The sequence below is a fragment of the Lysinibacillus sp. KCTC 33748 genome (genome assembly GCF_002237755.1).
Lineage (GTDB): Bacteria > Bacillota > Bacilli > Bacillales_A > Planococcaceae > Lysinibacillus.
Map to the genome: position 1 here is coordinate 230,687 of NZ_MWSJ01000001.1, position 115,343 is coordinate 346,029.

Sequence of the window (115,343 nt, forward strand, 5' to 3'; positions counted from 1 at the left end):
TGGCATTCAAATTGATATGATTACCCTACCATTTGTAGGTGAATTAAACTTTGGATTGCTAAGTATTCCTTTAACAATTATTTGGATTGTTGGTATTACCAATGCCATTAATTTAATCGATGGCTTAGATGGTCTAGCGGCAGGCGTTTCAACGATTGCCCTTATAACTTTAGCTGTCATGGCAATTATTATGAACAATATGTTCGTATTAGCAATCGCAGCCATTTTAGCAGCAGCAACATTCGGATTTTTATTTTACAATTTCCACCCAGCGAAAATCTTCATGGGAGATACAGGAGCCTTATTCCTTGGCTTCATGATATCGGTCCTCGCATTGCTTGGATTTAAAAATGTTACAGTCGTTTCATTAATTATCCCAGTTATCATCCTAGGTGTGCCGATTTCTGATACATTCTTTGCGATTGTTCGTCGTGTACGCATGAAGAAAAAATGGTCTGATCCTGATAAATCACATTTACATCACCGTTTACTAGATATGGGCTTTACACATCGACAAACAGTGCTCATTATTTATGGGATTGCAATAATGTTTGGTTTAGCAGCAGTTATTTTCTCTATGGCAAAAGTATGGGGTGCAATTTTACTCGTAGCAGTTATTTTAACAGCAATTGAAATATTGGTTGAAGTCATTGGACTCGCGGGTAAAAACTATAAACCATTATTGAATTTTGTACGGATATTTAATAAATAATAAAGTGAAAGCAATCATACATTTTGTGTGATTGCTTTTTTGTCGACTCTATTTGCACGATTTTTGGTGAATACCCGCGAAAGGGAAGCGGATCCCGGGACGAGGAAGAGATGCTCGCGGAAGAGAAGTTAATAAATGCGGAAGGAAGAGATACCCGCGGAAGGGAAGTAAATACCCGCGGGAGGAAGGTGAATACCCGCGGAAGAGAGGTGAATACCCGCGGAAGGAAGGTGAATACCCGCGGAAGGAAGAGATACCCGCGAAAGGAAGGTGAATACCCGCGAAAGGAGGGTGAATACCCGCGGAAGAGAAGCAGATCCCCGCGAAAGTAATACGCAATAGGATTCCATAAAAAAAGACTTTCCACGAAATGAAAGTGGAAAGTCTATAAGTTAAGCTAGTTATTTATTGAAGATTCTTCACTTGAATCACTGTCAGTGTCGTTATTTGTGAGGCTTGTTGAATTTTCATCTAAGCCAAGGTGGTTTTGCAAAGTTTCTTTTACTTCATTAACTGACGCTGGATCTAATTGATAATAATATACACCAGTAGACATATCATCAGTGCCTTCTAAATTTAAAGTGTCAATGCGTGGTACACCTTTTGTTAAATAAGATAAGAAGGATTTCATTTCATCAAATGTCATATCCGTCTTCATGTTATTACCAAGTGCCTTAATGACATCATCGTATTTTGAGATAGAACCAACAGAAGAAACTTTATTGATGATAGCTGATAGAATTTCTTGTTGACGTTTACCACGTTCAATATCGCTATCTTGTTTACGCGTTCTTGCGAGTGCAAGTGCTTCACTACCGTTTAAATGTTGCATACCTGGCTTCAGGTTGATTGTAAATTTGTCGAATTCGTCTAATTCGTGTAAAGCATAAGGTACTTCAGCTTCGATGCCACCTAATGCATCAACTACGTCAATAAAAGCATTGAAGTTCATACGTACATAATAGTCAATTGGAATATCTAATAATCCTTCAACTGTCTTAATTGTTGTCAGTGTACCACCCATAGCGTGTGCATGGGTAATTTTATCTTTATATCCTACTTTAGGAATATAAACGTATGAATCACGAGGAATGCTTAGCATTTTAATCGTATGCGTTTTATTGTTTAATGTCGCTAAAACTAGTGCATCGGAACGTGAATGATCAGAGCCTTGCCCACGATTATCACTATCGTCTACACCGACAAATAAGATAGATACATTATCATTTATCGGCTCTACTTTACTTTCGCGAAGTGCAGAAACGTCGCGGCCTTCTAATTTTTCATGTGCTGAGTCAGCTGCGTGTTCCACTTGTTTAGTAAGGTAAACACCATAAGCAGTAACACAGATTGCCAAACTAGCAACAAGAAGTAAGGAAACTTTTATAAATAAGGAAGCTTTAGAAGACCTCTTTTTGTACTTTTTATTTTTCATTTATATTCTCCTCTAAGTTATGGGGATTATATTACGATTAAACTAAAATTTATGCAAATACATGTAATAAATAGGCAGTTTATAAAATAGCTTAACGTTAAAATTATACTATGCATAAATAGTTTCGGCAATTAAAACTATTTATCTACAATAAATTCAATAAATTGAGCATTCTCAAACGTAATGTTTGCCTGTCCGTTTGTCATTCCTGTTACCCAGTTTCGGAACTGTTCTTCCTCCTCTTTTAACACGGATACAATAATGTCGACGCCTTCCAAATAGCGAATTTCCTCTAAAGTATACGAAGAACTGCGAATTTCATTTTCCACTTTGCCAAGCCATGTGTAATCAACGGAAATTTTCATAAAATGATGAAGCTTGCGTTCGACAACCTGGGCAGCGAGTAAACCTTCTGTTGTCGCTTTTCCGTAAGCACGAATGAGACCGCCACCGCCAAGCTTAATGCCACCAAAGTAGCGTGTGACGACAACGACCGTATCTTTTAATCCTTGTTTTTTTAGGACTTCTAACATAGGGACGCCAGCTGTGCCACTAGGTTCCCCATCATCATTTGCTTTTTGAATATGATCATGCTCACCAATCATATAGGCTGAACAATTGTGTGTCGCGTTATGATGCATTTTTTTTATGCGTTCAATAAAAGAAATTGCATCCTCTTCCGTTTCTGCGCGTTCTATATAAGTAAGAAAGCGAGATTTAGAAATAACAATTTCGCTTTCGCCGTATCCTTTTACTGTTAAATAGTTTTCTCTCATCCGTACCAATCTCCTTTTAGGTAGAGTTCTATTTGACTTCTATTCTATAATTTTCATAAAGAAAAAGCATTAAATTTTAACAGCGGGATGATATAATGGGTGTAGACTATGTAATTGGTCTATTGAAATGGTAAGTAATCATAAGACATTAGACTGGGGAGTATACTATGTTTTCAAATGATACCTTCGATTTAAAGTCGCTTGATGACATATTTAATCGAATGTTAGAAACAATCATGAGCTCAAAGGACGATATCTTTATTATAAGTGAGCAAAGCCGTAGAAGCTTCGAAGATATGCAAAGAGAGCTAGAAATTGTTCGAAAACAAGTTTCAATTGTTATTGATGAAGGCGATGCTTTAGAAAAAAGCACACAGCTTGCCAAGCAAAGACTTGTGTTAGTGAGTAAAGCTTTTGATAATTATACCGAAGAACAAGTTAGAGAAGCGTATGAAACTGCACAGGATTTTCAAGTGAAGCTCTCCGTTATTAGAACACAAGAAAAGCAACTACGTGATAAACGAGATGATTTGGAGAGAAGGTTAAGAGCATTACTCGATACGATTGAACGTGCAGATCATATTGTCAATCAGGTAAATGTCGTTTTGAATTACTTAACTTCAGATTTAAAAAATGTTGGTTTAGCACTTGAACAAGCAAAAATGAAACAAGATTTTGGTATACGTATCATTGCGGCGCAGGAAGAGGAGCGCAAACGTCTATCTAGGGAAATCCATGATGGACCTGCTCAGATGCTCGCAAATGTACTAATGCGCACTGATTTAATAGACAGAACGTATCGTGAAAAGGGCATTGAATATGCTTTGGCAGAAATTGCTGATTTAAAGAAAACGGTGCGTAATGCATTATCAGAGGTGCGACGTATCATCTATGATTTAAGACCAATGGCACTTGATGATTTGGGAATTGTTCCGACATTAAAAAAGTACTTATCAACAGTGACTGAATATAATCCGGGTGTTGAGGTTCATTTCCAATCAAGAAGCACCGAAAAGCGTATACCATCAAACTATGAAGTATCTATTTTCCGCTTAGTGCAGGAATGTGTAACGAATGCCATGAAGCACGGAAAATGTAAGGATATTTGGGTCAAGCTTGAGTGGTTGAAAGATGCCGTAAATATCGTTGTAAAGGACGATGGCATAGGTTTCGATTCCCAGAAAGTTAAAGACCATTCCTTTGGGATTTTAGGTATGAAAGAACGTATTGAAATTTTGGATGGGACAATCTCAATTACAAGTGAGATAAATCGAGGTACGACGGTTGTATTTAAAATTCCGTTAGAAGTAGAATAAAACGATTGTTTGAGGAAATTTAGGGGGTAAAGACAAATGACGAAGATTATTATTGTAGACGATCACCAGCTATTCCGCGAAGGAGTAAAGCGTATTTTAGATTTTGAAGATACGTTTGATGTGGTAGCAGAAGGTGATGATGGTACGGATGTAGTATCTTTATATGCTGAAAATCAACCTGATGTTGTACTAATGGATATTAATATGCCGGGGAAAAATGGCGTAGAGGCAACAGCAGATTTAATTAATGAGTACCCAGATGCAAAGGTTATTATGCTTTCTATCCATGATGATGAAACATACGTAACACACGCACTAAAATCTGGCTCACTAGGCTATATGCTGAAAGAAATGGATGCGGATGAAATTGTTGAAGCTATTAAAGTAGTTGCTAATGGTGGATCTTATTTACATCCAAAAGTAACTAAAAATTTAGTAGCGGAATTCCGTCGCCTTTCTGAGCATGAAAATAAAGGTAACTTCCATCAAACAGAAATTCGTCGCCCATTCCATTTGTTAACAAAGCGTGAATGTGAAGTGTTACAATTATTAACAGATGGACAATCAAACCGTACAATTGGTGAGACGCTATTCATTTCTGAAAAAACAGTTAAAAACCACGTTTCAAGCATTTTACAAAAAATGAATGTAAACGACCGTACACAAGCTGTTGTTACAGCCATCAAAAATGGCTGGGTTGAAGTACGCTAATAGCATATATTGTATGTAACTTCTTTCAGGAGAATTGTAAGAAGTTAGAGCCTCTGGTGAATGTCACGGAATCGGAAAGGAGTTCTTTGCGCTAGCACAAAACCGATTCCGGACACAATTATGCCGAGGCATAGTTGATAGCTGTTTTTAAAGGCTACTATATTATTTAGTAGTTTTTAAAGCAGTTTTTTTATAGGAACGAATTGTCGAAAAGTGTAACAATTTATACATAGAGATCGATTAACTACTTTCAGCATTCACCTCCTACCTCTATATGTGGTGAGATGAATGAGGTTTTAAGTTACTTTTCAGTGGGTATCTAAACATTCGCTGAAATATAGGAACTCAGTCTAAGGACGCCACGTCCTGTGGCAACGACTGAGTGACCAACATTACGTTGGCCCAAAGCCTCCGGCGGATGTCACGGAAATCGGAAAGGAGTTCACATAGGATGTTAGCCGTTATCGCATCCATGCGATAACGGCTAACTGACCTGCATCGTGCAGGCCCAAGCACAAAGCCGACTCCGGACGCAATTATACCGAGGCATAATTGATTTAGTGCAACATTTTATAAGCGTGGGCGTCATAAGGAAGATATAGCACCTAAATGTTGAAAATACACAACAAAATTCCTACAACGGGATTTATATGCTACAATATGCGCGGGAGGTTTTTTGATGTTAAAGAAAAGTTTTCTAGCAGTTCTTACTTTATTAATGTTAACTGCCTGTGGTAATAAAAAAGATGAAATGAATGCAGAAGAACGACAAAAAATCATTGATGATGGAACCGTCGGATTTGAAATGAATGGTGGGCAAATAACGAAGGCAGAAAATGTCCCTGCTGATGAAGGAAAAGCAATTTTACTAGCCTTTAATGAATATATTGAAACTTTTAATTCAAAAGATATTGATCGTTATATGCAAACGCTCTCGAAGAATCCAAAAGGTTTCGACTATGATGAAGAAAAAGAATTCACAACAGAAGTATTTAAAGAGTCAGACGTTAAACGAGATGCTAAAGATACGACAATCATAAAATATAACGAAAATGAAGCACAGGTCCATTCCAATATAACATTACATTTAGTGCAAACTAAAACAAATGTGAAGCATGAAAGTGCAGGACAACAAGTTACAGTACTCGTCAAAGAAGATGGGGACTGGAAGGTCACTAGCGTCTTTTATATGGACGACACGAAATCAAGTACTGGCAAATAAAAATGAGGATCTCTTCATTCAGGCTCATCACTAAAAGTTGAGGTTGGGCGATTTCCTGGGCATTAGCGTCAAAGACAAGCCCCTAGAGCGAGCGCAGTAGTAACGATGGCAAAAAGCATCACGCTTAACTGCTAATTGGACTTGCTTCATTAGAAAGGAAATCAATCCCGCTTTATGGTGATGAGCCTTTTTTCATTCATAGTAGGATTAATAGGATGAAAATCAACCTCGTTTGGTTATGAGGAGATCTATACATAAGAAATGAATGTGAAATGAATGCTAAGTTAAAGCTTCGGACCCAATTATGCCGAGGCATAATTGATTAATTTAGCAGTTGTCTAGAATGTTGAAAGAGTGAAGCGACTTCCTCCTATTCGACGCTTAGACAAGATTACGTTATGTCGTAATTCATTTCATATTCATTTCTTTTTATCTTCTCAACAATTGCGTCGAGGCGCAATTGATTGTAAACTAGTTAGAATAGGAGAGTGGACATGGATGAGGACAGCAATCGTAACAGATAGTACTGCATATATTTCGGCTGAGGAACGAGCACGCTTAAACATTCATATGATTCCGTTAAGTGTAAATATCTCAGGTCAACTTTTTGAAGAAGAAGTAGATATCACGGCATCTGAATTTTATGATAAAGTACGTGGGGCAAAAGAATTCCCAAAAACAACCCAGCCTCCAATTGGAGAGTTTGTCGCTCTTTTTGAAGAGCTGGCAAAAGAGTATGATGAGGTAATATCTATTCATTTATCTAGTGGTATCAGTGGTACATATCAGGGGGCCATTCAAGCTGGCGATATGGTGGAAGGCATTGATGTGTCCGCTTTTGATAGTGAAATATCCTGTGCGGTGCAGGGTTTTTACGTTCTACGAGCAGCTGAATTGGCGGCTCAGGGCTTGTCTGCAAAAGAGATTCACGCTTCGTTGGAGGACATGAAGCAATCAGTTCGTGCTTACTTCATTGTAGATGACTTAGCGCACTTACAACGTGGGGGACGTCTGTCTGCAGCAGCGGCATTAATCGGTGGCTTATTACAAGTAAAGCCAATCCTGCATTTTGCGGACAAGGTCATTGTACCTTTTGAAAAAATTCGTACACGTAAAAAAGCATTAAAGCGTGCGGAAGAACTACTAGCTGAAGATGCTAAAAAGTATGAAGCAATGGACGCTGTGGTAATCCACGGCAATTGCCTTGCTGAAGCAGAAGAATGGCTAGCACAACTAGCAGCAACCTACCCGAACGTTAACTTTAAAATGAGCTACTTCGGTCCCGTTATTGGCACACACTTAGGTGAAGGCTCAATGGGTCTAGGTTGGACAAAAAAATAATAGTAAGTGAGACAGTCTCTACAGGAAATGTGTAGAGGCTGTTTTTTTATTTAGAAACTTTTTACCGAAAAAAACGACATGAAAGGAGCAAAGCAATGACATACAAAGGTTGGTTGTTGCCACCTGCATTACGAGATTTTCATGAAGGACGTATTTGGTTAAAGGAGCATACCCCATTTTCCGAGGAAGATATCGAGAAATCAATCAAGAATAAATACTTCCATATAATAGAAGGAATTCAAAAAGAGCCACATGTAAAATGCAATCGTTGCCATAATGAAGATCTTCAACAATTTACAACGTTTGATTGTTCAAAGTGTCTGCAGCAATGTATATATTGTAGGCATTGTCTGAATATGGGTAGAGTGAGTAGTTGTACGCAATTGATGATTTGGACAGGCCCTCGCGCAATGAGGGCAAGAAAGCATTCACTCGAATGGGAGGGGCAATATACAGTGCTTCAACAGCAGGCGGCAAATGAAATGCTAGAAAGTGTGAAGGGAAGGCGTTTCCATCTCTTGCATGCGGTATGTGGGGCGGGAAAAACAGAGCTACTTTTCCCGACTGTTCATTATGCGTTAGAGCAAGGCATGCGAGTATGTATCGCTACGCCTCGTACAGATGTAGTGTTAGAGTTATATCCACGCTTTCAAAAAAATTTCCCACAAACGATTATCCATGCATTATATGGTAAATCACCAAAGCAGGAGGGCTATGCCCAGCTCGTCTTGGCGACAACACACCAGCTTTATCGATTTGATCGAGCTTTTGACGTCATGATTGTTGATGAAGCTGATGCCTTTCCGTATACATTTGATGAAACGTTGCAAAATGCAGTCCAACAGGCAAAAACAGAAAGTGCGCCACTATTGTTGGTCACGGCAACCCCTTCTCCTAAACTACTTACTCAATATCGAAATGAAAGCTATTCATTTATCCCGAAGCGCTATCATGATCGTCCATTACCAGTCCCTCGATTTCATTCCCTGTGGCGCTATGAAAAAAGCTTGAGACGAGGAAAAATTCCAAGAAAGCTAAAACAATGGACAGGGGAGCGCCTTGCACGCAAAGAGCCATTTCTATTATTTTTTCCAAAAGTAGAGTTAATGAAAATAGCAACACCTCTTTTTCAATTATTAGATGACAGCATCATGGCAGTACATGCGGAAGATCCTGTGCGTAAAGAGAAAGTGCTTAAACTACGTGATAAAGAAGTGCCAGGTTTACTGACTACGACTATTTTAGAAAGAGGGATTACGATCAAGAATGTACAGGTTGCAGTGATTGGAGCAGAATCGACCATTTTTACTTCAAGTGCACTCATACAAATCGCAGGGCGAGTTGGTCGAAATGCCGATTTTGCAGAGGGAGACGTCGTATTTTTTCATCATGGGATTACGGCTGAAATGGATGATGCGCGGACAAAAATTCTTTATTACAATAAGAAAGGATTTTTATCATGAATAAAATTGAAACACTGTGCTTATTATGCTCACAGCCTTTGCAATCAGCAATCTCGTGGAAACTACTTTTAACAAAACAATTTCAGCCAACTATCTGTGATAGGTGCTCTGCTCAGTTTGAATATTCCTCAACAGCAACGGCACTTTACCAATATAATGATGCAATGAAAGACTTTTTACACCAATATAAATTTCTTCAGGATGTTGCACTTGCTAAAGTATTTCGGCAGGAGCTACATGCACGATTGAAGCATGAAAAAGCAACCATTATACCGATTCCTATGCACCCCGTTAAGCAAAGGGAACGTACCTTTTCGCATATGGAGGAGTTATTGAAGGCTGCGAATATTCCTTTTATACAACTTTTAGAAAAGACGACGACAGAAACGCAAAGCTCCAAAAATAGAGAGCAGCGAAACCAAGTCGCATCTCTTTTCCGTCTGATGGATGGAGCCCATGTAGAGCATAAAGAATACTTTCTTTTTGACGATATAAAAACGACGGGGACGACTTTAAGGCATGCTACTAAGGTTTTATTAAATGCAGGTGCCGAAAATGTCAAAAGCTTCACACTAATTAATGGATGAAAATGCTAATGCATTGTGTATAATAGATTACGAGTAAATAAGGTTCGTTTAGCTGTTATTATCTTCATTCAGACACTTACTGAATGAGGAACTCAGTCTAAGAACGCCACGTCCTGTGGCAACGACTGAGTGACCAACATCGTTGGCCTAAAGCCTCCGGCGGATGTCACGGATTTTGAAAGGAATGAATGGTGCCCGGCACAATCCAAAATCCGGACGGAATTACGCCAAGGCGCAATTGATTTAAGAGGAGGAAGAAAGATGGCAGAGGTTCGCAATTGTCCGAAATGTAATGAGTTTTTTAATTATATAGGGGTCAGAGAAGTATGTCATAAATGCGCTCAATCAGAAGAAGAATTATATCAAATCGTTTATCGCTTTTTACGTAAACGTGAAAACCGTGCGGCGACAGTAGAACGTATTGTTGAAGCAACAGGAGCTGAAGAGGAGTTATTGTATAAATGGGTACGCAAGGGACGCTTACAGCCTGCAATGTTCCCGAATCTTGGCTACCCATGTGATAACTGTGGTCACTTAACGACAACAGGCAAGCTTTGTGCAAAATGTCAGGATGAATTAAAGGCGGATTTACGTACATTTGAAGCGGCGAAGGAGTTCCGTGACAGTGTGGCAGATCGTGATCGTGTAACCTATCACGCAGACCGAAAACGTTAATTCTTTCAGCGAGTATCCAAACACCTGCTGAAATAGAGGAACTCAGGCTAAGAGCTTCACATCCTGTGAAAACGCCTGGAATCGGCTTTGTGCGTGATCCAGGTCAGTTAGCCGTTATCGCCTGGAAGCGATGATTTTAGGCTAATATCTTATATTGCAATTATACCGAGGCATAATTGATAGGTCTAAAGTGTGTTAATTTTAAACAAAATTAGCACACTTTTTTCTATTTGAAAACTTAACATTATGTGAGACAATCCGAAATAATAGTAAGATAAGCTTTTAGACAGGGGGGATTACATGAAAATTACATCATATGGTATTAATGCAGTGAACGCCTATAACAATCAGGTGCGCAATGTAAAATCAAGCACTAACAAGGCATCCTTCACAGATAAAATCGAAATTTCAAAGACTGCACAAGAGATGCAAGGGATTTCAACATATAACACAGAGCGTGCAGACCGCGTAAAACAATTAAAAGAAGATATCGCATCTGGTGAATACAAAGTAGACGCTCGCAAAGTGGCAGAAGATATGCTGAAATATTATCGTTTCTAAGGAATTTCAGAAAGGGTGCTTCGCAATATGTCTGTAGAAACGATTTGTTCTACACTAACAAAACTAGAAAGAATGCATAAAAGCTTACTTGAACTAGCCATAAAAAAAACTGAAATCATTACAGCTGGCGATATTGAAGCACTGGACCAAATGCTCAAGGATGAGCAGGCACATGTAGCAGCCATCGATAAGCTCGAGCAACAGCGTCAGAAACAGGTAACGGATTACCTTGGGGCAAAAGGATTTGCTTCAACTGACAAAGCAACTGTCGCTGATGTCATCGAGGCCGCTGAACAACAGACTGAAAAAGACACGCTCTCAGCTGTTCGCAATCGATTATTGCAAATTGTCAATGACTTAAAAAAACAAAACGATTTAAATCAAAAACTCGTGTTCCAATCACTACAATTTGTCAATCTGACAATGGGTTCCTTACGACCTCAGAACGAGCAAATGAACTACTCTGGTAGTGAGATACGTGGAACAAATAAGGTTGCTAAAAAATCATTTTTTGATTCTCAAGCATAGTTTCTTGCGCCCATGCAAGAAACATTTGCTTGGAATTTTAAATGTTCATAAAAAGGAGGAAAAAGAATGCGCTCAACATTTATGGGCTTAGAAGCTAGTAAACGCGGTTTATTTACACAACAAACAGCTCTATATACAACAGGACATAATATTTCCAATGCAAATACATTAGGTTACTCTCGCCAACGAGTAAATATGCAAGCAACGCAAGGTTTCCCACAAGCTGGTTTAAATCAACCTAACTATCCAGGGCATCTAGGAACTGGGGTTGAAGCGGGATCGATTCAACGTATGCGTGATGAATTTGTTGATCGCCAATTCCGTCAAGAAACAAACAAGCTAGGCTATTGGGAATCACGTTCAAATGCGATTTCTCAAATGGAAGATATAATGGACGAACCGTCTCAATATGGTTTAAACGCAGCATTAGAACAGTTCTGGAAAGGTCTTCAAGATGTCAGTACAAACCCAGAAAATGCAGCCTCTCGTAAAGTAGCAATCAGTCGTGCTGACCACCTAGCTGAATCATTTAGATATATGGACAAGCAGATAAAAACAATTCAAGGTAACATAGGAAATGAAATTAATGTAGCGACAAATCGTATCAATTCACTTCTAAAACAGATTGCTGCCATCAATAAACAAGTGCAGGAAGTAGAACCGAATGGTCATGTACCGAACGACTTATATGATGCACGTGATGTTCTAATCGATGAATTAAATAATTACATACCTGTATCCATTAAACGTGTCGAATCTGGTGGAAATGCTAGTGCTGTGGCTGAAGGAAGTGTGACAGTTGTATTCAAACCATATGGTACAGATAAAGAGATTGAGCTAGTGAATGGTAGAGACTTTGCTACTATTGAAGTAAATGGCACTGTCGCAGATCCAAGTGGTTCCAAGCAAATTAATGGCAACGACTTGTCCAATGTGTTTTCATCTATTCAAGTAAGTGGACTTGGTACATCAGAAACCATTACATATGACCAGTTAGAACCAGGTAAAGGGAAAATGTTATCTCTTATTGATTCGTACGGATACGATAGTCCAGGTGGACCAAAAGGGTATTACGTCGAAACATTAGCTGACCTTAATAAATTGGCAGTTAAATTTGCTGAAGCCTTCAATAAAATGCATAAGCAAGGTTATGATTTAACAGGTGTTCAAAATGGTTTAGATTTCTTTACTACGGAAGATGGATTACCAATAACTGCAGGCAATATTAAGGTAAATGATGAATTTTTAAAAGATCCTTCTAAATTAGCTGCATCTGATGCGGCAAATGAAGAAGGAAATGGTAAATTTGCACTTGAACTCGCTAATCTTCAATCAAAAAGCCAAGCCGATTTAGATGGTGCGACGTTTAACTCCTTCTATCAAGGGATGATTGGAAAACTAGGAACTGATGGGGAAGAAGCTTATCGCTTAAACATGACTTCTCAAAAATTATTAGTAACACTTTCAGGTAACCGTGCTTCAGCAAGTTCAGTATCCCTTGATGAGGAAATGACAAATATGATTACGTTCCAACAAGCATATAATGCCAACGCACGTATGATTACAGTTGTCGATGAAACATTAGACAAAATCATTAACGGCATGGGCCGTGTAGGACTATAAAAAATACTCTAGCATTACGATAGAAAGGGGCTTTTAAAAAATATGCGCGTAACACAATCCATGTTATCGAATAACATGCTTTTAAACTTAAATAATAGCTACGGTAAAATGTCTAAGCTACAAGATCAAATCATGTCGGGTTCAAAAATCACTCGCCCTTCTGATGATCCTGTAATAGCAGTAAAAGGAATGGGCTATCGCCGTGATTTAGGTCAAGTTGAACAATATACACGTAATATGAATGAGGTTAATAACTGGTTAGACACAACAGACGAATCGCTCAACCAAGTTGGTGAACAAATGAAGCGTGTTCGTGAGCTTGTTATTCAAGCGGCTAACGATACGAATACACCAGATGAACGTGCGAAAATTAAGGCTGAAATTGATCAAATTCGTCAGCAAATTCAAGATGTAGGAAACACAAAGATTGCCGATCGTTATATTTTCAGCGGAACACGTACTAATCAGCCATTGTTTGAAAATGGTGCAATTGATCCAACAAAAGTAAACTCAGAAGATGTAGTTATTGAAGTTTATGATGGTATTCAGATGAAAGTGAATACTCCTGGAGCTGAACTTTTTCAAAATGTTGATGACATGATGGGGAAAATTTCAGATCTTTTAGATCCTAATCGTGCTGGTGGACCAGCTACTGGTGAAGAAATTGGTAATGCGCTTGGAGGAGTAGCTGAACAAAGCAAAGGCGATGATATTACAGCTATGCATAATAAAATTCTCGAGGCTCAGGCTGATGTTGGGGCACGTCAAAATCGTGTAGAGTTAATGGAAAATCGCCTTTCTATCCGTGAAGTAAGTGTAACAAAGCAATTGTCCGATAATGAAGATGTTGATTATGCGAAGGCAATTACAGAAATGGTGACTAGTGAAGCAATTCATCAAGCTGCACTTTCTGTTGGTGCGAAAATTATTCAACAAACATTGGTAGATTTTATCAGATAAAATAGTCTTTCTTAATATGTGTCAGATTTGAGAGATCTTAACGAATAAGATTAAAAGAAGCGTTTGGACATTTTGTTCAGGCGCTTTTCTTGAAAGGAGAGGTATAGATGAGACTGCCGCAAATCCAAATTCATACAACAGATGCAAAAATAGACCTTAATATTTCTAAACCACAACAATCTATTAAACAACCTAAAGCAACTCAGCATATTGAACAGCCGGCCGCTATTTTAGAAGTTCATACGACTAAAGGCGTTTTAAAAATAGACTCATCTCAAGCAAGACGGGATATAGGGATGATAGGTCCGTTGGAATCAAATTCCCACTATGCGGAAAAAGGAAAGCAAGAGGCTCTTAAAGGGATGGCACGTAGAGCGAGTGAGGGACGTCAAATGATGGGAAACGCTGGTAAAGGTCAAGGCCGTGCAACTATCCAAAATATCGCGAAACAAAATCATGGACCACACCGGACGCCATTTAATATTAAATTTGTCCCATCTATAGGCTCTGTGAAAATTGACTACACACCAGGCACAACAGATGTCAATATTCAGCGTAGAGAGCCAATAATTGACGCAAAAGTGAACAAACCAATACAAGAATACACGCCAGGAAAAGTAACTGGTACAATGGTACAAAGACCGGATGTTGACATCAATGTCATCATTTAAAGGAGCGTATAAAAGAATGAAAATTGCTACTAAATTTTTAGGTGAAATCGAAATTGGGGAACAGGACATCTTAACGTTTGAACATGGTTTACTTGGATTAGAGAATGAAACAAATTTCGTATTATTACCTATAGATGCAGAACTCCCTTTAGCGATACTGCAATCTGTTGATAATGTGGAAATTGGCTTTGTAGTTGCCTATCCGTTCGCCTTCAAAAAAGACTACAGTTTTGATATAAGCGAAGATGATCGTAACCAACTACAAATTGAGAAGGAAGAGAACGTACTTACATACTCTATAGTTACAATGAAGGAAACATTCCAAGAATCAACGATTAATTTGCTGGCACCTATAATCGTTAACATGGATAAAAGATGTGGTAAACAAATTGTCCTGCAAGATAATAGATCCTATCCATTACGCTACCCAATGCAAACATTGGAAGGAAGTGCGAAATAATGCTAGTACTTTCTCGTAAGAAAGATGAATCTATCATGATAGGCGATCAAATCGAAATTAAAATACTAGCTGTCGAAGGAGAGCAAATTAAAATCGGCATTGTCGCACCAAAAAACGTAAAAGTACACCGTTCAGAAGTTTTTGAAGCCATTCAAGCGCAAAATAGAGAAGCTTTAACAGCATCTTCAAGCTTCTTGGAACAGCTAAAGAAAAAATAAAGAATAGGTTTTTTAGTGGTAATTTTAAATTAGTAATCTATTACATAAAAAAATAAAAAAAACTTTCGAAAAACTATTAAACATTTCCAACTAAATACGATATATAAATTGTAAGGGGCAGGAAGTACATATTACTACCTAATCCGAAACATTCCACACGGATGTGGAATGACAAAAACAAACATTCAAGGAGGAATTCCAGATGAGAATTCAACACAACATTTCAGCTTTAAACACACACCGTAACCTTGCTTTCAACAACACTCAAGCTTCTAAAAACCTTGAGAAATTATCTTCAGGTTACAAAATCAACCGTGCTGGCGATGACGCTGCTGGTTTAGCAATCTCTGAAAAAATGCGCGGACAAATCCGTGGTCTTGACATGGCTACTAAAAACGCTCAAGACTCAATCTCTTTAATCCAAACTGCTGAGGGTGCTCTTAACGAAACTCACTCAATTCTACAACGTATGCGTGAATTATCAGTACAATCTGCAAATGATACTAACACACAAGAAGATCGTGATAAATTACAAGCAGAAGTAGATCAATTAGCAAAAGAAATTAACCGTATCTCTAATACTACAGAATTCAACACAAAGAGTCTGTTAAACGGTGACTTAGAGACTGATGGAGCAAAATTCCACATCGGTGCTAACTCTGGTCAAAACATGACACTTAATATTGGAAAAAATGATGCTGCAGAATTAAAAGTTGGTACTACGAATGATGAAAAAACTGAGGGTATTAAAATTGATTCTCAAGAAAATGCAGATAAAGCAATTAAAATAATTGACAATGCAATTAACACTGTATCTGCAACTCGTTCAAACTTAGGTGCTGTACAAAACCGTTTAGAGCACACAATCAATAACTTAGGTGCATCTTCAGAAAACTTAACAGCTGCTGAGTCTCGTATCCGTGATACAGATATGGCTAAAGAGATGATGGGCTTCACTAAAAACAACATCTTAATGCAAGCTGCTCAATCTATGTTAGCTCAAGCTAACCAACAGCCTCAAGGCGTTCTTCAATTATTACAATAATTTTGAAGCTGTGTTTAAAACCTTTAGCCATTTTTTGGCTAAAGGTTTTTTTATTAATTACTTACACAATTAATAAAAATGACCGATATTATAATGAGTGATAAGTATGAATAATAAAGGTTAATGGTTATTTTGTACATAGGAGCAAGAGCAAATCGGTTAGTCCAAAAATAAAATTCCTCATCATGCACATTGTATTTGGCTATGGATGAAGCTATCTAGTAGATGCTCTATTAAAGAGGTTTCAATTTGATGAGAAGCTTATAGTAATTGCCCACTACTAGACAATGGAAGTATAAAAGTAAGAGAAACGCATGAAAAAATAGTTGTATTTAATAGTACTGTTATTGAAGATTTGATATTCGTCTGAGGAATTTTACAAAAGGGATTCGAATAACCTTTCAAGTATTTTGTTAATCGAATTATGATAAAATATCCCCAAATATGTTTAAATTAATTTTTTAAAAGGTAGCAAAAATAAATATAGCTATATGATATTTTAATGAAAGAAATAACAAGAACTTTTAGGTCAACTGCCAGTTGAGTTGATTGTTGCGTCTATTACAATGGAAGTTATGCTGGCTGCTTGCAAAAGAAAACGAAACGGCTGAAGATATGTATAAGCGATTAAACAAAAGATCTTTATAATGAACTAAATAAACCTATAAAGAAAATAAGAAGCTATTGACAAACATAAAAGTGAGGGATAAGCATGACAGAAGAAGTAATAGAAGTAATTATAAGTTACAATGATTATTTATCAAAAGTACCTTCGGGAAGTGTTCAAATTGCAAATTATTTGCGAGAGGATAATGTTCAAAATGCCATACAAATGGTTTTAGATTTTTCTGAAGGTATGGCGTGGCTAGTGCATGCTACGGAATTACTAGAAAAGAATGGTGTAAACGTAAAGTTTGAGGCGGAAAAAATTCATGAATTTTTAAATGAAGTGAATTCAGGATTAGAAATGCAAGATTATGTGTTAGTTGCAGATATGTTTGAGTATGAAATTGCAACATTCTTTACAGAAGTACAACCAATTGTCGGGATAATATAATGATGGATTGGTCGTTGACAAGTTAACATAGTGAACCTTTTACCATGACAGAACCATGTAGGTGCAAAAACAATAGCTGTATGACTAACAAGTAAATCATAAGATTTGCTTTAGAATGCTTTTTGTAGACGTAATAGTGATTTAATTGCTTTAAAGAAGATTTCGATAACCCAACGCATCCCATAGATTCGGATGATTTCTTGTTCTGGGAGTGTATAACCGGTACTGAGAATTGCCAAATTTTTAGATATATGAAACAAGAATGAGTTAAAATTATTTTTTCTATAAAATACCAACGATACCTATTTGTGGGATATTTATAACTTAATGGTTATTATTGTTTAGGGAATTATAAATAGATAGCGATAAACTTAGCGTCACATCTTATTAGATGTGACGTAATTTTGTTATAAAATTTTAGTTTCTCGAGTGTTGGCCGATATATAATAGAAAGCGAGTATATTCATAAAATACATAAAAGCTGAATTGAGGTATTTAATATAGAATGGAAACAGTTAAAAATAAAACGGTACTTGTCACAGGAGGAACCGGATCTTTCGGGAGAAAGTTTATTCGAAAGATTTTAAATTTAGGTGTAAAAAAGGTAATTGTTTTTAGTCGTGATGAGCTGAAACAATATGAAATGAAGCAGGAGTTTATTGATTCACGTTTGCGTTTTTTTATTGGTGATGTTCGTGATAAAGATCGCTTACATCGTGCATTCGATGGCGTCGATATCGTCATTCATGCGGCAGCGATGAAGCATGTGGATGCATGTGAATATAATCCATTCGAGGCAGTCAAAACGAATATTAATGGTGCACAAAATATTATTGAAGCCGCAATTGACTGTGGTGTGGAAAAAGTGATTGCACTTTCAACAGATAAGGCATGTTCACCAGTAAATCTTTATGGAGCAACAAAGCTTGCTTCTGATAAGCTTTTTGTGGCAGCTAATGCCTATGTAGGAGAAAAGAAAACAAGTTTTTCGGTTGTGCGTTACGGTAATGTAGTGGGGAGTCGAGGAAGTGTTGTGCCATTCTTTAAAAAGATAAAAGAAAAGGGTACATTGCCTGTTACAGATGAACGGATGACACGATTTTGGATAACATTAGAACAAGGCGTGCAATTTGTACTTGATAATTTAGAACGTATGCATGGTGGTGAAATTTTTGTACCAAAAATTCCAAGTATGAGAGTTACAGATTTAGCCAAAGCCATTGCTCCGGAGTGTAACATTGAGATTGTTGGCATTCGCCCAGGTGAAAAGTTGCATGAAGCGATGATTATGGAGGATGATGCACGGCATACGGTTGAATTTGATGATTATTATATTATTCAACCAGAATTTCCATGGTGGTCAAAGAAATATGCCGAAGGCGGGAAAATATTGCCAGATGGGTTTGCCTATACAAGTGACAATAACGTAGAATGGCTTACGATCGAGCAATTACACAATTTAGTGGAGGATATGTAGATGATTGCGGTAATTGGTGGAGCAGGCTATATTGGTTCACACACGATAGTATATTTAATACAACAAGGAAAAGAAGTAGTTGTGTTCGATAATTTGAGCACAGGTCATAGAGAGTTTGTGCCAAATCATATCCCGTTCATAGAAGGAGATTTAGCGAATAAAGAGGACTTAGTGAGATTGTTTACAGGTTATCTACAAATTCATACAGTGATTCATTTTGCTGCATTTGCTTATGTTAGTGAGTCAGTTGAACAACCTTCAAAATATTATCAAAATAATGTTGTGAATACGATTAAGTTGCTTGATACAATGCTATCTTATGATGTGAAAAAATTGTTTTTTCCTCAACATGTGCAACATATGGGAACCCGATAGAGTTGCCAATTACAGAAAGCCATCCACAACACCCTATTAATCCTTATGGTCGCTCAAAATTAATGATAGAACAAATCATGGAGGATTACTCCGTAGCTTATGGAGTGAAATTTGCTGCATTACGTTATTTTAATGCGGCAGGAGCAGCTGTGGAATGTGACATTGGTGAATGGCATGAGCCTGAATTACATTTAATCCCACTTATTCTAGATGTTGCAGTGGGTAAACGGGAAACTATTTCAGTATTTGGCTCAGATTTCGAAACACCTGTATCCGTGATTATATTCATGTCACTGATTTAGCAGATGCGCATAGTCGGGCTGTTGAATATTTAGGTAAGCATGCAAATAATTTAAAGCTTAATTTAGGAAATGGTGAAGGTCATTCAGTTCTCAAAATTATTCAAGAAGTTGAGCGGATTACTGGGCAAACTATATATTCAGATAGACGTGTAGGCGATCCTGCAAGACTAATTGGTTCAGCCGAAAAAACAAAGCAAATATTAGGGTGGCATCCGCAATATAATCTTCAGCAAATAATAGAGACGGCATGGCATTGGCATCAAAAGAAATTTGGAGGACTACAATGAAACGTATTCTAGTAACAGGCGGGGCAGGATTTTTAGGTTCACACTTAATTGATCGATTAGTGGAACAAGGACATGAAGTAGTTTGTATCGATAATCTACAAACAGGTTCGCTCGAAAATATAGCGCATTTACAAGGGGAAATTACTTTTCTTCAGCATGATATTTCTGAAAGTTTGCCAGAGCTAGGAAACTTCGATGAAATTTATAACTTGGCATGCCCTGCAAGTCCTGTCCATTATCAGGTAAATCCCGTGCATACATTCAAAACGAGTGTACTTGGTGCATTACATTTACTTGAACTTGCACGAAAAACAGGAGCGAAGATTTTCCAAGCGTCCACTTCAGAGGTATATGGGGACCCTTTAGTACATCCACAACCGGAGCGTTACTGGGGTCATGTTAATCCAATCGGCATACGTAGCTGTTATGACGAAGGTAAACGTGGTGCCGAAACATTGTTCTTTGATTATGCAAGAATGTATGATGTAGAAATTAAAGTTGTACGTATTTTTAATACATATGGGCCAAGAATGGATGCTAAAGACGGACGTGTTGTGAGTAATTTTATTGTCCAGTCCTTATTGAAGAAACCTTTAACTATATATGGTGATGGTAAACAGACACGCTCTTTCTGCTATGTAGATGATTTGATAGACGGTTTTTTACGATTAATGGCAACAACAGAAGAAGTTACAGGCCCTATAAACCTTGGGAATCCGAATGAATTTACAATGCTTGAACTCGCAGAAAAAGTTGTGAAATGGACAGGAAATGATACACCATTACAATTTGAAGAGCTTCCACAAGATGACCCAAAACAACGTCGACCGGTGATTGCTGAAGCACAACGTATCCTAGACTGGGAGCCGAAAGTCATGTTAGATGAAGGGCTTCAGAAAACAATCGCTTATTTTGCGAGTAAAGTGCAGGAGAGATGAATAATGCAAAGAGTACGTAAGGCAGTAATCCCAGCAGCTGGCTTGGGAACAAGATTTTTGCCTGCAACAAAAGCACAACCAAAGGAAATGCTACCAATTGTGGACAAGCCTACAATTCAATATATTGTAGAAGAAGCAGTGGCATCGGGTATTGAAGATATTATAATCATTAGTGGACGCAACAAACGTTCAATTGAAGACCATTTCGATACGAATTATGAATTAGAACATACATTGGAAATGAAGGGGAAGCTGGATGATTTAAGAGAAATCGAAGCTATTTCAACTCTAGCGAATATACATTATATACGCCAAAAAGAAGCGAAGGGCCTTGGAGATGCCATTTATTGCGCACATCGTTTTATTGGAGATGAGCCATTTGCAGTTTTGCTAGGAGATATTATTTTACAAGCACCTATTCCTGCGTTAAAACAATTAATTGATACATACGACCGCGAAAAGGTTTCTGTCATCGGTGTCCAGCAAGTACCAATGGAAAGTGTCCATAAATATGGTGTGATTGATCCAGTAGCTGAGGTGCAGAATGGTAAGGCAATTGAAGTAAAGGGTTTTATTGAAAAGCCGTCAAAAGAGGCTGCTCCCTCTAACTATGCTATTATGGGACGCTATATTCTAACACCTTCGATTTTTGAAAAGTTGGAAGCTACTGAACCTGATACGGGTGGAGAAATCCAATTAACGGATGCGATTCAATTGTTAAACCAGGAAGAACAAGTAGTTGCACAAGATGTTGTAGGACAATTATATGATATTGGTAGTAAAATTGGCTTTGTCCAAGCGACTATTGACTTTGCATTACAACGTGAGGATTTAAAAGATGATATTCAAGCTTACATCAATACGAAAGCAGAGGTAACAAAGTGAACGTAGGCATTATTGGAACGGGATATGTCGGTTTAGTAACAGGGGCCGTGTTATCAGACATTGGGCATGTTGTTACTTGTTTAGATATTAATGAAGAAAAGATTAATACCCTTAAAAAAGGGCAATCGCCAATTTATGAACCTGGATTAGATGAAATACTAGCACGTAATATTGCGGCAAGTCGTTTATGCTTCACAACAAATGCTCAAGAAGCATTTGCACAGGCAGATATTATCTTTATATCTGTCGGTACACCTCAAGGAGAAGATGGGGCAGCGGATCTGTCATATATCGAACAAGCAGCTAAAGATATTGCGATCAATGTAGATCATGATGTGATTGTTGTTGTGAAAAGTACGGTTCCCGTAGGTACGAATGATAGAGTGGAAGAAATACTTCATGCGAATATGCTAGCGGGGTTACAAATTCATGTAGTATCTAATCCGGAGTTTTTACGAGAAGGACATGCAATTAACGATACATTTTACGGAGATCGTATTGTAATAGGAGCAGAGAATCCAATTGCTAGAGACAAGATAGAAAGTTTGTTCCAGTCATTAAATATACCAATTCTGCATACGAATCGTCGCAGTGCAGAAATGATTAAATACGCATCAAATGCATTTTTAGCAGTTAAAATTAGTTACATCAATCAAATTTCTAATCTATGTAATGCACTAGGGGCAGATGTGAATGCAGTAGCAGATGGTATGGGTATGGACCACCGAATAGGACGCGCCTTTTTAAATGCTGGATTAGGCTATGGCGGATCATGTTTTCCAAAGGATACAGAAGCATTAACCTATTTGGCAAGTGAAAATGATGTGAATTTAAGCATAGTACAATCGGCTATACAAGCTAACAGCGAGCAACGGCATATCTTTGTTCAAAAAGTAATCAATCACTTTAAAGGTGAGGTTGTAGGGAAGAAAATTGCAATATTAGGATTAGCATTTAAGCCAAATACTGACGATATGCGTGAAGCCCCATCCATTATGATTATTAAAGAATTAGTGGCAAAAGGTGCTGAAATTTCAGCGTATGACCCAGTTGTAAAGAAATCCTCGTATTTGGAGGGAATAGAGCTAACTTATGCTGCTACTAAGGAAGAATGTGTGTCGGAATCAGATGCAATCTTGCTAGTTACAGAATGGCAAGAGTTTATCGAGGCAGATTGGGCTAAGTTAATGACTTATTCTAGCAATGCGATTGTCTTTGATGGAAGGCAAATACTTAAAATTTAATGGCTATTGGAGGTGGATGAAGTGAGCAAAATTCAAGTTGAAGTACTTGAAAGTAAAATAGGGGTTCCAGCTTTACAAGTAGAGATAGATGATAAAAAAATGATGCTTCATAGTAAATATAATCCTGTGCAGGAAGCTGAACGTTTTATTGATTCTCTTAGAGAAAAGATTGAAGAATCTGAGCATATCTTATTTTATGGAGTGGGACTAGGTTATCATATACGATACTTTTGTGAGCAGTTCCCTGAAAAACTTGTATCGGCGTATGAACCAGTTGCAGAAATTGCTAACTTGTGCTTGAAGCTACAATCTAAAACGACATTTCCGAAAGAAAAGGTAGCACATTTTTTAGTAGATGATAATGAGGATTCATTGCAAGGAAATTTACAACAATTAAGAGAATTAGTACATCAAAAATTTACAATTATTACTTTGCCAGTGTATGAAAGGCTGTTTCCAGGACAAATTGATTACTTCAACCAATCCTTTAAACAATTTCTTATTATGACAGGAAATGATATTGCAACGGTCATGGAGTTTTCAAAGAGATGGACGATTAATTCAATAAAAAACTTGCAATATGTAGTAGAGAGTCAAAGTATATTTGAGAAAAAAACGTTTTTTAAAGGGAAACCGGCAATAATTGTTAGTGCAGGTCCATCTTTAAATGAAGAGCTTGCCAATCTGAAATATATTAAAGAAAATGGACTCGCTTATATTTTCGCAGTAGGTTCTGCAACTAAAGTGCTAATTGATAATAGTATTTATCCAGATGCGGTATGTACATATGATCCACAGCAACATAACTATAGATTATTTGAAGAAATATATAATAATCGCATTAAAAGTATCCCAATGATTTATGCAACGACGGTTGGACATGAAACGTTGGACCAATACTCTGGACCCTTGTTTAGCTTCATTACAACACAGGATAACTTAACGCAGCAATTACTAGAGAAACAACAGAAATCAGTTATTTATGATGCACCATCAATTGCTGTCATCACTTTACAGCTGCTCAATGTCTTGGAGGTAAGTAAAATTATTTTAGTTGGGCAAAACTTCGCTTTTAAACAAAATAAGTTTTATGCAGATGGTATTGAACGATATGATAAAGAAAAACAGGGCTTTTCAGATAACACGGTTCAGTATCAAGATAAGGCGACAATAATTGAAGTTGAGGATGTATATAATAGAAAGGTAAGTACAAATGCACATTTTCAACAAATGAAAGCAGACATGGAAATAGTACTCCAACTTATTCAAGTACCTACAATAAATACAACTCAGGGTGGAGCGAAAATTGCAGGCACGAATTTTAAAAGTTTAAGAGCAGTTATTGAAGAAGAATTGGGCCAGAAAGTTGTGAATGAACAATGGTATCAAACTAGTGTGGAGAAACAGAAGCTTAATGGGAAAATACTTAATCAGTTAGAAAAAGAATGCTCTACGTATATGAGTGTATTTAACGAAATGGAAAGTATACTGAAACAGTTGGCTGAAAATTTAAAGGTAATCTCATCCGAACAGCCAATCAATACTTTACAAAAGTTTGAGAGACTTTTACATGACATGCAGAATACTTTACTATCTAAACTAATTCTTAATCCAATTCTTAAAATGGACAATGAAAAATTGATAGCTAAATTAAAAGTAAGCAATAAAAAAGTAAGTATAGAAGAACGTCTAAAAGATTTATTAGAGCATTATCAAACCTATTTAGATACAGTTCTAGTAACTTATAAAAAAGTAATCCCAATTTTACAAACACATGTATTCTTGAAAATGAATTCAGATCAAAGATTGAAATTTTATGAAGCGACATGTGGCGTTTTTCACTATGAAGGTAAGTGGGAAAAAAAATGGTTAGAACTTCAGGAAAATGAGAATAGCCCTACTGAAATTTATGCTGTTGGTGTTGTAACGAAACGACAAAATTCAACTGTTGAATTTGAATTTAAAGGTACAACTTTCCAAATTGTTGGTTCGAATAATTCAACAACCCCTTTGAAAATGAAGATTATAATTGATGGGAAAGAGCAAATTATCACAATCAGTAAAAATACTGAAGAAAGTGACTTAATCCAATCCCAAGTTTTATTTGAGGTTACAAAACTAACAAATAAAATACATGGAGTAGAGGTTGAAGTTATCTCTAAAGATACTAATTTTAGGTTATTGGGCATTAAAATCAATCAAGATGGACGAGTATATCATATCCATGAAGTAGAGAAATTTGAAGATTTAGAAGTTGGAAAACGGATACGCTATCATTATGAAGCTCCTCCTGGTGTTGTCGGGAATTTTAGCAAATCAGAAGTAGATACAACAAGTTTTTTATCAATAACAGGATCAAAAGAACCCAATGGAGATTTTTATTTTATTATGGTAGATGAGTTGGACAATGAGAAAAAACTAATTGCTGACCGGAATATACAGAACTATATTTCATGGGAGGAACTTTCAAAGAATGGACTTACCGTACTTTCAGGAAGAAAAAGTTTTTTTGATGAAAGATTTGTTCTATTAAGATTAATGACGGGTGGCAGTGATGAGACAGATACTGATAATGAATGGGATAACTATTTAGGAGTTAATAATACTATTTTTGGGGAAATAGATATTTGGAATGCAGGACGTGGAATAGGAACCTGGATACTTGAGCACTATTCTAGAAACATTAACATTGCTCCGCGTAGAACGCTAGTAGAAGGGGCAGAATTTGTGGTTAGCAGCTTATCATATAAACACAATCATACAAAATATAATGGTTTTCGCCCACTAATAATGCTTTAAAAGAGACATTACAATATATTAAATAAATCGAGGAGGAGTGGAATGTTTAAGAAAAAAGTTTTAATTTTTGGTACTGGCTCAAGTTCAATCGAATTTTATGGATATTTAAATTTAGAAAAAGTTGAAATAATCGCATTTATAGATAGTAATCCTCTAAAAAAAAATACATTTTTTTTAGAAAGGTATAAGATTTTATCTCCAAAGGATATTAAGAATGTTTATTATGATGTAATAATTGTAGCAAGTGTATTTCAAGATGAGATTTCAAGTTTGTTAATAAAAGAGAATGTTCCATTTGAAAAAATTATTTATTATAAAAGTGAATATTACGAAGACTTTTTAAAAGAACAAATGATGAATTTAGAGCTTTCTCAGTTTACGAATAAAAGTCAAGATATTGAACTTATTGCTACAGGTTTGTCTTATGTCCGTGACGGATTGGATTTATCAATTTTAAAAAAGAAGGCTTTTAACTTTGGGTTCTCGAGTCAGGATCTCTTTTCAGATTATTACATTCTTAATAGTATTCTTAAACACAATAGAGTGGATAATCTCAAATATATTTTGTTAGGAGTATCGTATTTTAGCTTTAGTTATGATTTAAGTAAATCTATTAATTCATATCTAACGCCCAGATATTATGGTTTGACTAAAACCATGCGTTCATATCAAGTACAAGATGAATATTTTAAATTCCGAAATATAGCTGAGTTAGCGCTCGATTATGAGCAAGATGTTAATAAAGCTCAATTAAAGTATCAAAATAATAAATATTACGAGGTAATTTCAAATAAAGATAAGCAAGAAGGAAAAAGAACTGCACTAAGACATTCATCGAAAAGTTATCCGTTAACAATAGATGAAAACAAAGCTATTTTTAATCAAATTTTAAAACTATGTGAATCCCATGGTGTTTTACCTATTGTTGTGGTTTTTCCAGTAACAAGTTATTATTTTGATTTTTTAACTAAGGGGTTTGAACAAAAATTTTTAGATTTGATATCTGAATATCAAAAAGAGTATAAATTTCTATATTTAGATTATTTAAAAGATACCAATTTTAAAGATGACGATTTTTGGGATGCAACTCATTTAAACTTTAAAGGAGCAAAAAAGTTAACGGAGAAATTAAATGAAGTTTTACATAAGTTGAAATCATAATATGTTGAAAAAATAATGATTATGAACTCTATATATGTTAATTAATTTAATAATATTAATTTAGTAAAACTCAATTAATGTTATTTAAAGTTATATTATAAAATAACTAGTGAGGATACACTATGATAAAGTTAAATGAAAATAATAGAAGTGAAGTTTTTAAGATAGTAGAAGATGGAGTTTACTTAATAAAAAAAAATTTCAAAGTGAAAAATGAATGTTTGAGAAATGAAAAACTTGCTTTTGGGATTTTTAATGATTTTTCTTGGATGACAAAAATGATAATTGAAGGAGAAAACTATTTTGTAAGGGAGTATCTCCCAGGAGACGCTAGATTAGATATTATTTCTATCAAGCTTACGGAAGAAGAGAAAGAAAATATTGCGGGTCAAATATTAGACGCTATTTTAGATATGTATACTTTGGGATATTGTCATAGAGATCTTCATGCAAAAAATATTTTTGTAATTGATGGGAAAATAAAAATAATTGATTTTGAGGTTATGGGCGAAATCAATAAATCGGTAAATAATTTCATTACAAGTTACGATTTATCAGGGGTAGGCATGGATTCACCATATGAAACAAATCACATGTGTTTTATGAGTAATCATCCGTTATCAATTACAAATATTTTAGAGGTTAATTTATCAAGTGCTATTAATGAATTAGAAAAAATATTAAAAAGAAAACTACAAGAAGTTACTTCAACATTTCAAACAGTTAGTAGTAGCTATACAACGACACTTGGAAAAATATACAGTTCTTTTAACTTGCCGTCATTTAACATTGACTCAAGTATCACTCAAAGAAATAACAATATGAGATTGAAAAAATTTAAAATAGAAGAAAGCGATATTTGTTCGAAAACTATTTTAGATTTAGGATGCAATGCTGGTGGAATGCTTTTTGAAATTCAAAAGTTATATCCAGCAAAATGTTTGGGTATTGAATATGGAATTGATAAAGTTGTATTAGCTAATAAGATTGCAGCATATTCAAATTTGAAGAATTTAGTATTTCAACAAGCGGATATTGATAATATTAATCTAAGTGAATTTAACAAGACGTTTGATGTAGTACTTTGTTTATCTATTGAAGGTCATCTTAAGAATAAAAAGAAATTATTTGAATTATTAGGGAAGGTAACAGGAAACTTGCTTTTATTTGAGGGGAACGCAAATACAGATATATATGAGGTTAAAGAAATATTAATGAAAGTTGGTTTCAATTATATAGAAGATTTGGGGTTCTGTAATGATGATGCATTGGAGGAAAATAACTGTAGACCGCTCTTGAAAGCTTATAAAAATTAATAGTACGAAATTAAAAATTATAGAATTTTGATTAAAGTAATCTAGATTTTTGAAAAAAGTAAAGTAAATAGGTTTTATATATTTATAAGACTTAGAGATTTGTAATGATAAGGTATTAGAAGTAATTAGCTTTATATTTCTTTGAAATCATATAAAAATTGAGAATTTCTAAAAATAATATTTATATCAGGGGTAGTGTTATATGGATCTATTTCAAAAAAATTCAAATCTTGAAACGAGTATTTCTATAATTGGTTTGGGATATGTCGGGCTACCTTTAGCTGTTGAATTTTCAAAAAAATTTAATGTAGTTGGTTTTGACTTAAATAAAGAAAAAATCAAATTATATAAAGCAGGATGCGATCCAACGAACGAAGTAGGAGATAATGAGGTTTTATTGTCTAATGTTTTATATACTTCAGAAGAAAGTAAGCTTATTGATTGTAAAATGCATATCATTTGTGTACCTACGCCAATTAATAGCGATAAAACACCTAATTTAACACCTATTATTGAAGCAAGTAAAATTGTTGGACGTAATTTGCAACGGGGGGCAATTGTTGTATATGAATCAACTGTGTATCCAGGTACGACTGAGGAAATTTGTATTCCTATTTTAGAAAAAGAATCAAATTTAAACTTTGGTCAAGATTTTACTGTAGGATATTCACCAGAACGTATTAACCCAGGAGATAAAGTACATCGTTTGAAAAATATTGTGAAAGTAGTGTCAGGATCGGATGACTATACCCTCGATGTAATTTCAAAAGTATATAAATCTATAATAGAAGCTGGGATTTACAAGGCACCTTCTATCAAAGTTGCTGAAGCTGCTAAGGTGATTGAAAATTCTCAACGGGATATCAATATAGCATTTATGAATGAATTAGCCATGGTCTTCAATAAAATGGATATTGATACAGTGGAAGTATTAAAAGCTGCTAATACGAAATGGAACTTTCTTGATTTTAAGCCAGGATTAGTTGGTGGACATTGTATCGGTGTGGATCCTTATTATTTTATTTATAAAGCTGAACAATTAGGATATCACTCACAAATTATTGCAGCAGGCCGAAAAATTAATGATGGTATGGGGCAGTATATTGCAAATAACATTATTAAGCAGATGATTAAAGCTGAGTATCAAATAAAAGGTGCAAAAGTAGCCATATTAGGATTAACGTTCAAGGAAAATTGTGGTGATATACGAAATTCAAAAGTAATTGATATTATCCGAGAGCTTGAGGATTACGGGTTGGAAATTTCCGTTTATGATCCACTAGCTCAAAAGCAAGAAGTGGAAAAAGAGTATACAATTAAACTGGTTGATTTTGATTCAATAAAAGAAATGGATGCTATTGTCTTAGCAGTGCCACATGATATTTTTTTGGAAAACTATAGTCCTAGTACATACAAAGTTTTTTTAAAGGAATCTAGTAAATTAATTGTAGATGTTAAAGGAGCTCTAGATAAAGAAAGTTATCTTGAAAAAGGCTTTAATTATTGGCGTCTATAAAGAGAGAGGGATTGTGATGAGCTTACCACTCATATCTGTAGTTATTCCTGCTTATAATAGGGCAAAAACGATAAAGTATTGTTTAGATTCAATTACGAGTCAAACTTATAAAAATATAGAAATAATTGTTGTTGATGATGGATCACAGGATAACACTGTTGATATTGTTAAATCTTATAATGATTCAAGAGTGAAATGTATTATAACCAGTGGAAATAGAGGAGCCCAAGCAGCAAGAAATAGTGGTATCAAAAATTCCATTGGAGAATGGATTGCGTTTCAGGATTCTGATGATGAGTGGTTACCTAATAAATTATCTAAACAAATAGAGCGAGCTCTTAATATTCAGGCAGAAGTTGTATATTGTGAATGCTATGTGAAAAAGGAGGATGAACTGGGTTTATTTGGAACAAAAGGGTTCGAAGGGAACATTTATAATAAATTGCTATTTAATCAAGATCCTACATTTCCAGGGATAGTAGTTAAAAAAGAATGTTTAGAAAGTATCGAGTATTTAGATGAAAATGTCCCATCATATCAAGAATGGGACACAAGTATTCAGTTAGCGAAAAAGTTTAAATTTGCCTATTGTAGTGAACCTCTTTTCATATACCACCTTCATGAAGGTGAAACAATATCTAAAAATATCAAACGTGGATTTGATGGTATGAAGTATATTGTAAATAAATATGCAGACGAAATGGAACTATACGGTGGAGCAAGTTTGATGCATCATTATTATTCCTATCTTTTAAAAGGGTATGAAGAGTTGGGTGAAGATGTTGAAGTTTTGAAGAAAATAGTCTCTAATTACAATTTTTTAGAAATGGAGAAGTTTAATACATGCAAGGAAGTATGTATTTTTGGCGCGGGTTCTACAGGGAAAGAATGTCTAGAAATATTGAAAAAAAACGGAAAAGAAGTTTTGTTTTTTATAGATAATAATTATAAATATGGAGAATTTGAAGGTTTACCTGTTTATAGTGTTGATTATTTAAAACAAGCAGAAGTTGGCTCTATTATACTCGCAAGCCTTGGTCATGTCCAAAGCATGAGAAAACAACTACTAGACTTAGATATAAAGAGTAATGTAATTGATTATAATCTAATTAAAATAGAGTAATAAGTTTATAGACTATATAATCACTAACAGAGGGGAGGGCGGAAGTTATGATTGAACAGATTCAGCATGAGAGTAAGGTATTAGCCATTGTAATTCATTCAAACTATCAAGCCCCAGGTATTACATTTGTTACACCTAACGAGCTCTCGCAACAATTAGCATATATGAACCACCCAAAAGGGAAGATTATAGAGGCGCATGTACATAATCCTGTACCAAGAGAAGTAATTCACACTCAAGAAGTACTATTTATAAAAAAAGGTAAACTTCGCGTGGATTTTTACGATGAGCATAAAAATTATTTTGAAAGTCGAATTCTTAGCGATGGTGATACTATTTTGTTAATTCAGGGTGGACACGGATTTGAAGTGTTAGAAGAAATTGAAATGATTGAGGTTAAGCAGGGACCATATATTGGTGAAGAAGATAAGACCAGGTTTGAAGGTGTAGCGGCTGACCAAATAAAGGTGCGTGAATCAAGTGAATGATTTTATCCCAGTAAATGAACCCTTATTAAATGGTAACGAAAAAAAATACTTATTGGAATGTATTGATACTGGATGGATTTCCTCAGAAGGTCCATTTATTCAACGCTTTGAAGAAAAAATGGCAAATACAGTTGGACGAAAGTATGGTATTGCAGTTTCAAACGGTACAGCTGCACTTGAAATTGCTGTTCAGGCATTAGGAATTGGTGCAGGGGATGAGGTGATTATTCCCACGTTCACGATCATTTCATGTGCCTCAGCTGTTGTAAAAGCTGGAGCAACGCCAGTTTTTGTTGATTGTGATTTGGATACGTGGAATATGTCAGTTTCGAAGATAGAAGAGAAGATTTCTAAGAAAACAAAGGCTATTATGGTTGTACATATTTATGGTCTTCCAACTGATATGAATTCAATTTTAGCATTAGCAGAGAAATATAATTTGAAAATCATTGAAGATGCAGCTGAAATGCATGGTCAAACATATGAGTGGAAACCATGCGGTAGTTTCGGCGACATTAGCATTTTTAGTTTTTATCCTAATAAGCATATTACAACAGGTGAGGGTGGTATGATTCTCACTGATGATAAACAAATAGATGAAAAATGCCGTTCTTTACGGAATTTATGCTTTAATTCTAAGCGGAGATTTATTCATGATGAATTAGGTCATAACTACCGAATGACAAATATGCAGGCAGCTTTAGGTGTTGCTCAATTAGAGCAGCTAGATACATTTGTTGAAAAAAAACGTGCGATGGGAAAATTATATACAGAATTATTATCTGATGTTCCAGGCTTACAACTTCCTGTTATTGAAACGGCATATGCACAAAATATTTATTGGGTGTTTGGAATAGTTTTAAAAGATGATGTTCCTTTTGAAACTGAAGAAATAATGAAGAAATTGGCAGATGAAAACATAGGGACACGACCATTTTTTTGGCCGATGCATGAACAACCTGTGTTTAAAAAAATGGGTTTTCTCACTAATGAAGCTCTTCCGAATGCTGAAAAAATTGCACGTAGAGGATTTTATATTCCAAGCGGATTAAATTTAAGTGAACAACAAATCCATGATGTTGCAAATGCTGTTCGTACAGTTATGTTGGAGGCCATAAGAAAATGAGTAATTTTAATCAGTATGCTGAATATTACGATTTACTTTACAAGGACAAAGATTATATACAAGAAGCTAATTATATTGACAGTTTGCTTCAAAAATACTCATCAAATACAAAATCTATTTTAGAACTAGGGTGCGGAACTGGAAAGCATGCAATAATCCTAGGTAAAAAGGGTTACAAAGTTCATGGAGTTGACCTAAGCGAAGGTATGATTCGAGAAGCTAAAATACATTTGGAACAAGAGGAATCTACTGATATTCAATTAACACAAGGAGATTAGGAAGGTAAGATTAGAAGAAAAGTTTGATGCAGTTATTTCTCTTTTTCATGTGATGAGTTATCAAACTGAAAATAAGGATTTGGAAGACGTTTTTCAAACTGTAAGTGAACATTTAAACGAAGGTGGCTTGTTTATATTTGATTGTTGGAATGGTCCAGCTGTATTGGCAGAGCAGCCAGAAACAAGAGTAAGGCGTTTGGAAAATGATGCAGTAGAAGTTACTAGAATCGCTGAGCCAACATTACATCCAAATGAAAATGTTGTGGATGTTAATTATGAAATATATATTAAGGATAAGAAAAATAATCAGATTACGAAATTTAGTGAAAAAGGTGATTAGATGAAGAAACGAATTGCTTATTTCTTAGCCAAGTATCCAATACATCAGCAGGTTGCAGATGGAGCTTTAATGTTTGCAAATAAAGGCTATCATGTAGATGTATTTTTGTATCAATCAGCTAATATAATTTATGCTTTTAAAAAGCATTCAAATATTCATGTGATTGATTGTACTGATAAAGACGTTGAAAATTTAATTCCGAGTTTATTTTCTAGTCAATATATGTTTGTTGAGAACAGTGAGATTATGAATTCAGTAAAAAAAAAAATTGTATTTGGCACGGGAGAATTATCACAAATATTTTTAAAAAAGATACTACTGAATGTAACCTATTATATAGATAACAATGAAGAAAAATGGGGGAAATGTATAGACGGAAAACCAATATTCGCCCCATCCGTATTAAAAAATGAGGATATTGATAATTCTATTATTATTATTGCCAGTTCATATTATAAAGAAATTGCAAATCAACTATCAATATACGGTTTAATAGAAAATAAACACTTTTATAATGCGCTAAATATTCTCGATCAATTTATATTTTCTAATTATGCGATACAAAAAAGTTTTAATTACTTAAGGGAAAACCAATATGTTGCCTTTATTGGTGTTGAAAAAATCGGGGGAATTTGGGCGGGAATCTCGGCAAATAGATTAAAAGTACCTTATCTGTATCATAGTTTAGAACTGTATACATCTGATTATCCAAATTGGAATGATTATCACTTGTTGCACCAAGTTGAAAAAAAATATCATAAAAACGCGATTGCAACAATTATACAAGATCATGCAAGAGAAAAAGTTCTTTTACAGGATAATGAGATTAGTTCAAACCATCAAGTCTTACATGTGCCAGTTTCTATTACTGCTGAAAATATAGAAAAAAGCCGTTTCAATTATTTTATAGAAAAATTTAGTATAGATTATAGAAAAACAATCGTTTTATTATGGGCAATGATTACACCTGCAAGATTTTGTGAAGAAATTGTCAATGAGGCACAGAATTTATCATCAGATTTTCAAGTAGTTATTCAAGGACTTGTATTTGATAATGATTATTTAAGATACTTAAAAGATTTGGATATCAAAAATAGAATTATTTTTTCAACAGAGCCAGTAGATTACGATAAGATTAAAGATGTAATTGATTCTGCAGACATTGGATTAGCATTTTATCGTGACATTCCGATTAATGACCAATTGACAGTATTATCATCTGAAAAGATAGCTCGTTATTTGGAGGCAGGAAAACCGATAGTTACTTTTGATTATGAAAATTATCGTAGCATAATGGATGAAAATCCATTTGGTGTTTACATAAATAATTTTAGCGAATTACAAAATGCATTGTTACAAATTAATAGTAATTATGAATACTATTCTAAAAAGTCTCATCAAGCTTTTAAAAAATACTATGATTATAATCAGCAATATAAGAAAGTTATCGAATTTATTGATTTATTGTAAATAATACCAACGGAATTTAAGAGGTGAAAGTGTGAAACCAAATATTGTTATTTTTGGAACAGGGAAATTTGCTGAGCATGCATTAGAAGAAATAGATAAGAGTAGCATATTTGCCTTTATCGATAATTCTGTAGATAAAATTGGAACAGAATTTCATGGGAAAAAAGTGTACTCATTAAATAGTTTAAATGAGTTGGTTAAACTCCATGAATATAAAATTTATATAGCTTCAACGTACTATAATGATATTTCTACGCAATTAAAAGCTTATGAATTAATTGAAGATATTCATTTTGAGGACGTTGCAAAATTGCTATCTATTAATAAAGTAAGAGAAATTTATAATGTCGATGCAGATATAGAAGATGAATTTATTAGTATATATATTAAAACTAAGAGATACACATTAACATCTATAGAAAGAATGTATGCTTTGTATCAATCTGTTAAGTATATAGTCTTAAATGATATTCCTGGAGCATTTGTAGAGTGTGGAGTGTGGAGGGGGGGGAGTGCAATGGTAATTGCAGAAACTCTATCTCACTTAAAATGCTATACTTATGATTTATATTTATATGATACATTTGAAGGAATGACGGAACCGGAAGATGTTGATGTGAATCTTGTTGGAGAACTAGCACACCAAAAGTGGAGTGAATCTCAAAAAGGAGCAATAAATACATGGTGTTATGCCTCTTTAGAGGATGTTAAAGAGAACTTATTAAAAACGAATTATCCGTTAAATAAAGTGAAATTTATAAAAGGAAAAGTAGAGGATACTATACCAGATACTATTCCTAGTGAAATTGCATTATTACGTTTAGACACTGACTGGTACTCATCAACGTATCATGAAATGAAGTATCTATATCCTTTATTAGTACAAAGAGGTATTTTAATAGTAGATGACTACGGACATTGGTTGGGTTCAGCTAAAGCGGTTAATGAATATTTATGTGAAGAGAAAATAAATTTACTCTTAAATAAGATTGATTACTCTGGTAGATTGGCCATTAAATAATAAATTGTGTATGAGTATTTAGAATACAGAATACCCTAGGTAAAAAATATAATAAAAATTAGTGGTGGAAAAGTGAAAATTATACATTTTACAAGTGGTAATATCACAGGTGGGGCTGCGAGAGGAGCTTATTTTCTCCATAAATCATTAAAAGAGCAGAGAATAGATTCTCGCTTTTTTGTTGTAGATAGTTTATTTGATGATGAATTTGAAGACATAGAGTATTTATTGACGAGTGTAGAGGGAAAATTAGAACGATATCGTAATAGAAAGCTTGAGCAATTTGTATTAAGTGAATATCCGCAAAAGAATGGTTTTTTTAGTTTAGGTAAGGGAGTTTTTGACGAGAAAATAATTGAACTCTCTCAAGAAGCAGATATTATTCACTTGCATTGGATTAATGATCAAATGTTGAGTTTAGAGACTTTATCTAAAATTAATAAACCTATTGTTTGGACTTTCAGAGATATGTGGCCATTCACAGGAGGATGTCATTATTCTAATGGTTGTGAGAGGTATAAAGTTAATTGTGGTTCATGTAAACTACTTAATAGTTACGTTAAGCATGATGTTACAAATTGGACTTACCTTAGGAAATTAGAAAATTATCATAATGTACATCCTGTGGCAATCAGTCGCTGGTTAGCTGAGTGTGCAAATTCGAGTAGTTTATTAAATGACAAGAAGGTGCATGTAATACCGAACAGCATTGATTCAAATGTATTTACGGCATTTAATAAAGTATCTATTCGCCAAAAGAAAGGCCTACCATTAGATAAAAAAATAATAGCCTTTGGAGCTATTAATGCATATGGGGATGAAAGAAAAGGATTTAAATTATTAATTGATGCATTGCAGTTATTGAAAAATAAAAAAGACTATCATTTGATTACATTCGGTGGCGATGGCTCAGAGGCATTAAAAGAAGTAGGCATTTCTTATACTGATTTTGGTATTGTAAATGATAATTATATTTTATCTCAAATATATTCTGCCGCTCATGTTTTTGTTGCTCCTTCTATTGAAGAAGCATTTGGAAAAACAATCGTAGAATCTATGTCATGTGGAACACCAGTAGTCGCTTTCAATGCGACAGGTCCTGCTGATATTATTAAACATGGAGAAACAGGTTACTTATCTCATGTGTATAAAGCAGACGATATGGCTAAAGGAATAGATTTTATTGCACATCATCCAGACTATGAGCTTTTATCAGAGAAGTCACGTCAAGAAGTAGTACTGAATTATCGTCCAAAAAAAATGGCTAATCTGTATAAACAATTGTATCAAGAGGTAATTCAAATACCATTAAGTAAGAAAAAAGAAAAATCTATAGTAGATGAAGGTAAGAAAATCTTTGATATTCAAATGTATACCAAAGGGTTTCAAAAATCCGTTGAAGCTCAATGGAACGAACAGAGTAAATGGTATGTTTTTGATAATAAGAGAAATCAAGTGTTATCAAAAATTGATGGTAGGAAAGTAGCTATTTACGGTACAGGGGAATTTGGTAAAGAAGTATTAACTATATTAAGATTCTATAATATTCCAGTTGATGTGTTTATAGATAGTAATAAAGCCTTACAGGGTAAAATTGTAGAATCTTATCGTATTAATTCTCTAGAGGAATGTAAGGATTATTTCGTTTTTATTGCTTCAACATGGTATACAGAAATTGAACATGTGCTTTGTGAAAATGGATTTACACTTAAGGATTATGTCATTTGTATGAAATAAATAAAGTTAGAGGTAAACTGTTTATGAAAAAAGCTTTGATTACTGGGATTACAGGTCAAGATGGTGCCTATCTAACGAAACACCTTCTAGATAAAGGATATGAGGTTCATGGTTTAGTCCGCCGTACCTCGATTGAACGCTTTGATCGGATAGAAGAGTTTTTAAAGGATGACCGATTAACTCTACATTATGGCGATATGACGGATTCTTCCAATATAATCCGTTTAATGTCCGAAATTAGACCGGATGAGGTATATAATTTAGCAGCGATGAGTCATGTACATGTTTCTTTTGATACCCCGGAATACACAGCCAATGCTGATGGTATCGGAACATTACGCTTACTAGAAGCTATTCGCATTTTAGGACTTGAACAAAAAACTAGAGTATATCAAGCTTCAACTAGTGAATTGTATGGAAAAGTCCAGGAAACGCCACAGTCTGAGACAACATCTTTTTATCCTCGAAGTCCATATGCCGCTGCAAAAATGTATGCATACTGGATTACAGTGAATTATCGTGAGGCATACAATATTTTTGCATGTAACGGAATTTTATTTAATCATGAATCACCATTACGTGGGGAGACATTTGTGACAAGGAAAATTACGATGGCTGTTGCGAATATTAAGAATGGTAATCAGGATTGCTTATATTTAGGTAACCTTGATGCCAAACGTGATTGGGGATTTGCAGGAGATTTTGTTGAAGCTATGTGGCTGATACTACAGCAAGAAAAACCAGAAGACTTCGTTATAGCAACAGGCGAGACTAGGACTGTTCGTGAGTTTGTAGAGTGTGCATTTAGTGAAGCAGGTATTGAACTTAAATGGCAAGGAACTGGTATTAATGAGAGGGGAATCAATCGTGCAACAGGTCAAGTGATTGTAGCAGTTGATCCTCAATTTTTCCGTCCAACTGAAGTAGAATTATTACTTGGAAATCCGGCAAAGGCAAAAGAAAAACTTGGTTGGGAACGTAAGACTTCTTTCCAACAATTAGTTCAAATGATGGTTCAAGAAGATTTGAAAAGAATAGAAAACTAAATCGAAGCGATGAAGGCGGAAATAATAGCTACCTTTGTCGCTTTTTAATGTAGTTTGATGGTAGTTTGCCGATAATAATAATAGATTGAAATAAAAGGTGAGTATGAAATGGATAAACAATCAAAAATATACGTAGCCGGCCATAGGGGATTAGTTGGCTCTGCAATAGTTCGAAATCTAAATACTGCTGGGTATTCAAATATTATAACTAGAACAAGCAAAGGATTAGATTTACGTAAGCAGGTAGAAGTAGAGGCATTCTTTGAAGAGGAACAACCAGAGTATGTATTTTTAGCCGCTGCGAAAGTCGGTGGAATTTTAGCAAACTCAACATACCCAGGGCAATTTTTATATGATAATTTAATGATTCAAATGAACGTTATTGAAGCAGCACGTCAATCTGAGGTGAAAAAGCTTCTATTTTTAGGAAGTACATGTATTTATCCGAAAATGGCACCGCAGCCGTTAAAAGAGGAATATTTACTAACAGGTGGTTTAGAATCTACTAACGAGGCATATGCAATAGCTAAAATTGCAGGTATTAAAATGTGTAATGCTTATAACAAAGAATATGGAACAAATTTTATTAGTGTGATGCCAACCAATTTATATGGACCAAATGATAATTTTGATTTGCAAAGTTCACATGTATTACCTGCACTTATAAGGAAAATCCATGAAGCAAAGGTGAATAAGAAATCGACAGTTTCTGTTTGGGGATCGGGTAGGCCACTCCGTGAGTTTTTGCATGCGGATGATTTAGCTGATGCTTGTGTTTATTTAATGAAACATTGCGATGCTGAGCAGATTGGGGAATTTATTAATATTGGTACGGGAAAAGAAATATCTATAGAGCAATTAGCATTATTATTATGTGAAGCTATTGGCTATGAAGGCAAGCTAGTATTTGATATTAGTAAGCCGGATGGCACACCGAGAAAGTTAACAGATGTATCTAAATTACATAATCTTGGTTGGAAACATTCAATAAAATTGAAGGAAGGAGTTCAAGATGCATATAATTGGTATCTTGATAATGCCATAAAGCCATGAATAAAGGACCGAAAATTAGTATAATAACAGCTTGTTATAATGCAAAAAATACTATTGAGCAAACGATTCAAAGTGTACTAGGGCAAACGTATGAAAATATTGAGTATATTATTGTTGATGGAGCCTCTACTGATGGAACGATGGAGATTGTGGAGAAGTACCAGGATAAAATAGATATAATAGTCTCAGAGTCGGATAAAGGGGTATATGATGCGTTTAATAAGGGTGTAGGGTTAGCGACAGGTGATTTTATAAACTTTATGAATGCTGACGATTACTTTTCAACAAACGCTATTATTGAGGAAATCGGATTATACTTATTTAATCATTCAAATGTAATGTTGCTACATGGGAATGTAAAAGCTATTGATGAAATTACAGGACATTGGCATTATAGAGGGCAAAGCTTGTCACTAAGGGATTTTGAAAAAGGACAGATGTGTCCACATCAATCTGTATTTACTCGTAGGGAACTTTTTAATGAGTTTGAAGGATTTAATATAGCATATAGAATTTTAGCGGATGTTGATTTTACAATAAAGACTTTTAAAAAGTATGAAAAGTATATTGAATATGTTCCAATTGAAGTGGCGCATTTTAGATTAGGCGGCCTAAGTAGTTCCCTTCAACATGAGAAAGACATGCATTATGAGAATGCGATAATTCATTTCAATCACTTTGGTAATATACCGGATTATGTAAAGTTTAATTTGGAAAACTTTGAAACTAATCATATCAATAGTACTTATAGGCAGTGGTTGGAAAGTTTTTTAATTGGTAAAAATGATCAGTTAAATATAAGTAATTTTAAAATCGCGATATTTGGTACAAAGAAAAATGCTACATATCTTTATCATGATTTGAAAGGACGAGGGGGCGAAGTAGTATGCTTTCTCGACAATGATGACAAAATGCATAATCAGCTATTACATGATATACGGATTCAATCACCTAGTATTTTGAATGAAGAAGATATAGATATGATTGTAGTTTCAATTGAAAGGTACGGAGCATCACAAATAGTCAAAAAACAATTGCAACAAAGATTTAAACATTTAAAAGTTTGCACTTGGCATGAACTTGTTTGATAAAAATAGTAGATAAGAATCTTTCAAGAGCAAATATATTATCATAAAGTGGTTATGGCATTTAATTTTTGTTATGAACAGCACAGAAGTATATTCAAATAATTGCAACTTTATTCATACATTAAGTCGCTTGACATCGAATTTCTATCGATATGATTTAGGCTTATGAAGCAGAACAGAGAGTTTAGCTAGCAGGGGAGCCTATCATATCTCCCCTTCCGCGTAAAGCGTGATTATGCAGGGATTATTCAAACCCTACATTGCCTTTTATAGCATTTGCTAATTGCCACATAACCAGTAATGATAAAAATATTTTAGTGGGAGTTTGTAAGGGGTTTTATAAAATCAAAATACAATACCACTACAACAATTTATAATAAAATAATTTGTGTGAGATTAGGGATGTGATGGAATATGCTTTTTTGGGAGAAAGTAAATAATAAAAAGGTTATTTTATTTGGTACAGGCTCATCTGCTAACAAGATTACGAGCTTATTAAAAAGATTAAATGTGGGTGTGAATTTTTATACAGATAATAATTCAAGTAAATGGAACACTTATTTTGAAGGTATACAAGTAATATCTCCAGATAAAATTGATAAAGAGAAGCATATTGTTATTATAGCGAGTATGTACCAAACTGAAATTGCATCCCAGTTAGATAGTATGGGGTTATTAGAGCATCAAGATTACTTATATCCAGGTAATATTATAAAATCAAATTGGAATTACCTTTACATTTTTGAAGGTGGAAAAACACCTAAAAAAGGTAATATGTTCTTTCTTGATGATTACATAAAGCAGTATAGTGGAAAGATAGATATTAAATATATGATTAAAAATCAGCAAATGAAGGATTTTATATTACCAAAATCTTCTTTTCGAAATCAGTACCCTAGCTTTATATTTCCACAGCAACCAAGACCAAGTGGGGATGTATTTTTGTTAACTATAGAGAACGGATTTACATATGGTCTCAATGGGGCAACGTTTGATGATGAAGGTAATATGATCTATGAGTTATCAACAAATAGTATATTGAATATGAATATTTGGGATGCTCGACGTGTGAAACAGTACGATTTTGAGAGGATGAAGAATCCTAATCCAATTGTTATAAAGCTAGATGGTAAAGTTGGGGTTACAACAACAAAATGGAGCGGCAATAATTATTATCATTGGATGGTCGAGGAGTTACCACGTTTCAAGTTATTAAAAGATAGTGGGATTGAATTAGATTATTATTTAAGTAACTATCAAGGTTATAAGTACCAAGATGAATCATTGCGGTTATTAGGAATAGATATAAAAAAAATAGTGAATTCAAGTGAAAATTATGCTATTCAAGGCAACCAGTTGATTGTTCCTTATAGTCCAGCGTTTGATTCTGGGTATGTAGCTACTTGGATCTGTGACTTTTTAAGAGAAGGTTTTTTAAATAAAAATATGCTGGGTAAAAACGATTTGAATAAATTGTATGTAACGCGTGGTAAAACGGGGAATAGAAAAATAGTAAATGAAGATTTACTAATTGAGATGTTAAAACATCAGGGCTTTATCATATGCAACATGGAAGATTATGGTGTGAAGGAACAGGCACAGCTATTTCATAATGCAGATGTAATTGTCTCTGCGCATGGGGCAGCATTAACTAATCTAGTATATTGTAGGGAGGGTATGAAATTATTGGAAATATTTAATCCGATCTATGTACCTACAATGTATTGGGCTTTGTGTAGTCAAGTAGGTATTGATTATTACTTTTCCTTAGGTGAGCGAACAGATTGGGAATGTAATGAGACCAAAACAGAAATATTGATTACTAAAGATGTTGTTGTAAATTTAGAAGAGGTTGCACGCTTTTTAAGCGAAAATAATTTATGAATAGAGATAAGGGTGAGTTTGTGTACATTTCAGCAGTAATACCTGCTTATAATGCAGAAAAGTTTATCGGTCGAGCAATAAAGAGTATTATTAAGCAGTCCTGTACTGTAAAGGAAATTATTGTTATAGATGATGGGAGTGAAGATAAAACAGTAGAAATTGTACACGAATTATCACAAACATATCCATTGATAAAATTGCATACACAAAAAAATGCTGGAGCTTCGTCAGCAAGAAATAGTGGTATTCATGAGGCTACTGGTGATTGGATATTATTTTTAGATGCTGATGATGAATGTTCAGAAGATCTAGTTGAATCTTATCTAGCTAAAATAAATGAAGCTACAGAAGATAGTTCAGCAATTTATACTGCTTATTATCAAATTAACGAACATTCTCAAGTTATTTCTTCGCAACTGAACGGTAAGCGCTTAAGTGCGATAGAAGGCTTTTGCGCTATTTTGATAAGAAATCCTATAATTTCGCCTTCTGGTGTGTTAGTGAATAAAAAGCGTTTACATGAATTACATGGATTTAATACGCACATTAAGTATGTAGAAGATGTTGACTTATGGGTACGTCTCTTAGACAAGGATTATTCAATTGAATATATTGATAGACCTCTTTCTTTCATTCGACGCCATTCAAATAATACAACCTCCAGTATGAGTACTTCCCATAATGCAGAGAAGTTAATAATGGATCAATATGGTTTGGATTATATTAAAGAAAAAATCTATAAACGAAGTTATACAATGGAGAAAAACAGTTTAGATTTTGCTTTATTTTTAATTCGGTATAAGCAGTGGAAGCAATGTGAAGAACTGTTAGAAAATACTCGTGTTTTAGAAGGTTCATCGCACTTTATGACCTATTGTTTCTTGAAATCTATTGTTTATATTGAAGAAAAACGATTTGATGAGGCGTTAGTTGAATATGTAAAAATACTTGCTGCAGATGTAACCCACGGGGCAGCATTGAATAATTTAGGTGTTATTTATATGATGAATGGCAATAAAGAAAAAGCGATTACTAATATAGAACAAGCTATGTTTCTATTTCCTGGCTATTTAGATGCTCAGCATAATATGACGCTAATAGAAAATAGTGAAAAAGATAAATCACTTTTTAGATTTACTTTGCGTGAGTTAAGACCAGTATTACTATCATATAGTACAGATTAAAGAAATGTGGTGAAAATAGTGAAGTTAATTCTACTTTCAGGTGGATCTGGTACAAGATTATGGCCACTATCTAATGACTCACGTGCAAAGCAGTTCCTTAAAGTATTACATAACGAGCAAACTGGTGAAGTAGAGTCGATGGTGCAACGTGTGTATCGTCAATTGTCAGAGATTGTTGCTGTGGAAGACATGATTGTGGCAACGAATGCTGGACAAGTAGATATGTTACGCAATCAGTTAGGTGATATTCCAATTGTCGTAGAGCCGGAAAGACGTGATACATTTCCAGCAATCGCACTAGCATGTACGTATCTTAATTCAGCTTTAGGGATGAAGGAAGATGAGGTCGTTGGAGTAGTTTCAGTGGATGCCTTTGTAGATGTTGCTTTTTACCAACAGGTGAAGAAACTTGAAAAGCTTGTTATGGCAACCGATTCTGAGATTGGTTTATTAGGGATAAAACCTACATATCCTTCCTCTAAATATGGCTATTTAATACCTAAGCAATTTACTGAATACATGCAAGTAGCCCGTTTTGTTGAAAAACCGTCTGAAGAAGCTGCAGAAGTGTTAATTGGTGAAGGTGCTTATTGGAATAGTGGTGTATTTGCTTTCCCTTTAAAGTTACTATTAAATAAACTTAGCAAAGATGGATTTTCAAATTCATATGAAGAATTACTAGAGCAATTTTCAAGATTACCGAAAAATAGCTTTGATTATGAAGTAGTAGAAAATCTAACTAACATAACTGCTTTAACCTATGATGGTTATTGGAAAGACCTGGGTACATGGAATACATTAACGGAAGAGATGTCACAACAGGTTATTGGGAATGGTGGATTAAGTGAGGATAGCTACAATACGCATATCGTTAATGAGCTTGATCTACCTGTTAAAGTACTTGGGATTTCCAATGCAGTAGTTGCTGTTAGCGCTGACGGTATTTTAGTAACAGATAAGCCAGCAAGTTCGCGAATGAAAGATATGTTACATGAGGGGTTATTTTCAAGACCGATGTATGAGGAACGCCGTTGGGGTTGGTATCGAGTGCTTGATGTTACGAGAAAAGATGGGCGCGAGATTTTAACGAAAAGACTTTGTGTTGAGTCAGGGAAAAACTTAAGTTATCAATATCATAACTATCGATCTGAAGTGTGGACTATTATTTCAGGAGATGCGATTTTTATTCTAGATGATGAAGTAAAGATGGTTTTACCTGGAGATGTATTAAGTATTCCACTAGGTTCGAAGCATTGTCTTTACGCATTGACGGATACAGAGCTGATTGAAGTACAGATGGGTGACCTTATAGTAGAAGAAGATATTGTGAGACTTGAAAAAGATTGGTCTGCGATAATGGAATCCATTTGTTAATAAAAGCAAAAATAGAAAAACGACTTTCAATCATCTGAAAGTCGTTTTTTCTGTTATGCTAAGGATATTGAAAAATCGTTAAATTTACCGATAAAATTACTATAAATATATGTGGAAACCGAATATTTACGGAGGTTCTAAATGATTCGCTTTATTAAGCTTAGAGAAGAGCATCTTGAACAAGTTCTGGAATGGAGAACACAGGAAGATGTCACTAAATTCATGAACACGGATATTGAAAAAGATATGGATAAACAGAGAGAGTGGTTTAGAAGTATTTCAAATTCAAAAACCGATGCTTATTGGATTATTGAAATAAAGGAAAAGCCAATAGGCGTAATTTCTTTAAATAATATAGATTTTGTGAATAAAAGAACGAGCTGGGGCTTTTATATAGGAGAAGAAAAGTATCGCTTATATGGAGGGATTATACCTCCATACTTTTATAATTATATATTTTCAAAGTTCGAATTTCATAAAATCACTGCAGAAGTGATGGAAGGGAATAACAATGTTATTAAGTTGAATTTAATGCATGGTTATAGAATGGTTGGCGTATATAAAGATCATATTTTAAAAAATGGTTCGTACTCTGATTTGAATTTATTGGAGCTTCTAAAAGAAGATTGGCTAAAGCTAAATAAATACCAAAAGTATGTATGTGAATTTGGAGAGTAAAAACTTAGAATTGGAGAATAAATAAATGGATAAATTATTATTAATTATTAATGAAATGCGAGAAGAAGCAGGATTTGAATCAATTGAATCTTTAGAAGCTTCTATGGATTTAAGAGAAGATTTACAACTAGACTCTTTAATGTTAGCGGAATTAACAGTACGAATTGAAGATGAATTTGGTGTAGACATTTTCGAAGACGGCATCGTTCAAACAATTGGTGAAATCATTGCTAAAATCGAAGGCGTATAATATGGAGAAAGTTTTTTTAGTACATAATGATATTGCTTATAGTTATCAGAAATTGCTATTGGATTTGAATAACAAGGAATATGAAATACCTTATTTATATGTGAAGGATAATCACCCCTACGATGTTTTCTTAGGTATTGTTCACAGTCTGCTTTTTGACTATCCAATTGAAGTGTTAGATGGAGATTTTTCTGAAAAAGAGATAAGTGAATTAGGTATTGATGTAAATGCGTTAACATTGAAGTCAAAACTAAAAGAACACCTCAATCTTCAGAAGTTAGATGAAGTCATGCAACGAGTGAAAGATATAGAAAACTGGCAATTAACTCTATATACATCAGGTACAACAGGGCGTCCTAAAAAGATGAGTCATACTTTCCAAACACTTACAAGAAACGTAAAAATCCATAAGAAGTTTGAAAATGATATTTGGGCTTTTGCCTATAATCCTACTCATATGGCTGGATTGCAAGTGTTTTTTCAAGCATTTCTCAATCAAAACACATTAATTTATATGTTTGGTGAGTCAATGAAGAAGATACCAGCATTAATTGAGGAATATCAGATAACTCATATTTCATCTACGGCAACTTTTTATAGAAATGTACTTCCTTATGTACAAGGAAATACGTTTTATATGGTCAAAAGAGTGACATTTGGTGGAGAAAAGTTTGATTTACTTTTAGAAGAGAAGTTAAAAGCTGTTTTTTCAAATGCTAAGATGATTAATATATATGCATCGACTGAGGCAGGTAGTTTATTTACAGCACAAAGAGATACTTTTGAAATTAAGCTGGAGCATCAACAGTGGGTGAAAATTACAGCACAACAGGAATTATGTATACATCATTCTTTACTTGGACATTCAAAGTCTCTATCACTGGATAGTGAATGGTTTCACACTGGAGATCTTGTTGAATTGGTTGATGAAACACATTTTAAGTTCCAATCACGTCAGTCGGATATGGTTAATGTAGGAGGCTACAAAGTGAATCCGCTCGAAGTAGAGAATATACTAATGCAAGTTCCAGGTGTTATCGATATTCTAGTGAAGTCTAAAAATAATAGTGTTACGGGTGAGTTACTTGTCGCAGACGTTATCAAAAATCAGGAAATGGATGAAAAAGAGTTGAAAAAAGAAATAAAACAATATGCATCTATACATTTACAAGAGTGGAAAGTTCCACGCATTATTAAGTTTGTAGATGAACTTCCTAGTACAAGAACGGGAAAGAAGGTCAGAAAATGAAATGGATTATTGTGTCTGGTGATTCAAGAGGAGTCGGCAGGGAAATTGTTCATCAAATACTAGCTAAAACAGAATTTGGTGTTATTGGTATTAGCCGTTCAAGTGAAGATGCTGCGGGCGAACTGTTAGCAAAATACCCAGACCGATTCAAACCACTCTCATATGATTTAACAGATGTGGATGGTATAAAGCAATTATATATGGAGGAGATCCGTAAAATAGGATCAATATACGGACTCGTAAATAATTCAGCTATGGCATATGACGACATTGTCTCTAACCTTAATGTTCAACAATTGCAGACAATGTTCCAAGTGAATGTATTTGCAGCTATGCACCTATCGAAGTATGCAATTAGAGATATGTTATTGCATAAAACGCAGGGCTCTATCGTGCATATATCCTCTATCAGTGCTCATACGGGATATAAAGGGTTGAGCATGTATGCAGCATCTAAGGGAGCGATGGAAGCATTTTCTAAAAATACTGCTAGAGAATGGGGTAGCAAAGGAATCCGTTCTAACTGTGTTGTACCAGGTTTTATGGAAACAAGTATGAGTACAGCATTGACAGAAGACCAAAAAGCACGTATTTACCAAAGAACATCTTTGAAAAAGGAAACGGATATATCAAGTGTAGCGAGTACAGTACTTTTCTTACTTTCTGATCAAGCCAAGTCGATTACGGGTACAGTTGTTCATGTTGACAATGGAACAATATAATAGAAAATTTCTATGTAATGTAGGGTGTGATTATTTGAAAACAATAGTTATTATTCAAGCAAGAATGGGGTCATCTCGCCTACCTGGAAAAGTTTTGAAAGAACTTGGCGATGTAGATGTACTTACATATGATATAGAACGGTGTCGAGCAATTAAAGGAGTTAGTGAAGTAGTAGTTGCGACTAGTCATTTACCACAGGATGATGCAATTGCAAAATGGTGTGAAATTCATAAGGTATCTTATTTCCGTGGTTCTGAAGATGATGTACTGGATCGATATGTGCAATGTTCTAAAATTTATAAACCTGATTATGTTATGCGTGTTACATCAGATTGTCCCTTTCTTGATTATGAAATGGCAAGTGAGATTGTTTCACTAATGGAAAAGGAGCAGAAAGACATAGTATTAATGAATGGAGAGCTTTCTCGTGGATTAGCGGTTGAACTCGTTTCCTATGATGCACTATTACGTATATATGAGAGGGGGACTGAATCTCGCCATCGTGAGCATGTCACTTATTATGCATATGAATTTCCTAAGGAATTCAATGCAGTTACATATAATGTGCCTCCAAACCGTATAGCTCCTGAGTTACGTCTAACGTTAGATACTGTGGAAGATTATAAATTGGTTTCGACAGTAGCGAAGCATTTTAATAACACCCTTGTATCAAGTTTAGAAGTTATTCGTTATTTAAAAGCAACACCTCAGGTTGCTAGATTAAATGCACATATTGAACAAAAACCGGTGATTAAATGAAAAAAATAATTATTCGTACTGACGCATCAGTAGAAATTGGAAGCGGTCATGTTATGCGTTGTTTAACAATTGCTCATAATTTAAGGCAGAAAGGTTGCCATGTTCAATTTTGGATGGAGCCACATGCGGGCAATTTGATAGATTATGTTTCACAACAAGGATATGAAACTATTGTTAATGCTGAACAGGCTAATCTCTATATTATTGATCATTACGGGATTGATATGGAATGGGAACAAAATATTCGATTTTATACTAAAAAGCTAGTAGTGATTGATGATTTGGCAAGAGAGCATGATTGTGATGTATTACTAGATCAAAATGTTGTACCAAACTTTAAGGACCGTTATGATGATCTTGTACCAAAGCATTGTATCAAATTACTGGGTCCAAAGTATTTAATTATGCGTGAGGAGTTTATTGAAGCTCGTCAGCAAATTCGACAGAGCAATCAAAATATTCAGCGACTTCTTGTATTTATGGGGGGAACTGATCCAACCAATGAAACAACGAAAATATTGACTGCACTAGAAAAATTGAGTTTTACCCATGTGGATGTTGTTGTAGGTAAAGGAAATGCACATAAAGAAAAAATTGAGCAAATTTGTCGTGAACGAAATTACCATTATCATTGTCAAATTTCTTATATGGCACAGCTTATGCAGCAAGCGGATTTTTCCATTGGTACAGGTGGAAGTTCAATGTGGGAGCGCTGCTATGTTGGACTCCCATCTTCAAGTACTATAGTTGCTGAAAATCAGCTCATTACAACTAACTATGCAGATCAACTTGGGGCAGTCATTAATTTAGGATGGTATGAAGATGTCACAGTAGATAAGTATAAGCATATGTTAAATGGGTTGGGCGATATAGATGTGGAGCGACATGAAAAAATTGGTTTACAATTAACTGCCACACCACAACCAAATGCTTGGTTATCACACATAATGGAGTTGTTAGCATGATTAAAATTGGACATAAAGAAATTGGCAAGCATGCAAAGCCTTTTATTATTGCAGAAATGTCTGGCAATCATAATCAATCATTAGAAAGAGCTTTGCATTTAGTAGATTTAGCAGCTGAAGCTGGAGTGGATGCGTTAAAGCTACAAACGTATACACCTGATACAATTACATTGGATGTTCACACGGGTGAGTTTTTTATTCAAGACGATGCGAACCTTTGGAAAGGGAATTCCCTATATAATTTGTATAAAGAAGCATACACCCCTTGGGAATGGCATGAGGCAATTTTTAATCGTGCAAAAGAACATGGATTACTAGCTTTCAGTTCACCTTTTGCCGAAACAGCTGTCGATTTTTTAGAAACTTTGAATGTACCTGCTTATAAGATTGCATCCTTTGAAAATGTTGATATTCCATTAATTCGAAAAGTTGCTCGCACTGGTAAACCAATTATTATTTCTACTGGTATGGCAACAGCAGCAGAGCTTGATGAAACGGTTCGAGCTGCGAGAGCTGAAGGGAATCATCAAATTGTATTATTAAAATGTACAAGTACATACCCTGCTACATCTGCAAACTCTAATTTAGCCACTATACCTCATATGCGAGAGTTGTTTGGTACTGAAATTGGTTTATCAGACCATACGATTGGTGTTGGTGTATCGGTTGCTGCAGTAACTCTTGGAGCAACTGTTATTGAGAAACACTTTACTACCTCTCGTTCCGATGGTGGAGTAGATTCAACATTTTCTATGGAGCCACAGGAGTTAAAAATGCTTGTAGAGGAAACTGAACGAGCGTGGCAAAGCTTAGGGCAAATTCAATATGGTCCAACAGAAGCTGAAAAGAACTCAACTAAATTCCGACGTTCATTATATATAGGGGAAGACTTAAAAGCAGGCGGCGTTTTAACAGAAGAAAATCTTCGAAATGTTCGACCAGGTTTGGGGCTGCCAACAAAATACTATGATTTAGTACTTGGAAAGACTGTTAAGCAAGATGTGAAAAAGGGAACACCTTTAAGTTGGGAGTTATTACTTTGAAAAAACTCAATCAATTTCTTTCCTACGGTCGGCAATCAATAGATGAAGACGATATACAAATTGTTATAGAAACATTACGCTCACCTTTTTTAACACAGGGCCCAAAAATTCAACAGTTTGAACAGGCAATTGCCAATTATGTTGGTACTCAATATGCAGTTGCTTTTTGCAATGGAACTGCAGCACTTCACGCAGCCTGTTATGCGGCAGGGATTGGTGTTGGTGATGAAGTTATTACATCACCAATTACTTTCGTAGCCAGTGCTAATTGTGTGCGCTATATGGAGGGAACTGTTGTTTTTGCAGATATTGACGCAAGTACTTACAACATTAATCCTGAAGAGATAAGAAAAAAGATAACACCAAATACAAAGGCAATTATCCCAGTTGATTTTACAGGTCAACCAGCAGAGATGGATGCTATCATGGATATTGCACGTGAACATAACCTAGTTGTCATCGAAGACGGTGCTCATTCTCTTGGTGCTGAATATAAAGGGGGAAAAGTTGGTACACAGGCAGATATGACAATGTTTAGTTTCCATCCTGTTAAGCCAATTACGACAGCTGAAGGCGGTATTATAGTAACGAATAATGAGGAATATTATCGTAAATTACAACTATTCCGTAGTCATGGTATTGAGCAAACTGACTTTTCTGCTGAACAAGGTGGCTGGTATTATGAAATGACTGACCTTGGCTATAATTATAGAATGCCTGATTTACAAGCCGCACTTGGTTTATCTCAAATTACTAAAATCGATACGTTTATCCAGCAACGTCGTGAAATTGCAGCATTTTATACGGAGGCATTTCAAGATATAGAAGGAATTATCGTTCCACAGCAGCTAGAGGGAACTAATTCTGGCTGGCATTTGTATATGCTTCAGCTTGATGGAATATCTCGTAAGTTTGTGTTTGAACAAATGAGATCTTTGAATATAGGAGTTCATGTACATTATATTCCTGTCTATTGGCACCCATATTATAAGGAACTAGGTTATGAACGTGGAATATGTCCAATTGCAGAAAAGTGGTATGAAAAAGCATTGACATTACCAATTCATCCAAATATGACTATAGAAGATTTATCAATAATCGTGTCTAATATTAAAGAATTATTAAAACAACCGAAATAAGTAGTACAACACACAGCTTGCTCTAATAAGAGTGAGCTGTTTTAACAGGAGTTGACGACATGATTAATTTTAAGTCACTAACTGATCTTCCTAAAATGAAAATCTCAGAAAATCCAAGCATGCAGCATTATAATCCTGTTACTATGCAAGAGCTTTTTACGATTCAAAATGTTGCAAACCAGATAAATTCAAAAGCACAAATTTTTCTAGTTATTGGTGTCGGTGGTTCTTTTCTTGGTGCACGTGCGGTGATTGATGCGCTAACTCCTTATTTCCAAACTAATAACAGTGTCGAAATTTTATATGCTGGAAATAATATGAGTGGTGCCTATTTAAAGCAGCTATTGTCTTATTTAGATACGAAGGATGTTTATGTCAATGTTATTTCAAAGTCTGGTTCAACGATGGAGCCAGCCCTTGCCTTTCGAGTTGTGAAAAAATATATGGAGCGACGATATAGTAAGGAGACGCGTAAAAGAATAATTGTTACAACTGATTCGGAAAAAGGAATTTTAAGGAAAATAACTCTTGAAGAAGGATATCGTCAATTTATCGTTCCGACTGAAGTAGGAGGACGTTATTCAGTTTTTACGCCAGTAGGTTTACTACCAATAGCTGTTGCTGGTATTGATATAGAAGCATTTGTACGTGGTGGAAGACAAGCAGAATTAGATTTTTCTAGTGATTCGAACAGCGCTGTCGATTATGCGTATAATCGTTATGCATTATATAAACAGGGTTACTCCGTTGAATTACTTGCTTCGTTTGAGCCGAGACTCAATAAATTACATGAATGGTGGAAGCAGTTATTTGGAGAAAGTGAAGGTAAAGAGAACAAAGGATTGTATCCTTCAACTGTGAACTATTCGACAGATTTACACGCTATTGGGCAGTTTATTCAAGAGGGAAGTCGCATAATGTTTGAAACACTTATTCACTTTGATAATATCGAAGAAGATATTGAAATCCCTTTTGCTGCTGAAAATATAGATGGTCTGAATTATTTAGCAGGTAGATCTATGAATGATATAAATGCAACATCAAAAGACGGGGTAGCCCTCGCACATGAAGAAGGTGGCGTCCCTGTTATTCGTATAGAATTGCCAAAATTAGATGCATATCATGTTGGATATTTGATGATGTTCTTTATGAAAGCATGTGTTATTAGTGCTAACTTACTTGAGGTGAATCCATTTGATCAGCCTGGTGTAGAAGCATATAAAAAGAAAATGTTAGAGTTGTTAAAGGAAGATGTGGTGAAGGTTCGTGCATAAAGAGTTTTATGAGTTATGGCGACGAAAAGCAAATAGTATGTATCAAGATGAACTGCTAGAAATTGCTGATAATAAACAAGCGATTGAAGATCATTTCTATCAATTAGTTCCTTTCGGTACAGGAGGAATGAGGGGAAAACTAGGAGCTGGCACAAATCGTATCAATATTCATACCATTCGTCTAGTAGCTGAAGGATTAGCTCGTCAAATTGAATGTCAGGGAGAAGCGGCGAAAAAAAGTGGCGTCGTTATTGCGTATGATACACGACATTTTTCACAGGAGTTTGCTTATGAAACAGCAGGAGTTTTGGCTGCGCATGGTATACAAACCTATGTTTTTAGTGAAAGTAGACCAACTCCTGAATTAAGTTTTGCTATTCGATATTTAGCGGCTTATGCCGGTGTAGTTATTACAGCAAGTCATAATCCTAAAGAATACAATGGTTTTAAAGTATATGGACAAGATGGAGCACAGTTAACACCTCAATTTGCCGATGAAGTCTCTGAACATATGAAAAGTGTAGAAGATATTTTTAAAATTCATTCCCTCACAAAAGATGAATTATTTACATCGGGTTATTGCATTGAGATGCTAGAAAAATTGGATGATGCGTATAATGCAGCTCTAAAAACACTTGTTCATGCTAATGGTAAAAAGGATATAAACATAGTCTTTACTCCTTTGCATGGTACAGGTCTTGTGCCAACAAAGCGTGCTTTAACAGAGGCAGGTTTTACAAATGTCTATATTGTAAATGAACAAGCTATTCAAGATGGTGATTTCCCAACAGTAAATTATCCAAATCCTGAAGAAGCACCCGCTTTTGAAATAGGGATAGCACTTGGTAAGAAAGTTGGAGCGGAATTAATTCTTGCGACAGACCCTGATGCAGACCGCTTAGGTGTAGCAATTTCTATTAAGGATGAATATCAATTATTAACAGGTAACCAGCTTGGAGCCCTATTATTAAATTATATACTTACTAAAAGGAAGCTTGAAGGTTCTTTACCGAGAAATGGTGTCATGTTAAAAACAATTGTGACATCGGAGTTAGGAACAGCTATTGCTGAAAGTTTTAATATCAAAACTATTAACACTCTTACAGGATTTAAATTTATAGCAGAGAAAATTGCTGAATTTGAATCAACAGGTGAGTATTCATTTTTATTTGGATATGAAGAAAGCTATGGATATCTAGCAGGAAGCTTTGTTAGAGATAAAGACGCAGTACAAATTGCCCTTTTAACTGCGGAAATGGCTGCCTATTACGCTGAACATGATTTAACACTATTAGGTGTACTAAATTCACTTTATAAACAGTATGGGTACTATCAAGAAAAATTACTATCTTTTACATATGATGGGGTAGAAGGACAAAAACTCATAACCCATATTATGGAGTATTTAAGGAATAGTAAGTTAACTGAGATGGCTGGTATCAAAGTTAGAGAAGTAGAGGATTATAAAAGTGGTTTTATATACTTGGCTAATGAGGAAAAGCAGACATTATCATTACCTCCAACAGATGTATTAAAGTATATTCTGGATGATGGATCATGGATTTGTGTTCGACCTTCGGGGACAGAACCAAAATGTAAAGTTTATATAAGCGTAAAAAAAGACAATAAAGCAGAGGCAGATGAAACTCTAGCTAACATTGAAGATTTTATGCGTAAAATAATTAAATAATTTTTTTATAAAATTTTAACCTCTTGAATTAATTTCCAGCAAAAATTCAGGAGGCTTTTTTTATTTTCAACAAGGCTCTAGCTGATTGTTTGTCAAAAAACGTGAAACAATAGAAAATCCTTCCGATAATAATGTTAAGAAATGAAAAGTTTAGGAGGTTGAATTATATGCGTATTGCATCGCAAGGACAGTCAGTTGACATGACTACTGAACCAATCAATACAAAAGCAATGAATGTGCAGGAAAATATGACGCCTAATGTTTCAATGGAAACAATCTCTAAACCATTAGAAGAAAAAGCAACTTCTACCGGGGAAGAACAAGAAGTTTCAAAAAATAAACTGCAACAGGTAGTTGATGTTGTAAATGAATTTTTAGAAATCAATAACAGTTCTTCGAAATTTATTTATCACGAGGGTTTGGAACGTTATTATGTAACGATTGTAAATCGTGATACCGAAGAAGTAGTAAAGGAAATTCCACCCAAAAAATTATTAGATGCTTTCTATGAAATGCAGAAAATGGTGGGAATGATAGTAGACGAAAAAATTTAAGTGAATTTAGGAGGATGTAAATATGGTTTCAAGAATTGGCGGATTAGCCTCAGGGATGGATATAGATAGTATCGTAGCAAAACTTATGTCGGCAGAACGCGCACCTTTATACAAATTACAGCAGCAAAAAACAAAATATGAATGGCAACGAGATGCTTATCGAAGTGTAAACACAAAAATAGATACATTTAGTAAATATATGTTTGATAATTTTATAATGTCTAGTAACTTTGTAAAAAAATCTACTACAATATCTGGTGCTAATGCAGATAAAGTATCCATTACTGCTGGTTCAGGTGCTTCAAGTTCTTTAAATATTCAAGGAGTTCAATCACTTGCTACTGCGGCAACAACAGGTGCCAAAACAGCAGAACAGACAACTTATAGAAATGCGGTAGGAACAGATAGACTAGCAAGTATTGATAGCAATCTTTCTGTGCCGACTACAGTTAATTTTACAATTGATGGTGTAAATCAAAACATAAATATTGATTCCACAACTACTGTCTCAGGATTAGTACAACAATTAAAAGATGCTGGTTTCGAGAAAGCAAGTTATGATGAAAAAACAGGGAAATTTTCACTAGGTTCTTTTGAAGGTAAAAAAGTAGAGGTAGCAGATGCAGATAGTGCTGCATTTTTGAGAGACCAGTTAGGTTTTTCAACATCTTATACTTCATCTGAAATTAAAATAAAAGATCCAAATGATGGAACTAAAGAAATATTAGCTAAATCGTCTACCACTTTAGGCGAGTTGGGTATTAACGGATCTAGTTTAACCTTCTCTATCGGTGGTGAATCACCTAAAACGGTAAGTATTGATCCTAACAAGACTATAGGAGATTTAGTAAAGGATTTAAACGCAGAGGGCTTAGATGCTTCATTTGATACAAAAACAGGTAAATTAAATATCAAAGCAAAAGATGGGAAAACGCTACAATTTGATGATGGAAATCAAACAGACTTAGGTAAACTTGGTGTAGCACAAACTGTAGGTGCTTCCTCAAAAGCTTTTTCTCAAGTAGAGATTGCTACACATGGTGGAACTTCAGAGACACCTACATCAAGTACCTCACTACAACATTTAGGTCTATTAAATGATGGGAAATTTAAAATAAGTGCTGTTCAAGCTGATGGCAAAATGAAAGATACTATTATTGAATTTAAAGCAACAGATACAGTTGATTCTCTTATCAAACGAATTAATGCATCTGGGGCAGGAGTAACAGCATTATTTTCTAATGGACAAATGTCTATTTCAGCTAATAATACTGGAACAAATAATGAGAATGTAGATGCTGATATTCAATTGAAAAGTGTGAAAACGGTGAATGAAGATCAATCTGAAAGCATTGATAATTCCGGCTTTGAGCTATTCAATAAACTTGGATTTGTTAGTAGTCCCCCATCAGGAGAAGCAACGGTTAACTTATCTGGAAAAGGAACAAATGCTAAATATAAAATTAATGATTTGGAAATGGAAAGTCAATCCAACACAATAAATATCCAAGGTTATTCTATTAAGCTGAATGGTACATTTAATACTGATTACAACCCTGCTACACAAGGCGTTTCAGTGTCAGCTTCCAATGACATTGATTCTATGATGACGAAAATTAAGGAGTTTGTAACTACTTACAATGGTCTAGTAAACGATTTAAATGGCTCTTTAAAAGAAACTAAATATCGTGACTATGCTCCGTTAACAAGTGAGCAAAGGGAAAAAATGTCTGAAAGTGAAATTAAGTTATGGGAAGAGAAAGCAAGGAGCGGTTTATTAAGAAATGATCAAATTTTAAGAGATGGTTTATCTAAAATGCGTATGAACTTTACGGGAGCAATAGGTGGATTAAGCGATAGTACAATTGACTCGTTATCAGAAATTGGGATAACAACGTCCTCTAAAGTTAGTGATGGTGGTACATTAGAAATTAATGAGACTAAATTACGTGCGGCATTAGAAAAAAATCCAGATCAAGTAGCGCAAATATTTACGCAGACGGGAAAGGCAAAAGATACTATCATTGATCCTGTTACTGGACAATCAAAAACTGTTGATTCACGTGGAATTGCACAACGTTTAAGAGATTCAATTGACGACTTCAAATTGAAAATTGAGAATAAAGCTGGCCGTTCAACAATGACAGATCACCAATACAATATAGGTAAAAGTATGATTGACCTAGATACTCGTATTGATAGAATGCAACAACGCTTAGTAAGTGTAGAACAACGTTATTGGAAACAATTTACAGCTATGGAGACAGCAATCAATAAAGCAAACCAGCAATCTGGTATGTTCATGCAAGGTTCTGGAGGAGGCTTCTAAATTAGAGGCAAGGTAGGAGATTGATATGCAACTAATAGAACAACTATTGCAAGTGTCAGCTAATTTATTTAAACTTTTGGGCGACATTCCAAAAGGTGAAGAGCGCGATGAATATATTGATAATATCAATAGGATGTTAGACAAGCGTGGAAAAATAATTGAAGATTTGGTTCAAGAAGGCTTTCAATTCGACGAACAGAATCGTATTCATCGAACGTTACTTGAATTAGATAATGGGATCAAAGAACGATTGGCAGCTGTCATGGGCGCTGTAAAGCAGGATATGGCAAACCTACAAAAAACAAAGAAAAGTGAAGGGCAATACTTCGATCCATACTCAAATGTTCGAGTGATGGATGGTATGTATTATGACAAAAAGAATTAATATTGTATCTTTATTCAGCGTGGCGGACACCGCCAGCTAAATGGAAGATAAAGCTCGGCAGATGTCATTGATTTTAAAAGGAGTGAATTGTGATCACACAATTCACAATCCAGATGTATTTCCGTCGAGGAGTAATTGAGCAATTAGCTTTTCTTTACAAAATGGTTTAAACTAGTAAATAAGTAACCTTTCAAAGGAGTTGTCCTTTATTGGCAGCAAATTTAACAGCACAAAATGCGTACAAACAAAATAGTGTTACCACTGCTTCCCCTGGTGAATTGACGTTAATGCTTTATAATGGTTGTTTAAAGTTCCTTCATAAAGCAAAACACGCTATTCAAGAAAAAAATATCCAAGAAAAAAATACGAATCTTCAAAAGGCTCAGGCGATTATTAGCGAGTTGATGGCAACATTGAATATGGATATCGAGATGTCAAAAAATATGTTAGCTCTTTATGAATATATAAATCGCCGCTTAGTCGAGGCAAACATTAAAAATGAAATTGCTATTATTGAAGAAGTTGAGGGATTAGTAACGGAATTCCGTGATACATGGAAGGAAGTTATTCGCATTAATCGACAGCAGCAATTCGGTCAGGGAAACGCTGGACAAATTTAGACAACATTAGAGGCCATCAATTCATGATGGTCTCTTTTCTTTTCGAGAAAAGCGAGACACGGCATTTACAGAATCATACAAAAGCGGAACGTTTTATTAGTAATAAAATAGGTCTTTACTCAGTAAAATATGTTACTTATTCCCTCTGGATGTAAAACATGCACCGTGCCATAATCAAGCTAAATAGATGTTTAGAATAGTATCGAGGTGGGAAAATGATATTTAAGCGCCAAGAAGGCTTTCGATTTAAATTCGAGGAGCCTGTTAAAATGACTTTCGCAATATACGAGAATGGTAGAGTCAATCAAGCGCAAACGGCAATGGCTGATTTGCTTGATATTAGTCCTCGCGGTTTAAAGATGTTTACTGAGGTGGATTTAGGTGTTAATCCTCGTCCTTTGGATTTACGCTTTATTCTGGATACGAGAGAGGTACGAGCTTATGGAGAAGTCATTTGGAGCCGTCCTTTTGGTACTGGTAAGCAGTATGGTGTGAATTTCAATAATCAAGAATCGGTTGAAGATTTGATTGTCGAGGAATTGAAGTTGCGCCGAAGAAAAGAAGCGGATGAGGCAAAACTAAATAATATTCATTCATAAAGTGAAACATACATCAGTGAGGGAATTTGTTCATCAATCACCTAGCTTCGTTGCTTTTACTGATACTGCTCATGCAGGAAAAAAATTTTTTTTGAAAAAAAGAATTATTTTAGAGGAATTTCGCACACTTGTGTAGAAATATAAAGTATAGCAGTTATAAAGGAGGAGTTTACATGTTAAACTTTAACATTCGTGGTGAAAATATTGAGGTAACTCCAGCTATTCGAGAATATGTTGAGAACAAAGTCGAGAAAGTTGAACGTTATTTTAACGAAGATGTTAACGCCAACGCTAACGTAAATTTAAAGGTTTATAATGACAAGCAAACTAAAGTGGAAGTTACAATTCCGATGAAGAACTTAACTCTTCGTGCAGAAGAGCGTCATACAGATATGTATGCTGCGATTGATTTGATCGTTGATAAATTAGAACGTCAAATCCGTAAGCATAAAACGAAGGTAAACCGTAAATTCCGTGAGCGAGAAGGTACAGGCCTTTATTTTGCTACTTCTCAAGCAGCCGCTGATGCAGTGACAGAGGAAGACGAATACTCAATTGTTCGTACAAAGCAATTTGATTTAAAACCGATGGATCAAGAAGAAGCTGTTTTACAAATGAATATGTTAGGGCATGATTTCTATATCTTTACAGATGCGGAATCAAACGGCACAAATATTGTCTATAAACGTAAAGACGGTAAATACGGCTTAATTGAAACAACTTAACCTTAAATATGTCCAAGGGCTCTCGCCAAAGCGGGAGCCTTTTTTATGAGCTTGCTTATTAGACTGGGGACTCTGTTTGCATGAATCTGTTATACAATGGTAAAATGAAAGTTGAGACTATATAGGAAGTGAAAAAATTCATGGTAAACCTATTAAATAAATTATTTGATTTCAATAAACGTGAACTAAAAAAATTAGAAAAAATCGCTGACCAGGTTGAGGGATTCGCTTCTCAAATGGAACAGCTTTCAGATGATCAATTACAAGCGAAAACAGAAGAATTTAAAAAACGCTTTGCCGACGGAGAGCCTTTAGAGTCGATTCGTGCGGAAGCTTTTGCGGTTTGTCGTGAAGCATCAAAGCGTGTGTTAGAGATGTACCCATTCCGTGTGCAAATTATGGGTGCTGCGGCATTAGATGAAGGTAATATTGCGGAAATGAAAACGGGTGAAGGTAAAACGTTAACGGCTACGATGGCTGTTTACTTAAATGCCATTACTGGTAAAGGCGTACATGTTGTGACGGTCAATGAATATTTAGCGGGTCGTGATGCTGAGGAAATGGGACATCTGTATAATTTCTTAGGCTTAACGGTTGGTTTAAATTTGAACAGCCTGTCAAAAGAAGAAAAACGTGCTGCTTATGAAGCTGATATTACGTATAGTACGAACAATGAGTTAGGCTTTGACTATTTACGTGATAATATGGTGCTTTATAAAGAAGAACGTGTACAACGTCCGCTACATTTTGCGGTAATCGATGAGGTTGACTCAATTTTAATTGATGAAGCGCGTACGCCATTAATTATTTCGGGTCAAGCTGGGAAATCGGCGCAGCTTTATAAACAATCTAATGCGTTTGTTCGTATGTTAAGTGCGGAAACGGATTACACATATGAAGAGTCGACAAAGGGTGTTACGTTGACAGATGCTGGTGTTGAAAAGGCAGAGAAAGCATTTGGCATTGATAACCTATTTGATTTAACGCATGTACGTTTAAACCATGCGATTAACCAATCGTTAAAGGCTCATGTAAGTATGCATAATGATATTGATTATGTTGTACAAGAGGGCGAAATTATTATTGTTGACGGCTTTACGGGGCGTTTAATGAAAGGTCGTCGCTACTCAGATGGGCTGCATCAGGCAATCGAGGCCAAAGAGGGCGTAGAGATTCAAAATGAATCGATGACGATGGCGACAATTACATTCCAAAACTATTTCCGTATGTATCAAAAGCTTTCAGGTATGACAGGTACAGCGAAAACAGAGGAAGAGGAATTCCGTAATATTTATAATATGAGTGTTGTGGCGATTCCAACGAATAAGCCGATTGCTCGTGATGACCGTCCTGACTTAATTTTTGCTTCTATGGAAGGAAAATATAAAGCGGTGGCGGCAGATATTGCAGAGCGCCATAAAGCTGGACAACCAGTTCTTGTCGGTACTGTTGCTATTGAAACATCTGAAATTATTTCGGATTTGTTGAATAAACATAAAATCCCACATAACGTTTTAAACGCGAAGAACCATGAGCGTGAAGCAGAAATTATTGCGAATGCTGGTACGAAGGGTGCCGTAACGATCGCTACGAACATGGCTGGGCGTGGTACAGACATTAAGCCTGGAGAAGGTGTAATGGAGATTGGCGGTCTAGCGGTAATTGGTACGGAGCGTCATGAATCTCGTCGTATCGATAATCAGCTACGTGGTCGTTCTGGACGTCAAGGGAATCCAGGGGTTACTCAATTCTATCTGTCATTAGAAGATGAATTAATGCGTCGTTTTGGCTCTGATAATATGAAATCCATGATGATGAAATTAGGGATGGATGATTCACAGCCACTTCAATCAAAAGTTGTTTCAAGAGCGGTAGAATCAGCTCAGAAACGTGTTGAAGGTAATAACTTCGATTCTCGTAAACGTTTATTACAATATGATGATGTGTTACGTCAGCAACGTGAGATTATTTATCAAGAGCGTTACGACGTATTAGAAACAGAAAATATGCGCGTGCTTGTTGAGTCGATGATTCAAGAAACAATCGATGACATTGTCGCAGTATATACGCAAGGTGAGCAGAAGGATTGGAACTTAAAAGCGATTGATGACTTTGTCGCTGCAAACCTATTGGATGAAGGCGTTCTGAAGATGGAAGATTTCCAAGGTAAATCTGTAGAAGAGATTAACCAGCTAATTTCGAACACTGTCCAAGCACGTTATGATGAAAAAGAAGAACAGCTTACATCAGAGCGTATGCGTGAATTTGAAAAAGTTATCTTATTACGTTCAATTGATACGAAGTGGATTGATCATATTGATGCTATGGATCAGCTACGTCAAGGTATCCACCTTCGTGCATATGGTCAAAATGACCCTCTTCGTGAGTATCAACAAGAAGGCTTTGCTATGTTTGAGGATATGGTTGCTTCCATTCGCGAAGATGTAGCAAAATATGCGATGAAGGCAGAGATCCATAATAATTTAGAGCGTGAGGAAGTTGCAAAAGGTCAAGCTGTTAATCCGAAAGAGGATGGCGGTTCAGCTCCGAAAAAGCAACCTGTCCGTAAGGCTGAAAATGTTGGGCGTAATGATTTATGTCCATGTGGAAGCGGTAAGAAATTTAAAAACTGCCATGGTGCAGGTCAATAACATTATAATGACGGAAAAGACCATTTTAACGAAAGTTAAAATGGTCTTTTTTCTATGTTTAGGATATTTTCACAATTTAATGCAATTAAATATCGAAAAATTCAGAAAAAGGTACATAATACTACAACAATAGGTAAATAGTTCAATGAAAAGGGTAATGTTTATAACTTTTTTCTGATTTATTATGAATATAAGTTTATAGTCTGAAAGTTGTGATAAATGATAGAGGAGGTGATTGATATGTGGAGATAAAAAATCCTCGAGAACAGCAGTCCGCGGAAGACCTTCTCGAGGAAATGCATTGGGGTATACCAATATATTTCTAAAAAAATAAAGGAGGGTTAACAATGCAGTATGATGACATTATGAGTAGCGAAACGATGCTGTATAAGCCGGAGTATGATGCCTTGGGAAACTTGTGCACACGCGTAATTGAAAGGGATAACGAATATATTTCAAAATTAGCGCCGACAAAATTAATGGATTATAATCTACGATATTTTGGTTCAAGTTTAAGAGGGGCTCTCGATGGATCGAGAATGATACTAGGAAAGTTGAATAAAAATCCAATAGTTGTTCATGAACGAAGTAATATTGTATGGTTTCCAAGTAAGTCTTATATAAGACCTGAATGTCAATGGTTTGCTGTCCATCATATCCTAGACTATCAAGCTATGGATAAAAAGAATACAAAAGTAATTTTTATGAACGGCTATGAAATTACTGTGGATCTAAGTTTCAGATCATTTGAATACAGAATTCAAAGAGCGTATTTACTAAAATATAAACTGGAAAAACGAACAAAGCTATTAGTTCAATATGATCAAGGCAGAGTATTCCCGCGAATGACGAACAACGTTATCTTTGACGATGATAAAGATAGAAACAAAACAGTGTTGTAAAAAAGTATGTTTTCCTTCGTAAAAACGTTATAATGAAGTGATACGGGGCTTGAAAGAAATGAGGGAGAAGTATTTTAAATTCATTTCTTAACCTGTTTTTAAGCTTTTAAAACCAGCCCCATTAAAAACGTTCGGAGGATTTAACAATGATTGAATTAGCAGATGTACGTAACGCGTTAGACACTTCAGCCAAAAAATTGGCGGACTTTAGGGGGTCTCTTTGACTTAGAAAACAAAGAGGCACGCATGCAGGAATTAGATGAAATGATGCTTGAGCCAGGTTTCTGGGATGACCAGCAAGGTGCACAGGTAATCATTAATGAGAGCAATGGCTTAAAGGCAATTGTTAATGAATATAAAGATTTAGTGGAAACACACGAGAACCTAGATATGACGCTAGAGCTATTGCAAGAAGAGCCTGATGAAGAATTGCAGGAGGAGCTAGGCAATGAATTAGTAGAATTCCAGCAAAAAATGGGCGATTTTGAGCTGCAATTACTATTAAGCGGCCCTTATGATCAAAACAATGCAATTTTAGAGCTGCACCCAGGAGCAGGTGGTACGGAATCTCAGGATTGGGGCTCAATGCTACTTCGTATGTACACACGCTGGGCTGAGAAACGTGGCTTTAAAGTGGAAACAGTTGATTATCTTCCTGGAGATGAAGCAGGTATTAAATCTGTAACATTGTCCATTAAAGGTCATAATGCTTACGGCTATTTACAAGCAGAAAAAGGTGTTCACCGTTTAGTACGTATTTCACCGTTTGACTCTTCGGGTCGTCGTCATACATCATTCGTTTCTTGCGATGTTATGCCTGAATTCGATGATAATATTGAAATTGATATTCGCACAGAGGATTTAAAAATTGATACGTATCGTGCAACAGGAGCAGGTGGTCAGCATATTAATACGACAGATTCAGCTGTTCGTATTACGCATACTCCTACTGGTACTGTCGTACAATGTCAGGCAGAACGTTCACAAATTAAAAACCGTGAAAAAGCTATGACGATGTTAAAAGGGAAGCTTTATCAATTAGAGATTGAAAAGCAGCAAGCGCAGCTAGATGAAATCCGTGGTGAACAGAAGGAAATCGGCTGGGGTTCACAAATTCGTTCATACGTATTCCATCCTTACTCAATGGTGAAGGATCATCGTACAAATGAAGAAACAGGTAATGTAGGAGCGGTGATGGATGGCGATTTAGATCCATTCATTAACGCATACTTACGTTCGAAAATCGGGTAATGAAGTCCCCTCAGAGGCACAGTAACATTGTGCTTTTGAGGGGTTTTTATTTTCACTACAATTACACCAAAGCGAAATTCATTGCTTTAAAAAGGTGGGTGATTCGGGGTGTCCTGACTAATCTGCTTGCGTTCATTCATGTAATGCTTATATAACATTGATGCATTGACAAATTGCTTGCTAATCGAAGCATATTGAATGGGTAATTCAATTTGTTTATCGTTTTTCAGTGTGACGATACAGCCCGTTTTACTCGGTACAATATTCGAAATGGCGTGAAGTCCAATCCAGATGTTGTGGACAGAGTTTGGCGAATAGATTGGTAGAAAAATACACGGATAACCATAATCGTAAGCAACAACGATTGGAAGCTTATGTTGATTGCCGAAGAAGCGTTTAGCGGAATGCTTCGCTGCTTCATAGGTTGTACCTAGTGAAATACAAGATTTCCGTAATATATGCATTGGCCTCCGTGTAACAATAAGTTCATTATGCTTATCGATTACCCGAGTGAAAATTTTAGAGTCGTACTGAACTGGCTGAAGTAAATAGGTGTTAAAAGAAAGTAAATATCCATTGACGTAGTTTGCTGACATCTATGTAAGCCTCCTTTTCTATTTCTTCTTGAAGTGTATAACACAAAAATAAATTCAGAAAATATAGATAAAAGAAGGAAGTTCGTGCTATTTCAAGCAATTGCTTAGAAAAATTGCTTAAAATAGCACGAGATTAATAGTAAATCGAAGTGATTTTCAGTTCTAAAGCATTGCATTTTAATTTCAATTTTCTTATAATTTAGAAAAGGATCGAGGTGAGATCGTTGGATAAATATTATTCGTATACAGATTTTCTAAAAGCCGTTGGTCAGACAAAGAAAGTTGATGAGGCAGAGAAATTATTAAACGAGATTTATTTAGATTTATTTTTAAATCATATCCAGCGTAAGCATCGTGAAGAGCAGCTCATGGTTCTGATAGATAGAGCACTCGATGACAAAGATGAAAACGCATTTCATCTATACGCAACCGAACTAGTAGCTTTACACCAAGATACAACTGAATAATATGACGAGCCCGCTCTCTGATATTGGAGGGTGGGATTTTTTTGTGATTTTATTTGCAAGATTGATGAGTGAATACCTTGAATTCGTTAGGAGTGTAGAGCAAGTAGAAGAATCGACTGAAGAAAAGAAGGCATTCATTTTGCCAGGATTCTATACACCGTTAAAGAAGTAAAGCGTCCCAAGTTGTGTCACTCTTTTTTTCTTTTCCCCAAAAAGTTTTTTTATAGTGTCACAAATCCCTATTAATTTCAGTTATATAGGTTAGAAAGGAGGGGAGAATTTGACTGTACTGAATAACTCCAAGGAAAAAGCCGATTTAGATATAAAATCTATCGTGGAACAAGTTCAAACAGGCGATATTCATGCCTATACAGAAATAATTCGTTGTTTTCAAAAGCCAATCTATATTTACTGCTACTATCTTTTAGGAAATAAAGAAGAAGCTGAGGATGCTTCACAAGATATTTTTATAAAGGGATTAGAGAATATTAGTCATTTTTCTTATACTGTTTCTTTCTCAGCATGGCTTTATAAGATTGCTCATCATCACTGTATTGATTTAATAAAAAAGAAAAATAAAGGTTTTAAATTTTGGACAAGTTTTAAGAAAGATCATGCGTACAAGCACACTCATGAACAAGGATTTCAATATGACGATATCATTCATGAGTTATTAGAACAGTTACATATGGACGAAAGAAGGATTCTGCTACTTCGGTCAATAGAGGAATATAGCTTCGACGAAATTGCTTCTATTATGGAACTTAAGCCAACTACTGTTCGAAAAAAATATGAACGATTACGTAAAAAATTGTTGAAAAAGAATAAGTTAGGAGGGGAAAGTTATGAACACTCGTTCAAAACAGGAGGATAAAGAATTAGATCAGTTAGAAAGATTAATCCGAGAAACCCCAATGGAAGTTGATTTAGTTAATCGTACAATGAACAAATTCGAAAGTACTCGTTATACAAAGCAGCCAGAAAGCTTTAGAACTTCTAAGAACAAGCGTCAAAAAGTAATGATGATTACGGCCTCTGCAGCAATGATTTTTAGTCTTATATTTATTTCTAGTTTAGTTTCACCAACTTTGGCTGCAACGATCAAACAAGTTCCCGTGCTTTCTTCTATTTTCAAACTCGCTGGTGATCTTGGCCTGCAAACTGCTGATGAGAAAGGGCTCTCAACGAAACTTAATACAAGTGCTACTCATGATGATTTTACATTAAATGTATCAGAAGTAGTGTATGACGGTACACGCGTTTCAATAGCTATTGAACGCCCTCATAAAGAAGATGAGAAAGAAACGTTAATGGAACGTATCAATAATATCGAATTGCTCATTAATGATGCTCCTGTTAAATCTATTGGAATTGTTATGAAACCAGGTAAAGATAATGATTCTGCTATTATTGAGCTTTCTGATCTGAGAAATCAGGGAGGAAGTCCTTTCCCAGAGCAGTTTGATTTAACAGTATCGGCTACAATAGCTGGTATACAGGATCCTTTCAAAATTGATATTCCTGTGAATAAAATCGAAAACTATCTGACTTTACAACCTAATGTAAGTCGAGAATACAAAAATATTCATTTTAGTGTTGAAAAAGTCGAATTTACACCAATAACGACAGGATTAACTACACGAGTCGTTTTAACTGACAACTCAATTTTTACGCTACCTTTACTAACGATGGGTGTAGATATTTTTGATGATCAAGGCCATAAACTTAAATTGATTGGCGGAGATGGTTGGAATGCTACAAATGGAAACATTCATATTTCTGATCGTAGATTCCAACCATTTGAATCTATTCCCAAAACAATAACCCTTAAGCCGTATATACATCTCTTTGATGAAAAAGAAATGTGGGTATATCAAATGAATGAAAATGGTGACCCGAAGATTCAATATATTCCTGAGCTGGAGGTTACACTCCCTATTAATTCACAAAAATAAAAAAGTAGAGAAAGTGAGGCAAACTTACTTTCTCTACTTTTTAGTATGTCAAATTATTTACTTACTTTAAAAATATAATTTTCCAATCAAGCTGATCACACCCAATCAAAACTACTAGGCTCCTTTTATATAACCTTTTAATAAACCTAAACCCGACGAGCAATTCGTCACCAAACAGTGAATTTCCTGCTAAGATCATGTTTTTACATCGCCCTATCTCGATTAGCTAACATTTGGAAAGGGTAATCTATTGATAGAGAGGTTCCGATTAATTATTATAGTACATACGTTCTGTTAAATTCATCGCAAATAGAGCAAACGGAAAAATATTTACAAACATTCGTTCGTTAAATGTTCGAAATTTTAATAACGCTATGCTAAAATATATGTACAAATTGGAAGGAAAGGACGGGGACATGTGTGCAAACATTTGATTTACAAGCGCCATATACGCCTAATGGGGATCAGCCACAGGCAATTGCGGAATTAGTGGAGGGTGTACGTGAAGGTAAGCGTCATCAAACGTTGCTTGGGGCAACAGGAACGGGAAAAACGTTTACGATTTCTAATGTCATTAAAGAAGTAAAAAAACCGACACTTATTATGGCACACAATAAAACACTAGCGGGTCAATTATATAGTGAGTTTAAAGAGTTCTTCCCTGATAATGCAGTTGAATACTTTGTTAGCTACTATGATTACTTTCAGCCAGAGGCTTATGTACCGCAGACGGATACTTATATCGAGAAAGATTCAAGCATTAATGATGAAATTGATAAGTTGCGTCACTCTGCGACATCTTCATTATTCGAGCGCGATGATGTAATTATTATTGCATCCGTGTCCTGTATTTATGGTCTAGGTTCTCCAGAAGAATATCGTGAACTGGTCGTATCAGTGCGTACGGGAATGGAAATTGAACGTAATCAGTTGCTTCGAAAATTGGTCGATGTACAGTATGAGCGTAATGATGTGAGTTTTACACGTGGGACGTTTCGGGTACGTGGTGATGTAGTGGAAATTTTCCCTGCATCCCGTGATGAACATTGTATCCGCGTGGAATTTTTCGGGGATGAGATTGATCGAATTCGAGAGGTGGATGCGTTAACTGGAGAAATACTAGCAGAGCGTGATCATGTTGCTATTTTCCCAGCGTCCCACTTCGTTACACGAGAAGAAAAAATGCTAAAAGCTATTGATAATATTGAAAAAGAGTTGGAGGAGCGTTTAGCTCTTTTGCGTTCAGAGGATAGATTATTGGAGGCGCAGCGTTTAGAGCAACGCACTCGTTATGATTTAGAAATGATGCGTGAAATGGGCTTTTGCTCGGGGATTGAAAACTACTCGCGTCATTTAACATTGCGTGAAGCGGGGGCGACGCCATATACACTACTTGACTATTTCCCTGATGATTTTTTACTTGTTGTCGATGAAAGTCACGTTACTTTGCCACAAGTTCGAGGGATGTATAACGGTGACCAAGCACGTAAAGGTGTGCTAGTTGAGCATGGCTTCCGTTTGCCATCAGCACTAGATAACCGCCCTTTACGTTTTGAAGAATATGAGAAACATATACATCAAGCTATTTATGTATCGGCGACACCTGGTCCGTACGAGCTTGAGCATACGCCGGAAATGGTGCAGCAAATTATTCGTCCAACTGGGCTGCTTGATCCACAAATTGACGTACGTCCTATTGAAGGGCAAATTGATGATTTAATCGATGAGATTCAAGGTCGTATTGCTCGTGATGAACGAGTGCTCGTTACAACGTTGACGAAAAAAATGTCAGAGGATTTATCAGCTTATTTGAAAGAGATGGGCTTAAAGGTGGAGTACTTGCATTCAGAGATTAAGACGCTAGAGCGAATTGAAATTATTCGTGAGCTGCGAAAAGGTACTTATGATGTTCTAATCGGCATTAACTTATTGCGAGAAGGGCTAGATATTCCTGAAGTTTCTCTTGTGGCAATTTTAGATGCTGACAAGGAAGGGTTTTTACGTTCAGAGCGTTCATTAATTCAAACGATTGGACGTGCCGCGCGTAATGCTAATGGTCATGTCATTATGTATGCAAATAATATGACGGATTCGATGAAAAAGGCGATTGAGGAAACGAAACGTCGTCGAGCATTGCAAATGGCGTATAACGAGGAGCATGGTATTACACCGAAAACGATTGTGAAGAAAATTCCTGATGTTATTCGTGCGACACAGGTGGCAGAGGAAGAAGAGACTTATGTAGCGAAGGCTACAAAAGGTAAGAAGCTGACGAAGGCGGAAAAAGAGCAGTTACTTGCTACGCTAGAATTAGAAATGAAAGAAGCAGCAAAAGCACTCGATTTCGAACGTGCTGCTGAGTTGCGCGATACAATATTTGAATTGAAATTAGAAGGGTGAACGGCTTGTGAAAAATACTGAAATAGTCGTGCAGGGCGCACGAGCACATAATTTAAAAAATATTAATGTCACAATTCCACGCGATCAATTAGTCGTGCTAACAGGTTTATCGGGCTCAGGGAAATCATCATTAGCGTTCGATACGATTTATGCCGAGGGACAACGTCGTTATGTAGAATCCCTTTCAGCCTATGCCCGTCAATTCCTTGGTCAAATGGATAAACCAGACGTCGATGCGATAGAGGGATTATCTCCTGCTATTTCAATCGATCAAAAAACGACGAGCCGTAACCCACGTTCGACAGTTGGGACAGTAACGGAAATCTATGATTATTTACGTTTGCTATATGCACGTATTGGTAAGCCTATTTGTCCAAATCACGGTATAGAAATTACCTCTCAAACGATTGAGCAAATGGTCGATCGTTTATTAACTTATCCAGAAAGAACGAAAATGCAGTTGCTTGCTCCAATGGTAGCAGGGCGTAAGGGAACACATGTAAAGCTACTGGAAGATTTAAAAAAGCAAGGCTTTGTTCGTGTACGTATCGACGGTGAGCTACGTGATTTAGATGATTCGATTGAACTTGATAAAAATAAAAAACATTCAATAGAAGTAGTCATCGATCGTGTTGTGATGAAGGAAGGCGTCGCGGCACGTCTTAGTGATTCCTTAGAGACAGCATTACGTTTGGCAGATGGGCGAGTACTTGTCGATGTGATGGAACATGAGGAATTATTATTTAGTGAGCATCATGCTTGCCCATTATGTGGTTTTTCAATCGGTGAGCTAGAGCCTCGTATGTTTTCATTTAACAGTCCATTCGGAGCTTGTCCAAGCTGTGATGGTTTAGGCTCGACACAAGAGGTTGATCTTGAATTAGTAGTACCCGATTGGGATCGAAGTTTATTAGAGCATGCTTTAGCACCGTGGGAACCGACAAGCTCTCAATATTATCCTCAGTTATTAAAGGCTGTGTGCGATCATTATGATATCCCGATGGACGTACCTGTAAAGGATCTACCGAAAGAAAAGATGGATAAAATTTTATATGGTTCTGGTAAAGATAAAATCCATTTCCATTATGAAAATGAGTTTGGCAATGTGCGAGATCAAATGATTGAATTCGAAGGTGTTGTCCGTAATGTGGAGCGCCGCTTTAAGGAGACAACGTCTGATTACGTGCGTGAACAAATGGAAAAATATATGGCCCAGCAAGCATGTCCATCTTGTAAAGGGTATCGCTTAAAGCCTGAAACATTAGCTGTAAAGCTAGCAGATAAGCATATTGGTGAAGTGACACAGTATTCGATTCAGGAAGCTGATACATTTTTCAAAGAGCTGGATTTATCAGAAAAGGATATGAAAATTGCTCGACTTGTTTTACGTGAAATTGAAGAGCGCCTTGGCTTCCTTGTCAATGTAGGGCTAGATTATTTAACATTAAGTCGAGCGGCAGGAACACTTTCAGGGGGAGAAGCTCAACGAATTCGCCTTGCAACGCAAATCGGCTCGCGCTTAACGGGTGTTCTCTATATTTTAGATGAGCCATCAATCGGCTTGCACCAACGTGATAATGATCGACTTATTAGCACATTGCAAAATATGCGTGATATTGGCAATACGCTTATTGTTGTCGAGCACGATGAAGATACAATGCTGGCGGCGGATTATCTTATTGATGTTGGTCCTGGTGCAGGTGTGCATGGCGGTCAAATTGTAGCGGCAGGAACACCTCAGGAAGTAATGGAAAATGAAGAGTCTTTGACGGGGCAATATTTAAGCGGTAAGAAGTTTATTCCACTGCCAATTGAGCGCCGTAAACCGAATGGACGTAAATTATCGATTAAAGGTGCCAAAGAAAATAATCTTCAAAATGTGAAAGTGGATGTGCCACTTGGCTTATTCGTTGCTGTAACTGGAGTTTCAGGTTCAGGTAAATCAACGCTTATTAATGAAATTTTATATAAGTCCTTAGCTCAAAAGCTAAATCGTTCAAAGGTGAAGCCCGGCGAACATAAAGAGGTAACGGGGATTGATGAACTCGAAAAGGTTATAGATATTGACCAATCACCAATCGGTCGTACACCTCGCTCAAATCCTGCTACGTATACAGGCGTTTTTGATGATATTCGAGATGTTTTTGCAACAACAAACGAAGCAAAAGTACGTGGCTATAAAAAAGGTAGATTTAGCTTCAACGTTAAGGGAGGTCGCTGTGAGGCTTGTCGTGGTGACGGTATTATAAAAATTGAAATGCATTTCCTTCCAGATGTTTATGTGCCATGTGAAGTTTGTCATGGAAAGCGTTATAACCGTGAAACACTTGAAGTGAAATATAAAGATAAGAGCATTGCAGATATTTTAGATATGACGATTGAAAACGCAGTCGTATTCTTCGAAAATATTCCGAAAATCCAGCGTAAGCTACAAACAATCGTGGATGTAGGATTAGGTTATATGAAATTAGGACAACCTGCCACAACGTTATCTGGTGGTGAGGCTCAGCGTGTAAAATTAGCCTCTGAATTACACCGTCGTTCAACAGGTAAATCATTCTATATTTTAGATGAGCCGACAACAGGCTTACATGCGCATGATATTGCACGTTTACTCGTTGTTTTACAGCGCCTTGTAGAAAATGGCGATTCAGTGCTAGTCATCGAACATAATTTAGATGTCATCAAAACAGCAGACTACATTATCGATCTAGGGCCTGAAGGTGGCGACAAAGGTGGTACGATTGTGGCGACAGGTACGCCAGAAGAAGTCGTTGAAGTCAGCGGCTCATTTACAGGTAAATATTTAAAGCCAATATTAACAAGAGATCGTCTACGTATGGAAGATGCTTTAGCCAAGGCTTCTCAATAAAGCACCCACTAAAAAAGTTCGCAATTTGCGAACTTTTTTTACGTTAGGGGCATACTGGGAAGGTGGATGTCGATAAGAACTAAAAGTAGGGTAATAAAACGTGAAAGTTAATCGATAAACTTCAAAAGTTGGGTGACATTCTATTAAAACGAATGTCATATGAATAAGTTGATCTTCGTTCCGGCCGTACGAGCCCAGCCGGAACGGAAATCAACCACACCTTATGGTAATGTGCCTAAAATAAGATATATTCCCAATTTTTTGTTTTTGGGTGAAACTTTTCACAATGTGTTTCGTATAAATACTATAACGAACTGAGGGAGGCTAATTTTAATTATGCAAAATGAACGTCAACGAATTTTAGAACTTGTGGAAAAAGGAACAATTTCAGCGCAAGAGGCGATTACATTATTAGAAGCATTAGAGCAACCTAGCAAGTCCACTCAACATGTTATGAATGATGTGTCAAATGAGGGCCAGCATTCCCAAACAGAAAAAGAGTCAGTATTTAAAGGTGAAAGTCCTAAGAGTGAACAATCGCAAAATGACGAAGATTTCCCTAAATATTTCCAAGAAGAAATGCGGGACTTCCGTAAAGATTTATCACAAATTGGTTCACTTTTTATGGATATGATGAATACGGCAGTAAAAAAGGTCAAAGAATTTGATGTAGCTTCTCCATTTGGTGATAAATTTGAGTTTACACATACGGAAGAAGTTGCAGCTGAACATGTAGATAAAATAATTGCTGAATTACCGAATGGCAATTTTTCATTAGAAACCGCTGAAGGAGATAGCTTCCAAGTCGTTTGCAAGGTAAAGGCACCTCTTGTTAATGATAGTGAAGAGGAAACACGTGCTAATTTCCTAGAGCAATTCGTTGTCAAAGAAGATGGAGATTCATTACGAATCTTAAGTCAACTTAAGCTAGTGCAAGTAAATGTGAAAGTCCTTGTTCCAAAGGATAAATTAGAAAAATTATCAGTACGTTTAATGAACGGAAGTGTTACTTTACAAGATACGGACTTCGAGCATTTAAAAGTAAAGACATTAAACGGTGCGATTAAAGGCTCTAAATTTAACTTCGGAAAGGCAGAAGTGGATTCTTCAAATGGTTCCATTGAATTAACAAATGTTCGTGGTAAAGATTTAGAGGCTGAAACATTGAATGGCCGTGTTTATTTAGATGGTGCATTGGATGAAGTTGAAGCAAAATCGGTTAATGGACATGTTGTGGTCACAACTTGCTCTACTAATTCATCGAAAATCAAAGCACAAACAGTCGCAGGAGCCGTTGAATTGTATGTGCCACGTACAATATCGTTAAGCGGTAAAATTGTTACGAATTTTGGTAAAGTAGATGTAGGTATTCAAGATGCTTCAAAAATTGAATCACAAGATCAATTTTTATCAAAAGTCGTACGTTTCGATAAAGAAGTAGAGAATGCTAATCGTCTATTTATCGAAGGTGAGTCTAAAACAGGTGCAGTTTTAGTACGCTATACAACGACTGACGAGCAAACTGTTTAACTAACAAAAGCATTCAGGCTATGTATACTAACATAGTTTGAATGCTTTTTTTGCTTAAAAACTTTAGAAAGGCAGAAATCGACTTTCCTCTAATGGGCTCGATTTCTGTTATTTTGTTTGTCGAGGTTGTAACACATTTATGGCAATCAGATAACGAAATAACAGGAACTACCACGGAATGAAATGAAACTGTAATAATAAAGGTAGAAATTGAGTGTTATAATAGGTTACGAAATACCTCTTACATGTAAGAGATTTAGGTGGTTTAAATATGATAGAAATGAAAAATGTGACAAAGAAATACCCAAATGGTGTTGTTGCGACAAATGGAATTTCCGTTAACATAAAGCAAGGTGAATTTGTCTACGTTGTAGGTCCAAGTGGAGCAGGTAAATCTACATTCATTAAATTAATGTATCGCGAGGAAAAAGCTACTTCGGGAGAAATCACTGTTAATGGTATAGATTTAGCTTCCTTGAAAAATAAAAAAGTACCTTTTTTACGTCGTCAAATCGGAGTGGTTTTCCAAGATTTTAAACTTTTACCTCGTTTGAATGTTTATGAAAATGTAGCGTTTGCTCTAGAGGTAATCGAGGAAGAACCAGCAGAAATTCGCCGCCGAGTGATGGAGGTTTTAGAGCTTGTAGGACTGAAGCAAAAGGCAAGAATGTTCCCTAATGAACTGTCAGGTGGCGAACAGCAGCGTGTTTCGATTGCACGATCAATCGTGAATGTGCCGAAGGTCGTTATTGCGGATGAACCTACCGGGAATCTTGACCCTGAAACGTCTTGGGATATTATGAATTTATTTGAAGAAATTAATGCGAGAGGTACAACTATAGTAATGGCAACACATAACCGTGAAATCGTAAATACGATTCGTCGTCGAGTAATTGCAGTAGAAGGCGGAATGATTGTCCGTGATGAGCACGGAGGTGACTACGGCTATGAAAATTAATACGGTAAAACGTCACTTTAGAGAAAGTTTAAAGTCTCTTGGTCGTAATAGCTGGATGACTATTGCTTCCGTAAGTGCAGTTACAGTTACATTAATATTAGTAGGCGTCTTTGCGCTTATCATGATGAATTTAAATAAAGTAGCATCTGATCTAGAAAACGATGTTGAAATTAAAGTATTAATTGATGAAACAGCAGGTAAAGCTGATGAAAAAGCGCTCATGGAAAAAATTAAGAAATTGCCAGATATCGCTGAGATGACTTATTCGACAAGAGAAAATGAATTATCTAAATTAGTAAAAGATTTTGGGGACGATTTTAAACTATTTGAGCAAAGTAACCCATTACGTAATGTTATTTATGTGAAGGCTTCAGATCCTCAGCAAACAGCTAAAGTTGCTAAAACAATTGATAAATTTAATTATACATATGACGTTATGTATGGTGAAGGCAAAGTTGAAAAGCTGTTTAACTTCTTGAATATTAGCCGTAACGTAGGGATTGTGCTTATTTTAGGATTATTATTTACAGCAATTTTCTTAATTTCTAATACGATTCGAATTACTATTATTGCGCGTCGAGATGAAATAGAAATTATGAAACTTGTAGGAGCAACGAATTCATTCGTGCGTATCCCATTTTTATTAGAAGGAATGTGGCTCGGAATTTTAGGTTCTATTATTCCGATTGCGGTCATCGCAACTCTTTACCACAATGTATATAAAATTATTGCGCCTCGATTAAAAGGCGAACTTGTCCAAGTACTTGATTTCTCACCTCTTGTGTACCAAGTAAGCGCTCTACTATTACTGATCGGTGTGCTAATCGGTATTTGGGGAAGTTTCATGTCAGTACGTAAGTTTTTAAAAATTTAGCTTTGTGAAGCAGGACAAGCATCAACCAAAATTAATAGTCGAAAAGGAGTTCAACCGGTGAAAAGTATGGCGAAAAACTTAATGAAATCACTTGCTGCAGCATCTGCACTATGTCTTTTTATCCAAACTCCATCAGCTTATGCAAATAGTTTATCGGATTTAAAAGATGAAAAAAGACAAATTGAATCAAAGAAAGATGGCTTAAATTCATCCATCAATAATAAATCAAATGCTATTAATGTAAATGAAGACAAGCAGCAAAAAATATTAGATCAAATTCAAACATTAAATGCTGAAATTGATAAAACGAATAGCAATATTAAAAATGTATTGGAAGAAATTCAATCTACAAATAAAGAAATAAAGTCTTTAAAAGATGATATAGCCGAGCTTCTACGCAAAATTGAAGAGCGTGATTTATTGTTAGAGGATCGTGCTCGTGCCATTCAGGCGGGTGGTTCCGTTAGCTATATAGATGTACTGCTTAGTTCTAATAGCTTCGTAGATTTTATCGATCGATTCTCTGCTGTTAATGCTTTACTAGAGGCGGATCGTCAAATTATCCAAGATCAAAAAGAGGATAAGCAAAAGTTAGAGGAACAAAAGCAAGTTTTAGAAAGCAAACGCCAAAAGCTTGAAGACAAAAAAGCCGAGCTTGATCGTTTAAAAGCATCATTAAATAGTCAAAAGACTGAGAAAAACAAATTAATTGATCAATTAGAAAAAGAACAAGCAAAGCTGAAGACTGAAAAAGTATTGCTTGAAAAAGAATATTCTGAGGCTCTTGAGATTAGTGCGGATTTACAACAAAAAATCATTAATGAGCAAAATCGATTAGCTGAAATTGCTCGTCAACAAGAAGAGAAACGTAAGGCAGCTGCTGCAGCCGCAGCCGCAGCAAAAGCATCTAATTCAAGTAATTCAAACAGTTCAAGCAGTAATAGTGGTGGAGGGTCTTCAACAGTCGAAGCGCCACCATCGAATGGTACATGGATTAAGCCAACAAATGGTCGTTTAACATCACCTTATGGCTGGCGTAATATTGGCGCAGGCCCAGAATTCCACTATGGGGTCGATCTTGCAAATAGCACAGGTACTCCAATTTGGGCAGCTGCTGACGGTGTTGTTTCTTACGCTGCACCACTTAGCTCGTATGGTAATGTTGTTATCATTACGCATTCTATCAATGGCGAAATTCATACGACAGTATATGCACACTTAAATTCTTTCAATGTTAGTGTTGGTTCAGAAGTATCCCAAGGTCAGCAAATAGGAACAATGGGTATGACTGGACGTGTAACAGGACCTCACTTACACTTTGAAGTGCACATCGGCGCTTGGCGAGGACAAGCAGTCGGAAGTGTGAATCCATTAAAATATATTCCGGTATAAACATATTGAAAGGCTATACATTAGAGTTCTTCTAATGTATAGCTTTTTTGTTTGCCATTCACATTTGTTAAGAACTAGTATTATGTGGAAGCCTTTTTCCTAGTGTGGCACCATTTGATGTAATATATTTATAGTGTGAATACCTCTGTGGGTATTTCAATGAAATTGCTCAGCAAAAGGCTATTTTTTGTATGTTTCAGGAAGATTTTTTGAACACACTGTGAAATGACAGTTCATATAAAGAATATATGCTATGCTGAAGCTATCTTTTTTTGTGGGGGATTTATTAGGTGAATAATACAGAATGGTTCTCTATCCGGACATTAACATTACCAGCAACTGCTGTCGCTCTGCTTGTGGCGTTTTTTATTGTGTGGCTCGTTATACGGGTACAGTTTCCGAAAAAATGGGCGGGGGTATATGGAGACGCGGTTTTTACCTTTATTCTCGTTTGGAAATTTAGCGTAATCGTCACTGATTTTAAAGCTGTTATTGCTCAGCCGTTTGCGCTCCTTTATTTCAATGGTGGAACAATCGGTGTCTTTTTAGGAGTTATGGCAGTCTCACTACAGATTTTGTGGAATCGAAAAAAAATCCACTTTGACGAAACTGGAATTGTTGCTTGTAGCTGGGCAATCATTTTAACGCAATCGAGCTATCAATGCCTTGTAGTGTTACTAAATGATAATCCAACCAATAGCGAAGTGATTACTCTACTTGTACTAAGCACACTAACAGTCCTCATATTATGGAAAATAACCGCTATCAATCGTGCATTATTTTTATATACGTGTGGTCTTATCATTGTGGCCTTCTTTCAGCCGCTTGGTTTATGGCAACCGGCTGTAGGAGTGAGCGTTGTATTATTTATAGTAGGTATAGGGATTCAGCGTCTAGCTGGCGTAACTAAATCATATGGAGGTAAGGAATGAAAAAAAATATTGGACTACTTATCGTCGTGTTATTAGTAGTCGCGATGATTGGTACATATGTTAAACAGCAGATTGATGAAGATCGTGAAATTGAAACAGCTTCTCTAGGGAAAGAAATGGACGAACGAAAGATTGGTTTAAAAAATGGAGATACACCACCGGATTTTACTTTAACAAGTTTGGATGGCGAAGATGTGACATTGAGTGAGCTTCGCGGAAAAAAAGTCGTGTTAAACTTTTGGGCAACATGGTGTCCACCATGTAAGGCAGAAATGCCACATATGCAAAATTATTACGAACAAAATGCTAAAAAAGATAATGTAGAAATAATAGCTGTCAATTTAACAAAGGCTGAACGAGACGTTACAGAGGACGAAAAAATAGATTCTGTCATGACATTTAGAGAAAGTTTCAATCTAACATTCCCTATTTTACTCGACCCGAAAAACTCAGCCGGCTTAGACTACCAAGTACTAACGATTCCCACAACCTATTTTATTGATTCAAATGGATATATTCAACGTGCTATTAGAGGGCCGATGAATGCGGAAATGTTAAAAAGCTATGTAGATGCAATGGACTAAGAAAAAAATAAATTTGGAAAGAATCTGCTCGTTTGCCAGAAGAAACGAAGCAGATTTTTTTATGTGAGTATTTCCTTGTTTATTAAATACCCGCGAATGGGGAGAATACCGCGGAAGGGAGGTGAATACCCGCGAATGAGGAGAGAATACCCGCGGAAGGAAAGGAGATACCCGCGAATGGAGAAAATACCCGCGGAAGGAGGGGAAATACCCGCGAAAAGAAGGTAAATACCCGTGAACAGCGAAACAACACCCACGCTAGAAAATGCAAACCCCCACGATCCGCAATAGAACACTCGCACTAGGAAATGCAAATCCCCTTGATCCGAAATAGAATACCTACGCTACGAAATAGAAAGCCTGCGATACACAATAGAATACTAGCGAAACAAAAATCATAGGATTCAACAAAGTATTTTGAAGCTTAATCTTGTATGTTTGAAAAATAAAATTCATACAGTAGAAGAGACGGAGGAGGGAAGGTTTGCGCAAAATGATGGCGGGTGTTGGCGTACTTGCTAGTAGTTTATTGTTAGGGAGTGGCATTTATTTTGACTGGTTTAATTTAGGGGATAATAAGGAACCGGTCGTTACAGAGGTTGATTCGATTAATGAAGCGATGAATTTAATTGAAAAAAAATCTGTATACAGTACGAAAAAAGATGCGTTGGTGGAAGGGGCACTTCGTGGTATGGCAGATGCTATTAAGGATCCTTATAGTACCTATTATTCGAAGGAAGAGGCGGAACAGCACCGACAAATGTTAGCTGAGGAAAGAGTGGGTATTGGGATTGAGCTAACTGAAAATAACGGGAAATTTATTGTTGTGTCTCCAGTCCGTTCGTCCCCAGCAGATAAAGCAGGGATGCGCTCTCTCGATGAAATTGTACAAGTTGATGGCACTCGAGTGGAAGGTAAAAAGATGAGTGAATTAATGCATTTAATTCAAGGGGAGAAAGGGACGAAAGTTACGATTGTCGTCTATCGTCCGAGTGAAGATAAACATATTAAAATGACGATGGAACGAGCAGCAATTTCTAATAAAACAGTGACGAGCGAAGTAGTGAACGTAGAAAATACGCCGATAGGTTATGTGGAAATCTCACTTTTTGGTGAGAAAACAGCAAATGAGTGGGTTGCCGAAACGAGTAAGTTGCTTCGAAAAGATATAAAAGGGTTAGTGATCGATGTGCGAGATAATCCAGGTGGTTATTTACATAGCGTCGCAGCGCTACTGAGCACAGTTTTGGAGAATGGCAAAGTGTTTGCCTATATGCAAAATGCTGAAGGTGCTATGGAACCATTAAAAACGGAATCAAAAAGCTTTGACGAGAATTATTTACAGTCAATGTACAAAATTCCGATTGTTGTTTTACAGAATGCGGGCAGTGCATCTGCTAGTGAAGTGCTTAGTGGCGCTTTAAAAGGATGGGGACGTGCTTCCCTTGTTGGTGTTAAGAGTTTCGGAAAAGGAACAGTACAGGAGTCTTGGTCACTGAAAAATGGTGGAGAGCTTAAATTGTCTACAAATAAATGGCTGACACCAAAGCGTGAATGGATTCATAAGCAAGGTATTGAGGCTAATTTAGTGATTGAACAAAATGAATTGTTTGCTTTCCAAATGCACCCACTATCAGGGAAGTTTAAAGAGGGCGACATGAGTGAGGAAATTGCTTATACTCAAAATGCTTTAAAAATGCTAGGGTATAAAATTGCTCGTTTAGACGGTTACTTGGATGAATCAACGGAGGAGGCTGTTAAACTTTACCGAGACGATAAGAAGGTGAAAAAAGCAGAAGGGAATTTTAATATGGACACTACCTTCTTTAACAGCTTAAACGAAACGTTGAAAAAATATAAAGAGGATCGTCAAAATGATTTACAGTTCCAAATGGCGACAAGCTTCTTATTGCATAATATTGAAGAATAAAAAATAGTGATAGTTTGATTTGAGGATATAGACTGATAGTTGGTCTCATATCCTCATTTTTTATTATTAAAAACGGGGACATCCACCAAAATGACGAAAAAAGTAAGAATAGAAGGCTTTCTACTAGATTGTACTACGCAAGAGTGTAGTCGTTTGATACAATAAATTCATAGTATTCTAGATAGAAACGGCGGGTGTTCGTATGGTTAGTGATATATTATTAGAAATTGTAACAGCGATTGGCCGCTTTTTAATCAACCCATTAATGTATATCGCAATTTTGTTTGCGATTTTATTAGGTTATAGGCGTGTAAAGCAGGAGCGTAAATTTTTTAATAGACGTATTATTTGGGGTTGGACAGAGTTAATGGGGCAATGGAAATATGGTTGGTTATCTGCCCTCCTTATTTCGCTTGTGAGTGTTGGTTTAGGTTTAACGGTGCCAAAAGCGTTTATTATGATTTTAATCGCTATTTCTGCATTGGCACTAATATTGTACTTTGTTAATGCCCTTTCACCTATTTATACGATGGGGTTTGCGACGTTAGCGATATGGTTAATGTATCACTTCAATTGGACATTTTCTTGGTGGAGAATCTCTTTAGAAGGTGTAAATTTATTAGAGGGCTCCATTGTAACGATTACGATTTTAGCAGGTCTATGTGTGATTGCGGAGGGTATGTTAATTCGTCGAACAGCAATGATGGTCACGACGCCGCAAGTTGAAAAGACGAAGCGAGGTATGCAGGCAATTGTCTATCGTTCAAGAAATGCATGGGTACTACCAATCTTCTTTGTAATACCTGGTGATGTTATTCCAGTAGATTTCCCATATTGGCCACAATTCACATTAGGGGAGAGTACCTTTGCACTTGTACTATTCCCATTCGTTATTGGCTTTTCAAAGCTTACTAGAAAAGAATTGCCGGCTTTGCAATTGCCTAAAATTGGCCGATCGGTGCTAATGCTAGGGCAATTAATTTTAATAGGTGGACTTGCAGCTGCCTTGGAGCCATTCATCGGCTTTATAACGCTAGCGATTGGTGTAGTGACTCGTATTGTTATTTCAATCTACTACGCGCAGCAAGATAAAACGGATATTTACGCGGTTGCCCCAAGTTCAAAGGGTGCTATTATTGCGGCTGTCTTACCTGATTCACCAGCTGAAAAAATGGGCTTACAGGCAGGGGAATGTATTCGTAAAGTAAACGGTGAGGCCATTTTTACTGAAAATGATTTATACGAGGCTTTGCAATTAAATGCTGCACATTGTCGTCTAGAAGTAGTAGATCGTAACAATGAAATACGCTTAACACAGCATGTTATATATAGTAATGATCATTATCGTATTGGATTATTACTAGCTGAGCCGAGGGATATATGATGGATGTTTTCGGGAAAATGATGTTAGCGTTATTTTTACCAGCATTACTCGTATTATTGTTTACTCGAATTACGTATAATCGGTATGTTGCGTTAATATTGGCTATTGCACTTATGGCGGCATCTGTCTATGCAGGTTATACGTCGCCGTCTATTATATTCGTCATCGATGCATTTTCGTTAACAGTAGGCTTTTGGCTAGCAAGTAAAATGAAGAAAAACAAAGGTACGGTTTAACTATTTTCAGCAGTTGTCCAAACACCTGTACCTACGCTTTCGGTACAAAAGAACACCTGCTGAAATTTACTATAAAAGGTCAGTCCAAAGTGATAGCTTTCTCACTTTTAAGACTGACCTTTTTTACATAAAAAATCTTACAGCTGCCATAATGATAACCCCTGCTACAACTGTAATAGATAAACTTTTGGTAACAAGTGCAATCATAAGCGTTGGCACAAATGTAATAAATACAGGCCAATTAAGTGTAACAATTTTTCCGTTTTCGGTATCCAATAAGTTTTCGATGACAAGGGCACTCAAAATACAGACTGGAATAAAGCTTAGCCATTTTAATACAACTTCTGGTAGCTTCACACTTCGGACGAACATAAAAGGAATAATACGGGGTAGCCAGGTTACAAGTGCACAGCCAATGATGAGCCATACCATAGTAGCAGTTGTCGTCATTTATCTGTCACCACCCCTATAGTTGCTACAATCATAGTTGAAAGAAGAACAGCCACATGCGAAGGTACAATATAAGAAAGACCATACATAATAACAAACATATAGCCGATTAACATAAGATAATGCATTATTTTACTTTTGCCTACACTGCTAAGCTGTAAAACAAGGAGTGCTACAAACATAGCGATCAATGCGAAATCTAAGCCCCATTTTTCAGGGTTTGCTACCCATTGTCCCAAATAGGCGCCGGTTACACAAGAAAAAATCCAAAATGAGTAGGCCGTTATATTCAGCCCATCCATCCATTTACCATATAGCTTACCGGCTTGCATTTGCTTTGTAACAGCTACACCAAATGTTTCGTCCGTTAATAAAGTGCCGAAACCAACATTTCTTAGCATGGAATAGCGTGTGAAATGGGGTGCTAATGTTAAACTCATTAGTAAATGGCGCAAATTTACAACGAAAATGGTTACAATAATAGCAGAGGCAGGGCTATTTGTTAAAAGAAGTGCACAAAAGATAAATTGTGCAGAGCCTGCATAAATGAGTATAGATAAAAGTGCAATTTCGAGTACAGATAACCCAGAAGCGGAACCTACAACACCGAAAGCGAGTCCTATGCTAATATAACCGAGTAAGGTGGGGATGCAATCTTTCACGCCTTGTAAAAAGCTATCATCGGGCGTGTTAACCGTTTCATTCTGAAAATCAGTTGTACTTGTCATAAAATAGATCATCCTTTCTTAAAAATTTCCATGTATACTAATAGCGGAATAGTTTGATAGTTCTTAATGTTTATTAGAGTATACATATGTCTGATAAAATAAACAATAGAAATTGGTGAATTAAAATGGAACAAATGAGTCGGAATTTAGCTTTTCAATTAAAAAAGATTCGACAACAGCGTCATTTAAGTTTAGACGATGTTGCCAAGGCTACAGGTGTAAGTAAAGCGCAACTTGCACAAATTGAAAAGGGAGAGGCAAATCCTACAGTATCAACGATTTGGAAAATTGCTGCTGGATTGCGCATTTCATTTTCTTCGTTACTACAAGCACCGACAGCACACTTCATGAAATATAGTAGTAAGGATGCGCCACATGTAGATGAAGATGATGGTCGATATCGCGTGTATTCCATTATTCCTTATAATCCAGAGCGTGGCTGGGAGCTATATAAGATTGAAATGGAGCCCGGAGCCATTAGCAGGAGTGAGGCTCACACAGAAGGGGTAGAAGAAACTGTAACTGTTATCCAAGGACAAGCCGTTATTTCTGCTGGAGAGATGCATGAATTGCTGGAAGAAGGGGATACACTAGTATTCTCAGGACATCAGCCCCATGAGTATAAAAATACTTCGGAAAAGCTAACGATTTTACATTTAATTTTGCAATATAAATAGAGGTGTCGATTTTGAGTGAATGGTTTACTGTAGAAAATATTGAGCAGATTACGGCACAATACCGAACGTTCGGTCCGATTATTGGTTTATTATTACCTTTTATAGAAGCGTTTTTACCGTTTTTACCTTTAGTCGTGTTCGTTGTTGCTAATGCGAGTGCATTCGGTTTATGGTTTGGATTTTTATTATCCTGGCTAGGATCTGTAGCGGGGTCATATGCATTATTTTTGCTTGTCCGAAAGTTTGGCAAGCATCCGAAGCTTCGTTTTGTCACAGGTAATAAAAAAGTACAGCAGCTAATAAAATGGGTAGATATGAATGGCATTAGTCCCTTGTTCGTCTTACTTTGTTTTCCTTTTACACCATCAGTCATTGTAAACATAGTAGCGGGGCTATCTCATATTCATAAAAAGTTTTATTTAGTAGTGTTAATGGCTGGGAAGTTCGTTATGATTTTAGCAATGAGCGTGCTCGGTTACGATTTAAAAGCTCTCCTAACAAGCCCTGTAAGGCTAATTATTGCGGCAGTTGCGATTGTCCTGCTTTGGTGGATCGGCAAGTTTATAGAGAAGCGATTAAACGCGCGTGTAGAGAAAGATTTAAAACAAGCGCGAAAATTGACGAAGAATCATTAACGTTGAAAGTTGAATATGCACATCTTGCCCCTTTTATCATGTAAAATGAGAGAAGGGGTTTTTATCTTCTTTATGTAGTAAATAGTTTTGTACGACAACTTCCATTACGCCAAGGAGAAATAGATTTTTCTAAAATGGTAGGCGATGCGCGAAAGCATTGAGTAGCGCTTAGATAAAATATTTTAGTTAGAGTAGCAAAGTGATCGGGTCAAGCGAAAACCGCTCAGGTAAAACAGCAAATCAAGATAATCCACAACAACTATCATTTCTTTTAAATAGATTATTAATAGGAGGGGGAAAGTATATGACATTGCGTATCGTATCAGGACGTTCAGGAACAGGAAAATCAACATTTATTCATCAAGAGATTGTTGAACAACTAAAATCGGATCCGTTGGGTCATCCAATTTTTGTAATTGTCCCCGACCAAATGTCGTACTCAACGGAGTATGAGCTAACAAATAAGCATGGCTTGCAAGGCTTAATTCGTGCGCAAGTTATGACATTTAAACGATTGGCGTGGCTAGTGTTACAGGAAACGGGTGGCATTGCTCGAAAAGAAGTAAATGGCTATGGCTATCGAATGCTGATTCGTAAACTTTTAGAGGAACAAAAAAGCGAGTTTTCGTTATTTCGACAAGCGGCTGGGAAACGAGGCTTTACGGAAGAAATTGAAACGCTATTACGAGAGTTTAGTCGTTATAGTGTAAATAGTTCGGTGTTAGCTGAAGTATCAGCATCTTTGAAGGCCATTGATGCGCCTAATACATTGCAAGCGAAGGCGAATGATTTGCAAGTCGTTTTACAAGCTTTAGAGGAACGATTGGGCACGACGTATGTCGATAGTGAAGGGTATTATCCGATTTTGACGGAGCATCTGAAATACTCTGAGACGATGAAGCAGGCGTCTATTTATATAGATGGTTTTACAGCATTTACTGTAAGGGAACTAGAGCTTGTAAAAGAGTTATTAAAGGTGACGAAGCAGGTAACGGTAGTTCTTCCCTTTGACCATATTGAAGAAGTGTATGATGAGCAATCTTTATTTCATGAAGCCGCTTCTACGAACCAACGTTTACACGATATTGCCTATGAAGAAGGCGTTGAGGTAGAAGCACCACTACACTTCTATCATACGCACCGTTTTCAATCTGCTGATTTACAGCATATGGAAAATCAGTTTACTGATTTGGTGCCTCAAACGAAAGAAACTTCAGGTGATGTAATGGTGCTTGAAGCATCTAATCGACGTGCGGAGATTCATGCCATTGCCCGGGAAATAACAAAGCTGACAAGGGAGACAGGGTATCGTTATCAAGATATCGTACTTCTTTATAGACAAGCGGAAGTTTATGATCCGCTTATTACAACTATTTTTCAGCAATATGAAATTCCTATTTTTACAAATTCGAAAAAGACGATGCTGCATCATCCTTTAATTGAGCTTAGTCGGTCGGCTTTAGAGGTTATCACTTCTGATTGGAAATATGAACCAGTTTTTCGGAGTGTAAAAACAGATCTATTTTTCCCGTTACATGCGGAGTTAAATGTTTGGCGAGAACGGGCGGATCGTTTAGAAAACTACTGTTTAGCACAGGGTATCTTTGGTGAGCGCTGGTTTGAGGAAGCTCGCTGGTTTTTCAAAAAGTATCGTGGACTTGAATTCCATTCACGCGTACAAACGGACGAAGAACGTGCTATGCAAGCAGAAATCGAGGCTGTTCGCGATGAAGTTCGTCAACCGCTCCAATTATTGCAGGACAAGCTGAAAGTAGCGACAACAGGCAGAGATGTTGCGACAGCTTTATTTGAGCTGATTGAGAATTTGAATGTTTATGAAAAGCTTCAAGCGATGAAAGACCGTGAACTTGATCGAGGTGATGCATTAGCTGCAAGTGAGCATGATCAAGCTTGGAGAGAATGGATTGCAGTGCTCGATCAGTTTGTTTATATGTTTGGTGAGCAGGAGATGTCTGTGGAGGAAGCGGCTAAAATTTTAGATGAGGGCTTTGACACTTTAGAGTTTTCGCGTATCCCTCCTACATTAGATGAGGTCATGGTAGCGACCGTTGAATTAGCTCGTTTATCCAATATAAAAGTCGCTTTTGTCTTAGGGATGAATGATGGGGTCTATCCAACCCGTATGGAGTACGAGGGATTGCTGTCAGATACTGAGCGTGAGTGGTTTAGTCAAATTGGTTATGAGCTTGCGCCAACATCTAAAAATCGTTTACTGCAGGAAAATTTCTTGTTATATCGTGCTTTAACGACGCCATCCGATAAATTATATATGTCCTATTCGACGGCAGATGAAGAGGGGAAGGCTCTATTGTCTTCACTCTATATTAAGAAAATTATCGGCAATGATAAAACGGCTGGTCTTCTGAGTGGTGTCAAGGTCGAACGAGTGGTCATTGATCCAATTGAATTACTGGATGAAAATGCTTTACCGTATATACGTCATCCTCGGACAGCTTTAGCACATTTAATGGTGCAAAAACGCCAAGCTGAACATAGCCGTGAGCTTGCGCCAGAGTGGGTAGCGTTACAAAAAATTTATAAACAGGACCCTTATTGGGCACTTGTTTATAATCGAGTTTTACATCCAATCACTCATAAAAATGAGGCAGAGCCTTTAGAAAACTACATTACGCAAGAATTATATGGTCAAAAGCTAACTTCTAGCGTGTCTCGTGTTGAGAAGTACTTCCGTTGCCCATTTTCGCATTTTACAACGTATGGTCTTCGTCTAGAAGAGCGGGCAGAGTACAGGCTAGAAACATTCGCAATGGGCGATTTATTCCATGAGGCATTGAAATGGATTACTGAGGAGACACATCGTCTGCAACTATCGTGGATACGTTTAACAAAGCAGCAAATTAAACAATTAGCACGACAAGCCGTTGAGCAAATTGTGCCGGTGTTTTCACATCAAATCTTACTATCAAGCGCGCGTTATCGCTACATTCAACGTAAGCTTATTCGAATTGTCGAGCGAACAATGACTGCACTTACACAGCATGCAAATGTCTCTCATTTTAAGCCAATCGCCATTGAGGCATCATTTGGACCGGGCCAAAATGAACAGCTTCCACCGCTTGAAATTGATTTAACAGGTGGTAAGAAAATGTTAATGCGAGGTCGTATTGATAGGGTGGATAGTGCGTCTATTGATGACCGCTCTTATTTACGGATCGTCGATTATAAATCATCAGCCCGTGATTTAGACTTGAATGAGGTTTACTATGGATTGTCACTACAGGTACTAACATATTTAGATGTAGCAATGGAAAATTCCTCTTACTGGCTACCAGGTGAAGCGGAACCGGCTGGGGTTCTTTATGTACATGTCCACAATCCAATGCTAAAGCTTGACAAGGATTTAAGCGACAGCGAAATAGAAGAAGACCGTTTAAAACAGTATAAAATGAAAGGTCTTTTGTCAGAAAATGCGGAGGCCATTTTATCGATGGACGAGCAATTAGAGGAATCGAGTGGGCATTCAAAAATTATTCCTGTCTATATGAAAAAAGATGGGACACCATCAGAATCTCAGTCACGGATTGTACCTGTAAATGATATGAAAAATCTACAGCATTTTGTACGGCGCAAGCATCAAGAGGCTGGTAACGGAATTTTAGCAGGGGATACTTCCATTAGTCCGTATAAACTGAAATCAAAAACAGCCTGTGACTACTGTCAATTTACAGCTGTTTGTCAATTTGACCCATCTGATGGCAAGCAAAGCTACCGTCAGTTACAGCAAGCAAAACCGAATGATATCGTTGAGATAATTCGGAAGGAGATGAAGTAAGTTGGTACAAAAAATACCTGAAAAGCCAGCGGAAGTGACATGGACTGACGACCAGTGGAAGGCAATCTATGCAAGCGGCCAGGATACACTTGTATCGGCTGCGGCAGGCTCTGGCAAAACGGCAGTTCTCATTAATCGAATGATTGAAAAGGTAGTAGCGACAGAGGATCCCATCAATGTCGACGAGTTACTTGTCGTAACATTCACAAATGCATCCGCTGCTGAGATGCGTCACCGTATGGCGGAGGCACTTGAAAAGGCTATTGCAGAAAATCCAACTTCTAACCATTTGCGACGCCAGTTAAGCCTTGTCAATAAAGCGCAAATTTCAACGCTGCATTCTTTCTGCTTAGCTATTGTGAAGCAGTACGCCTATATGCTAGATATTGATCCAGGCTTTCGTATAGCAAATGAGGCAGAGGTTGCTTTGTTAAGGGACGATATATTAGCCGAAGTATTAGAAGATGCTTACGATTCTGAGGACGAAACACAGGTTCAAGCAATCTATCGTCTTGTTGATAGCTTTACATCGGATCGTGATGATCAGGCAATAGAAACGTTAATAAGTAAGCTTTATGATACGTCCCGTGTTCATGCAGAGCCTCAAAAATGGCTTCGTAGTCTATCTGAGACATACGACTTGGCGGCGGACGTAACAATTGATGATTTAGAGCTATCAAAATATGTGAAATTAACAGTCAAACATAGTCTTGAAGAGGCATTTGTGTTAATTTCTGAAATGCGTTCCATTACGCTACAGCCTGCTGGGCCTGGACCGTATGCTGAAACTGCAGAAATGGATTTTGCTATGATTCAGGAAGGCATTCGCATTAGTCGTGAAGGAACGTGGCAAGAACTTTTTGATTATTTTGCTACGGTAAAATGGTCAACTTTAAAGCGTGTATCCAAGGATGCTTTAGTAGATGTGGAGCTACAGGAGCTTGCTAAGAAAAAGCGTGAGGCAGCTAAAAAAATTGTAAACAAGCTTAAAGAGACTTTCTTCGTTCGTACTCCTGCACGATTGCTGGAAGAGATTCGATTAATGGGGCCTACGATAGGAACATTGGTCGAATTGACGAATGTTTTTAGTGAACAGTTCCGCATGGCAAAATTAGAACGAGGAATTATTGATTTCTCAGATTTAGAACATTTCGCCTTGCAAATTTTAACTGTAGAAATCGAAGGTGAATTACAGCCTTCACCTGTAGCTCTAGATTTGAAGCAACATTTTAAAGAAGTGCTTGTAGACGAATATCAAGATACAAATATGTTACAAGAAACGATATTACAGCTTGTGAAAACAGGTAGTGAGCAAGATGGAAATCTTTTTATGGTTGGGGACGTCAAACAAAGCATTTACCGTTTCCGTTTAGCAGAACCGAAGCTTTTTATGCAAAAGTACAGCGAGTTTCTAGAGACCCCAGATTTGACGGGGATGCGTATAGATTTAAACGCTAACTTCCGTAGTCGACAAGAAGTGTTGAATGCTACAAACTATGTATTTGCACAAATTATGGGTGAGCGAGTTGGAGAAATTCTTTATGATGAAAATGCTTCACTAAAGCCAGCAGCCCCGTATGATGACAAAGAAGTTCCGGTAGAGCTAGTCATCATGCATCCTCCCGGGGAAGAGGAGTTGGACGAAGAAGCAGAAGATACTGTAAGCGACGCTTCTGAATTAGAAGAATTAAAAAAATCACAGTATGAGGCACGTTTTATTATTGAACGTATTCGACAGATGATGGAAGACGGGACAACCGTATTCGATACAAAAACGAAGACAGAACGTCCGTTAAAATATAGTGATATTGTAATTTTAATGCGTTCAATGACATGGTCGACGGATTTAGTAGAGGAATTTAAGCTTGCGGGAATCCCGCTCTATGCGGAGTCCTCGAAAGGATATTTTGATGCGCTTGAAGTAATGATTATGCTGAATGTACTAAAGGTTGTTGATAATCCATATCAGGATATTCCTTTAGCTTCAGTGCTACGCGCTCCATTTGTTGGCTTAACAGAAAATGAGCTAGCAAAAATTCGGCTAGCAGATGCGAAAGCGCCATTTTATGATGCGTTAAGGCAATTCATTCGAAGTGAGGGGCTTGGTGTGCAGTCTGACACTTTTGTGAAGCTTCAACGATTTATGTTAGCATTTGAAAACTGGCGAGATTTAGCGCGACGTGGTTCGCTGTCAGATTTAATTTGGAAAATTTATTTAGATACGCATTATTATGAGATGGTTGGAGCGATGCCGAATGGGAAGCAGCGTCAGGCCAATTTACGCATTTTACACGACCGTGCTTTAATGTATGAGAAAACAGCCTTTCGAGGACTATTCCGCTTTTTACGTTTTATTGATCGTATGCGTACGCGTGGTGACGATTTAGGGACGGCGAAATCGATTGGAGAAAAGGATGACGTCGTTCGCCTTGTGACCATTCACTCATCTAAAGGGTTAGAGTATCCCGTTGTCTTTGTGGCTGGGATGGGGCGACCGTTTAATAAAATGGATTTCCATAACCCATATTTATTCGATCAAGATTTTGGTCTTGCAGTGAAGGCAGTTGATCCAGAAAATCGCATTACGTATACATCTCTACCATTTTTAGCTTTGAAGGAGAAAAAAGAGCTGGAAATGCGTGCTGAGGAAATGCGTGTATTATACGTAGCGATGACACGTGCAAAGGAGCGACTTATTTTAGTAGGCTCGGTAAAAAATTGGGATAAAACCCGCGACAATTGGCTAGATGCACAAAGCTTGCCGCTAGATGCCCCCCTACAGGAATATTTACGCGCTAGAGCAAATAGTTACTTTGATTGGCTTGGGCCTGCAGTAGCAAGACATGCAGATTTTTCAGCCATTGCTGCTTCCCCTTATAAGGCAGCAGATGATGTATCGCATTGGTGGGTACGAGCTATTGAAACAAGCCATTATGCGTATGATATACAGGCGTTAGAGGACGAGGTACAGCAATTGCTAGAAACGCCAGAGGATGAAGCTTTGCAGTCGGAAATTACGATGCGCTTTCAAGCACAATATGCGTTTCAGAAATCAACACAAAAACGTTCAAAAACATCTGTAAGTGAAATTAAGCGTTTAGAAAATCTTCAAAGACAGGAAGAGCCTGAATATTACTTTTCAGCACCTTCTAAGCAAAAAACGACGGCCGTTGCACCCCGTCCAACCTTTTTACAGGACAAGCAGCTGACAGGTGCAGAAATAGGGACAGCGGTTCATACAGTAATGCAACATGTCCCTCAAAACGGCTTTATGGATGTACAGGAGGTTCAGGAGTTTGTCACTAATTTAGTGGATAGACAGCTTCTGACCGAGGCTGAGGGGAAAGTTGTTCCGTCGAAAAAAATATATAATTTCTTTACAACAGACATTGGACAACGCTTTAAAAAAGCAAAAACGATTCGCAGAGAATTACCATTTACCATTAGTAGAGTAGATGAAGATGGCGACGCTCAAATTGTACAAGGAATTATTGATTGCTTATTTGAGGATGAAAACGGGGATTGGATCTTGCTTGATTATAAGACCGATCGTATCCAATCACATTTTGCTGAGGAACCAGCGTTGACGAAGGAACTTTTAGAACGATATGGTGTCCAGCTTAGAGTGTATAGTGAGGCGATTGAATCAATCCTTCAAATTAAAGTGAGTGATAAGGTTCTCTATTTATTTGATATTGAACGGGTTTTACATGCATAAGTGAAAGCGGTGAAAACAGGGCTATCTGAGGTAGTTTCATATAAGGGAATGCATGTTAGGAAGTCCTGTTTTCGCCATATACATAGAGGAGGCTTTTTTGTGGAGTTAAAACCGACAATGTTGCAGGAGCGCATCGCAACATTAGATATTTTACGTGGTATTAGCTTACTAGGCATTTTACTCGTTAATATGTTTGCCTTTTATTTGCCAATGCCCTATATTGATTTGGCATCATGGTTTACAACACCGTCAGATATAGTGTGGCAGCAAAATTTAGATATTTATGTACAAAGTAGCTTTTATCCACTGTTCGCCATGTTATTTGGCTACGGACTCGCTATGCAATGGCAGAAAGCACAAAGTCGTGAACAAAATTTTTATGCGATAGGACTTCGAAGACTTTCTGTATTATTTGTATTTGGTTTGCTACATGCTGTGCTCATTTGGTGGGGCGACATTTTGATGATGTATGCATTTTGTGGCGTTTTTTTAGTGCTATTACTACGTCTACATCCAATTTGGTTATTGTCAATTGGCGTTATGATTAGCGGCGTCATGCAAGCTTTTATGTTATTTGTAGTAGGATATATTAATTTCAATACAAAGATTGATGAGTATTTAGATATTACTTCAGTAGAGCAGGCGATAACTGCTTATGGAACAGGGAGCTGGGTTGATGCATTTATGCAACGTCTAACTGATTTATCTGTTCAGGCAGGAATCGGCATGTGGTTTGTGGCATTATTTACAATTCTACCATTTATGTTAATTGGTGCCGCAGCCTCTAAATGGCGTTTAGTAGAACGAGCGAGAGAGCTTAAATGGCTATGGCTGACATTAGCGGTAGCTGGGTTAGCAATTGGTATTTTTATTAAAAGCTCACCGATCATGTTTACGCGTACGTATTTATTAGACTACTTAAAAGTATACATAGGTGGTCCAATTTTAGCAGTAGGCTATACGGGGCTCATTGTTTTACTTTGTTTACTCCCAGGTGTACCAAAATTGCTTAGTCCTTTTGCGAAAATAGGGCGTATGTCGTTTACGATGTATATACTTCAATCGGTCATTGGAACATGTCTATTTTATCAATTTGGATTTGGCTTGTATGGAAAAGTAAACGTCGCAACAGGCGTGCTAATTGCGGTCAGCATTATTATTGTACAAATGATTGTGGCAGAAATTTGGCTAGCGAAATGGCAACAAGGTCCGCTAGAGGCTTTATGGCGCAAGTTAACGTATAAGGCGAAAACGAAAGCAGGGTAAATGTTAAGGGCTTGACTCTCGTGCAAAAAGCGAACAATCTGCGGTAGAAATCAGCGTGCATCTTTAATGTGAGGGCAACATAAAGTTAATGAATACGTCTTGTATAATAAGAATAATTAATTGCGATTTAGCTCATTATCAAAAGTTGGGATAGCATTTGTTAAAACGTATGTTATGTAAGTAAGTTGATTGTAGTGGAGACTGGGCGACTCCTCGGACGCCCCGGGAAAGCGCCCAGCCGGAACGGATATCAACCACACTTTATGGTAAAAAAACAGCAAATTATTCGGAATAAAAATAGTTTTCGTAAAAGTAAGGCAATTTCTATAATTTTGTTGTATTATGTAAAAAAAAGAAGGAGCTCTGAAAATCATGAAAATTTTATCATTTAAATTAGGTGGACATGTAAGCTTTGGACCAAAAGTAAAAAAAGAAGAAGCAGTATGGGATGTACTCGCTATTCAAAATGAACTTCAAGTTCTCCCTTCTTTTTCAAGTTCAATTGTAGATGGCATTGCTCTAGGCTTTGATTTTGTTGAACAGATTCGTAAATTAGTAGAAGCCGCTGAAAAATCAGACCGTGCTAATAGTTTCAAACGCGAATTTACAGTGATCGAGTGGTTATCACCGATTCCACGCACACCAAAAAACATTATGTGTATTGGGAAAAACTATGATGAACATGCTAAAGAAATGGGTGCAGAAGCAGCTCCAACAGACTTAATGGTATTTACAAAATCTCCGACTGCTATTGCTGCTGATGGCCAAACAATTTCTATTCATGCTGATCTTTCATCTAAAATGGATTATGAAGGCGAATTAGCGGTTGTCATTGGTAAACGTGGTAAAAATATTCCGAAAAACTTAGCATACGATTATGTATTTGGCTATACGATTGCCAATGATCTAACAGCTCGTGATTTACAAGAAAAACATAAGCAATTCTTCTTAGGAAAAAGCTTGGATGGAACTTGTCCACTTGGACCTTACCTTGTAACAAAAGATGAAATTCCGAATCCACAAGATTTAACAGTCGTTACAAAAGTGAACGACGAAGTACGTCAAAACGGCTCAACAAAAGATATGATGTTCACTGTAGAATCATTAGTATCGATTTTATCTCAGCATGTTACATTAGAGCCAGGTGACGTTATTTTAACAGGTACTCCAGCAGGTGTTGGCAAAGGCATGAATCCGCCACAATTCTTAAAAGCTGGTGATACTGTAAAAGTATCTATCCAAGGCATCGGTACTTTAGTGAATCATTTTGAATAATTTTTCAAATCCGCGTGAGTTTACCTCCGCGGATTTTTAACTTCTTTCAGTGGGTGTCTAAACATCTGCTGAAAGAAGTTAGACCCTTCGACGCAATTTTCCGAGGCATAATTGATGTAAATTATATGAACACTATTGTAATGTTTGAAACCCTTTCCATCACATGGTAGGATAGAGTTTGATAGAAAAAAGAATATGAGGTGGGACAATAATGAGTTTCTTAACTAGCCAAACGCATTTGCATATTACTACTTGGGTAGTTGCAATCGTAATCTTTTTAATTGCAGCATTAATGGGCAAGCAGTCAAAAGGCTTACATATGACATTACGTTTATTCTACATTTTAATTATCATTACTGGTGGAGCACTATTTATTAAAGGCATGGATTATGGTATGGGTATGCTCTATGGCTTTAAATTTATAGGTGGTATTTTAGTCATTGGTATGATGGAAATGGTATTAGTTCGTCAAAAGAAAAATAAACCAACTGGTCTGTTTTGGATTTTATTTGCAGTGTTCTTATTCATTACATTGTTCCTAGGCTTCAAATTACCAATGGGTCAAAATTTCTTAGCATAATTTTGCAAAAGTCGTGAAGTTCTCGCTTCACGGCTTTTTTTTGAAGGTGAAATTGCTCAGGTCCCGTAATCAAGTCGATAAATTGTATTTGAAGGAGAAGTTGACACCTTTTTGCCGTAATTCATTTTGTCATTTTCGGAAAATATTTTGAAATGATAGCGAGGGGACTATTTTATTTGGTAAAATGACGGAGGATTGGTTTGAAAGAGAGGGAATTAAAGTGAAATTCAAAAAGTGGATAAGTGCGACAGCTGCATCGCTTTTACTAGCAACTTCATTAGTGAGTGCTACACCAGTTGCACATGCTGATGAAGCGTCGACAAGAACGATTGCTGAAGAAAGCATCTATGATTTACTCGTTGACCGTTTCTTTAATGGTTCGGGCACTAACGATTTTGATACAAATACGCAAGACGCAACTAAATTTGCAGGAGGCGATTTTGCAGGTTTACAGGATAAACTAAAATTTATCGGAGAGATGGGCTTTACAATCGCTTCTATTGGCCCGATTTTTGCCACTGAGAAATATGATGGATCGATGCCGACGAGCTACTCTTCAATTGAGCGTCATTTTGGGACAGCTGAGGAGTTTCAAAGTGTCATTGAGGCCTATAAAGCTAAAAACGTATCGATCATGGTTGATTTTCCATTAAACAATGTAAGTCCGAATCATGAGTGGGCAAAAGATCCAGCGAAAAAGGACTGGATTGCTTCAACAAATAATGGACAAGTACAGTGGGACTTAACAAACAAAGACGTACAAGACGCACTTGTTAAATCAGTAACAGACTTTGTCTCTACATACGATGTTGGTGGAGTGCGTTTAACGAATATTGCTGGTGCTGATACAGAATTTATCAATGCTGTGATTAAAGCATTAAAGGATACGAAAAAATCACTCTATGTCATTTCAAATGAAGAAAGTGATGCAAACTTTGATGCAAGCTTTTATAAAGCTTCAGCTGATATTTACCGTAATATCTTTAAAAATGTTGATATGGATTCTACTAAGTTGATGGAGCCTTTTACAGGTAAGAAACCAACTCAGATTATGATTGATTCGTTAGAAACGCATCGATTTACATTTGATTCTGCAGCAGAAAATATGTTCCCACCAACGCGTTTGAAAATGGCGATGGGTGCTTTATTTATGATGCCAGGAATTCCAGTTGTACAATATGGTACAGAAATTGCAATGAACGGTGAAAAAAAGCCAGATACGCACCAAATATATAACTTTAAAACTGATACAGAATTAATCGATTATATTAAACATGTCCAATCTTTACGTAATAAATCTGAGACATTACGCAACGGTGATTTTGAAGTTCTCACAAATGAAAATGGCCTACTTGTATTTACACGTACGTCCGATAAAGAGAAATGGGTCATCATGGTTAATAATACTAGTGAAACACAACGCGTTGATTTAACACCTGCTCAGCTTGGTAAAGGTAAAATGCTAAACGGTATTATACATGAAGAAAAAGTTCGTATTAATGAAAAAGACGTTTATCCAGTTATTTTAAATCGCGAAATGGTAGAGATTTATCAAGTTCGAAATGATGAAGGATTAAATGTACCTTATATGGTAGCACTAGGATTAGTATGGTTAATATTCATAGGATTTGTAGTTGTTATTATTAGACGAGGTAAAGTACGACGTAAAGAGCAAGATGCTCTAAACTAATCCTAGTAGGATAAAATGAAAGATCCCCTCAACACTTTTCAGTGCGGAGGGGGTTTTTGTTAAGCTTGATAGCTTTTATTTGTAAAGAAGATGGCAATTGTACCTGGTCCTACGTGGGAGCCGATAGCTGAACCAATCATTGTTACTTGAATGGCTTTTGGTGAAAATCTTTCTTGGATAGAAGCTTTTACTTCGTTGGCAAATTCCACATCATCACTATGGCTAATACCAACAACTTTTTCAGAGAAATTTTCACCGCGCGCCTGCATTAAATCTAACATGCGAGCGATGGCTTTTTTACGTCCACGCGATTTTTCAATCGGCACAAGTTTACCATCCTCAACATTTAAGATGGGTTTAATGCTTAGGAGCCCCCCAAGAAATGCGCTTGCCTTAGATACACGACCACCTTTAGCAAGGTAATCTAAATCTTCCACCGTAAATAAGTGCTCCATCTGTGGAGTAAGAGCTGTAATTTTTGCTTCGATTTCTTCCAGTGAAGCACCTGTATTTCGAAGGCGAACGGCTTCTTCGACTACTAGGCCGAAACCTAGTGAAGCACATTTAGAATCGATAATAGCTAATTTAAGGGATGGATATTGCTCCTGTACTTGATTGCGAATCATGACAGCGGTATTATAGGTGCCTGATAATTCCGATGAAAAGGCAATATAGATTCCTTCTTCTTCATTTTTCGCTAGATTTTCGAAATGATTGAGAAATATCTCTGGTGATACTTGGGATGTTTTTGGGCGAGCACCTTGACGAATAGCGTCGTAAATTTCTTTGGAATCAATCGAAATGACATCATCATATTCATTATTGTTCAATTGCACTCGTAGTGGAAGAAGTTCAATATTGTTTTCTTCGTAGTAAGACTTTGGTAGATCACAGCCACTATCAGTAAAAATTTTCATCATTTGTCCCCCTAATTTAATATTCTTTTAACTCTATATGAGAAGTTTACAAATACCTATACTACATAACAGGTGAACACGTGTCGAGTTTTCAATTTCCACTCTATATTTCTCGAAACTACTTCCTAATAAAATTTTATATAGTTATAATATCATATCGAGTTTCAGTATAATTGCAACTCAGTGTATTGTTAACTCGAAAGTTAAAGTGAAAAATGGGCTCATCACCATAACATGTGGTTGATTTCCGTCCGACTGGGCGTACTTCGCGCAACTTTCATAGATGGCTTACATTTTCATGAATGACATCCACAACTTATGGTGATGATCCAAAAAATAGGGTTTTTTTATTTAACTAGGATAGTTTTAAACGTTCGATAAGCATTTTAGCGATGCCATCGTCGTTATTGGTTGTCGTAATTTCGTTGGCAATGTTTTTTAAAGCAGGGATGCCATTGCCCATTGCGACACCGATACCGGCATATTCAATCATTTCTAAATCATTGTCCTCATCACCGAATGCAATAATACGCTCACGTGGGATACCTAAATCTTGTGCTACATGAGCGATTCCTACTGCTTTATTTAAGCCACGGCGAACAATTTCAATAATGTGAAGTGGGGCACCCCAACGACGATGTTCAATGACCTCTGCATGAACAGCCTGTAAATGGTCACGAATAATCATTGAATTCACGTCATTCGCTTGAATCAGTAAACTAGTAGGGTTATCAAGTAAATGGGTATAGAGATTCCCATGAGTAATTTTAGGATTCCCCATATTAAATATATTTAAAATCCGTGAGTTCTCTGTATGAACATAAATATCGTCCTTCACCTCCGCTATAATATTTTCATATTCATAGCTATTGATGGAATTGACGACATCATGTACTACGCTTAAATCAATAGGAGTATGTTTAGTCTGCCAAGCAGCATTTTTAGGATGGTGGACGTAAGCACCATTAAAATTTACGATGGGCGTTGTAAGGCCAAGCTCGTGATAGTAAAGATCACTCGCGCGATAAGGACGACCGGTAGCAATCATAACTTGATGGCCTTGTTCCTTTGCCTGCAATAATGTTTTTTTAGTTTTTGCTGAAATTTGTTGTTGGTCCGTTAATAACGTACCATCTAAGTCCAAAACGATTAAATGCGGTTTCATAGCTTATTGCCCCTTTCTTATATTTTGAATAGTATCGTTTTGTAAACCATTCGTCAAAATTTTGTCACAGTGAAAAAAGTTTGCTAACATAAAGATGAGACAAATGTTGGGAGTGACAAAGATGATTGTTGAGAAAGAATTGTGGGGAAATATTCCTTTATTACATATACATACGGAAAATATGAATGAAGAAACCCCGGTAGTAATTTTTTTACATGGTTTCACGAGTGCAAAAGAACATAACTTACATTATGCATATCAATTAGTAGGCAGAGGGGTGCGTGTCCTATTGCCAGATGCAAAATTACATGGCGACCGTAGTGAAGGCCTAACTGAGATGCAATTGAGCTTACATTTTTGGGATATTGTTTTAAATTCTATTCATGAAGTGGAACAATTATATAATGAATTAAAGAATAAAAAATTATTAGTGAATGATAAAATTGGTATTTCTGGTACATCAATGGGTGGTATTGTCACATCAGGCTGTTTAAAGCGCTATGATTGGATCAAGACAGCAGCAGTTTGCATGGGTGCACCAAGTTTCACTAAATTAGCGGAGTATCAATTACAGCAATTCGCTAAAAACGGTGTGAATTTGCCGATGTCCGAAGAAGAAGTACAACAAACGAATGAGCTTCTAGCTAAATATGATGTGAGCCTAACACCAGACAAATTTGCAGAACGACCTGTTCTATTTTGGCATGGGGAGTTAGATAAAACTGTACCTTTCAAGGAAACGTATGATTTTTATTTAACTTTACGCAAATATTATGAAAAAAATCCAGAAAACTTAAAATTTATAGCGAATAAGAAAGCAGGTCATACTGTGCCACGTGATGGTATGTTAGCAGCAACTGAATGGCTTGCACAGCATTTGGCATAATAAGATGCATCTGCTATGATTAAGTTAACACTGTGACGGAAGGAGAAATACAGATGGATCAAGATATGAAAGACAGCATGTTCGGTGCATTAGAAAATGTAATTGACCCTGAGCTTGGTATTGATATCGTCAACTTAGGTTTAGTATATGATGTAGAGTTAGATGAAGAGGGTGCAGCAATTGTTACAATGACGTTAACGTCTATGGGCTGCCCGATGGGACCTGTTATTGTTGATCAAGTGAATACAGCATTAGGTGAGCTTCCAGAGGTGAAAAGTACAAATGTAAATATTGTATGGAATCCACCTTGGTCAAAAGATAGAATGTCACGCTATGCAAAAATGGCATTAGGTGTACGCTAAGTTCACTTAAAGCACGATAAAAAATCCCCGCTTATAACTCATAAGCGGGGATTTCGTATGTAAGTGTACTAATCAATACGACATATTTGTAACGGACAATTTTCACAGGCGATTTCATCCTTTAAAAATTGTAGATCGTGAATGGTTATATAACCTTTTTCAAAAGATATAATATTGTGCTTCTTTAAGTCATTCAGCATGCGATTAATCATCTCTCGACTCGTTGCACATAAATTAGCAATCTCTGTATGTGTTAACGGGAAGTCAATATAAATAGTGTCATTTTCTAACGGCTTCCCATAAGTGTTTGAAAGACGGATAAGCGTTGAAAATAAAGCGCCCTTTTTCCCATGTAAAATCAAATCACGCAAACGGCTTTGATGCTTTAAATTTTCTGTTTGCAACCACTTCATATACTCCACCATTAAAATAGGCTGTTCCACTAGTAAAAGTTCTAATGTTTCAAGGCTAAGAACATATAAACTGGAGGGCTCTAGTACTTTAGCGGTCATCGAATTATACGTAAAGTTGCAAAATAATGAGCTTTCTCCAATGATGCTATCAGGACCACAAATACGAATGGTTAATTCCTTTCCATTCTCCGTTTCCTGACTAATCGAGATAGCTCCTGTTTTTATATAATAAATTTCTTTCGCACGTTCGCCCTCTAAAAAGATTTTACTATCCTTATTCACTTTAATAAAAACACCGTGCTTTTGAAAAAGATCGTGAAATTTCTCCTGTATATTATCCATAATAGCCATATCTTCAACACATCTCTTTCTTTTTTCGTAAAAATTGTTTAATTATTACAAAATTAAGTGAGCAATTTACTAGATCTAAGAAATATACTTTCATTATAACGTAGTTTTCCAGTAATAAGTGAAGAAATTTTAGGGCTAATTCTTTGCTCTAGTTTGTCGAGTGTTGTAAAATAAAGTTAGTCAAAAAAGGTCAAACATTTTCTATGAAATAGAATGGCAAACGGGATTCCGATTAACATTATTAAAAAGGAGTGCTAAATATGCAATTTCAACAAACAAATGACAAAAAGCCATTAGAACAATTTGGACGTAATTTAATAGAAGAAGTTAAAAACGGTAAAATGGATCCGGTTATCGGTCGTGACGAAGAAATTCGTAATGTCATTCGTATTTTAACACGCAAAACGAAAAATAATCCTGTCTTAATAGGGGAGCCTGGGGTTGGTAAAACAGCTATTGTAGAAGGGTTAGCTCAACGTATAGTAAAGGGCGATGTTCCTGAGGGGTTAAAAGATTGCGTACTGTATGAGCTGGATATGAGTGCTTTAATAGCAGGTGCTAGTTATCGTGGCCAATTTGAAGAGCGCTTAAAAGGTGTATTAAAAGAAGTAAAAGAATCAGAGGGACGCATCATTTTATTTATCGATGAAATTCATACAATTGTTGGTGCTGGTAAAACGGATGGTGCAATGGACGCTGGGAATATGCTTAAACCAATGCTTGCACGAGGTGAGCTACATTGTATCGGGGCTACAACATTAGATGAATACCGTATGTATATTGAAAAAGATCCTGCTTTAGAGCGTCGTTTCCAGCAGGTGCTTGTACGAGAGCCGTCTATTGAAGATACAGTTTCCATTTTACGAGGCTTGAAAGAGCGCTTTGAGTTGCATCATGCGGTACGTATTCATGACCGTGCAATCGTAGCGGCAGCGGGGCTTTCCAATCGCTATATTACAGAGCGTTTCCTGCCAGATAAAGCGATCGATTTAATCGATGAAGCATGTGCGATGATTCGAACAGAAATTGATTCCATGCCACAGGAATTGGATGCAGTTACACGCCGTATTATGCAGCTTGAAATTGAGGAGCAAGCATTGCGTAATGAAAAAGACGAGGCGAGTAAAAAACGTCTAGAGCAGCTCAGTGAGGAATTAACAAAGCTCAAAGAATCCTCTGAGGGCATGCGTAAACAATGGGAAACCGAAAAAGAAGCGTTACACGGCATTCAGAAAAAACGTGAAAAACTTGATAAATACCGCCGCGACTTAGATGAAGCAGAAAGTAAATATGATTTAAATAAAGCAGCTGAACTACGTCATGGGAAAATTCCTACACTTGAAAAGGACATTCAAGAGATGGAAAAACAATTAGAAAATGGTACGGAATCACGTATTTTGCGTGAAGAGGTAACGGCTGATGAAATTGCATCAATCGTTTCGCGCTGGACAGGAATACCAGTGACGAAATTAGTAGAAGGTGAGCGAGAAAAATTATTGCGCTTAAAAGATACATTGCATGAGCGTGTAATCGGACAAGATAATGCAGTACAGCTTGTTACGGAAGCGGTATGGCGTGCTCGAGCAGGTATTAAAGATCCGCATCGACCAATTGGTAGCTTTTTATTCCTAGGACCAACAGGTGTTGGTAAAACAGAGCTTGCGAAGGCACTAGCGGCACAATTGTTTGATTCTGAGGATCATTTTATTCGCATTGATATGAGTGAATATATGGAGAAACATAGCATATCGCGCCTTGTAGGGGCACCTCCAGGCTATGTTGGCTATGAGGAAGGTGGTCAATTAACAGAAGCTGTTCGCCGAAATCCGTATTCAGTTGTTTTATTAGATGAAATTGAAAAGGCCCATCCGGATGTCGCAAATATTTTACTACAAATTTTAGATGATGGTCGCATTACTGATAGCCAGGGGCGTATGGTTAACTTTACGAACACAGTGGTCATTTTAACTTCTAACATTGGCTCAAGCTATTTAATGGAAGCAAAAGAAGACGATGCTGCTGTTGAGGATTTAGTGATGGCTGCACTGCGTCAACATTTTAAACCAGAGCTGTTAAATCGTATGGATGATATTATTATGTTCCATGCACTATCAGATGAGCATTTTACAGCCATTGCATGGAAATATATCGAACAGCTTGTCAAACGAGTTGCAGAGCAAGACATTACTTTACAAGTAGAACAAAATGTAGTTGATTGGGTTGTCGAACAAGGAGCAGATGCTCAGTTCGGCGCAAGACCATTAAAACGCTTCGTGCAACGTTATATTGAAACTGCGGTTGCAAAAGAATTGCTTCGAGGTGAAGTATTACCAGGAGAAACATTGCACATTAAAATGCATGATGGTCAATGTGTCGTTGAAAAATAACAAAAAACCTGTTCCGCATTGAGCGAAACAGGTTTTTTCTAGTTGAATTAATGATTGTCTGCAGCTTCTGGAGTTGACTCGTTTGGAATAATTGCACCGATAATGAAAACAAGAATTGTAAATACAACTGATGTAACAATAGCAGTATCGATATCAAATTCTGCACCAAGTACAGAGCCTACTACGTAGTTTAACATTGAAACTAGTAGGAATGACCATATGAATGTTACGATATATCGCATTAATTTCACCTCAACCGAACTTTTTTATATCATAAGATTTTACTACATATTCATTATCATATCATAACATAAATCGAAAAAAAAAGAACCTTTTCTGTGAAACATGGCGAATTTGTCACAACAATAACATTTTTTTTATTTTTAATGCAATTTCAATACATCACTGAAATTAAAAGACGTCACAAATACTTGTGTGTCGTAGCGTGTAGAAGTGCTTCAAGCCCCGCTAAATTCTATACAATTGCTATCAAGCGCCCGATTTCACGCAGTGATTAATTCGTGGTGGAATTGATAGGAAAAAAAGCATTAATTTTAATTCATCTTGCACCTGATCTTATTTATGAGTTATAATTATGACCAGTTACTAATAATTGATAGTAAGAAAGCAGAGGGGTTGCTAAATGAACGCTGGTATTTTAGGGATTGCCAAATACGTTCCGGAGAAGGTCGTTACGAATTTTGATTTAGAAAAAATAATGGATACTTCGGATGAATGGATTCGAACTCGCACAGGGATTGAGCAGCGTCATTTTGCTGCTGATGATCAGGAAACTTCAGATTTAGCAGTAGCTGCAGCAAAAGAGGCTATTGAAAAAGCAGGAATTTCACCAGAGGAAATAGGCTTAATCCTCGTAGCGACAGTAACACAAGATCAAAATTTTCCAAGTGTCGCATGTATGGTTCAGGAGCAAATTGGAGCAGTTAATGCAGCAGCGATGGACCAAGCGGCAGCTTGTGCAGGGTTTATATATAGTTTAGTGACGGCAAAGCAGTTTGTAGAATCAAATGCTTATAAATATGTCTTAGTAGTAGGTGTTGAAAAGCTGTCGAAAGTACTTGACTGGGAAGATCGTAATACCGCTGTATTATTCGGTGACGGTGCAAGTGCAGCAATTATTGGTCCAGTATCAGAAGGTAGAGGTATTTTATCATTTGAACTTGGTGCTGACGGTACAGGTGGAAAGAATTTGTATTTAACACAGCAAGATACAATCGCTATGAATGGCCGTGAAGTATTTAAATTTGCCGTTCGTCAAATGGGTGAATCTGCAATGAACGTTTTAGAAAAAGCAGGTTTAACAAAAGAAGACGTAGATTTTTTAGTGCCGCATCAGGCGAATATTCGAATTATGGAATCAGCTCGTGAGCGTCTAGAGCTACCACCGGAAAAAATGTCAAAAACGATTCACAAATATGGGAATACGTCTGCGGCATCTATTGGTATTTCCTTGGTAGATGAGCTTGAAGCAGGTAAGATAAAAGATGATGATTTAGTAGTACTTGTTGGATTTGGCGGTGGCTTAACATGGGGTGCCGTTACAATGAGATGGGGAAAATAAAAACGAAAAATGCTTGAGGGGAGTAATACAATGAGTAAACGACGAGTAGTAATTACAGGAATTGGCGCAGTTACACCACTAGGAAATAGCATCGAAGAAACATGGACTAACATTAAAGCTGGAAAATCTGGCGTTGGCGAATTAACGCGTTTAAATAAAGATCTTTTCGCAGCAAAAGTTGCTGCTGAAGTGAAGGATTTTAATATCGAAAAGTATATCGAACGTAAAGAAGCTCGTAAAATGGATCGCTTTACACAGTATGCTTTAGCAGCATCTATCATGGCGATGGAAGATGCACAATTAACAATCGATGAAGAGCTAGCACCACGTGCAGGTGTCTGGATTGGCTCTGGCATCGGCGGTATGGAAACATATGAACAACAATTTTTAACTTTCCAAGAGCGTGGAGCAAGAAGAGTAAGTCCATTCTTTATTCCAATGATGATTCCAGATATGGCTTCAGGCCAAGTGTCGATTCACTTTGGTGCAAAGGGCATTAACTCTTGTTCAGTAACTGCTTGTGCTTCAGGTACAAACTCTATTGGGGATGCTTTTAAAGTAATTGAACGTGGCGATGCAGATGTTATGATTTCGGGCGGTGCTGAGTCGCCAATCGTTACGATGGCAGTAGCAGGCTTCTGCGCTAATACTGCATTATCTTTAAGCACTGATCCAGAAAAAGCTTGCCGTCCATTCGATAAAAATCGCGATGGTTTCATTATCGGTGAAGGTGCTGGGATTGTTATTTTGGAAGAATATGAGCACGCAAAAGCACGCGGTGCTAAAATTTACGCAGAAGTTCTTGGCTATGGTGCAACAGGAGATGCACATCATATTACAGCTCCAGCTCCTGAAGGGGAAGGTGCTTCTCGTGCAATGATGCAAGCATTATCTGATGGCGGCGTAGAAGCTTCACAAGTTGACTATATTAATGCCCATGGAACAAGTACACCATATAACGATTTATTTGAAACACAAGCAGTAAAAACTGTTTTTGGTGAACATGCCTATAAGCTTGCAATGAGTTCAACAAAATCAATGACAGGTCACTTATTAGGTGCAGCTGGTGGTGTTGAAGCTATTTTCACAGCGCTAGCACTTAAAGAAGGCATTTTACCACCTACAATTAATTTAACAGACGCAGATCCAGAATGTGATTTAGATTATGTGCCAAATGAAGCTCGAAAAGTAGATATTCAATATGCAATGAGTAACTCACTTGGGTTTGGTGGACACAACGCTAGTCTACTATTCAAAAAAATCGAGGAATAATAAAGTAAAACTTTAATTAGTGGGGATTTCATTATCCCCACTTTTTTTATTATTAAAAATAAGAGTGTCATGTCAAAAGATACACGCTATGTAAAGTGGTTGATTGGAGTGAAGGTTGGGCGACTCCTTGGGGATCAGCGGCTCATCGGACGCCCCCAGGAAAGCGCCTAGCCGGAACGGAAATCACCTCCTCGTTTTGCAGAAGAACCTTACGTTATTTAATATGAACAACATAAAAAACGTCAGCCTAATTTAAATGGCTGACGTCTTTTTTTATAGTTTTATGAATAGATGATAATAAAGAAAAAATAGAAAGGATGCCCTAACTTGGTACGACTCTTTTTATTTTTAGTGAGCTACGGCTTATTGATTCTCTCCGTTGGGAATCTCATATTGTATTTGAATTATCGGACACTCGGATATACCTGGATAGTTGTTTTTAAATTTATGGCACAGACAGCAGCATTTTATGTGGCAATTGGATCAATCGTTGTGTTATGTGCTGTTGTGCTTGATCTTGGTTATGATAAAACGATAAACAAGGATAAGATGTAATACTTAGATTACTCTCTTTTTGGCCAAGCTCTTCGATAAGTTTCAACAAAGCTACAGTATTTCTTCATTTCATGTTAAAGCTTTTTTCTTAGCGACGTGCACGGCCAAGACCCATTGCTTCTTCCATGCGTTTTAATGTAGCGCTAGCAATAGCATTTGCCTTTTCAGCACCTTCATCTAAAATGATGTCTAATTCTGATGATTCCACCAAGTGATAGAATTTCTCTTGAATTGGTGTCAGGTGATCAATAACCGTTGCTGCAACACCTTGCTTGAAACCACCATAGCCAACGCCCTCGTATTTTTTTACAAGGTCGTCAATAGATACGCCTGAAATGGCAGATTCGATTGTTAGTAAATTAGAAACGCCAGGTTTATTTTCCACATCAAATGCCACAATACCATCAGAGTCAGTAACAGCAGATTTAATTTTTTTCTCAATATCTTTCGCTGAATCTAACAGCTTGATTGTTGCTTTTGTATTTGGATCAGATTTACTCATTTTCTTTGTAGGTTCTTGTAGTGATTTGATACGAGCTCCTGCTTTAGGTAATTGAATTTCAGGAATCGTTAAAACGTCACCATAACGTTTGTTAAAACGCTCTGCTAGATCACGAGTAAGCTCAATATGCTGCTTCTGATCATCACCGACAGGAACAATGTTTGTGTTATACAAAAGGATGTCTGCTGCCATCAATGGTGGATATGTTAAAAGAGCGGCAGATACGCTTTCCTTCCCGTGCGATTTATCTTTAAATTGTGTCATACGTTCAAGCTCACCAATCGATGCAACGCATTGTAACATCCAGCCTGCTTGTGCGTGAGCTGGTACTTCTGATTGAATAAATAATGTCGATTTTTTAGGGTCGATGCCAGTAGCAATATACGTTGCTGCTAGGTTGCGAATATTTTGACGTAATTCTTTTGGATCTTGAGCCACTGTTATTGCATGCTGATCGACGATACAATAAACAGCATCACCTTCATCTTGTAATGCAGGGAATTGCTTAAATGCTCCTAAATAGTTCCCTAAAGTTACAATACCTGTTGGCTGTACGCCTGAAAAAATAGTTGTCATTGTCATTTCCTCCTTGAATTTAAGTCCCTTGTTTTTACATAAATATCAAAATGAAGAGTCATCACCAAAACGTGTGGTTGATTTCCGTTCCGACTGGACGCTTTGTTGCTGCCGCTACGCTTTCGCACAGAGCAGAGCTTCCTGGGAGCGTCCGATGAGCTGCTTGGGGGCAACAGGATGTTTTTTGCGCGAAAGCGTAGTGCTAACGAAGCGACAGCAGCAGGATGTTTTTTTGCGCGAAAGCGTAGTGCTAACGAAGCGACAGCAGCAGGATGTTTTTTGCGCGAAAGCGTAGTGCTAACGAAGCGACAGCAGCAGGATGTTGGTCACGAAGGCGTTATCACAGGATGTGATGTATTTAGCCTTCGTTCCTCTATCGCTAATCCCTAAGGAGTCGCCCAGTCTCCACTACAATCAACTTTTTCATAATAGACGTTTTAATAAAAGTCATTCACAATTTTGGGTGATGAACCAAAATAAAAAAACATCATGCGTCCTCATTAGTTTTCTAATGAAGGGACGAATGATGTTTGAATCCGCGGTACCACCCAGCTTGCCTAAAACGGCCACTCTTCTTCGTAACGTGAAGGGACGAGCTTTGCTAATAGACTTAAGGAAGAAATTAAGTCGTTCACAAAGCTAACTCGGAAGTCCATTCCAAATGCTTACACGATCTGTTTGCAGCAACCACAGACTCTCTAAACGTGTAAAAGGCAAATGTACTACTCTTCGTCAGCGTTTTTTAGCTCAATACCTGTCTTCCATCTGCATAGATGGCGAGGTGAATTCACCAAAGACATAATTGATTTATTGCAAAAAATTATATTATAAAGGCTCGGTGAAAAGCAAGTGTGTAAAGTCAGACTTTTGACGGTGTTTTTTCTCGGAAGAAAGTTATATGCTACTTTTGTTGCTTTTTTATTTCAGTAAATTATATGAAGGTGTGGCTCAACACCAAAATTTGCGAATGACATTTGTTAAAACACATTCCATATACATAAGTTGATCTTCGTTCCGACTGGACGCCCCCAGTAAAGTTCCCATTCGGAATAGAAATCAACCGCACGTTATGGTAACAATCAATTTATTTGGAAATGCAACCGATATTAGTAAAAATACGTCTATATTTGTACACACAGAATTGACAGTATTCTCGTTTAAAATTTTTAAATGAGAACAAAAACAATCAAGCAGTGGATGTTTAAAATGCTCTACGAATGGGAATGTTAGTAGTAGGTCATTACAGATCTCAAGAAGTAACTACTTTGAAGTTTATGTGAAAAAACAGAAAATTTCATGTCAAATGGGTATTCTTTTTTTATTGGAACTATATTCAAACATCACAGAGTACTGTATAATGGTATGTATATTTAAATTACATTAATTCTAATTTAACACACTAGTTTATAGATAATGATTAAAAGGAAAGGATGTGTCAGTATGATAGTAACTTTATTTACATCACCAAGTTGTACGTCTTGCCGAAAAGCTAAAGCATGGTTAGAGGAGCATGAAATCCCATATACAGAACGTAATATATTTTCTGAACCATTAAGCATTAGTGAAATTAAAGAAATTTTGCGTATGACAGAAGATGGTACGGATGAAATTATTTCAACTCGATCAAAAATTTTCCAAAAATTAAATGTTGATGTGGAAAGCTTGCCATTACAACGTTTATACGAATTAATTCAAGAGTATCCAGGTTTATTACGTCGTCCCATTATTTTAGATGAAAAACGTTTACAGGTCGGCTACAACGAGGATGAAATTCGCCGTTTCCTGCCTCGTAAGGTTCGTGCTTATCAATTGCAAGAAGCACAGCGTATGGTGAACTAATATTGCCGTATTCTGCATAGAATAGTATTAGATGTTACATATGCAACAAGCATATTGTGACATCTATTTTTTTGTGTTTTTCTTATGTAAATCCTTCTATATAGAGTATAATAAATAATAGGGAAAAGTCATATATTTCGGTAAAGTATGTTAAACTTGATTTTAGCTTAATAGTTTACTACAATTTCAATAATTCAAATAACTTCTGTGAAACGGTGTATATCCTTTTCATTTTATGACAGAACAGCATACAATATAATTAGAGACAACTGTGGACATTAATTTTTTAATTTCGGTTGCTCGATGGGTTTACTGTAGTGTGGTCAAAGGTTGAAAAACAAAAATGAAGTATGAGGTTAAAAACAATGAATAATAGCATACTAATGAAATAAACTGTTTTTCGACAAATGACAGTGAAGGGAGATGAGGTCTAGTGGACATCGAACGTGTAAACGAAAATACACTCAAGCTCTTTATTACGTACAATGATATAGAGGATCGCGGCTATAGTCGTGAAGAAATTTGGTACAATCGAGCAAAGGGTGAACAACTTTTTTGGGATATGATTGATGAAGTAAATACGGAGGATTATTTTGATGTAGAAGGTCCAATTTGGATTCATATCAATGCTTCTGAAGTAGGCTTAGAGATCATTGTCACACGTGCACATATTTTAAAAGACGGTGAAACCTTAGATGGTTCTTCGCATTTTGATGAACACAAAGATATGTTTGCTCCATTCGAGGATGTTGGAGAGGATCTTCTCAGTCAACTAACTCAATTTGGTGACATTGATGAGTCAGAATTATTTATGGATACAGACATTTATGTTTATAAATTTAAAGATATTGATGAGTTAATCCCTGTAGCGAAACGCATAACAGATGAATTAGTGGATTCCTCATTATTTAAATATGAAAATTGGTACTATCTGGTAGTTGACTTTGCGAACGCAGAAGAAGAGCTAAATCATCACGATAGAAATGCGGTTATTAAAGAATTTTTACTACCATCGAATTTTACAATCCATCGTTTAGAGGAATATGGCGAAAAAATTATGGAATTTGATTGCTTTGAAACTGTACGAAAATATTTTATTTAAAGTAATGAGTACTTGATTCAGTGGTTTAGACTGTAAACAAACTTGGTGATTATCAAGTTTGTTTGCAGTCTTTTTATTTAACTTCTTTCAGTAAGTGTTTTTGGTAACGTAAGTAATTGAAAAAAGATAGCAATTTATAAATTTCAAGAAAAAGCCGTACTTTATTTGTCGCTATAAAAAGGCTCCTATACAATTAGGCAAAAAGGAGATGATTTTATGCTTATGGCCTATAATGAGCAGCAACAGATTTTTCTCCCATACCAATATTCAAGGGAAGCTTTACAACGATATAGGCGGCAGATGAAATTTTATTGTCCTCAATGCCAGCAGCCTGTCCAATTAAAGATAGGCAAATATAATATCCCTCATTTCGCTCATATTGCTACTAATAGCTGTGTACAGTTATTTGCAGAGGGTGAATCAAAACTTCATTTACAAGGAAAAGTCCAATTATTTGAATGGTTAAAAAAACTCGGGCATACAGTAAAGCTGGAGCCCTTTTTAAGGAAGCTTTCACAGCGGCCAGATATGCTTTTGATCAAGGAGCATAAGCAAATTGCCATTGAATTTCAATGTAGTACAATTTCTCATGAAAAGTGGCTATTACGTACATCTGGATATGAGAAAAATTGTATACAGCCGTTGTGGCTTTTTCAAACACCTCAAAGACAAACTACACAAGGTGTTCAAAAAATTTCCATTTCTCCGATTATGCAAAAAGTGCTAAATGCTACAGCATTAGGTTTGTCTTATTTAGTGACATATGATGCAAACACATCGAGATTTATTTATTGGGCGAATCTTCTTTATGTTCATGGGCATACTTTTATAGGTAAAGTACAGGAATTAACTATTCACAAGCAACATTTTCCTTTTTATGAGCCTAAGACAATTACGAAAGAGGAATTTCGTCTGTATTGGCAGCTTTATAAAAAGTATTGTAAGCAATTTGTATATCAACGATTATTCCATAGTAAAAATGGGGTGCAAGATGCATTTTTACGAAGTAGGTATGAGTTAGGCTTTGCTTTAACGGGGATGCCTGATTACGTAGGTATTCCGGTAAAAGATGGAGAGGCAATACCAAGGTTTTCTATAGAGTGGCAAACGATTTTACATCATTTTTGTCGTTGTTTACAATTAGCACCTCATGAACTAGATGAGAGAAATATACGATTGTTTTTAAGCCAACAACATATAGAGGTTACAATCCAGGCTGTACAAGCTATTAAAAATTACGGAATGGTACTGGCGAAAAGGGATGAAAAAGATGATCGTTTTCCGGATATTTGTGAGCGAGTGTACGCACATTTATTTGCAATTGACGCAATATACTGAGAAAATATGAGAGTATAGGAAAAACGCACATATAAAGGGGGCTGGCACATGGCTAGTAATCAAGTTTTAGTAAGAAATGATGTTCCAAAAGAGTTAACTTGGCGCTTAGAGGATATATTCGCAACTGATGCCCTATGGGAAGAAGAGTATAAAGAAGTTGCAGAACTTGCGAAAAAAGCACCTAGTTATGCAGGTACTGTGAAAAATGGAGCAGATGAATTAGCGGCAGTTCTAACTTATCACGATGAAATTTATGAACGTGCAATGAAGCTTTACACGTATGCTCATATGCGTAATGACCAAGATACGACAAATAGCTTCTATCAAGATATGAATAGTCGTATTCAAACATTAGCGACTAGTATTTCGGCTGCCCTATCATTTTTAACACCTGAGATTTTATCACTGAGTGAAGAAACGATAGAAAGTTACTTAGCAGAAAACAAAGACTTACAACTGTATAAGCAATCATTAAAAGAAATCACGATGGCGCGTCCGCATGTATTACCAGCAGAGCAGGAAGCGTTACTTGCACAAATGTCTGAGGTTACAGGTACTGCTTCAAATGCATTTAGTATGTTAAATAACGCTGATATTGTCTTCCCTAAAGTGAAAAATGAAGAAGGGGAAGAAGTACAGCTAACACACGGTAACTATATTAAGTTTTTAGAAAGTAAAGATCGCACTGTTCGTGAAAATGCTTTTAAAGCAATGTACGAAACTTACGGTAACTTTAAAAATACGTTTTCCGCTACATTAACGGGCAATGTGAAAAAGCATAATGTTAGTGCACGTATTCGTAATTATGATTCTGCACGTCACGCAGCGATGTCTAATAACTTCATTCCGGAAAGTGTTTATGATCAATTAGTAGAAACAGTCCATAAGCATTTACCAGCTATGCAGCGCTATATTTCGTTACGTAAAAAGCTTTTAGGTGTAGACGAATTGCATATGTGGGATTTATTTGCTCCACTCGTTAAGGAAGTGGATATGAAAATCACTTACGACGAAGCGAAGGATATTTTAGTAAAAGCTTTAGCGCCACTAGGTGAGGAATATCAAGGCATTGTTCAAGGTGGTCTAGATAATCGTTGGGTGGATGTCTTAGAAAACAAAGGGAAACGCAGTGGTGCGTACTCTTCAGGTGCTTATGGAACAAATCCATATATATTAATGAACTGGCAAGACAATGTTAATAATCTGTTTACACTAGCGCATGAATTTGGTCATAGTGTACACAGTTATTATTCACGTAAAAATCAGCCGTTCGTTTATGGCGATTATTCTATTTTTGTAGCGGAAGTAGCTTCAACTTGTAACGAGGAGCTGTTAAATGATTATTTACTGAAAACAATTGAAGACCCTCAACAGAAAATTTATTTATTAAATCATTGGCTAGACGGCTTCAGAAGTACTGTTTTCAGACAAACAATGTTTGCTGAATTTGAACACCTAATCCACCAAATGGATAAAAATGGTGAATCTTTAACAGCAGAGCGTCTAACAGAGGTTTACTATAATTTAAATAAACAATACTTCGGTGAGGATATTGTTGTAGATGAGGAAATCGGCTTAGAATGGGCTCGTATTCCACACTTCTACTATAACTACTATGTGTATCAATATGCTACAGGTAAATCAGCTGCGACAGCATTAAGTAAACAGATTTTAGAAGAGGGTACAACAGCTGTAGAACGTTATATTAATAACTTCTTAAAAGCAGGCTGCTCTAATTTCCCAATTGAGGTATTAAAGGCAGCAGGCGTTGATATGAACGTTGCACAACCGATTGACGATGCATGTAAAGTATTTGAAGAACGTTTAAATGAGTTAGAAAAATTATTGTTGAATAATTAATTTGGAAGGCTGTAGGAATTTCCCTACAGCCTTTTTCTATGATTAATTAAATAATAAAAATTGTAAGAATAATGATTTTTTTTGATTTCCAAATGTTTAAAAGTGCGTATCTTGAAAAAATACTGTTTGTAATCGCTTTCTATTTGACAAATTTGTGAATCTATCATTGGACTTGTTGCTATATTTACTATTCCGTGATAAATTGAATCATGTGAAATAAATCACAAAAACAAACATACACCCCTTTGTTTGAACGTGAACATTTCTCCCATCCCCTTTGTGAAAAAGAGGCGTCATTATCTGTCGAGGATAGTGGCGCTTCTTTTATTTTTTTTAAGAAGCATTCCGATAAATCGCAGAAACGATCCGATAAATAAAAAAGAGAACAGGGACACAACATTAAATGTGTGTTGTATCCCTGTTCTTTAGAATAATAGTATAATTGCATTATTTAAGACGCCACAGTGTAGCGTGATCTGTCTGAATTCGTTCAATCTTTTGCTGTAGCATACGCTTCTTTAATTCACGTTCAGCATTTTGCTCTGTTGATGAGTAGATAAAAGCTACTTCATTTGTTGAAAGGGTATGGAATTTTTCAAATAACTCTTCCATTGTTGGTAATGGTTGACGCACA

Annotated in this window: 103 protein-coding genes, 2 pseudogenes and 1 other annotated feature (2 of these 106 running past the window's edge); of the genes and pseudogenes, 93 read left to right on the top strand and 12 right to left on the bottom strand. The window is 36.5% G+C overall.

Annotation, left to right across the window (positions count from 1 at the left end; all coding sequences use genetic code 11):
* Window positions 1-712 carry the 3' portion of a glycosyltransferase family 4 protein gene (locus tag B1B04_RS00975; protein ID WP_079559467.1) on the top strand. Its footprint begins 353 nt before the window's first position, so 712 of the gene's 1,065 nt are visible here — the last part of the coding sequence; its start codon lies off the left edge, out of view; the stop codon is at window positions 710-712.
* 397 nt (window positions 713-1,109) lie between these two features.
* Here B1B04_RS00975 and B1B04_RS00980 read toward each other — a convergent pair whose 3' ends face one another.
* Window positions 1,110-2,147, bottom strand: coding sequence for an LCP family protein (locus B1B04_RS00980; protein ID WP_079559468.1), 1,038 nt, complete (start codon window positions 2,145-2,147; stop codon window positions 1,110-1,112).
* 137 nt (window positions 2,148-2,284) lie between these two features.
* Entirely contained in the window at window positions 2,285-2,923 is a 639-nt protein-coding gene (locus B1B04_RS00985) for a YigZ family protein (RefSeq protein WP_079559469.1), read from the bottom strand.
* Window positions 2,924-3,090: 167 nt separating this feature from the next.
* Between B1B04_RS00985 and B1B04_RS00990 the strand changes: the two genes are divergently transcribed.
* The 16 genes from B1B04_RS00990 to B1B04_RS01065 all read left to right on the top strand — a co-directional run bounded on the left by B1B04_RS00990 (window position 3,091) and on the right by B1B04_RS01065 (window position 17,361).
* Window positions 3,091-4,239: a sensor histidine kinase gene (locus tag B1B04_RS00990; RefSeq protein ID WP_079559470.1), complete on the top strand. Its 1,149-nt coding sequence runs from the start codon at window positions 3,091-3,093 to the stop codon at window positions 4,237-4,239.
* Between the two features lie 36 nt (window positions 4,240-4,275).
* On the top strand, window positions 4,276-4,950 hold the full coding sequence (locus B1B04_RS00995) for a response regulator (protein ID WP_079559471.1): 675 nt from the start codon (window positions 4,276-4,278) through the stop codon (window positions 4,948-4,950).
* 679 nt (window positions 4,951-5,629) lie between these two features.
* The gene (locus B1B04_RS01000; RefSeq protein WP_079559472.1) at window positions 5,630-6,172 is read left to right on the top strand and encodes a nuclear transport factor 2 family protein; all 543 of its coding nucleotides are present in this window, start codon (window positions 5,630-5,632) and stop codon (window positions 6,170-6,172) included.
* A 498-nt stretch (window positions 6,173-6,670) separates the two neighbouring features.
* Window positions 6,671-7,513: a DegV family protein gene (locus B1B04_RS01005; RefSeq protein ID WP_079559473.1), complete on the top strand. Its 843-nt coding sequence runs from the start codon at window positions 6,671-6,673 to the stop codon at window positions 7,511-7,513.
* A gap of 95 nt (window positions 7,514-7,608) precedes the next feature.
* Entirely contained in the window at window positions 7,609-8,976 is a 1,368-nt protein-coding gene (locus B1B04_RS01010; RefSeq protein WP_079559474.1) for an ATP-dependent helicase ComFA, read from the top strand.
* Window positions 8,973-9,563, top strand: a complete 591-nt coding sequence (locus tag B1B04_RS01015) for a ComF family protein (protein WP_079559475.1) — start codon at window positions 8,973-8,975, stop codon at window positions 9,561-9,563. Before B1B04_RS01010 ends, B1B04_RS01015 begins: the two co-directional genes overlap by 4 nt.
* Before the next feature lie 261 nt (window positions 9,564-9,824).
* A complete protein-coding gene (locus tag B1B04_RS01020; protein ID WP_079559476.1) occupies window positions 9,825-10,238 on the top strand; it encodes a TIGR03826 family flagellar region protein in 414 nt (137 codons plus the stop codon).
* Between the two features lie 300 nt (window positions 10,239-10,538).
* Window positions 10,539-10,799, top strand: a complete 261-nt coding sequence (flgM, locus tag B1B04_RS01025) for a flagellar biosynthesis anti-sigma factor FlgM (RefSeq protein WP_079559477.1) — start codon at window positions 10,539-10,541, stop codon at window positions 10,797-10,799.
* A 27-nt stretch (window positions 10,800-10,826) separates the two neighbouring features.
* A complete protein-coding gene (locus B1B04_RS01030; RefSeq protein ID WP_079559478.1) occupies window positions 10,827-11,327 on the top strand; it encodes a flagellar protein FlgN in 501 nt (166 codons plus the stop codon).
* Between the two features lie 66 nt (window positions 11,328-11,393).
* On the top strand, window positions 11,394-12,950 hold the full coding sequence (gene flgK, locus B1B04_RS01035) for a flagellar hook-associated protein FlgK (protein ID WP_079559479.1): 1,557 nt from the start codon (window positions 11,394-11,396) through the stop codon (window positions 12,948-12,950).
* A 42-nt stretch (window positions 12,951-12,992) separates the two neighbouring features.
* Window positions 12,993-13,910, top strand: coding sequence for a flagellar hook-associated protein FlgL (gene flgL / locus B1B04_RS01040; RefSeq protein ID WP_079559480.1), 918 nt, complete (start codon window positions 12,993-12,995; stop codon window positions 13,908-13,910).
* Between the two features lie 107 nt (window positions 13,911-14,017).
* Window positions 14,018-14,581 carry a DUF6470 family protein gene (locus tag B1B04_RS01045; RefSeq protein ID WP_079559481.1) on the top strand — a complete coding sequence of 188 codons (564 nt, stop codon included), beginning with the start codon at window positions 14,018-14,020 and terminating at the stop codon, window positions 14,579-14,581.
* 16 nt (window positions 14,582-14,597) lie between these two features.
* On the top strand, window positions 14,598-15,041 hold the full coding sequence (fliW, locus tag B1B04_RS01050; protein ID WP_079559482.1) for a flagellar assembly protein FliW: 444 nt from the start codon (window positions 14,598-14,600) through the stop codon (window positions 15,039-15,041).
* Window positions 15,041-15,259: a carbon storage regulator CsrA gene (gene csrA / locus B1B04_RS01055; RefSeq protein ID WP_079559483.1), complete on the top strand. Its 219-nt coding sequence runs from the start codon at window positions 15,041-15,043 to the stop codon at window positions 15,257-15,259. The genes fliW and csrA overlap by 1 nt, the downstream gene beginning before the upstream one ends.
* Before the next feature lie 202 nt (window positions 15,260-15,461).
* Window positions 15,462-16,304 carry a flagellin Hag gene (gene hag / locus B1B04_RS01060; RefSeq protein ID WP_079559484.1) on the top strand — a complete coding sequence of 281 codons (843 nt, stop codon included), beginning with the start codon at window positions 15,462-15,464 and terminating at the stop codon, window positions 16,302-16,304.
* 712 nt (window positions 16,305-17,016) lie between these two features.
* Window positions 17,017-17,361: a DUF8042 domain-containing protein gene (locus B1B04_RS01065; protein ID WP_079559485.1), complete on the top strand. Its 345-nt coding sequence runs from the start codon at window positions 17,017-17,019 to the stop codon at window positions 17,359-17,361.
* Window positions 17,362-17,403: 42 nt separating this feature from the next.
* On the opposite strand, the pseudogene B1B04_RS26620 reads toward B1B04_RS01065, so the two are convergent.
* A pseudogene (locus tag B1B04_RS26620) lies at window positions 17,404-17,663 on the bottom strand (transposase); the annotation flags it as partial.
* Window positions 17,664-17,866: 203 nt separating this feature from the next.
* On the opposite strand from B1B04_RS26620, the gene pseB reads away from it, so the two are divergent.
* The 42 genes and pseudogenes from pseB (at window position 17,867) to prfB (ending at window position 64,659) form a co-directional block, all read left to right on the top strand.
* Complete coding sequence (pseB, locus tag B1B04_RS01075; RefSeq protein ID WP_079559487.1) at window positions 17,867-18,838, top strand: UDP-N-acetylglucosamine 4,6-dehydratase (inverting); 972 nt, start codon at window positions 17,867-17,869, stop codon at window positions 18,836-18,838.
* Window positions 18,839-19,802 (top strand): annotated as a pseudogene (galE, locus tag B1B04_RS01080) (UDP-glucose 4-epimerase GalE).
* Window positions 19,799-20,740 (top strand): UDP-glucuronic acid decarboxylase family protein, encoded by a 942-nt coding sequence (locus tag B1B04_RS01085; RefSeq protein WP_079559488.1) that lies wholly within the window; start codon window positions 19,799-19,801, stop codon window positions 20,738-20,740. Before galE ends, B1B04_RS01085 begins: the two are co-directional and overlap by 4 nt.
* Before the next feature lie 3 nt (window positions 20,741-20,743).
* Window positions 20,744-21,625 carry a UTP--glucose-1-phosphate uridylyltransferase GalU gene (galU, locus tag B1B04_RS01090; RefSeq protein WP_079559489.1) on the top strand — a complete coding sequence of 294 codons (882 nt, stop codon included), beginning with the start codon at window positions 20,744-20,746 and terminating at the stop codon, window positions 21,623-21,625.
* Window positions 21,622-22,869, top strand: coding sequence for a UDP-glucose dehydrogenase family protein (locus tag B1B04_RS01095; protein WP_079559490.1), 1,248 nt, complete (start codon window positions 21,622-21,624; stop codon window positions 22,867-22,869). The genes galU and B1B04_RS01095 overlap by 4 nt, the downstream gene beginning before the upstream one ends.
* A gap of 21 nt (window positions 22,870-22,890) precedes the next feature.
* On the top strand, window positions 22,891-25,668 hold the full coding sequence (locus B1B04_RS01100; protein ID WP_079559491.1) for a motility associated factor glycosyltransferase family protein: 2,778 nt from the start codon (window positions 22,891-22,893) through the stop codon (window positions 25,666-25,668).
* 42 nt (window positions 25,669-25,710) lie between these two features.
* A complete protein-coding gene (locus B1B04_RS01105; protein WP_079559492.1) occupies window positions 25,711-26,829 on the top strand; it encodes a nucleoside-diphosphate sugar epimerase/dehydratase in 1,119 nt (372 codons plus the stop codon).
* Between the two features lie 122 nt (window positions 26,830-26,951).
* A complete protein-coding gene (locus B1B04_RS01110; RefSeq protein WP_079559493.1) occupies window positions 26,952-28,145 on the top strand; it encodes a methyltransferase domain-containing protein in 1,194 nt (397 codons plus the stop codon).
* Window positions 28,146-28,347: 202 nt separating this feature from the next.
* The gene (locus B1B04_RS01115; RefSeq protein WP_079559494.1) at window positions 28,348-29,661 is read left to right on the top strand and encodes a nucleotide sugar dehydrogenase; all 1,314 of its coding nucleotides are present in this window, start codon (window positions 28,348-28,350) and stop codon (window positions 29,659-29,661) included.
* Window positions 29,630-30,784 (top strand): glycosyltransferase, encoded by a 1,155-nt coding sequence (locus B1B04_RS01120; RefSeq protein ID WP_079559495.1) that lies wholly within the window; start codon window positions 29,630-29,632, stop codon window positions 30,782-30,784. Before B1B04_RS01115 ends, B1B04_RS01120 begins: the two co-directional genes overlap by 32 nt.
* A gap of 47 nt (window positions 30,785-30,831) precedes the next feature.
* The gene (locus B1B04_RS01125) at window positions 30,832-31,272 is read left to right on the top strand and encodes a cupin domain-containing protein (protein WP_079559496.1); all 441 of its coding nucleotides are present in this window, start codon (window positions 30,832-30,834) and stop codon (window positions 31,270-31,272) included.
* On the top strand, window positions 31,265-32,398 hold the full coding sequence (locus B1B04_RS01130) for a DegT/DnrJ/EryC1/StrS family aminotransferase (protein WP_079559497.1): 1,134 nt from the start codon (window positions 31,265-31,267) through the stop codon (window positions 32,396-32,398). Before B1B04_RS01125 ends, B1B04_RS01130 begins: the two co-directional genes overlap by 8 nt.
* Window positions 32,395-32,676, top strand: a complete 282-nt coding sequence (locus tag B1B04_RS01135) for a class I SAM-dependent DNA methyltransferase (protein ID WP_079559498.1) — start codon at window positions 32,395-32,397, stop codon at window positions 32,674-32,676. Before B1B04_RS01130 ends, B1B04_RS01135 begins: the two co-directional genes overlap by 4 nt.
* A 79-nt stretch (window positions 32,677-32,755) precedes the next feature.
* The gene (locus B1B04_RS01140; RefSeq protein ID WP_139376932.1) at window positions 32,756-33,016 is read left to right on the top strand and encodes a hypothetical protein; all 261 of its coding nucleotides are present in this window, start codon (window positions 32,756-32,758) and stop codon (window positions 33,014-33,016) included.
* Window positions 33,017-34,486 carry a glycosyltransferase family protein gene (locus B1B04_RS01145; protein WP_079559500.1) on the top strand — a complete coding sequence of 490 codons (1,470 nt, stop codon included), beginning with the start codon at window positions 33,017-33,019 and terminating at the stop codon, window positions 34,484-34,486.
* Between the two features lie 31 nt (window positions 34,487-34,517).
* Window positions 34,518-35,507 carry a TylF/MycF/NovP-related O-methyltransferase gene (locus tag B1B04_RS25885; protein WP_205756626.1) on the top strand — a complete coding sequence of 330 codons (990 nt, stop codon included), beginning with the start codon at window positions 34,518-34,520 and terminating at the stop codon, window positions 35,505-35,507.
* Window positions 35,508-35,579: 72 nt separating this feature from the next.
* Entirely contained in the window at window positions 35,580-37,244 is a 1,665-nt protein-coding gene (locus B1B04_RS01155) for a glycosyltransferase (RefSeq protein ID WP_079559501.1), read from the top strand.
* Window positions 37,245-37,267: 23 nt separating this feature from the next.
* On the top strand, window positions 37,268-38,290 hold the full coding sequence (gmd, locus tag B1B04_RS01160; RefSeq protein WP_079559502.1) for a GDP-mannose 4,6-dehydratase: 1,023 nt from the start codon (window positions 37,268-37,270) through the stop codon (window positions 38,288-38,290).
* Window positions 38,291-38,398: 108 nt separating this feature from the next.
* Window positions 38,399-39,343, top strand: coding sequence for a GDP-L-fucose synthase family protein (locus B1B04_RS01165; RefSeq protein WP_079559503.1), 945 nt, complete (start codon window positions 38,399-38,401; stop codon window positions 39,341-39,343).
* Complete coding sequence (locus tag B1B04_RS01170; RefSeq protein ID WP_079559504.1) at window positions 39,340-40,431, top strand: glycosyltransferase family 2 protein; 1,092 nt, start codon at window positions 39,340-39,342, stop codon at window positions 40,429-40,431. Before B1B04_RS01165 ends, B1B04_RS01170 begins: the two co-directional genes overlap by 4 nt.
* Window positions 40,432-40,845: 414 nt before the next feature.
* Window positions 40,846-42,315 (top strand): glycosyltransferase family 61 protein, encoded by a 1,470-nt coding sequence (locus tag B1B04_RS01175; protein WP_079559505.1) that lies wholly within the window; start codon window positions 40,846-40,848, stop codon window positions 42,313-42,315.
* The gene (locus B1B04_RS01180; protein ID WP_079559506.1) at window positions 42,312-43,499 is read left to right on the top strand and encodes a glycosyltransferase; all 1,188 of its coding nucleotides are present in this window, start codon (window positions 42,312-42,314) and stop codon (window positions 43,497-43,499) included. Before B1B04_RS01175 ends, B1B04_RS01180 begins: the two co-directional genes overlap by 4 nt.
* Before the next feature lie 18 nt (window positions 43,500-43,517).
* Window positions 43,518-44,873, top strand: a complete 1,356-nt coding sequence (locus B1B04_RS01185) for a sugar phosphate nucleotidyltransferase (protein ID WP_079559507.1) — start codon at window positions 43,518-43,520, stop codon at window positions 44,871-44,873.
* Window positions 44,874-45,014: 141 nt separating this feature from the next.
* Window positions 45,015-45,551: a UDP-4-amino-4,6-dideoxy-N-acetyl-beta-L-altrosamine N-acetyltransferase gene (gene pseH / locus B1B04_RS01190; protein ID WP_079559508.1), complete on the top strand. Its 537-nt coding sequence runs from the start codon at window positions 45,015-45,017 to the stop codon at window positions 45,549-45,551.
* 25 nt (window positions 45,552-45,576) lie between these two features.
* The gene (locus B1B04_RS01195) at window positions 45,577-45,801 is read left to right on the top strand and encodes an acyl carrier protein (protein ID WP_079559509.1); all 225 of its coding nucleotides are present in this window, start codon (window positions 45,577-45,579) and stop codon (window positions 45,799-45,801) included.
* A gap of 1 nt (window position 45,802) precedes the next feature.
* Window positions 45,803-47,050 carry an ANL family adenylate-forming protein gene (locus B1B04_RS01200; RefSeq protein WP_079559510.1) on the top strand — a complete coding sequence of 416 codons (1,248 nt, stop codon included), beginning with the start codon at window positions 45,803-45,805 and terminating at the stop codon, window positions 47,048-47,050.
* Window positions 47,047-47,772: an SDR family NAD(P)-dependent oxidoreductase gene (locus tag B1B04_RS01205; RefSeq protein ID WP_079559511.1), complete on the top strand. Its 726-nt coding sequence runs from the start codon at window positions 47,047-47,049 to the stop codon at window positions 47,770-47,772. The genes B1B04_RS01200 and B1B04_RS01205 overlap by 4 nt, the downstream gene beginning before the upstream one ends.
* 34 nt (window positions 47,773-47,806) lie before the next feature.
* Window positions 47,807-48,532 (top strand): cytidylyltransferase domain-containing protein, encoded by a 726-nt coding sequence (locus tag B1B04_RS01210; RefSeq protein ID WP_079559512.1) that lies wholly within the window; start codon window positions 47,807-47,809, stop codon window positions 48,530-48,532.
* Window positions 48,529-49,497: a UDP-2,4-diacetamido-2,4,6-trideoxy-beta-L-altropyranose hydrolase gene (gene pseG / locus B1B04_RS01215; protein ID WP_079559513.1), complete on the top strand. Its 969-nt coding sequence runs from the start codon at window positions 48,529-48,531 to the stop codon at window positions 49,495-49,497. The genes B1B04_RS01210 and pseG overlap by 4 nt, the downstream gene beginning before the upstream one ends.
* A complete protein-coding gene (pseI, locus tag B1B04_RS01220) occupies window positions 49,494-50,540 on the top strand; it encodes a pseudaminic acid synthase (RefSeq protein WP_079559514.1) in 1,047 nt (348 codons plus the stop codon). The genes pseG and pseI overlap by 4 nt, the downstream gene beginning before the upstream one ends.
* Window positions 50,537-51,679: a UDP-4-amino-4,6-dideoxy-N-acetyl-beta-L-altrosamine transaminase gene (gene pseC, locus B1B04_RS01225; protein WP_079559515.1), complete on the top strand. Its 1,143-nt coding sequence runs from the start codon at window positions 50,537-50,539 to the stop codon at window positions 51,677-51,679. Before pseI ends, pseC begins: the two co-directional genes overlap by 4 nt.
* A gap of 59 nt (window positions 51,680-51,738) precedes the next feature.
* Window positions 51,739-52,953 (top strand): glucose-6-phosphate isomerase, encoded by a 1,215-nt coding sequence (locus B1B04_RS01230; RefSeq protein WP_079559516.1) that lies wholly within the window; start codon window positions 51,739-51,741, stop codon window positions 52,951-52,953.
* A gap of 37 nt (window positions 52,954-52,990) precedes the next feature.
* The gene (locus tag B1B04_RS01235) at window positions 52,991-54,643 is read left to right on the top strand and encodes a phospho-sugar mutase (RefSeq protein WP_079559808.1); all 1,653 of its coding nucleotides are present in this window, start codon (window positions 52,991-52,993) and stop codon (window positions 54,641-54,643) included.
* Window positions 54,644-54,909: 266 nt separating this feature from the next.
* Window positions 54,910-55,197 (top strand): flagellar protein FlaG, encoded by a 288-nt coding sequence (locus B1B04_RS01240; protein WP_481817166.1) that lies wholly within the window; start codon window positions 54,910-54,912, stop codon window positions 55,195-55,197.
* Between the two features lie 22 nt (window positions 55,198-55,219).
* Window positions 55,220-57,526, top strand: a complete 2,307-nt coding sequence (fliD, locus tag B1B04_RS01245; protein WP_079559518.1) for a flagellar filament capping protein FliD — start codon at window positions 55,220-55,222, stop codon at window positions 57,524-57,526.
* Window positions 57,527-57,551: 25 nt separating this feature from the next.
* Complete coding sequence (fliT, locus tag B1B04_RS01250; RefSeq protein ID WP_079559519.1) at window positions 57,552-57,911, top strand: flagellar protein FliT; 360 nt, start codon at window positions 57,552-57,554, stop codon at window positions 57,909-57,911.
* A gap of 209 nt (window positions 57,912-58,120) precedes the next feature.
* Window positions 58,121-58,531, top strand: a complete 411-nt coding sequence (gene fliS / locus B1B04_RS01255) for a flagellar export chaperone FliS (RefSeq protein ID WP_079559520.1) — start codon at window positions 58,121-58,123, stop codon at window positions 58,529-58,531.
* A 215-nt stretch (window positions 58,532-58,746) separates the two neighbouring features.
* Window positions 58,747-59,130, top strand: a complete 384-nt coding sequence (locus B1B04_RS01260) for a PilZ domain-containing protein (protein WP_079559521.1) — start codon at window positions 58,747-58,749, stop codon at window positions 59,128-59,130.
* 173 nt (window positions 59,131-59,303) lie between these two features.
* On the top strand, window positions 59,304-59,855 hold the full coding sequence (gene hpf / locus B1B04_RS01265) for a ribosome hibernation-promoting factor, HPF/YfiA family (protein WP_079559522.1): 552 nt from the start codon (window positions 59,304-59,306) through the stop codon (window positions 59,853-59,855).
* A gap of 140 nt (window positions 59,856-59,995) precedes the next feature.
* A complete protein-coding gene (gene secA / locus B1B04_RS01270; protein ID WP_079559523.1) occupies window positions 59,996-62,506 on the top strand; it encodes a preprotein translocase subunit SecA in 2,511 nt (836 codons plus the stop codon).
* A 347-nt stretch (window positions 62,507-62,853) separates the two neighbouring features.
* Window positions 62,854-63,408 carry a competence protein ComK gene (locus B1B04_RS01275; RefSeq protein WP_079559524.1) on the top strand — a complete coding sequence of 185 codons (555 nt, stop codon included), beginning with the start codon at window positions 62,854-62,856 and terminating at the stop codon, window positions 63,406-63,408.
* 146 nt (window positions 63,409-63,554) lie between these two features.
* Window positions 63,555-64,659 (top strand): peptide chain release factor 2 gene (prfB, locus tag B1B04_RS01280; protein ID WP_427413545.1). Its coding sequence is split into 2 segments (ribosomal slippage): window positions 63,555-63,629 and window positions 63,631-64,659, totalling 1,104 coding nucleotides; the frame shifts between segments, so codons are not numbered across the junction.
* 86 nt (window positions 64,660-64,745) lie between these two features.
* Here the strand turns inward: prfB and B1B04_RS01285 are convergent.
* Entirely contained in the window at window positions 64,746-65,255 is a 510-nt protein-coding gene (locus tag B1B04_RS01285) for a competence protein ComK (protein ID WP_079559526.1), read from the bottom strand.
* Between the two features lie 224 nt (window positions 65,256-65,479).
* Between B1B04_RS01285 and B1B04_RS01290 the strand changes: the two genes are divergently transcribed.
* The 15 genes from B1B04_RS01290 to B1B04_RS01355 all read left to right on the top strand — a co-directional run bounded on the left by B1B04_RS01290 (window position 65,480) and on the right by B1B04_RS01355 (window position 82,769).
* Window positions 65,480-65,722 carry an IDEAL domain-containing protein gene (locus B1B04_RS01290; protein ID WP_079559527.1) on the top strand — a complete coding sequence of 81 codons (243 nt, stop codon included), beginning with the start codon at window positions 65,480-65,482 and terminating at the stop codon, window positions 65,720-65,722.
* A gap of 43 nt (window positions 65,723-65,765) precedes the next feature.
* Window positions 65,766-65,894: a hypothetical protein gene (locus B1B04_RS26330; RefSeq protein WP_276207734.1), complete on the top strand. Its 129-nt coding sequence runs from the start codon at window positions 65,766-65,768 to the stop codon at window positions 65,892-65,894.
* 108 nt (window positions 65,895-66,002) lie between these two features.
* Window positions 66,003-66,596, top strand: a complete 594-nt coding sequence (locus B1B04_RS01295; protein ID WP_079559528.1) for an RNA polymerase sigma factor — start codon at window positions 66,003-66,005, stop codon at window positions 66,594-66,596.
* Window positions 66,568-67,677 carry a DUF4179 domain-containing protein gene (locus B1B04_RS01300; RefSeq protein WP_079559529.1) on the top strand — a complete coding sequence of 370 codons (1,110 nt, stop codon included), beginning with the start codon at window positions 66,568-66,570 and terminating at the stop codon, window positions 67,675-67,677. The genes B1B04_RS01295 and B1B04_RS01300 overlap by 29 nt, the downstream gene beginning before the upstream one ends.
* A 420-nt stretch (window positions 67,678-68,097) precedes the next feature.
* On the top strand, window positions 68,098-70,077 hold the full coding sequence (uvrB, locus tag B1B04_RS01305) for an excinuclease ABC subunit UvrB (RefSeq protein ID WP_079559530.1): 1,980 nt from the start codon (window positions 68,098-68,100) through the stop codon (window positions 70,075-70,077).
* Window positions 70,078-70,084: 7 nt separating this feature from the next.
* Window positions 70,085-72,949 (top strand): excinuclease ABC subunit UvrA, encoded by a 2,865-nt coding sequence (gene uvrA, locus B1B04_RS01310; RefSeq protein WP_079559531.1) that lies wholly within the window; start codon window positions 70,085-70,087, stop codon window positions 72,947-72,949.
* 336 nt (window positions 72,950-73,285) lie between these two features.
* Complete coding sequence (locus B1B04_RS01315; RefSeq protein WP_079559532.1) at window positions 73,286-74,479, top strand: DUF4097 family beta strand repeat-containing protein; 1,194 nt, start codon at window positions 73,286-73,288, stop codon at window positions 74,477-74,479.
* Between the two features lie 271 nt (window positions 74,480-74,750).
* Window positions 74,751-75,437 (top strand): cell division ATP-binding protein FtsE, encoded by a 687-nt coding sequence (gene ftsE, locus B1B04_RS01320; RefSeq protein WP_079559533.1) that lies wholly within the window; start codon window positions 74,751-74,753, stop codon window positions 75,435-75,437.
* Complete coding sequence (gene ftsX, locus B1B04_RS01325) at window positions 75,427-76,311, top strand: permease-like cell division protein FtsX (protein WP_079559534.1); 885 nt, start codon at window positions 75,427-75,429, stop codon at window positions 76,309-76,311. Before ftsE ends, ftsX begins: the two co-directional genes overlap by 11 nt.
* Window positions 76,312-76,368: 57 nt before the next feature.
* Window positions 76,369-77,703, top strand: a complete 1,335-nt coding sequence (locus B1B04_RS01330; RefSeq protein ID WP_079559535.1) for a murein hydrolase activator EnvC family protein — start codon at window positions 76,369-76,371, stop codon at window positions 77,701-77,703.
* Window positions 77,704-77,993: 290 nt separating this feature from the next.
* Complete coding sequence (locus B1B04_RS01335) at window positions 77,994-78,635, top strand: hypothetical protein (RefSeq protein ID WP_079559536.1); 642 nt, start codon at window positions 77,994-77,996, stop codon at window positions 78,633-78,635.
* On the top strand, window positions 78,632-79,219 hold the full coding sequence (locus tag B1B04_RS01340) for a peroxiredoxin family protein (protein WP_079559537.1): 588 nt from the start codon (window positions 78,632-78,634) through the stop codon (window positions 79,217-79,219). The genes B1B04_RS01335 and B1B04_RS01340 overlap by 4 nt, the downstream gene beginning before the upstream one ends.
* A gap of 493 nt (window positions 79,220-79,712) precedes the next feature.
* Complete coding sequence (locus tag B1B04_RS01345) at window positions 79,713-81,149, top strand: S41 family peptidase (protein WP_240518174.1); 1,437 nt, start codon at window positions 79,713-79,715, stop codon at window positions 81,147-81,149.
* 202 nt (window positions 81,150-81,351) lie between these two features.
* Window positions 81,352-82,533 carry a PDZ domain-containing protein gene (locus B1B04_RS01350; protein ID WP_079559539.1) on the top strand — a complete coding sequence of 394 codons (1,182 nt, stop codon included), beginning with the start codon at window positions 81,352-81,354 and terminating at the stop codon, window positions 82,531-82,533.
* A complete protein-coding gene (locus B1B04_RS01355; protein WP_079559540.1) occupies window positions 82,533-82,769 on the top strand; it encodes a DUF2198 family protein in 237 nt (78 codons plus the stop codon). Before B1B04_RS01350 ends, B1B04_RS01355 begins: the two co-directional genes overlap by 1 nt.
* Before the next feature lie 123 nt (window positions 82,770-82,892).
* Here the strand turns inward: B1B04_RS01355 and B1B04_RS01360 are convergent, their stop codons facing one another.
* A complete protein-coding gene (locus B1B04_RS01360) occupies window positions 82,893-83,219 on the bottom strand; it encodes an AzlD domain-containing protein (RefSeq protein WP_079559541.1) in 327 nt (108 codons plus the stop codon).
* Window positions 83,216-83,947 carry an AzlC family ABC transporter permease gene (locus tag B1B04_RS01365; RefSeq protein ID WP_079559542.1) on the bottom strand — a complete coding sequence of 244 codons (732 nt, stop codon included), beginning with the start codon at window positions 83,945-83,947 and terminating at the stop codon, window positions 83,216-83,218. Before B1B04_RS01365 ends, B1B04_RS01360 begins: the two co-directional genes overlap by 4 nt.
* Before the next feature lie 125 nt (window positions 83,948-84,072).
* On the opposite strand from B1B04_RS01365, the gene B1B04_RS01370 reads away from it, so the two are divergent.
* The 8 genes from B1B04_RS01370 to B1B04_RS01405 all read left to right on the top strand — a co-directional run bounded on the left by B1B04_RS01370 (window position 84,073) and on the right by B1B04_RS01405 (window position 97,602).
* Entirely contained in the window at window positions 84,073-84,624 is a 552-nt protein-coding gene (locus B1B04_RS01370) for a helix-turn-helix domain-containing protein (protein WP_079559543.1), read from the top strand.
* Window positions 84,625-84,635: 11 nt separating this feature from the next.
* Complete coding sequence (locus tag B1B04_RS01375; protein WP_079559544.1) at window positions 84,636-85,259, top strand: TVP38/TMEM64 family protein; 624 nt, start codon at window positions 84,636-84,638, stop codon at window positions 85,257-85,259.
* Window positions 85,260-85,563: 304 nt separating this feature from the next.
* Window positions 85,564-89,073, top strand: a complete 3,510-nt coding sequence (gene addB, locus B1B04_RS01380; RefSeq protein WP_079559545.1) for a helicase-exonuclease AddAB subunit AddB — start codon at window positions 85,564-85,566, stop codon at window positions 89,071-89,073.
* A gap of 1 nt (window position 89,074) precedes the next feature.
* Entirely contained in the window at window positions 89,075-92,791 is a 3,717-nt protein-coding gene (gene addA, locus B1B04_RS01385; RefSeq protein WP_079559546.1) for a helicase-exonuclease AddAB subunit AddA, read from the top strand.
* A gap of 99 nt (window positions 92,792-92,890) precedes the next feature.
* A complete protein-coding gene (locus B1B04_RS01390; RefSeq protein WP_079559547.1) occupies window positions 92,891-94,057 on the top strand; it encodes a DUF418 domain-containing protein in 1,167 nt (388 codons plus the stop codon).
* A 372-nt stretch (window positions 94,058-94,429) separates the two neighbouring features.
* Complete coding sequence (locus tag B1B04_RS01395) at window positions 94,430-95,332, top strand: fumarylacetoacetate hydrolase family protein (protein ID WP_079559548.1); 903 nt, start codon at window positions 94,430-94,432, stop codon at window positions 95,330-95,332.
* Window positions 95,333-95,543: 211 nt separating this feature from the next.
* Window positions 95,544-95,912 (top strand): YisL family protein, encoded by a 369-nt coding sequence (locus B1B04_RS01400; protein WP_079559549.1) that lies wholly within the window; start codon window positions 95,544-95,546, stop codon window positions 95,910-95,912.
* Window positions 95,913-96,132: 220 nt separating this feature from the next.
* Complete coding sequence (locus B1B04_RS01405) at window positions 96,133-97,602, top strand: alpha-amylase family glycosyl hydrolase (RefSeq protein ID WP_079559809.1); 1,470 nt, start codon at window positions 96,133-96,135, stop codon at window positions 97,600-97,602.
* 59 nt (window positions 97,603-97,661) lie between these two features.
* Here B1B04_RS01405 and B1B04_RS01410 read toward each other — a convergent pair whose 3' ends face one another.
* Both B1B04_RS01410 and B1B04_RS01415 read right to left on the bottom strand, forming a co-directional pair.
* A complete protein-coding gene (locus B1B04_RS01410; RefSeq protein ID WP_079559550.1) occupies window positions 97,662-98,519 on the bottom strand; it encodes a DegV family protein in 858 nt (285 codons plus the stop codon).
* 355 nt (window positions 98,520-98,874) lie between these two features.
* Complete coding sequence (locus tag B1B04_RS01415; RefSeq protein ID WP_079559551.1) at window positions 98,875-99,684, bottom strand: Cof-type HAD-IIB family hydrolase; 810 nt, start codon at window positions 99,682-99,684, stop codon at window positions 98,875-98,877.
* A 121-nt stretch (window positions 99,685-99,805) separates the two neighbouring features.
* Between B1B04_RS01415 and B1B04_RS01420 the strand changes: the two genes are divergently transcribed.
* Window positions 99,806-100,570 (top strand): prolyl oligopeptidase family serine peptidase, encoded by a 765-nt coding sequence (locus B1B04_RS01420; protein WP_079559552.1) that lies wholly within the window; start codon window positions 99,806-99,808, stop codon window positions 100,568-100,570.
* Window positions 100,571-100,623: 53 nt separating this feature from the next.
* On the top strand, window positions 100,624-100,932 hold the full coding sequence (locus B1B04_RS01425) for a metal-sulfur cluster assembly factor (RefSeq protein WP_079559553.1): 309 nt from the start codon (window positions 100,624-100,626) through the stop codon (window positions 100,930-100,932).
* A 68-nt stretch (window positions 100,933-101,000) separates the two neighbouring features.
* Here the strand turns inward: B1B04_RS01425 and B1B04_RS01430 are convergent, their stop codons facing one another.
* Window positions 101,001-101,687, bottom strand: coding sequence for a Crp/Fnr family transcriptional regulator (locus B1B04_RS01430; protein ID WP_079559810.1), 687 nt, complete (start codon window positions 101,685-101,687; stop codon window positions 101,001-101,003).
* A gap of 269 nt (window positions 101,688-101,956) precedes the next feature.
* On the opposite strand from B1B04_RS01430, the gene B1B04_RS01435 reads away from it, so the two are divergent.
* Window positions 101,957-104,083: an ATP-dependent Clp protease ATP-binding subunit gene (locus B1B04_RS01435; RefSeq protein ID WP_079559554.1), complete on the top strand. Its 2,127-nt coding sequence runs from the start codon at window positions 101,957-101,959 to the stop codon at window positions 104,081-104,083.
* A 47-nt stretch (window positions 104,084-104,130) separates the two neighbouring features.
* On the opposite strand, the gene B1B04_RS01440 is transcribed toward B1B04_RS01435, so the two are convergent.
* Entirely contained in the window at window positions 104,131-104,325 is a 195-nt protein-coding gene (locus B1B04_RS01440) for a YjzD family protein (RefSeq protein WP_079559555.1), read from the bottom strand.
* A 401-nt stretch (window positions 104,326-104,726) separates the two neighbouring features.
* Here B1B04_RS01440 and B1B04_RS01445 point away from each other — a divergent pair, with 401 nt between their 5' ends.
* The 3 genes from B1B04_RS01445 (at window position 104,727) to B1B04_RS26625 (ending at window position 107,492) form a co-directional block, all read left to right on the top strand.
* Complete coding sequence (locus B1B04_RS01445; protein WP_079559556.1) at window positions 104,727-105,665, top strand: beta-ketoacyl-ACP synthase III; 939 nt, start codon at window positions 104,727-104,729, stop codon at window positions 105,663-105,665.
* A 30-nt stretch (window positions 105,666-105,695) separates the two neighbouring features.
* Window positions 105,696-106,937 carry a beta-ketoacyl-ACP synthase II gene (gene fabF, locus B1B04_RS01450; RefSeq protein WP_079559557.1) on the top strand — a complete coding sequence of 414 codons (1,242 nt, stop codon included), beginning with the start codon at window positions 105,696-105,698 and terminating at the stop codon, window positions 106,935-106,937.
* Window positions 106,938-107,264: 327 nt separating this feature from the next.
* Window positions 107,265-107,492, top strand: coding sequence for a YuzI family membrane protein (locus B1B04_RS26625; RefSeq protein WP_079559558.1), 228 nt, complete (start codon window positions 107,265-107,267; stop codon window positions 107,490-107,492).
* Window positions 107,493-107,580: 88 nt separating this feature from the next.
* On the opposite strand, the gene trpS is transcribed toward B1B04_RS26625, so the two are convergent.
* Window positions 107,581-108,570, bottom strand: a complete 990-nt coding sequence (gene trpS, locus B1B04_RS01460; RefSeq protein ID WP_079559559.1) for a tryptophan--tRNA ligase — start codon at window positions 108,568-108,570, stop codon at window positions 107,581-107,583.
* A 177-nt stretch (window positions 108,571-108,747) separates the two neighbouring features.
* Between trpS and B1B04_RS01465 the strand changes: the two genes are divergently transcribed.
* From B1B04_RS01465 to pepF, 5 genes are all read left to right on the top strand, one after another.
* Window positions 108,748-108,960 carry a hypothetical protein gene (locus B1B04_RS01465; protein WP_079559560.1) on the top strand — a complete coding sequence of 71 codons (213 nt, stop codon included), beginning with the start codon at window positions 108,748-108,750 and terminating at the stop codon, window positions 108,958-108,960.
* Between the two features lie 122 nt (window positions 108,961-109,082).
* Window positions 109,083-109,315: a binding site (T-box leader), on the bottom strand.
* A 698-nt stretch (window positions 109,316-110,013) separates the two neighbouring features.
* The gene (gene spxA / locus B1B04_RS01470) at window positions 110,014-110,409 is read left to right on the top strand and encodes a transcriptional regulator SpxA (RefSeq protein WP_024362527.1); all 396 of its coding nucleotides are present in this window, start codon (window positions 110,014-110,016) and stop codon (window positions 110,407-110,409) included.
* 433 nt (window positions 110,410-110,842) lie between these two features.
* Entirely contained in the window at window positions 110,843-111,511 is a 669-nt protein-coding gene (gene mecA, locus B1B04_RS01475; protein WP_079559561.1) for an adaptor protein MecA, read from the top strand.
* Between the two features lie 216 nt (window positions 111,512-111,727).
* Window positions 111,728-112,849 (top strand): competence protein CoiA, encoded by a 1,122-nt coding sequence (locus B1B04_RS01480; protein ID WP_079559562.1) that lies wholly within the window; start codon window positions 111,728-111,730, stop codon window positions 112,847-112,849.
* Window positions 112,850-112,897: 48 nt separating this feature from the next.
* Window positions 112,898-114,709 (top strand): oligoendopeptidase F, encoded by a 1,812-nt coding sequence (gene pepF / locus B1B04_RS01485; protein WP_079559563.1) that lies wholly within the window; start codon window positions 112,898-112,900, stop codon window positions 114,707-114,709.
* 447 nt (window positions 114,710-115,156) lie between these two features.
* Here the strand turns inward: pepF and B1B04_RS01490 are convergent, their stop codons facing one another.
* Window positions 115,157-115,343, bottom strand: partial view of a DsbA family protein gene (locus tag B1B04_RS01490; protein ID WP_079559564.1) — the 3' portion only. It continues 623 nt past the right edge of the window; 187 of the gene's 810 nt are visible here — the last part of the coding sequence; its start codon lies beyond the right edge, outside the window; it ends in the stop codon at window positions 115,157-115,159.

Excerpts from the sequence above, each read along its gene's own strand:
- B1B04_RS01435 (WP_079559554.1), top strand. The coding sequence starts at position 101,957 with ATGCAATTTCAACAAACAAATGACAAAAAGCCATTAGAACAATTTGGA.
- B1B04_RS01015 (WP_079559475.1), top strand. The coding sequence starts at position 8,973 with ATGAATAAAATTGAAACACTGTGCTTATTATGCTCACAGCCTTTGCAA.
- ftsE (WP_079559533.1), top strand. The coding sequence starts at position 74,751 with ATGATAGAAATGAAAAATGTGACAAAGAAATACCCAAATGGTGTTGTT.
- B1B04_RS01230 (WP_079559516.1), top strand. The coding sequence starts at position 51,739 with ATGATTAATTTTAAGTCACTAACTGATCTTCCTAAAATGAAAATCTCA.
- csrA (WP_079559483.1), top strand. The coding sequence starts at position 15,041 with ATGCTAGTACTTTCTCGTAAGAAAGATGAATCTATCATGATAGGCGAT.
- B1B04_RS01425 (WP_079559553.1), top strand. The coding sequence starts at position 100,624 with ATGGATCAAGATATGAAAGACAGCATGTTCGGTGCATTAGAAAATGTA.
- B1B04_RS01345 (WP_240518174.1), top strand. The coding sequence starts at position 79,713 with ATGATGGCGGGTGTTGGCGTACTTGCTAGTAGTTTATTGTTAGGGAGT.
- hpf (WP_079559522.1), top strand. The coding sequence starts at position 59,304 with ATGTTAAACTTTAACATTCGTGGTGAAAATATTGAGGTAACTCCAGCT.
- B1B04_RS01000 (WP_079559472.1), top strand. The coding sequence starts at position 5,630 with ATGTTAAAGAAAAGTTTTCTAGCAGTTCTTACTTTATTAATGTTAACT.
- B1B04_RS01370 (WP_079559543.1), top strand. The coding sequence starts at position 84,073 with ATGGAACAAATGAGTCGGAATTTAGCTTTTCAATTAAAAAAGATTCGA.
- B1B04_RS01315 (WP_079559532.1), top strand. The coding sequence starts at position 73,286 with ATGCAAAATGAACGTCAACGAATTTTAGAACTTGTGGAAAAAGGAACA.
- fliT (WP_079559519.1), top strand. The coding sequence starts at position 57,552 with ATGCAACTAATAGAACAACTATTGCAAGTGTCAGCTAATTTATTTAAA.
- B1B04_RS01065 (WP_079559485.1), top strand. The coding sequence starts at position 17,017 with ATGACAGAAGAAGTAATAGAAGTAATTATAAGTTACAATGATTATTTA.
- B1B04_RS01115 (WP_079559494.1), top strand. The coding sequence starts at position 28,348 with ATGGATCTATTTCAAAAAAATTCAAATCTTGAAACGAGTATTTCTATA.
- B1B04_RS01275 (WP_079559524.1), top strand. The coding sequence starts at position 62,854 with ATGCAGTATGATGACATTATGAGTAGCGAAACGATGCTGTATAAGCCG.
- B1B04_RS01285 (WP_079559526.1), bottom strand. The coding sequence starts at position 65,255 with ATGTCAGCAAACTACGTCAATGGATATTTACTTTCTTTTAACACCTAT.
- hag (WP_079559484.1), top strand. The coding sequence starts at position 15,462 with ATGAGAATTCAACACAACATTTCAGCTTTAAACACACACCGTAACCTT.
- fliW (WP_079559482.1), top strand. The coding sequence starts at position 14,598 with ATGAAAATTGCTACTAAATTTTTAGGTGAAATCGAAATTGGGGAACAG.
- B1B04_RS01410 (WP_079559550.1), bottom strand. The coding sequence starts at position 98,519 with ATGAAAATTTTTACTGATAGTGGCTGTGATCTACCAAAGTCTTACTAC.
- B1B04_RS01005 (WP_079559473.1), top strand. The coding sequence starts at position 6,671 with ATGAGGACAGCAATCGTAACAGATAGTACTGCATATATTTCGGCTGAG.
- B1B04_RS01465 (WP_079559560.1), top strand. The coding sequence starts at position 108,748 with ATGTTTTTTGCGCGAAAGCGTAGTGCTAACGAAGCGACAGCAGCAGGA.
- pseG (WP_079559513.1), top strand. The coding sequence starts at position 48,529 with ATGAAAAAAATAATTATTCGTACTGACGCATCAGTAGAAATTGGAAGC.
- galU (WP_079559489.1), top strand. The coding sequence starts at position 20,744 with ATGCAAAGAGTACGTAAGGCAGTAATCCCAGCAGCTGGCTTGGGAACA.
- B1B04_RS01440 (WP_079559555.1), bottom strand. The coding sequence starts at position 104,325 with ATGCGATATATCGTAACATTCATATGGTCATTCCTACTAGTTTCAATG.
- B1B04_RS01205 (WP_079559511.1), top strand. The coding sequence starts at position 47,047 with ATGAAATGGATTATTGTGTCTGGTGATTCAAGAGGAGTCGGCAGGGAA.
- pepF (WP_079559563.1), top strand. The coding sequence starts at position 112,898 with ATGGCTAGTAATCAAGTTTTAGTAAGAAATGATGTTCCAAAAGAGTTA.
- B1B04_RS00995 (WP_079559471.1), top strand. The coding sequence starts at position 4,276 with ATGACGAAGATTATTATTGTAGACGATCACCAGCTATTCCGCGAAGGA.
- B1B04_RS01235 (WP_079559808.1), top strand. The coding sequence starts at position 52,991 with ATGTATCAAGATGAACTGCTAGAAATTGCTGATAATAAACAAGCGATT.
- B1B04_RS01045 (WP_079559481.1), top strand. The coding sequence starts at position 14,018 with ATGAGACTGCCGCAAATCCAAATTCATACAACAGATGCAAAAATAGAC.
- B1B04_RS01175 (WP_079559505.1), top strand. The coding sequence starts at position 40,846 with ATGCTTTTTTGGGAGAAAGTAAATAATAAAAAGGTTATTTTATTTGGT.
- B1B04_RS01085 (WP_079559488.1), top strand. The coding sequence starts at position 19,799 with ATGAAACGTATTCTAGTAACAGGCGGGGCAGGATTTTTAGGTTCACAC.
- B1B04_RS01260 (WP_079559521.1), top strand. The coding sequence starts at position 58,747 with ATGATATTTAAGCGCCAAGAAGGCTTTCGATTTAAATTCGAGGAGCCT.
- pseB (WP_079559487.1), top strand. The coding sequence starts at position 17,867 with ATGGAAACAGTTAAAAATAAAACGGTACTTGTCACAGGAGGAACCGGA.
- fabF (WP_079559557.1), top strand. The coding sequence starts at position 105,696 with ATGAGTAAACGACGAGTAGTAATTACAGGAATTGGCGCAGTTACACCA.
- flgL (WP_079559480.1), top strand. The coding sequence starts at position 12,993 with ATGCGCGTAACACAATCCATGTTATCGAATAACATGCTTTTAAACTTA.
- B1B04_RS01340 (WP_079559537.1), top strand. The coding sequence starts at position 78,632 with ATGAAAAAAAATATTGGACTACTTATCGTCGTGTTATTAGTAGTCGCG.
- trpS (WP_079559559.1), bottom strand. The coding sequence starts at position 108,570 with ATGACAACTATTTTTTCAGGCGTACAGCCAACAGGTATTGTAACTTTA.
- B1B04_RS01400 (WP_079559549.1), top strand. The coding sequence starts at position 95,544 with ATGAGTTTCTTAACTAGCCAAACGCATTTGCATATTACTACTTGGGTA.
- B1B04_RS01010 (WP_079559474.1), top strand. The coding sequence starts at position 7,609 with ATGACATACAAAGGTTGGTTGTTGCCACCTGCATTACGAGATTTTCAT.
- B1B04_RS01125 (WP_079559496.1), top strand. The coding sequence starts at position 30,832 with ATGATTGAACAGATTCAGCATGAGAGTAAGGTATTAGCCATTGTAATT.
- B1B04_RS01135 (WP_079559498.1), top strand. The coding sequence starts at position 32,395 with ATGAGTAATTTTAATCAGTATGCTGAATATTACGATTTACTTTACAAG.
- addB (WP_079559545.1), top strand. The coding sequence starts at position 85,564 with ATGACATTGCGTATCGTATCAGGACGTTCAGGAACAGGAAAATCAACA.
- B1B04_RS01240 (WP_481817166.1), top strand. The coding sequence starts at position 54,910 with ATGGAAACAATCTCTAAACCATTAGAAGAAAAAGCAACTTCTACCGGG.
- fliD (WP_079559518.1), top strand. The coding sequence starts at position 55,220 with ATGGTTTCAAGAATTGGCGGATTAGCCTCAGGGATGGATATAGATAGT.
- B1B04_RS01020 (WP_079559476.1), top strand. The coding sequence starts at position 9,825 with ATGGCAGAGGTTCGCAATTGTCCGAAATGTAATGAGTTTTTTAATTAT.
- B1B04_RS01395 (WP_079559548.1), top strand. The coding sequence starts at position 94,430 with ATGAAAATTTTATCATTTAAATTAGGTGGACATGTAAGCTTTGGACCA.
- B1B04_RS01165 (WP_079559503.1), top strand. The coding sequence starts at position 38,399 with ATGGATAAACAATCAAAAATATACGTAGCCGGCCATAGGGGATTAGTT.
- B1B04_RS01180 (WP_079559506.1), top strand. The coding sequence starts at position 42,312 with ATGAATAGAGATAAGGGTGAGTTTGTGTACATTTCAGCAGTAATACCT.
- B1B04_RS01430 (WP_079559810.1), bottom strand. The coding sequence starts at position 101,687 with ATGGATAATATACAGGAGAAATTTCACGATCTTTTTCAAAAGCACGGT.
- B1B04_RS01030 (WP_079559478.1), top strand. The coding sequence starts at position 10,827 with ATGTCTGTAGAAACGATTTGTTCTACACTAACAAAACTAGAAAGAATG.
- B1B04_RS01445 (WP_079559556.1), top strand. The coding sequence starts at position 104,727 with ATGAACGCTGGTATTTTAGGGATTGCCAAATACGTTCCGGAGAAGGTC.
- ftsX (WP_079559534.1), top strand. The coding sequence starts at position 75,427 with ATGAAAATTAATACGGTAAAACGTCACTTTAGAGAAAGTTTAAAGTCT.
- B1B04_RS01480 (WP_079559562.1), top strand. The coding sequence starts at position 111,728 with ATGCTTATGGCCTATAATGAGCAGCAACAGATTTTTCTCCCATACCAA.
- B1B04_RS01105 (WP_079559492.1), top strand. The coding sequence starts at position 25,711 with ATGTTTAAGAAAAAAGTTTTAATTTTTGGTACTGGCTCAAGTTCAATC.
- B1B04_RS01365 (WP_079559542.1), bottom strand. The coding sequence starts at position 83,947 with ATGACAAGTACAACTGATTTTCAGAATGAAACGGTTAACACGCCCGAT.
- pseI (WP_079559514.1), top strand. The coding sequence starts at position 49,494 with ATGATTAAAATTGGACATAAAGAAATTGGCAAGCATGCAAAGCCTTTT.
- B1B04_RS01420 (WP_079559552.1), top strand. The coding sequence starts at position 99,806 with ATGATTGTTGAGAAAGAATTGTGGGGAAATATTCCTTTATTACATATA.
- B1B04_RS01360 (WP_079559541.1), bottom strand. The coding sequence starts at position 83,219 with ATGACGACAACTGCTACTATGGTATGGCTCATCATTGGCTGTGCACTT.
- flgK (WP_079559479.1), top strand. The coding sequence starts at position 11,394 with ATGCGCTCAACATTTATGGGCTTAGAAGCTAGTAAACGCGGTTTATTT.
- gmd (WP_079559502.1), top strand. The coding sequence starts at position 37,268 with ATGAAAAAAGCTTTGATTACTGGGATTACAGGTCAAGATGGTGCCTAT.
- B1B04_RS01195 (WP_079559509.1), top strand. The coding sequence starts at position 45,577 with ATGGATAAATTATTATTAATTATTAATGAAATGCGAGAAGAAGCAGGA.
- B1B04_RS01200 (WP_079559510.1), top strand. The coding sequence starts at position 45,803 with ATGGAGAAAGTTTTTTTAGTACATAATGATATTGCTTATAGTTATCAG.
- B1B04_RS01415 (WP_079559551.1), bottom strand. The coding sequence starts at position 99,684 with ATGAAACCGCATTTAATCGTTTTGGACTTAGATGGTACGTTATTAACG.
- B1B04_RS00985 (WP_079559469.1), bottom strand. The coding sequence starts at position 2,923 with ATGAGAGAAAACTATTTAACAGTAAAAGGATACGGCGAAAGCGAAATT.
- B1B04_RS00980 (WP_079559468.1), bottom strand. The coding sequence starts at position 2,147 with ATGAAAAATAAAAAGTACAAAAAGAGGTCTTCTAAAGCTTCCTTATTT.
- B1B04_RS01300 (WP_079559529.1), top strand. The coding sequence starts at position 66,568 with ATGAACACTCGTTCAAAACAGGAGGATAAAGAATTAGATCAGTTAGAA.
- B1B04_RS01110 (WP_079559493.1), top strand. The coding sequence starts at position 26,952 with ATGATAAAGTTAAATGAAAATAATAGAAGTGAAGTTTTTAAGATAGTA.
- B1B04_RS00990 (WP_079559470.1), top strand. The coding sequence starts at position 3,091 with ATGTTTTCAAATGATACCTTCGATTTAAAGTCGCTTGATGACATATTT.
- B1B04_RS01350 (WP_079559539.1), top strand. The coding sequence starts at position 81,352 with ATGGTTAGTGATATATTATTAGAAATTGTAACAGCGATTGGCCGCTTT.
- B1B04_RS01355 (WP_079559540.1), top strand. The coding sequence starts at position 82,533 with ATGGATGTTTTCGGGAAAATGATGTTAGCGTTATTTTTACCAGCATTA.
- flgM (WP_079559477.1), top strand. The coding sequence starts at position 10,539 with ATGAAAATTACATCATATGGTATTAATGCAGTGAACGCCTATAACAAT.
- pseH (WP_079559508.1), top strand. The coding sequence starts at position 45,015 with ATGATTCGCTTTATTAAGCTTAGAGAAGAGCATCTTGAACAAGTTCTG.
- secA (WP_079559523.1), top strand. The coding sequence starts at position 59,996 with ATGGTAAACCTATTAAATAAATTATTTGATTTCAATAAACGTGAACTA.
- B1B04_RS01145 (WP_079559500.1), top strand. The coding sequence starts at position 33,017 with ATGAAGAAACGAATTGCTTATTTCTTAGCCAAGTATCCAATACATCAG.
- B1B04_RS01170 (WP_079559504.1), top strand. The coding sequence starts at position 39,340 with ATGAATAAAGGACCGAAAATTAGTATAATAACAGCTTGTTATAATGCA.